Annotated in this window: 98 protein-coding genes, 1 other RNA gene and 1 riboswitch (2 of these 100 cut by a window edge); of the genes, 48 read left to right on the forward strand and 51 right to left on the reverse strand. The window is 64.2% G+C overall.

The features are described from left to right. The 11 genes from AB4037_RS21765 to AB4037_RS21815 all read left to right on the forward strand — a co-directional run. On the forward strand, positions 1 to 153 hold the 3' end of the coding sequence (locus tag AB4037_RS21765; RefSeq protein WP_441772917.1) for a DUF1963 domain-containing protein. 951 nt of this gene lie to the left of the window's left edge; the window shows 153 of its 1,104 coding nt (coding positions 952-1,104); the start codon falls outside the window, past its left edge; it ends in the stop codon at positions 151 to 153. 131 nt (positions 154 to 284) lie between these two features. Beyond that, complete coding sequence (gene grxC / locus AB4037_RS21770) at positions 285 to 542, forward strand: glutaredoxin 3 (RefSeq protein ID WP_434959292.1); 258 nt, start codon at positions 285 to 287, stop codon at positions 540 to 542. 122 nt (positions 543 to 664) lie between these two features. Further along, the gene (locus AB4037_RS21775; protein ID WP_322433494.1) at positions 665 to 1,507 is read left to right on the forward strand and encodes a carbon-nitrogen hydrolase family protein; all 843 of its coding nucleotides are present in this window, start codon (positions 665 to 667) and stop codon (positions 1,505 to 1,507) included. Next, positions 1,504 to 1,974 carry a DUF1178 family protein gene (locus AB4037_RS21780; protein ID WP_434959291.1) on the forward strand — a complete coding sequence of 157 codons (471 nt, stop codon included), beginning with the start codon at positions 1,504 to 1,506 and terminating at the stop codon, positions 1,972 to 1,974. Before AB4037_RS21775 ends, AB4037_RS21780 begins: the two co-directional genes overlap by 4 nt. 180 nt (positions 1,975 to 2,154) lie before the next feature. Beyond that, complete coding sequence (locus AB4037_RS21785; RefSeq protein WP_434959290.1) at positions 2,155 to 2,829, forward strand: response regulator transcription factor; 675 nt, start codon at positions 2,155 to 2,157, stop codon at positions 2,827 to 2,829. After that, the gene (locus tag AB4037_RS21790; RefSeq protein ID WP_441772918.1) at positions 2,816 to 5,359 is read left to right on the forward strand and encodes a sensor histidine kinase; all 2,544 of its coding nucleotides are present in this window, start codon (positions 2,816 to 2,818) and stop codon (positions 5,357 to 5,359) included. The genes AB4037_RS21785 and AB4037_RS21790 overlap by 14 nt, the downstream gene beginning before the upstream one ends. Positions 5,360 to 5,634: 275 nt before the next feature. Beyond that, a complete protein-coding gene (locus AB4037_RS21795; protein WP_441772919.1) occupies positions 5,635 to 6,594 on the forward strand; it encodes a Bug family tripartite tricarboxylate transporter substrate binding protein in 960 nt (319 codons plus the stop codon). After that, positions 6,591 to 7,106: a tripartite tricarboxylate transporter TctB family protein gene (locus tag AB4037_RS21800; protein WP_441772920.1), complete on the forward strand. Its 516-nt coding sequence runs from the start codon at positions 6,591 to 6,593 to the stop codon at positions 7,104 to 7,106. Before AB4037_RS21795 ends, AB4037_RS21800 begins: the two co-directional genes overlap by 4 nt. A 154-nt stretch (positions 7,107 to 7,260) precedes the next feature. Continuing rightward, the gene (locus tag AB4037_RS21805; RefSeq protein ID WP_441772921.1) at positions 7,261 to 8,775 is read left to right on the forward strand and encodes a tripartite tricarboxylate transporter permease; all 1,515 of its coding nucleotides are present in this window, start codon (positions 7,261 to 7,263) and stop codon (positions 8,773 to 8,775) included. A 241-nt stretch (positions 8,776 to 9,016) separates the two neighbouring features. After that, positions 9,017 to 9,691, forward strand: coding sequence for a TerC family protein (locus AB4037_RS21810; protein ID WP_434959286.1), 675 nt, complete (start codon positions 9,017 to 9,019; stop codon positions 9,689 to 9,691). 287 nt (positions 9,692 to 9,978) lie between these two features. Then, complete coding sequence (locus tag AB4037_RS21815) at positions 9,979 to 11,007, forward strand: LacI family DNA-binding transcriptional regulator (protein WP_441772922.1); 1,029 nt, start codon at positions 9,979 to 9,981, stop codon at positions 11,005 to 11,007. Positions 11,008 to 11,013: 6 nt separating this feature from the next. Here the strand turns inward: AB4037_RS21815 and ubiG are convergent, their stop codons facing one another. Then, on the reverse strand, positions 11,014 to 11,763 hold the full coding sequence (gene ubiG / locus AB4037_RS21820; protein WP_434959284.1) for a bifunctional 2-polyprenyl-6-hydroxyphenol methylase/3-demethylubiquinol 3-O-methyltransferase UbiG: 750 nt from the start codon (positions 11,761 to 11,763) through the stop codon (positions 11,014 to 11,016). 484 nt (positions 11,764 to 12,247) lie between these two features. On the opposite strand from ubiG, the gene AB4037_RS21825 reads away from it, so the two are divergent. Further along, positions 12,248 to 17,068: an NAD-glutamate dehydrogenase gene (locus AB4037_RS21825; RefSeq protein ID WP_441772923.1), complete on the forward strand. Its 4,821-nt coding sequence runs from the start codon at positions 12,248 to 12,250 to the stop codon at positions 17,066 to 17,068. Positions 17,069 to 17,430: 362 nt separating this feature from the next. On the opposite strand, the gene AB4037_RS21830 is transcribed toward AB4037_RS21825, so the two are convergent. Both AB4037_RS21830 and AB4037_RS21835 read right to left on the reverse strand, forming a co-directional pair. Beyond that, positions 17,431 to 18,648, reverse strand: a complete 1,218-nt coding sequence (locus AB4037_RS21830; RefSeq protein ID WP_441772924.1) for an MFS transporter — start codon at positions 18,646 to 18,648, stop codon at positions 17,431 to 17,433. A 215-nt stretch (positions 18,649 to 18,863) separates the two neighbouring features. Further along, on the reverse strand, positions 18,864 to 19,655 hold the full coding sequence (locus AB4037_RS21835; RefSeq protein ID WP_441772925.1) for a TrmH family RNA methyltransferase: 792 nt from the start codon (positions 19,653 to 19,655) through the stop codon (positions 18,864 to 18,866). Between the two features lie 110 nt (positions 19,656 to 19,765). Between AB4037_RS21835 and AB4037_RS21840 the strand changes: the two genes are divergently transcribed. Next, on the forward strand, positions 19,766 to 20,623 hold the full coding sequence (locus AB4037_RS21840) for a methyltransferase domain-containing protein (protein WP_441772926.1): 858 nt from the start codon (positions 19,766 to 19,768) through the stop codon (positions 20,621 to 20,623). A 25-nt stretch (positions 20,624 to 20,648) separates the two neighbouring features. Here the strand turns inward: AB4037_RS21840 and mutT are convergent, their stop codons facing one another. From mutT to AB4037_RS21855, 3 genes are all read right to left on the reverse strand, one after another. Further along, positions 20,649 to 21,092, reverse strand: a complete 444-nt coding sequence (mutT, locus tag AB4037_RS21845; protein ID WP_441772927.1) for an 8-oxo-dGTP diphosphatase MutT — start codon at positions 21,090 to 21,092, stop codon at positions 20,649 to 20,651. After that, positions 21,089 to 22,327, reverse strand: a complete 1,239-nt coding sequence (argJ, locus tag AB4037_RS21850) for a bifunctional glutamate N-acetyltransferase/amino-acid acetyltransferase ArgJ (protein WP_441772928.1) — start codon at positions 22,325 to 22,327, stop codon at positions 21,089 to 21,091. The genes mutT and argJ overlap by 4 nt, the downstream gene beginning before the upstream one ends. 209 nt (positions 22,328 to 22,536) lie before the next feature. Next, positions 22,537 to 23,529 (reverse strand): peptidylprolyl isomerase, encoded by a 993-nt coding sequence (locus tag AB4037_RS21855; protein ID WP_441772929.1) that lies wholly within the window; start codon positions 23,527 to 23,529, stop codon positions 22,537 to 22,539. A gap of 645 nt (positions 23,530 to 24,174) precedes the next feature. Between AB4037_RS21855 and secA the strand changes: the two genes are divergently transcribed. Further along, positions 24,175 to 26,994: a preprotein translocase subunit SecA gene (gene secA, locus AB4037_RS21860; protein WP_441772930.1), complete on the forward strand. Its 2,820-nt coding sequence runs from the start codon at positions 24,175 to 24,177 to the stop codon at positions 26,992 to 26,994. A gap of 207 nt (positions 26,995 to 27,201) precedes the next feature. Here the strand turns inward: secA and AB4037_RS21865 are convergent, their stop codons facing one another. The 13 genes from AB4037_RS21865 to AB4037_RS21925 form a co-directional block, all read right to left on the reverse strand. Beyond that, a complete protein-coding gene (locus tag AB4037_RS21865) occupies positions 27,202 to 27,933 on the reverse strand; it encodes a TfuA-like protein (protein WP_441772931.1) in 732 nt (243 codons plus the stop codon). Continuing rightward, complete coding sequence (locus AB4037_RS21870; protein ID WP_441772932.1) at positions 27,930 to 29,201, reverse strand: YcaO-like family protein; 1,272 nt, start codon at positions 29,199 to 29,201, stop codon at positions 27,930 to 27,932. The genes AB4037_RS21865 and AB4037_RS21870 overlap by 4 nt, the downstream gene beginning before the upstream one ends. Further along, entirely contained in the window at positions 29,201 to 29,818 is a 618-nt protein-coding gene (locus AB4037_RS21875) for a hypothetical protein (RefSeq protein ID WP_441772933.1), read from the reverse strand. Before AB4037_RS21875 ends, AB4037_RS21870 begins: the two co-directional genes overlap by 1 nt. Before the next feature lie 171 nt (positions 29,819 to 29,989). Then, positions 29,990 to 31,939, reverse strand: a complete 1,950-nt coding sequence (locus AB4037_RS21880) for a BTAD domain-containing putative transcriptional regulator (RefSeq protein WP_441772934.1) — start codon at positions 31,937 to 31,939, stop codon at positions 29,990 to 29,992. A 584-nt stretch (positions 31,940 to 32,523) separates the two neighbouring features. Then, on the reverse strand, positions 32,524 to 33,690 hold the full coding sequence (locus AB4037_RS21885) for a YcaO-like family protein (RefSeq protein ID WP_441772935.1): 1,167 nt from the start codon (positions 33,688 to 33,690) through the stop codon (positions 32,524 to 32,526). 42 nt (positions 33,691 to 33,732) lie between these two features. Further along, a complete protein-coding gene (locus tag AB4037_RS21890) occupies positions 33,733 to 34,359 on the reverse strand; it encodes an FMN-binding negative transcriptional regulator (RefSeq protein WP_441772936.1) in 627 nt (208 codons plus the stop codon). Between the two features lie 53 nt (positions 34,360 to 34,412). Beyond that, entirely contained in the window at positions 34,413 to 34,865 is a 453-nt protein-coding gene (locus tag AB4037_RS21895) for a hypothetical protein (RefSeq protein WP_434959269.1), read from the reverse strand. A gap of 73 nt (positions 34,866 to 34,938) precedes the next feature. After that, positions 34,939 to 36,705 carry a BTAD domain-containing putative transcriptional regulator gene (locus AB4037_RS21900; RefSeq protein WP_441772937.1) on the reverse strand — a complete coding sequence of 589 codons (1,767 nt, stop codon included), beginning with the start codon at positions 36,703 to 36,705 and terminating at the stop codon, positions 34,939 to 34,941. A 711-nt stretch (positions 36,706 to 37,416) separates the two neighbouring features. Continuing rightward, positions 37,417 to 39,384 (reverse strand): BTAD domain-containing putative transcriptional regulator, encoded by a 1,968-nt coding sequence (locus AB4037_RS21905; RefSeq protein ID WP_434959267.1) that lies wholly within the window; start codon positions 39,382 to 39,384, stop codon positions 37,417 to 37,419. A gap of 411 nt (positions 39,385 to 39,795) precedes the next feature. Beyond that, on the reverse strand, positions 39,796 to 43,020 hold the full coding sequence (locus AB4037_RS21910) for an efflux RND transporter permease subunit (protein ID WP_441772938.1): 3,225 nt from the start codon (positions 43,018 to 43,020) through the stop codon (positions 39,796 to 39,798). A 15-nt stretch (positions 43,021 to 43,035) separates the two neighbouring features. Then, positions 43,036 to 44,202: an efflux RND transporter periplasmic adaptor subunit gene (locus tag AB4037_RS21915; protein WP_441772939.1), complete on the reverse strand. Its 1,167-nt coding sequence runs from the start codon at positions 44,200 to 44,202 to the stop codon at positions 43,036 to 43,038. A 423-nt stretch (positions 44,203 to 44,625) separates the two neighbouring features. Further along, the gene (locus tag AB4037_RS21920) at positions 44,626 to 45,942 is read right to left on the reverse strand and encodes a UDP-glucose dehydrogenase family protein (protein ID WP_434959264.1); all 1,317 of its coding nucleotides are present in this window, start codon (positions 45,940 to 45,942) and stop codon (positions 44,626 to 44,628) included. Positions 45,943 to 46,057: 115 nt separating this feature from the next. Next, positions 46,058 to 46,612 (reverse strand): histidine phosphatase family protein, encoded by a 555-nt coding sequence (locus tag AB4037_RS21925; protein ID WP_441772940.1) that lies wholly within the window; start codon positions 46,610 to 46,612, stop codon positions 46,058 to 46,060. Between the two features lie 132 nt (positions 46,613 to 46,744). After that, positions 46,745 to 46,890: riboswitch (cobalamin riboswitch) on the forward strand. 30 nt (positions 46,891 to 46,920) lie between these two features. On the opposite strand from AB4037_RS21925, the gene AB4037_RS21930 reads away from it, so the two are divergent. The 7 genes from AB4037_RS21930 to AB4037_RS21960 all read left to right on the forward strand — a co-directional run bounded on the left by AB4037_RS21930 (position 46,921) and on the right by AB4037_RS21960 (position 54,817). Continuing rightward, positions 46,921 to 47,133 (forward strand): CbtB domain-containing protein, encoded by a 213-nt coding sequence (locus AB4037_RS21930; protein ID WP_068284091.1) that lies wholly within the window; start codon positions 46,921 to 46,923, stop codon positions 47,131 to 47,133. Between the two features lie 18 nt (positions 47,134 to 47,151). Beyond that, positions 47,152 to 47,916, forward strand: coding sequence for a CbtA family protein (locus AB4037_RS21935; RefSeq protein ID WP_441772941.1), 765 nt, complete (start codon positions 47,152 to 47,154; stop codon positions 47,914 to 47,916). Between the two features lie 468 nt (positions 47,917 to 48,384). After that, positions 48,385 to 48,981 (forward strand): J domain-containing protein, encoded by a 597-nt coding sequence (locus tag AB4037_RS21940; RefSeq protein WP_434959261.1) that lies wholly within the window; start codon positions 48,385 to 48,387, stop codon positions 48,979 to 48,981. Positions 48,982 to 49,275: 294 nt separating this feature from the next. Beyond that, a complete protein-coding gene (cobS, locus tag AB4037_RS21945; protein WP_149252575.1) occupies positions 49,276 to 50,262 on the forward strand; it encodes a cobaltochelatase subunit CobS in 987 nt (328 codons plus the stop codon). A 136-nt stretch (positions 50,263 to 50,398) separates the two neighbouring features. Further along, a complete protein-coding gene (gene cobT / locus AB4037_RS21950) occupies positions 50,399 to 52,288 on the forward strand; it encodes a cobaltochelatase subunit CobT (RefSeq protein WP_434959754.1) in 1,890 nt (629 codons plus the stop codon). After that, the gene (locus tag AB4037_RS21955) at positions 52,285 to 53,460 is read left to right on the forward strand and encodes a rhomboid family intramembrane serine protease (RefSeq protein WP_434959260.1); all 1,176 of its coding nucleotides are present in this window, start codon (positions 52,285 to 52,287) and stop codon (positions 53,458 to 53,460) included. The genes cobT and AB4037_RS21955 overlap by 4 nt, the downstream gene beginning before the upstream one ends. Positions 53,461 to 53,764: 304 nt before the next feature. Next, on the forward strand, positions 53,765 to 54,817 hold the full coding sequence (locus AB4037_RS21960; RefSeq protein ID WP_441772942.1) for an alpha/beta hydrolase family protein: 1,053 nt from the start codon (positions 53,765 to 53,767) through the stop codon (positions 54,815 to 54,817). 81 nt (positions 54,818 to 54,898) lie between these two features. On the opposite strand, the gene AB4037_RS21965 is transcribed toward AB4037_RS21960, so the two are convergent. Both AB4037_RS21965 and AB4037_RS21970 read right to left on the reverse strand, forming a co-directional pair. Next, positions 54,899 to 55,648 (reverse strand): SDR family NAD(P)-dependent oxidoreductase, encoded by a 750-nt coding sequence (locus AB4037_RS21965; RefSeq protein WP_434959258.1) that lies wholly within the window; start codon positions 55,646 to 55,648, stop codon positions 54,899 to 54,901. Positions 55,649 to 55,787: 139 nt separating this feature from the next. Next, positions 55,788 to 56,081, reverse strand: coding sequence for an ArsR/SmtB family transcription factor (locus tag AB4037_RS21970; RefSeq protein WP_434959257.1), 294 nt, complete (start codon positions 56,079 to 56,081; stop codon positions 55,788 to 55,790). Between the two features lie 123 nt (positions 56,082 to 56,204). Here AB4037_RS21970 and AB4037_RS21975 point away from each other — a divergent pair, with 123 nt between their 5' ends. Together AB4037_RS21975 and AB4037_RS21980 are read left to right on the forward strand one after the other, a co-directional pair. Further along, entirely contained in the window at positions 56,205 to 58,742 is a 2,538-nt protein-coding gene (locus tag AB4037_RS21975; RefSeq protein WP_441772943.1) for an ABC transporter permease, read from the forward strand. A gap of 175 nt (positions 58,743 to 58,917) precedes the next feature. After that, entirely contained in the window at positions 58,918 to 59,694 is a 777-nt protein-coding gene (locus tag AB4037_RS21980) for a Bax inhibitor-1/YccA family protein (RefSeq protein ID WP_441772944.1), read from the forward strand. A gap of 65 nt (positions 59,695 to 59,759) precedes the next feature. Here AB4037_RS21980 and AB4037_RS21985 read toward each other — a convergent pair whose 3' ends face one another. Further along, positions 59,760 to 61,034, reverse strand: coding sequence for an NAD(P)/FAD-dependent oxidoreductase (locus AB4037_RS21985; protein ID WP_441772945.1), 1,275 nt, complete (start codon positions 61,032 to 61,034; stop codon positions 59,760 to 59,762). Positions 61,035 to 61,249: 215 nt separating this feature from the next. Next, a complete protein-coding gene (locus tag AB4037_RS21990; protein ID WP_434959253.1) occupies positions 61,250 to 62,140 on the reverse strand; it encodes a LysR family transcriptional regulator in 891 nt (296 codons plus the stop codon). Between the two features lie 133 nt (positions 62,141 to 62,273). Between AB4037_RS21990 and AB4037_RS21995 the strand changes: the two genes are divergently transcribed. Both AB4037_RS21995 and AB4037_RS22000 read left to right on the forward strand, forming a co-directional pair. Continuing rightward, positions 62,274 to 63,281 (forward strand): threonine dehydratase, encoded by a 1,008-nt coding sequence (locus tag AB4037_RS21995; RefSeq protein ID WP_441772946.1) that lies wholly within the window; start codon positions 62,274 to 62,276, stop codon positions 63,279 to 63,281. Positions 63,282 to 63,346: 65 nt separating this feature from the next. Then, positions 63,347 to 63,811, forward strand: coding sequence for a RidA family protein (locus AB4037_RS22000; protein ID WP_434959251.1), 465 nt, complete (start codon positions 63,347 to 63,349; stop codon positions 63,809 to 63,811). A gap of 182 nt (positions 63,812 to 63,993) precedes the next feature. On the opposite strand, the gene AB4037_RS22005 is transcribed toward AB4037_RS22000, so the two are convergent. The 7 genes from AB4037_RS22005 to AB4037_RS22035 all read right to left on the reverse strand — a co-directional run bounded on the left by AB4037_RS22005 (position 63,994) and on the right by AB4037_RS22035 (position 72,511). Further along, the gene (locus AB4037_RS22005; protein WP_441772947.1) at positions 63,994 to 65,613 is read right to left on the reverse strand and encodes an AMP-binding protein; all 1,620 of its coding nucleotides are present in this window, start codon (positions 65,611 to 65,613) and stop codon (positions 63,994 to 63,996) included. 7 nt (positions 65,614 to 65,620) lie between these two features. Beyond that, complete coding sequence (locus AB4037_RS22010) at positions 65,621 to 66,226, reverse strand: CAP domain-containing protein (RefSeq protein ID WP_434959249.1); 606 nt, start codon at positions 66,224 to 66,226, stop codon at positions 65,621 to 65,623. Positions 66,227 to 66,240: 14 nt separating this feature from the next. Next, a complete protein-coding gene (locus AB4037_RS22015; protein ID WP_441772948.1) occupies positions 66,241 to 69,114 on the reverse strand; it encodes a DUF3772 domain-containing protein in 2,874 nt (957 codons plus the stop codon). A gap of 184 nt (positions 69,115 to 69,298) precedes the next feature. After that, entirely contained in the window at positions 69,299 to 69,775 is a 477-nt protein-coding gene (locus tag AB4037_RS22020) for a GNAT family N-acetyltransferase (protein ID WP_441772949.1), read from the reverse strand. A gap of 2 nt (positions 69,776 to 69,777) precedes the next feature. Then, a complete protein-coding gene (locus tag AB4037_RS22025) occupies positions 69,778 to 70,251 on the reverse strand; it encodes a GNAT family N-acetyltransferase (protein WP_441772950.1) in 474 nt (157 codons plus the stop codon). Next, entirely contained in the window at positions 70,251 to 71,162 is a 912-nt protein-coding gene (locus tag AB4037_RS22030) for a 3-keto-5-aminohexanoate cleavage protein (protein WP_441772951.1), read from the reverse strand. The genes AB4037_RS22025 and AB4037_RS22030 overlap by 1 nt, the downstream gene beginning before the upstream one ends. 8 nt (positions 71,163 to 71,170) lie before the next feature. Continuing rightward, complete coding sequence (locus tag AB4037_RS22035; RefSeq protein WP_441772952.1) at positions 71,171 to 72,511, reverse strand: aspartate aminotransferase family protein; 1,341 nt, start codon at positions 72,509 to 72,511, stop codon at positions 71,171 to 71,173. Between the two features lie 306 nt (positions 72,512 to 72,817). On the opposite strand from AB4037_RS22035, the gene AB4037_RS22040 reads away from it, so the two are divergent. After that, on the forward strand, positions 72,818 to 74,119 hold the full coding sequence (locus tag AB4037_RS22040; protein ID WP_434959243.1) for a nicotinate phosphoribosyltransferase: 1,302 nt from the start codon (positions 72,818 to 72,820) through the stop codon (positions 74,117 to 74,119). A gap of 21 nt (positions 74,120 to 74,140) precedes the next feature. Here the strand turns inward: AB4037_RS22040 and AB4037_RS22045 are convergent, their stop codons facing one another. Further along, positions 74,141 to 75,076 (reverse strand): DMT family transporter, encoded by a 936-nt coding sequence (locus AB4037_RS22045; RefSeq protein WP_441772953.1) that lies wholly within the window; start codon positions 75,074 to 75,076, stop codon positions 74,141 to 74,143. An 89-nt stretch (positions 75,077 to 75,165) separates the two neighbouring features. On the opposite strand from AB4037_RS22045, the gene AB4037_RS22050 reads away from it, so the two are divergent. From AB4037_RS22050 to AB4037_RS22065, 4 genes are all read left to right on the forward strand, one after another. Further along, entirely contained in the window at positions 75,166 to 75,939 is a 774-nt protein-coding gene (locus tag AB4037_RS22050; RefSeq protein ID WP_441772954.1) for an AraC family transcriptional regulator, read from the forward strand. A gap of 87 nt (positions 75,940 to 76,026) precedes the next feature. Further along, positions 76,027 to 77,073 carry an aldo/keto reductase gene (locus AB4037_RS22055; RefSeq protein ID WP_434959240.1) on the forward strand — a complete coding sequence of 349 codons (1,047 nt, stop codon included), beginning with the start codon at positions 76,027 to 76,029 and terminating at the stop codon, positions 77,071 to 77,073. 272 nt (positions 77,074 to 77,345) lie between these two features. Beyond that, positions 77,346 to 77,903, forward strand: a complete 558-nt coding sequence (thpR, locus tag AB4037_RS22060; RefSeq protein WP_434959239.1) for an RNA 2',3'-cyclic phosphodiesterase — start codon at positions 77,346 to 77,348, stop codon at positions 77,901 to 77,903. Between the two features lie 68 nt (positions 77,904 to 77,971). Next, entirely contained in the window at positions 77,972 to 78,277 is a 306-nt protein-coding gene (locus AB4037_RS22065) for a 4a-hydroxytetrahydrobiopterin dehydratase (RefSeq protein WP_434959238.1), read from the forward strand. Here the strand turns inward: AB4037_RS22065 and AB4037_RS22070 are convergent. The 4 genes from AB4037_RS22070 to AB4037_RS22085 all read right to left on the reverse strand — a co-directional run bounded on the left by AB4037_RS22070 (position 78,228) and on the right by AB4037_RS22085 (position 81,377). Beyond that, positions 78,228 to 78,761 carry a GNAT family N-acetyltransferase gene (locus AB4037_RS22070; RefSeq protein WP_441772955.1) on the reverse strand — a complete coding sequence of 178 codons (534 nt, stop codon included), beginning with the start codon at positions 78,759 to 78,761 and terminating at the stop codon, positions 78,228 to 78,230. The genes AB4037_RS22065 and AB4037_RS22070 overlap by 50 nt on opposite strands. 54 nt (positions 78,762 to 78,815) lie before the next feature. Then, positions 78,816 to 79,886, reverse strand: coding sequence for an extracellular solute-binding protein (locus tag AB4037_RS22075; RefSeq protein WP_441772956.1), 1,071 nt, complete (start codon positions 79,884 to 79,886; stop codon positions 78,816 to 78,818). Between the two features lie 107 nt (positions 79,887 to 79,993). Further along, positions 79,994 to 80,665 (reverse strand): alpha/beta hydrolase, encoded by a 672-nt coding sequence (locus AB4037_RS22080; RefSeq protein ID WP_441772957.1) that lies wholly within the window; start codon positions 80,663 to 80,665, stop codon positions 79,994 to 79,996. Between the two features lie 67 nt (positions 80,666 to 80,732). Further along, positions 80,733 to 81,377, reverse strand: a complete 645-nt coding sequence (locus AB4037_RS22085) for a DNA-3-methyladenine glycosylase family protein (protein ID WP_434959234.1) — start codon at positions 81,375 to 81,377, stop codon at positions 80,733 to 80,735. Between AB4037_RS22085 and gluQRS the strand changes: the two genes are divergently transcribed. Next, positions 81,376 to 82,299, forward strand: a complete 924-nt coding sequence (gene gluQRS, locus AB4037_RS22090; protein WP_441772958.1) for a tRNA glutamyl-Q(34) synthetase GluQRS — start codon at positions 81,376 to 81,378, stop codon at positions 82,297 to 82,299. The two genes, AB4037_RS22085 and gluQRS, sit on opposite strands and share 2 nt — an antisense overlap. A gap of 259 nt (positions 82,300 to 82,558) precedes the next feature. On the opposite strand, the gene AB4037_RS22095 is transcribed toward gluQRS, so the two are convergent. Further along, the gene (locus AB4037_RS22095) at positions 82,559 to 83,014 is read right to left on the reverse strand and encodes an NfeD family protein (RefSeq protein WP_441772959.1); all 456 of its coding nucleotides are present in this window, start codon (positions 83,012 to 83,014) and stop codon (positions 82,559 to 82,561) included. A gap of 115 nt (positions 83,015 to 83,129) precedes the next feature. Then, on the reverse strand, positions 83,130 to 84,041 hold the full coding sequence (locus tag AB4037_RS22100) for an SPFH domain-containing protein (RefSeq protein ID WP_434959753.1): 912 nt from the start codon (positions 84,039 to 84,041) through the stop codon (positions 83,130 to 83,132). 300 nt (positions 84,042 to 84,341) lie between these two features. Here AB4037_RS22100 and metX point away from each other — a divergent pair, with 300 nt between their 5' ends. Further along, on the forward strand, positions 84,342 to 85,529 hold the full coding sequence (metX, locus tag AB4037_RS22105; RefSeq protein WP_441772960.1) for a homoserine O-acetyltransferase MetX: 1,188 nt from the start codon (positions 84,342 to 84,344) through the stop codon (positions 85,527 to 85,529). Then, on the forward strand, positions 85,526 to 86,194 hold the full coding sequence (gene metW / locus AB4037_RS22110) for a methionine biosynthesis protein MetW (RefSeq protein ID WP_441772961.1): 669 nt from the start codon (positions 85,526 to 85,528) through the stop codon (positions 86,192 to 86,194). Before metX ends, metW begins: the two co-directional genes overlap by 4 nt. Positions 86,195 to 86,391: 197 nt before the next feature. On the opposite strand, the gene AB4037_RS22115 is transcribed toward metW, so the two are convergent. Continuing rightward, entirely contained in the window at positions 86,392 to 87,138 is a 747-nt protein-coding gene (locus AB4037_RS22115; RefSeq protein WP_434959229.1) for a methyltransferase domain-containing protein, read from the reverse strand. Positions 87,139 to 87,427: 289 nt separating this feature from the next. Further along, positions 87,428 to 88,969, reverse strand: coding sequence for a L,D-transpeptidase family protein (locus AB4037_RS22120; RefSeq protein WP_434959228.1), 1,542 nt, complete (start codon positions 88,967 to 88,969; stop codon positions 87,428 to 87,430). A 507-nt stretch (positions 88,970 to 89,476) separates the two neighbouring features. Here AB4037_RS22120 and AB4037_RS22125 point away from each other — a divergent pair. The 4 genes from AB4037_RS22125 to AB4037_RS22140 all read left to right on the forward strand — a co-directional run bounded on the left by AB4037_RS22125 (position 89,477) and on the right by AB4037_RS22140 (position 93,931). Beyond that, on the forward strand, positions 89,477 to 91,249 hold the full coding sequence (locus tag AB4037_RS22125; protein WP_434959227.1) for an alkaline phosphatase: 1,773 nt from the start codon (positions 89,477 to 89,479) through the stop codon (positions 91,247 to 91,249). Between the two features lie 252 nt (positions 91,250 to 91,501). Then, entirely contained in the window at positions 91,502 to 91,963 is a 462-nt protein-coding gene (locus tag AB4037_RS22130) for a hypothetical protein (protein WP_441772962.1), read from the forward strand. A 4-nt stretch (positions 91,964 to 91,967) separates the two neighbouring features. After that, positions 91,968 to 92,657 (forward strand): ABC transporter ATP-binding protein, encoded by a 690-nt coding sequence (locus tag AB4037_RS22135; protein WP_441772963.1) that lies wholly within the window; start codon positions 91,968 to 91,970, stop codon positions 92,655 to 92,657. Further along, positions 92,654 to 93,931, forward strand: a complete 1,278-nt coding sequence (locus AB4037_RS22140) for an ABC transporter permease (protein ID WP_441772964.1) — start codon at positions 92,654 to 92,656, stop codon at positions 93,929 to 93,931. The genes AB4037_RS22135 and AB4037_RS22140 overlap by 4 nt, the downstream gene beginning before the upstream one ends. Before the next feature lie 165 nt (positions 93,932 to 94,096). On the opposite strand, the gene AB4037_RS22145 is transcribed toward AB4037_RS22140, so the two are convergent. The 4 genes from AB4037_RS22145 to AB4037_RS22160 form a co-directional block, all read right to left on the reverse strand. Beyond that, positions 94,097 to 95,050: an acetyl-CoA carboxylase carboxyltransferase subunit alpha gene (locus tag AB4037_RS22145; protein WP_441772965.1), complete on the reverse strand. Its 954-nt coding sequence runs from the start codon at positions 95,048 to 95,050 to the stop codon at positions 94,097 to 94,099. Positions 95,051 to 95,186: 136 nt separating this feature from the next. Then, complete coding sequence (locus tag AB4037_RS22150) at positions 95,187 to 95,975, reverse strand: SDR family NAD(P)-dependent oxidoreductase (protein WP_434959222.1); 789 nt, start codon at positions 95,973 to 95,975, stop codon at positions 95,187 to 95,189. Further along, entirely contained in the window at positions 95,972 to 96,460 is a 489-nt protein-coding gene (locus AB4037_RS22155) for a TerB family tellurite resistance protein (RefSeq protein WP_441772966.1), read from the reverse strand. The genes AB4037_RS22150 and AB4037_RS22155 overlap by 4 nt, the downstream gene beginning before the upstream one ends. A gap of 420 nt (positions 96,461 to 96,880) precedes the next feature. After that, a complete protein-coding gene (locus AB4037_RS22160) occupies positions 96,881 to 97,942 on the reverse strand; it encodes a DUF4167 domain-containing protein (protein ID WP_441772967.1) in 1,062 nt (353 codons plus the stop codon). Positions 97,943 to 98,412: 470 nt separating this feature from the next. Between AB4037_RS22160 and ffs the strand changes: the two genes are divergently transcribed. The 3 genes from ffs (at position 98,413) to AB4037_RS22175 (ending at position 100,827) form a co-directional block, all read left to right on the forward strand. After that, positions 98,413 to 98,510: signal recognition particle sRNA small type (gene ffs / locus AB4037_RS22165), an RNA gene on the forward strand. 161 nt (positions 98,511 to 98,671) lie between these two features. Next, complete coding sequence (locus AB4037_RS22170; protein WP_441772968.1) at positions 98,672 to 100,483, forward strand: DNA polymerase III subunit gamma/tau; 1,812 nt, start codon at positions 98,672 to 98,674, stop codon at positions 100,481 to 100,483. Positions 100,484 to 100,503: 20 nt separating this feature from the next. Beyond that, complete coding sequence (locus tag AB4037_RS22175; RefSeq protein ID WP_149252613.1) at positions 100,504 to 100,827, forward strand: YbaB/EbfC family nucleoid-associated protein; 324 nt, start codon at positions 100,504 to 100,506, stop codon at positions 100,825 to 100,827. Between the two features lie 33 nt (positions 100,828 to 100,860). Here the strand turns inward: AB4037_RS22175 and AB4037_RS22180 are convergent, their stop codons facing one another. From AB4037_RS22180 to AB4037_RS22195, 4 genes are read right to left on the reverse strand one after another with little or no spacing between them, the layout of a single operon-like run. Then, complete coding sequence (locus AB4037_RS22180) at positions 100,861 to 101,178, reverse strand: type II toxin-antitoxin system RelE/ParE family toxin (protein ID WP_434959218.1); 318 nt, start codon at positions 101,176 to 101,178, stop codon at positions 100,861 to 100,863. Then, a complete protein-coding gene (locus AB4037_RS22185) occupies positions 101,179 to 101,424 on the reverse strand; it encodes a type II toxin-antitoxin system ParD family antitoxin (protein ID WP_434959217.1) in 246 nt (81 codons plus the stop codon). A 42-nt stretch (positions 101,425 to 101,466) separates the two neighbouring features. Continuing rightward, on the reverse strand, positions 101,467 to 101,922 hold the full coding sequence (locus AB4037_RS22190) for a carboxymuconolactone decarboxylase family protein (RefSeq protein ID WP_434959216.1): 456 nt from the start codon (positions 101,920 to 101,922) through the stop codon (positions 101,467 to 101,469). Between the two features lies 1 nt (position 101,923). Continuing rightward, positions 101,924 to 102,352 (reverse strand): cupin domain-containing protein, encoded by a 429-nt coding sequence (locus tag AB4037_RS22195; protein ID WP_441772977.1) that lies wholly within the window; start codon positions 102,350 to 102,352, stop codon positions 101,924 to 101,926. A 95-nt stretch (positions 102,353 to 102,447) separates the two neighbouring features. On the opposite strand from AB4037_RS22195, the gene pdxR reads away from it, so the two are divergent. From pdxR to AB4037_RS22215, 4 genes are all read left to right on the forward strand, one after another. Next, complete coding sequence (pdxR, locus tag AB4037_RS22200) at positions 102,448 to 103,860, forward strand: MocR-like pyridoxine biosynthesis transcription factor PdxR (protein ID WP_434959215.1); 1,413 nt, start codon at positions 102,448 to 102,450, stop codon at positions 103,858 to 103,860. Positions 103,861 to 104,149: 289 nt separating this feature from the next. Further along, positions 104,150 to 106,045: a sigma-54-dependent Fis family transcriptional regulator gene (locus AB4037_RS22205; RefSeq protein ID WP_441772969.1), complete on the forward strand. Its 1,896-nt coding sequence runs from the start codon at positions 104,150 to 104,152 to the stop codon at positions 106,043 to 106,045. Positions 106,046 to 106,208: 163 nt separating this feature from the next. Continuing rightward, complete coding sequence (locus tag AB4037_RS22210; protein ID WP_441772970.1) at positions 106,209 to 107,282, forward strand: 2,3-butanediol dehydrogenase; 1,074 nt, start codon at positions 106,209 to 106,211, stop codon at positions 107,280 to 107,282. A gap of 128 nt (positions 107,283 to 107,410) precedes the next feature. Beyond that, positions 107,411 to 109,213 carry an NAD(P)/FAD-dependent oxidoreductase gene (locus AB4037_RS22215; RefSeq protein WP_441772971.1) on the forward strand — a complete coding sequence of 601 codons (1,803 nt, stop codon included), beginning with the start codon at positions 107,411 to 107,413 and terminating at the stop codon, positions 109,211 to 109,213. A gap of 76 nt (positions 109,214 to 109,289) precedes the next feature. On the opposite strand, the gene AB4037_RS22220 is transcribed toward AB4037_RS22215, so the two are convergent. Further along, positions 109,290 to 110,375 (reverse strand): HPP family protein, encoded by a 1,086-nt coding sequence (locus AB4037_RS22220; protein WP_441772972.1) that lies wholly within the window; start codon positions 110,373 to 110,375, stop codon positions 109,290 to 109,292. Positions 110,376 to 110,646: 271 nt separating this feature from the next. Between AB4037_RS22220 and recR the strand changes: the two genes are divergently transcribed. The 4 genes from recR to AB4037_RS22240 all read left to right on the forward strand — a co-directional run bounded on the left by recR (position 110,647) and on the right by AB4037_RS22240 (position 113,348). After that, positions 110,647 to 111,249 carry a recombination mediator RecR gene (gene recR, locus AB4037_RS22225; RefSeq protein ID WP_434959210.1) on the forward strand — a complete coding sequence of 201 codons (603 nt, stop codon included), beginning with the start codon at positions 110,647 to 110,649 and terminating at the stop codon, positions 111,247 to 111,249. Between the two features lie 116 nt (positions 111,250 to 111,365). Then, a complete protein-coding gene (locus AB4037_RS22230) occupies positions 111,366 to 111,668 on the forward strand; it encodes a virulence factor (RefSeq protein ID WP_434959209.1) in 303 nt (100 codons plus the stop codon). Positions 111,669 to 111,693: 25 nt separating this feature from the next. After that, on the forward strand, positions 111,694 to 112,299 hold the full coding sequence (locus AB4037_RS22235) for a methylenetetrahydrofolate reductase C-terminal domain-containing protein (RefSeq protein ID WP_434959208.1): 606 nt from the start codon (positions 111,694 to 111,696) through the stop codon (positions 112,297 to 112,299). Next, the gene (locus AB4037_RS22240) at positions 112,296 to 113,348 is read left to right on the forward strand and encodes a methylenetetrahydrofolate reductase (RefSeq protein ID WP_434959207.1); all 1,053 of its coding nucleotides are present in this window, start codon (positions 112,296 to 112,298) and stop codon (positions 113,346 to 113,348) included. Before AB4037_RS22235 ends, AB4037_RS22240 begins: the two co-directional genes overlap by 4 nt. 122 nt (positions 113,349 to 113,470) lie before the next feature. Here AB4037_RS22240 and AB4037_RS22245 read toward each other — a convergent pair whose 3' ends face one another. The 3 genes from AB4037_RS22245 to AB4037_RS22255 all read right to left on the reverse strand — a co-directional run. After that, the gene (locus AB4037_RS22245; protein WP_441772973.1) at positions 113,471 to 113,854 is read right to left on the reverse strand and encodes a VOC family protein; all 384 of its coding nucleotides are present in this window, start codon (positions 113,852 to 113,854) and stop codon (positions 113,471 to 113,473) included. Positions 113,855 to 113,954: 100 nt separating this feature from the next. Next, positions 113,955 to 114,770, reverse strand: a complete 816-nt coding sequence (locus AB4037_RS22250) for an inositol monophosphatase family protein (RefSeq protein WP_434959205.1) — start codon at positions 114,768 to 114,770, stop codon at positions 113,955 to 113,957. Between the two features lie 51 nt (positions 114,771 to 114,821). Continuing rightward, positions 114,822 to 115,343, reverse strand: the final stretch of a protein-coding gene (locus AB4037_RS22255; protein WP_434959204.1) for an ABC transporter ATP-binding protein. The gene runs 543 nt beyond the window's last position; the window shows 522 of its 1,065 coding nt (coding positions 544-1,065); its start codon lies off the right edge, out of view — the gene reads right to left on this strand; the stop codon is at positions 114,822 to 114,824.

Consider the following 115,343-nt stretch of genomic DNA (forward strand, 5'->3'; position numbering starts at 1 on the left):
CGCGCGGCGGATCGCTGGCGCCTGCTGCTGCAGATCGGCCGGGACGATGCCCTCGGCCTGCTGCCCTCAGGCGCGCTCTACATCCTCATGCGCGAGCACGACATGCGCATACGCGCCTTCGACCGGGCCTGGATGGTGTTCCAGAAGCAATAAGCAGGAACACAGCCATGCAGGCCGCCGCGCCCCTGCTTGTCGGCCTGCCGCAACTGCTTATAATGCCGATTGATTTTGGCTCCGTGCCTTCCCATCTGTGGGCGAGGTTGTTTGTGGATGGAATGAAGGCAATGCCGCCCGTCGTCGTGTATTCGAAATCCTGGTGTCCCTATTGCAAGGCGGCCAAGGCCCTGCTCACCCGCAGGGGCATTCCCTTCGAGGAGATCGACGTTGACGGCAAGCCTGAACTGCAGGAAGCCATGAGCCTGCGCGCCAATGGGCGCCGTACCGTGCCCCAGATCTTCATCGGGGAGACCCATGTCGGCGGCAGCGACGATCTTCATGATCTCGAAGCAGCCGGTGGCCTCGACAAACTTATCGCCGCCTGAGAGCACCAGAGCAAAGCGCGTTCACGACTGAACGCTTGTTTGCTCTAACTCTTTGTTTCGACGCATCTTTGCGATTCTTGGTGATTCCGCCAAATCGCAAAACACTATGGGGAGACGGATCCATGCGTTTCAAAGCCGCCGTTCTGCAGATGCGCTCGGGCTTGGTGCCATCGGACAATGTCGCAACCGTCGCCGCCGCCGCCCGCGAGGCCAAGGCCGCCGGAGCCGAGTATCTGCAGACACCCGAGATGACCACCGTGGTCAACCGCGACCGGGCGGCCATGATGGCCGCCATCGGCGACGAGCAGAGCAATCCCGAGCTCGACGCCTTTCGTGCGATCGCGCGCGATAACGGCCTGCATCTCCATATCGGCTCCATGGCCGTGCGTGTCGGCGACAAGGCTGCCAACCGCGCCTTCGTCATCGATCCCAAGGGCGAAGTGCTCGCCTCCTACGACAAGATCCATCTGTTCGACGTCGATCTTGCCGGCGGCGAATCCTGGCGCGAATCCAATGCCTATGTCGGCGGCGATCATGCGGTTACGGTCGACCTGCCCTTCGCGCGGCTGGGCTTGGGCATCTGCTACGACGTACGCTTTCCCCAGCTCTTCCGCGCCTATGGCGATGCCAGCGCCGACGTGATCAGCGCACCGGCCTGCTTCACCAAGCAGACGGGCGAAGCCCATTGGCATGTGCTGCAGCGCGCCCGCGCCATCGAAAACGGCGCGTGGATGATCTCCGCCGCCCAGGTCGGCCATCATGACGACGGCCGCGACACCTATGGCCATTCCGTCATCATCGATCCCTGGGGACGCGTGGTCGCCGATGCCGGCGACACGCTCGGGCTTGTTTATGGCGAGATCGACGTGCACGCCGTGGCGGCGACGCGCGGCAAGATCCCCAATCTCAAGAATGCGCGCTCCTTCACGGTGAAGACGGAACCGGCGCTGAGGGCTGCAGAGTGATTCGTTTTTCGCTCGTCTGCGACCAGGGTCACGAGTTCGAAAGCTGGTTTCGCGACAGTGCCGCCTATGACGACCAGGCCGAGCACGGACTGCTGAGCTGTGCCCATTGCGCCTCCACCAAGGTCGGCAAGGCCATTATGGCACCGCAGGTGGCCCGCAAGGACCGCGAAAGCGGGAACCCCGACACCAAAATTCGCGAAAACCTGCCGGCCTTGCCACAGCCGGTGGCTCTGACCTCTCCGGAGGAACAGGCTTTGCGTGCCAAGGTGCGCGAATTGCATGCCATGCTGACGGCGAAATCCGACTATGTCGGCGACAAGTTCGCCGCCGAAGCGCGCAAGATGCATGACGGCGAGAGCGAGCATCGCACCATCCATGGCGAGGCGACCGGCGAGGATGTCCGCAGCCTGCTCGAGGATGGCATCGACATCCTGCCTCTGCCCATGCTGCCGGACGATCGGAACTAGACGCGGATCGCAGCACCGGACCGCTCCCAATCAAGCACGGCAAGCCTTCTCCACACAGTGGGGAAGGCAGGTAGCGCCTCAATCATCGTGGGTCCGGCGTTCCTTGGGTCCGCCGCCCAATCCCGCCTTCCCTATCCGCCCGCTCGGCCCTACAGTCTCCCCAACGAAAAGGGAGGTCGATTGCGCATCCTGCTGGTCGAGGACGCCGAGGATCTGGGCGATGCCATGGTGGCGAGGCTGCGCAGCTCCGGCCATGCCGTGGAATGGCTGCGCGACGGCACGCTCGCCTCCGAGCGCCTGCGCGAGGAAACCTTCGACGCGGTGGTGCTCGACGTGATGCTGCCGGGCCGCGATGGCTTCGCCATCCTGTCCGATCTGCGCCGGGCCGGCCACGGCACCCCGGTGCTGGTGGTCACCGCCCGCTCGGAGGTCGACGACAAGATCAGCCTGCTCGACCTCGGCGCCGACGACTATCTGGTCAAACCCTTCGATCTGCGCGAATTCGAGGCGAGGCTCCGTGCGGTGATGCGGCGGCCGGCCGGCATGCGCGCGAGCACCATCGAGGTCGAGGCCCTGACGATCGACCTCGCGGCGCGCACGGTCGCGATCCAGGGCAAGCCCATCGATTGCGGGCGACGCGAATTCCGCCTGCTCGAAATTCTCGTCGCCAAGCTCGGCCAGGTGGCGCCGAAGGAACGGCTGATGGACCAGGTGTTCAGCCTGGACGACGAGGTCACGGTCAACGCCCTGGAACTGCTGGTCTCGCGGCTACGCCGCAAGCTGCAGGGTGCCGGCATCGAGATCGTGACGATGCGCGGCGCGGGTTATATGGCGCGGCGGCATGACGGTCCCTGATCCCGTCACGCCCGTGACCGTCGCATCCGCACCCGTCTCCCTGGCGACCACCGCGCGCGCAACCGCCTCGATCCGCCGCCGCGTGCTGGCCGCGGCCCTGCTGGTGCTCGCCATCGCCGCGCTCGCCTTCATCGTCTTCATCCATTCCTATGCCCGCCGTGCCGCCGACCAGGCCTATGACCGCCTCCTCACCGCCTCCGCGCTCACCATCGCCGGCGCCGTGCTGGTCGAGGAAGGCCGTGTCACCGTCGAACTGCCCTATGCGGCCCTCGCCATGCTCGGCTCGGGGGGCGACCGCATCTATTACCAGGTCGAGGCTCCCGATGGTGCCCTGGTCACCGGCTATGGCGATCTCGCCGAGGAATTGCCGGCCGTGCGCTCGGCTGAAACCGCCTTCGCCGATTCGCGCTATCACGGCGAACCCGTGCGCGTCGCCAGCATCGGCCGCCTGATCTCGGCCAGCAGCGCCGCCGGCTGGGTGACCATCCGGGTCGCCGAAACCCGCGGGGCACGTACCGCTCTCGCCTCGGAAATCGTCTCGCGGGCGGTGCTGCCGCTGATCGGCATCCTCGTGCTCGCCTTGGCCCTGGTCTGGTTCGGCGTGCAGCGGGCCTTCGCCCCGCTCACCACGGTGGAGGCGGCGCTGCGCGATCGCGCGCCGCAGGATCTTTCCCCTCTCACCGTGCCGGTACCGATAGAAGTCAGCCAGCTCGTCGCCGCCCTCAACGATTTCATGCGCCGCCTCGCCAGCGTGATGAACGCGCTGTCGGGCGTGGTCGCCGACGCCGCCCATCAGGTGCGCACCCCCCTCGCCTCCCTGCGCGCCCAGGCCGAAGTGGCGCTGGACGAAAGCGACTACCAGGCCCTGCACGAGCGTGTGTCCAAGATCCATCGCAACGCCGTGCATGCCAGCGAGCTCGTCAGCCAACTCCTGATGGAGGCGACGCTGACCCACCGGCTCGAGAGCCGCGAATCCGCCCTCATCCCCATCGCCGACATCGTCGAGGACGTCGCACGCCGCTTCGATCCGGACGAGACCGGGCGGCTCACCGTGACCGTCGCGCCCGCCCTGGCCGGCGCCCGTCTCATGGGCGACCGCCTCGCCTTGCAGGAAATGCTGCGCAACCTCGCCGGCAATGCCCTGCTCTATGCTCCTGATAGCGTGGTGGAGATCGTGGCTGATACGGCGCCGGGCGAACGCTTGCTCATCATGGTCCGCGACCACGGCCCGGGCATTCCCGATACCGAGAAGGACATCGTGCTCCAGCGTTTTCAGCGAGGGAAGAGCGGTGCCGGCACCGTGGGCTCGGGGCTCGGTCTGCCGATCGCCCGCACCGTGGTGCAGGCCCATGGCGGCAGCCTGTCATTGCATGACCGGCCCGGCGGCGGGCTGGAGGTCCGTCTCGAATTGCCGCTGGTGCCGGTACAGGTGAGAGGGCGCGCCGTCCTCAGACGCGGCATGGCGGCGCTCGCTCTGGCCCTCGGCATCGCCATCGGCGGCGGCTGGAACGACACGGCTCAGGCCGCGGCCAAGCTCTATCCGGCGCCGGTGCCCGGCGGGCCAACACTCTCGATCCTCGGCACCACCGACACGCCGCAGTTTGAATTGCTGATCCACGACTTCCAGGAACTGCGCCCCGACGTCAGCGTGCGCTATGAGGAGACCGACACGCTGCCACTCTATCAGCGCACGCTGGAGAGCCGGCTGGATATCGATGTCGATCTATTGGTTTCCTCGGCGGCCGATTTGCAGGTCAAGCTCGCCAATGACGGCCACGCCCTTGCCCATGCCTCGCCCTTGCTGCCGGCCCTACCGGCCTGGGCCAGTTGGCGTTCCGAAATCTTCGGCTTCACCTTCGAGCCAATCGTCATCGTCTACAACCGCACCCAGGTGCCCGACGGCCAGGCCCCGCACTCCCATCTGGCTCTCACCGAGCTCCTGGAGAAGGAGACAGAGCGCTTCCGCGGCAAGGTCGCGACCTACGACATCGGCCAGAGCGGGGTCGGCCATCTGCTGGCGGCGCAGGATGCCCAGATCTCCTCGAATTTCTGGCGCCTGACCCGCGCGCTCGGCCGGGCCGATGTCAAGCTCTCCGGCTCCAGCCCGGCCATCCTCGAGGGTGTCGCCTCGGGTTCCCTGGCGCTGGGCTACAATGTGCTGGGCTCCTACGCCTACGCACGCCAGCGCTTCGACAAGCGCATCGGCATCATCATTCCCGACGATTACGCCCTCATCCTCACCCGGGTGATGCTGGTGCCGCGCTGGGCCAACCAGCCCGATCTCGGGCGTGCCTTCATCGACTATGTCCTCTCCCCCCGGGGCCAGGCGGTGGTGGCCGGCCAGGCCGCCCTCGGCTCGATCGTGCCCGGCACGCCGGGCGGCTGGACGGCGGAACGCATCAGCGCCGCATCGCGCGGCGTGCTGCAGCCGATCACGCTCGGCCCGGCCCTGCTGGTGGCGCTCGATCAGGAGCGCAAGGCCCGTTTCCTGGCGACCTGGCGCCAACTCGTCACCGACGGCTCGCGCTGACAGGTCGCTGACAGGAATAGTTGCTATCGTCTCTGCAACCGGACCTTGCAAGGCCCGGAGCGAGACGTGGGACCAGGGGGGACGGCTGCTCATCGAGCGGCCCGTGGGCATGTATCCATTCCTCCTTTCCTACCGACACGATCATGACAAGGCGGCTGGCCCGCCAAAGCGTTCTGCGATTTGCCGCCGTGCTTCAAATCGCAAAGACGCGTCGAAAAAAAGCGTTGGAGCAAACAAGCGTTCAGCCATGAACGCGCTTGCTCAAGGAGGAAATGATGAAGAAACTCTTGCTTGCCTGCGCCACCGCGGGCGCCCTGGCTTTTTCCAGCCTCACAGCTCTTGCCCAGACGGCGGGATATGAGATCATGGCTCCGGCAGCGCCGGGCGGCGGCTGGGACCAAACCGCCCGCACCATGCAGATAGCGCTGCGCACCGAAAAGATCGCCCGCAACGTGCAGGTCAACAATGTCGCCGGCGCCGGCGGCACCATCGGCCTGTCCCAGTTCGTCAACCAGTCCAAGGGCAGCCCCTCCGCACTGATCGTCGGCGGCTATGTCATGGTCGGCGCCATCCTGACCAACAATTCCGCCGTCAGCCTCGCCGACGTCACGCCGATCGCCCGCCTCACCGGCGAGAGCGAAGCCATCGTCGTGCCGGCCTCCTCGCCGATCAAGACGCTGGGTGACCTGGTCGAGGCCCTGAAGAAGGATCCCGGCGCGGTATCCTGGGCCGGCGGCTCGGCAGGCGGCACCGACCACATCACTGCGGGCCTGTTCGCCAAGGCCGTGGGCGTCGATCCCTCCAAGATCAATTATGTCGCCTTCGCCGGCGGCGGCGAAGCCGTCGCGGCCGTGCTCAGCGAGCAGGTGACGGCCGGCATTTCCGGCTATGGCGAGTTCGAAAGCCAGATCAAGGGCGGTGCGCTGCGCCTCCTCGCCGTCTCCGGCACCAAGCGCATCGACGGCGTCGATGCCCCCACCTTCAAGGAAGCCGGCGTCGACGTTGCCCTGGAGAATTGGCGCATGGTCGCGGCCGCGCCCGGCATCACGCCCGAGCAGAAGGCCGCCATCACGGCCGATATCGAGAAGATGGTGAAGTCGAAGACCTGGCAGGACACGCTCAAGACCCGCGGCTGGACCGACACCTATCTGTCCGGTGATGCCTTCGACGCCGCGCTGAAGAGCGACATCGCCGCCACCGGCACGGTGCTCAAAGACATCGGCCTGGTCAAATGAGCAGCGCCGGGAGCAAGACGGAGCGCGGGCGTCCGCCCGGCTCCACCGTCGCCGGGCTGGTGATCGCAGCCAGCCTGGTGATATCAGCCGTCGTCATCGGCACGGACGCGGCCATGCTCAACACCAAGGTCGCCAGCGACCCGCTCGGGCCGGCTGCCTTCCCCTACGCCGTCGCGGCGGGATTACTCGTCCTCGCCGTCGCCACGCTGGTATCGGCCCTGCGCGGCAAGACGCCGGCGCCGGAGGAAAGCCAGGATTTCACGGCGGTCGCCTGGGTGATTGCCGGCCTGCTGGCGCAGATCCTGCTGATCGCGGTCAGTGCCGGCTTCTCGCTGGCCAGCGGCCTGTTGTTCGGGCTGGCCGCCCGCGGCTTCGGCAAGCCGCTCTGGCTGGCCTGCCTGGTCGGCGTGGTGCTGTCCTTCCTGACCTGGCTGGCTTTCTCGCAGCTCCTGCAATTGTCACTGCCGCAGGGACCGCTGGAACACGCCGTCTCCGCGCTCCTGAACAATTGATTCCAGGATCGGCCTCCCGGAGCAAAGCCCGTTTCAACGCGTAGGCGCCATAGCTCCACCTCTCATTGTTCCGGAATTCTTGTTGTTTCGACGTGGCTTTGCGGTTCCCGGCGATCTCGCCGGCTCGCACGACACTTCAGGCTAGGACCCTTCGATGCAGACATTCGGTCATCTGGTCGACGGATTGGCGGTCGCCCTGCAACCGTTCAACCTCATCTGCGCCTTCATCGGCGTCACGCTGGGCACGCTGATCGGCGTGCTGCCCGGCATCGGCCCGGCGCTGACTATCGCCCTGCTGCTGCCAGTGACCTTCCAGCTCGACCCTTCGGGCACCGGCGCGCTCATCATGTTCGCCGGCATCTACTATGGCGGCATGTATGGCGGCTCGACCACCTCGATCCTGCTCAACACGCCGGGCGAGAGTTCCTCGATGGTCACCGCCGTCGAAGGCAACAAGATGGCCAAGGCCGGGCGGGGTGGCCCCGCTCTGGCGACGGCTGCCATCGGCTCCTTCGTCGCCGGCCTGCTGGCGACGCTGGCCTTGGCCTTCATCGCGCCCTGGGTGGTCAAGTTCGCCCTGGCCTTCAAGTTCATCGACAAATTCGCCCTGATGGTGCTCGCTTTCGTCACGGTGTCGGCGGCGTTCGGCAATTCGGCGCTCAGGGGCCTGACCTCGCTGTTCATCGGCCTCGTCATCGGCCTGATCGGCAAGGATATCGTCAGCGGCCAGAACGGGCGCCTGACCATGGGCCTTGCCGATCTGCGCGGCGGCGTCGAGGTCACCATCCTCGCCGTCGCCCTGTTCGCCATCGGCGAGGCGCTGGCAGTGGCGGCCACCCACCAGCTCAGCACCGGCACGGTCGAGGCGATCAAAGGCTCGCTCTGGATGAGCAAAGAGGACTGGCGGCGTTCCTGGAAGCCCTGGCTGCGCGGCACCTTGTTCGGCTTTCCGATCGGAGCGATGCCGGCGGGCGGCGCGGAGATCGGCACCTTCCTCTCCTATGCCGCCGAGAAGCGCCTGGCGGAAAAGCCCGAGGAGTTCGGCCATGGCGCCATCGAGGGTGTCGCTGGACCGGAGGCTGCCAACAACGCCTCGGCCGCGGGCACGCTGGTGCCGTTGCTGACGCTCGGCCTGCCGACCTCGGCGACCGCCGCCGTCATGCTCGCCGGTTTCCAGCAATTCGGCCTGCAGCCGGGAGCCCAGCTCTTCACTTCCAATCCGCAGCTGGTCTGGGGTCTGATCGCCAGCCTGCTGGTCGCCAATTTCATGCTGCTGGCGCTGAACCTGCCGCTGGTCGGCCTGTGGGTGAAGCTGCTGTCCATCCCGCGCCCCTGGCTCTATGCCGGCATCCTGCTGTTCGCCACGCTCGGCACGCTGGCGTCCAATCCCTCGCCGGCCCAGCTTGCCATGCTGCTCGCCTTCGGCCTGATGGGCTACGGCCTCAGGCTCTACGACTATCCGATCGCGCCCGTGGTGGTGGGGCTGATCCTCGGGCCGCTGGCCGAAGAACAGCTTCGCAAGGCGCTCCAGCTTCATCAGGGTTTCTTCAGTTCGGCACCGGCAGTGATCCTCTTCGGCATCGCGGCCCTCGCTTTGGTCGTTCCCGCCTATATGCGCTGGCGCGGACGCGGCAAGGTCCTCACCCAGCTCGCCGCTTCCGAGGATTGAAATCACGTTCCGGCAGCCATGCCGGAACGTTACTTTTCTTTCATCTCGACTTGCAGTACACCACCCGCACCAGGCCGGGCCCCTCTGGCAGTTCCCAATGCGTTGAGTTCTGGGAACTGTGATGTCGGACTGGAGCAAACAGAGCGGTCCCGGCGCGTCGGCGTCCCCCTAGCGCCCCAGGCTTCCCTCCTGGCTCGAATCGGCACCGCTCTCCCGCACCGGAACGAGAGAGCCCTCCTCCATGCCTGATATTTTTGCCATCCTGTCGGAAGCCGTTTCGGTCTCCTCCATGGTTGCCCTCGGCCAGGTCATCCTGATCGACCTGGTCCTGGCCGGCGACAACGCAATCGTCATCGGCCTTGCCGCCGCCGGCCTTCCCAAGGAACAGCGCACCCGCGCCATCCTGATCGGCATCGCCGCCGCCACCGTGCTGCGCGTGTTCTTTGCCGCCATCACGACCCAGCTTCTCGCCATCGTCGGCCTGCTTCTCGCCGGCGGCATCCTGCTCCTGTGGGTGTGCTGGAAAATGTGGCGCGAACTGCGCACCAGCCACAGCGAGGAGGCTGCCGCCCAGCATGCCCTCGACGGTGAGAACGGCAATGGCGAGACCAATGGCACCCCACGCAAGAGCTTCGCCCAGGCTGCATGGCAGATCGTGATCGCCGACGTCTCGATGTCGCTCGACAACGTGCTGGCCGTTGCCGGCGCGGCGCGCGACCATCTGTGGGTGCTGATCTTCGGCCTGATCGTCTCGATCGCGCTGATGGGCATTGCCGCCAGCCTGATCGCCCGCCTGCTCCATCGTTATCGCTGGATCGCCTATATCGGCCTGATCGCCATCCTCTACGTCGCCGGCGACATGATCTATCGCGGCGTCCAGGAAGTCTGGCCCAAAGTTGCACCCCTGATGCAATAAGACAGGCAAGCACGAACGATCTACGATCGGACGCCAAAGGCCGGCAGCAATGCCGGCTTTTTGTGGCCAATCACGCCCCGGAACCTGGGCGATGATGAGCGCCCCTCATCAGGAAATCAGGCTCCAACACGCAATTCCCATTCCCGGTTGAGTGTTGGAGATACTTTCATATCCTATTGAAATATAAAGGATATTGAGAAAAATATCAAAATTGATCTCGGCCTTGAACCGTTTGCGTCCCCATTTCTTCTGAGGTACGTTCCCGAAAGATCGGGACAGGTAGAACCATGGCGCGGGCAACGGTGCACGATCTGGCAAGTGCGGCAGGCGTGAGCCTCGCTACCATCGACCGCGTGCTCAATCGCCGCGGCGGCGTACGGCCGGCGACGATCGAGAAGGTCGAGCAAGCCATGGCCCGGCTGAACTATCGCCGCGACATGGCGGCGGCCATGCTGGCCAAGCAGCAGGAATATCGCTTCGTCTTTCTCGTTCCCGTCGGCGTAAACACCTTCATGCGCAACCTGGCAAACGAGGCCACGCGCTTGTCCGAACTCAACGCCGCCGATCGCATCAACATCCGCATCATCGAGATCCCGCCCTTCGACGATGGCAAGCTCGCCGAAATCCTCAACGGGCTCGACAGCGCCGATACCTCTGGCGTGGCCGTGGTGGCCACCGAAAACGCCCAGGTGCGCCAGGCCATCGACCGCCTGGCCGAGCGCGGCATTCCGGTGGTGACGCTGGTGTCCGACGTGCCGGCCTCGCGTCGCTCCCACTTCGTCGGCATCGACAACAGCGCAGCCGGGCGCACCGCCGGCTCCCTGATGGGCCGTTTCCTGCGCGGCCGCTCGGGACGGATCGCCGTGCTTGCCGGCTCGATGCTGCTGCGCGACCATGTCGAGCGCCATTTCGGCTTCGAGCGCGTGCTGCGCACCGAATATCCCGATCTCGTCACCCTGCCGGTGATCGAAGGCCTCGACAATGGCGCCATCGTCGAGGAGGTGCTCGGCGCCCTGCTCGACCGCCATCCCGACGTCATCGGCCTCTACAGCCTCGGCGGCGGCAATCGCGGTGTGATCGCAGCCTTGAACAAGCGCCATGCCGGCGCTCGCATCTGCGTGATCGCCCATGAACTGACGACCCATTGCCGCGAGGCCCTGATCGACGGCACTTTCGACGCCATCCTCAACCAGGACCCCGGCCATGAAGCGCGCAGCGCCATGCGCGTGCTGCGCGCCCTCACCGACGGCCAGCCCATCGACCAAGGCCAGGAGCGCATCCGCATCGACATCTATCTCAGGGACAACCTGCCCTGAGGCCCGTCACGCCGCTCGCGAAAACACCATCATGAAGTTGACGTCGGTGTCGCGGCTGAGCCGCCATTCGTCCAGCAGCGGATTGTAGATCACGCCGCAGCGGTCGAGTTCGGCCAGACCTTCCGGCGTCACCGCGTCCTCGATCTCCGCCGGCGTGACGAACTTGTTCCAGTCATGCGTGCCACGCGGCACCCAGCCCAGCACCTTCTCCGCTGCGACGATGGCCAGCGCATAGGCCTTCATGGTGCGATTGAGAGTGGCGATGAAGAGGAGGCCTCCGGGTTTCACCAGGCCTGCGCATGTCTTCAGGAAGGCGGCGGGGTCGGTGACATGCTCGACGATCTCCATCGCCAATACCACGTCGAAGCGCTCACCGGCCGCTTCGAGATCCTCCGCCGCCAGGATGCGATAATCGATGGCGAGGCCCGATCGCGCGGCATGGACCCTGGCCATCTCGACATTGGTCGCGGCCATGTCGACGCCGACGACCTCGCCCCCGAGCTTGGCCAGCGGCTCGCTGAGCAGGCCGGCACCGCAGCCGATATCGGCGAGCTTGAGGCCCTTCAGACCGTCCAGGGCGACGGCGGAACGGCCGAAATGCCCAGCGATCTGATCCCGCACATAGCGCAGGCGCACCGGATTCAATCGGTGCAGCGCCCGCATGGTACCGCGCGGATTCCACCAATCGGCCGCCATCGCCTCGAAACGTTCGATCTCCTTGGGATCGACCGAAGAACCCGTGCCTGTTGCGCTCATTGCCTGTTTCCCGGAGTAAAGCGCGTTTGGACGGAAACGCTCGTTTGCTCCAGCTCCTTGTTTCCAAGCCAATCCAATGGATCGGCTAGAGCGTCCTGCGATTCCTACCGATTCCGTCAATTCGCAAGAGGCCGTTATCGCGATGGTGCGGAAACACCTAAATCGAGGCTCCGCGCCTGCCTCTGTGGCCCCGATCTGCCCCTAAGGCAACCTCATTAACAATGCGCCGTTCTCTTTCTCGATATTGTCATCGCAATTTGGCAATTTCCGTCGTGCCTGGACTTTGAGCGGCCTTAATTTCAGCTATGGTCACCAAGGCCGCATCGACCGGGCAAAGCCGGCCTTCCCAGGACGAGGATTTCTCGTCCTGGGAAGGCCGGCACGGTGTTCGGCTGATGTGGAATTTCCGAGCCCGTCGACGGGCGGGTTCGGAAATTCCACAGAGCGCCGCAAGCAAGCGGCGTAGCAAGAAGGGATGAACGAGATGGCGTGGCGCGATGATGAAGCCCGGGCGGCCCTGATCCACAAGGCAGCAAGGAGCCTTCAGCCAGGCAAGACACCCCCCACTTTCGCCGAGGTGCTCTTCGGCCGAACCACCCTCGAAGATCTCGCCACGCATGACGCCGCCTCGCTCGCCTTCCTGGCCGAGCAGGCCTGGGACCATGTGCAGCGCCGCACGCCCGGCCAAGCCGATATCCGCGTCGTCAATCCCGACATGCCCGACGGCCGCGAAATTTCGGTCATCGAGATCCTCAACGACAACATGCCCTTCTTGTTCGATTCCACCATGGCCGAGCTTTCGGAACGGGGAATCGAGGCACAATTGGTTGCCCATCCCATCATCGCGCTGGAGCGCGATGCCCAGGGCAAGCTCCTGCAGTTCTTCGGCGACGCCCTGCCGGAGGGCAGCAAGGGCGTGCGCGAGAGTCTCATCCACATCCATATCGCACGCATCGATTCGGATGCCGACCGGCAGAACCTGATCGACGGACTGACGCTGGTGTTCAACGACGTCGGGGCCTGCGTGAGAGACTGGCGCGCCATGCGTGACCGGGTGGAGCAGGCGATCGAATCCTTCCGCACCAACCCGCCGCCTCTGCCGGTCGACGAGATCGCCGAGGCAAACCAGCTCCTGCAATGGATCTGCTCCGACAACTTCACCTTCCTGGGCCTGCGCGAATACCGTTTCTCCACCGACAGCGACGCTTCCGACGAGGTCAGCGAGGGCGAAGGCCTCGGCATCCTCAGGGACCCCGAGGTCAAGATCCTGCGCCGCGGCACCGAACTGGTGGTGATGACGCCGGAAATCCGCGAATTCATGCGCGAGCCGACGATCCTGATCGTCACCAAGGCGAATGTGAACAGCCGCGTCCACCGCCGCGTGCGCATGGACTATATCGGCGTCAAGCTCTACACGCCGGACGGACGGGTCGAGGGCGAATTGCGTGTCGTCGGCCTGTTCACCTCGGCGGCCTATACGCGCTCCGTGCGCCAGATCCCCTATGTCCGCCACAAGGTCGCCCAGGTGCTGCAGCGCGCCGGGCTCGACCCGCAAAGCCACTCGGGCAAGGCAATCCTGCATATCCTCGAGGAATATCCGCGCGACGAGCTCGTTCAGGTCGATTCCGAGACGCTCTACAATTTCGCCATGGAGATCCTGCTGCTCTATGAGCGCCCGCGCCTGCGCGCGCTGGTGAGGGCCGACAAATTCGACCGCTTCGTCTCCATCCTCGTTTTCATTCCGCGCGAGAAATACGACACCGACGTGCGCATCGGCATCGGCAATTATCTGGCCAACGCCTATAAGGGCCGCCTTTCCGCGTCCTATGCCGCCTTCCCTGAAGGTCCGTTGGCACGCGTGCACTACATCATCGGCCGCTACGAGGGCGACACGCCCCTCATCGAACGCTCGGCGCTGGAAGCCGGTATCAATGCCATCGCTACCAATTGGGGAGACAAGCTCAAAGCGGCACTGACCGGCACCACCGACGGCATGCGCGCCCGCTTGCTCGGCAACCGCTATGCCAATGCCTTCACCGGCGGCTATCCCGAGACATTCTCCACCGCCCAGGCGATCGCCGATATCGGCGTGATCGAGAAACTGACGCCCGCCCGTCCCGTGGCGATCCTGGTCTATCGCCTGGAGGAGGACGACACGCCCACGCGCTGCGGCCTCAAGGTCTTCTCGCAGGGCGCGCCAATGTCGCTGTCCTATCGCGTGCCAGTGATCGAGAATCACGGCCTGCGCGTGGTCGACGAGCGTACCTACGAGATCACGCCATCAGCCAAGCCGGCCCCGGCTCCGGTCTGGCTCCACGACATGACGGTGGAGACCAATGACGGCGAGCCGATCCCGCCCGGCATCGACTTCCAGCACCGCCTTGAGGCCTCGATCATGGCGGTGGTCGGCGACTACGCCGAATCCGACGGCTACAACGCCCTGATCCTGCGTACATCGCTGGGCTGGCGCGAGATCTCGGCCATCCGGGCCCTGTCGCGCTATCTGCGCCAGATCCGCGCGCCCTTCAGCCAGGACTATATGTGGGAGACGGCGCGCAAGAACCCGCGGATCACCGCCAGCATCGTCGCCCTGTTCCGCGCCCGCCACGACCCGCGGCTGACGGCCACCGATGCCGAACGCGCCGCACACGAAACCGAGATCGTCGGCGAAATCGAGGAGCAACTGCAGTCTGTCTCCTCGCTCGACGAGGATCGCATCCTGCGTCGCTTCACCAATCTGGTGCAGGCGATCATGCGCACCAATCTCTGGCAGGTCGGCCCTGACGGCCAGCCCCGGCCGGTGATCAGCTTCAAGTTCGAATGCCGCAAGGTCGAGGGCCTGCCCGCTCCCAGGCCCCTTTACGAGATCTTCGTTTATTCGCCGCGGGTGGAGGGCATCCATCTGCGCTTCGGCAAGGTGGCGCGCGGCGGCCTGCGCTGGTCGGACCGCCCCCAGGATTTCCGCACCGAGATCCTCGGGCTGGTCAAGGCACAGCAGGTCAAGAATGCGGTGATCGTGCCCGTCGGCGCCAAGGGCGGCTTCGTGCCCAAGCGCCTGCCGCCGCCGGCAAATCGCGATGCCTGGCTGGCCGAAGGCACGGAAGCCTATCGCATCTTCATCCGCTCGCTGCTCGAACTCACGGACAATCTGGACGGCGACAATATCGTGCCGCCCGACAACACCGTGCGCCATGACGGCGACGACCCCTATCTGGTGGTCGCGGCCGACAAGGGCACCGCCACCTTCTCGGACACGGCCAACGCCATCTCCCTCGAGAAGCACCATTGGCTGGGCGACGCCTTCGCTTCGGGCGGCAGCCAGGGCTATGACCACAAGAAGATGGGCATCACCGCCCGCGGCGCCTGGGAGGCCGTGAAGCGGCATTTCCGCGAGCTCGGTACCGATATCCAGGTGGAGCCCTTCACGGCCGTCGGCGTCGGCGACATGTCGGGCGACGTCTTCGGCAACGGCATGCTGCTGTCGCCAGCCACCAAGGTGGTCGCCGCCTTCGACCATCGCGACATCTTCATCGATCCCTCGCCCGATCCGGTCACCAGCCATGCCGAGCGGCTTCGCATGTTCAACCTGCCGCGCTCGAGCTGGCAGGATTACGACAAGTCGCTGATCTCCAAGGGCGGCGGCGTGTTCTCGCGTTCGCTCAAGGCCATCCCGCTTTCCGCCGAAATGCGCGCTCTGCTGGATCTCGACAAGGCCGAGGCGACGCCCACCGAGGTGATGACGGCGATCCTCAAGGCCCGCGCCGACCTGCTCTGGTTCGGCGGCATCGGCACCTATATCCGCGCTGCCAGCGAGACCGACGACCAGGTCGGCGATCGCGCCAACGATCCCATCCGCATCACCGGCGCCGATGTCAGGGCTCGGGTGATCGGCGAGGGCGCTAATCTCGGCGCCACCCAGCGCGGCCGCATCGAGGCGGCGCAGAAGGGCATCAAGCTCAACACCGACGCGATCGACAATTCCGCCGGCGTGAACACCTCGGACGTCGAGGTGAACATCAAGATTGCCCTGGCCCGGCCCGAGCGCGACCAGCGCCTGACGCAGGCCGATCGCAACATCCTGCTCGCTGCCATGACCGACGAGGTCGGCACGCTGGTGCTGCGCAACAACTATCTGCAGACGCTCACGCTCTCGCTCTCCGAACGCAAGGGCGTGACCGAGACCGGCTTCCTCACCCGCCTGATGCAGTCGCTCGAACAGCGCGGCCTGCTCGACCGCGCGGTGGAATTCCTGCCCGACGACGTCGCCATCGCCGAACGCACCCGCCGCGGCCAGGCGCTGACGCGGCCGGAGCTCGCCGTGCTGCTCGCCTATGCCAAGCTGACGCTCTATGATGACCTGCTCGCCACGAGCGTGCCTGATGACCCTTATCTCGCCCGCGAACTGACGGTCTATTTCCCGCCCGAGATACAGAACAAGTTCCCCGACGCCGTCGAAAACCATCGGCTGCGGCGGGAGATCATCGCCACCAATCTCGCCAATGGCATCATCAATCGCGGCGGTCCCGCCAGCGTGGTGCGCCTCAGCGACGAGACCGATGCCGACGTCACTGCCATCGCCATGGCCTTCGCCGCCGTGGATGAATCCTATGGCCTGCGCTATCTCTACGATGCCATCGATGCCCTGGATAACCGCATCGACGGGCAGCTCCAGCTCAGCCTCTACGCCTTCCTGCAGGATCTCCTGCTCTCGCGCGTGGTGTGGTTCGTGCGCAACGTCGATTTCACGCCGGGGCTGGAAGCCGTAATCGCTCGTTTCGGCGCCGGTGTCTACGAGATCGCCGTCGGGCTCGACAGCTCCCTGCCCGAAGCAATGCAGGCGGCCCGCGTCAAGCGCGCCCGCGAATTGGTCGAGGGCGGCGTGCCCGAAGACCTCGCCGGCCGGATGGCCAATCTCGATCCCCTGGTCTCGGCGCCCGACATCGTCCTGGTGGCGGGCCGCACCGGCCGGGCCATCGGCGAAACCGCGGCCACCTTCTATGCGGCGGAGGCCAATTTCCAGCTCGACCGCATCGTCGCAGCCGCGCGCGCCGTGCCCGCCAACGATTATTTCGAGCGCCTGGCCATCGACCGGGCGATCGAACAGATCGCGGCGGCCGAGCGGCGCCTGGTCGCCGACATGCTGGCGACCGGCCAGTCCGGCCAGGCGGCCACGCAGGCCTGGCTTGAGGCCCATCCGGAAGCTGCACGCATCCGCAAATCGGTGGAAGAAATCGCGGCTGGTGGCCTGACCCTGGCCAAGCTCACCGTGGCCGCCAATATGCTGGGCGATCTCGTCAGGGAGTGACGAAGGCACGGTTTGAGAGCCAGTTGGCACTTGGATATTGCCGACTGCTCTCCACCGAGTTTAGTTCGGGCCTTCCTAGAGCAGCAGGATCACGGAGGTGTTTTTCGGCGCCTCGAGCCTGACGGTCAGCCGGCGCGGTAGAGGGCAACCGTGGCATGTACGCCGCGTGCGACGTGCCGGCTGATATCCTCCAGGTGGCGGCATAGACATAGCCAGACCCGCGCAGAGCCTATTGGCGGACGATGCCGTTTCTGCCCGATCCGGGTTTCGTCTACCGGATCTCGGTCGGCTTGGCTTTCGAGCCGATATCCCTCAGCCCGTCCGCAGCGTCCGGATAAAGCGCAGCGGATGCTTGGATTTGTTTAAGATTCCGCCAGGCGCGGCGCAATGTCATGGCGCCTCGAGACAAACAACGCCAACGCCACCAACGCCACGCAGCCATGAACCCAATAAGCTAAACCATAGCCGCCAAAATCGGTGAGCCAACCGGCAACGACGTTGCTGAGTGAAGCCCCGATGCCCTGCACGGTCATGACGGCAGCAAGACCGACATTGAAGCGGCCGGTACCAGAGAGAATGCGTTCTGCGGCGATGGGCGTGGCAATACCGATCAGGCCGGCCCCCACGCCGTCGAGAAACTGTACGGGAAAGACGAAAGCAAAGGATGGGAAAGTTCCCGCAATCGCACCGCGGATCGGCAAGGCTGCTAAGGCAAGGATGAATGCGGTGGCCAAGCCGAACCGTCTAATCAGCCAGGGTGCCATCAACGCCATGCCGATCATCGATAGTTGGGAAACACCCGTCGTGATTGCGGTGGTCCTGAAGGGGGTGCCGAGTTGAATGGAGAAAGCCTGGGCAATCAGGCGGCTGATGGGTGCGTTCCCAAAATGAAAGATCATCAACACCAGGCTGAGCAAGATCAGGCCCTTGCTGCTGGCCAGCACTGAAAATCCGGAAGGTGCCTCCGATCCCTCGTGATGCGCCAGCCCGCGCGCGACCTGATGGTCGATCAGCTTCGGATCGATGGCCAGGGTCGCGGCAATCGTGGCAAAGGCGGCAAACAGCATGAGCCCGATGACGCCTTGGAGGCCGAACAGAAGCGTTCCCGCATAAATCGCCGCCAGGGAGGCAACGTTCCCCGTGTGGTTCCAGAACTCGTTTCGGGACACCTGACGGGGAAATCGTTCTTCCCCGACAAGCCCAAGCGTCAGGCCCATGAGCGCGGGGCCAATGATCGCGCCGACGACGGCCGTCGCGGATTGTCCCCCGAAGACCGAAAAGCCATTGGGGGTGGCCAGCGTCCATAGAGCCATCATCGTCACGAGGATAACGGGCAGGATGATCAATGTACGCTTGTAGGCTGATGCATCGACAAGCGCACCGAACAGAGGCGTTGTCATCATTCCCAACACGCCGCCGATCGTCGCGATCACACCGAGCGTGAATGGCTCCCACCCGCGCGTTGCGAGAAATCCGTCGAGAAAGGGCCCCAAGCCATCGCGAGCATCGGCGAGGAAAAAGTTCAAGATCGACAGGGCAATGAGGGAGTGACGAAACTCGGAGGAGGGAGTGGACGTCACGGCGGCTCCTGGAATCAAGTCTTTCAACAACGCGCCGTACAGAGAGCCAGGCGAGGAGACGAGGGGATTGCGCCAGCCCACCTCGTGCTTGGCAAATATAGGATCGGAGAGGCATACGAAATGCAATCGCTTTCGAATCCGCCTCGAGATGAGGCGGCGCGTTTCGAAGAACGGATATCCCCTCCGTCTCTTTCCTGCCTCACCGACGCGTTCTCTCATCGCGCCAGGTGATGCAGCACGATGCCGCTGGTGGTGGCGACATTGAGGGAGTCGAAGCCACCCCTCATCTCGATGCGGATGGTTCGCAGCCGGCTGAGAACACGTTCGGGCAGGCCCGGCCCTTCCGCGCCGAACAGCACGGCCTGCCGCCCGGCGGGCTCGATGTCAGCGAGGCGCTCCCTGCCGGCGGGGCTGGTGGCCAGCACCTCGAAGCCAGCCGCCAGCAGGGCGTTGCAGAGATCACCGATATCACCCGCCTGGGCGAAGGGCGTGAGCAGCGCCGCACCGGCCGAAACCCGGATGGCCTTGCGATAGAGCGGGTCGCAGGAGGCACCGTCGATCAGCACGCCATCGAGACCGAAAGCAGCGGCATTGCGGAAGATGCCGCCCATGTTGTCATGATTGGCGATGGCGGAAAGACCGACGAACAGGGCCGTCTCCGGCGCCGAAGACAGCAGTGTGTCGACCGCGAGCCCCTCGCCCCTCAATCCTATCGCCAGGATGCCGCGATGCATGGGAAAGCCGGCAATGCTGTCGAGAACAGCGCGTGAGGCGATGTAGACGGGGATCCCCGCCGGCACCTGCGCAAGAAGGCCGGCCAGCGGCTCGGCTCGATTCTCCGCGATCAGGATGGATTCGATGGCAAAGCGTCCCAGGGTAAGCGCGGTGTGCAGCACCACTTCACCTTCGATGACGAAACGCCCGCCCCGGCCCTTGAGGTCGCGCTCGCGAATGTCGCGATAGGCCTCGATACGGGAATCGGAGGGATCGTCGATGGCAAGAAGCATAGGCTGGCATCCGAAGAAACAGTATGGCTGGGACCGGACGGGACGTCCGCCGTCCCAGCCATGGCGTCTTATCCGGATAGACGCATGCGACTGATGAAAAGCAAGCTCGAATGTCCTACATAGCGGGCATGACCACGCCTCTCCTGTTCGACCCCCACGCGCTGGCCCTGCATCGACGCCGCGCCGCGACCGCCCCGGCCGACTTCCTGCTGCGCCATGTCGCCGACGATATGGCCGATCGCCTTGCCGTAGTGCTCAGGCCGTTCGAACAGGCGGCAGAGATCGGCCCGCATTCGCCCGCGCTGGCTCAGGCGCTGCGTCCGCGGCTCGCCGCCAATTGGCAGGAGGTCGCCATCGGAGACGAGGTGCTGCCCCTTCCGCCCGAAAGCATCGATCTCGCCCTGTCGGCGCTCGCCCTGCAATTCGTTAACGATCTGCCGGGGATGCTGAGCCAGATCCGGCGCGCCCTCCGCCCGGACGGGCTTCTGCTGGCCGCGCTCATCGGCGGCTCCACGCTCAACGAATTAAGGGCCGCCTTTTCGGAAGCCGAACTGGAGACGGAGGGAGGCATCTCGCCCCGCGTCGCCCCCTTTGCCGACGTGCGCGACATGGGCGGCCTCCTGCAGCGCGCGGGCTTCGCGCTTCCTGTCACCGACAGCGAGACACTCACCGTGCGCTACGACAATGCCTTCGCCTTGATGGCCGATCTCAGGGCGATGGGTGCGACGAATATGCTGGCCCAGCGCCGCAAGGCCTTCACCCGCCGCGCCACCATGCTGCGCATGGCTGAGATCTACGGTGAGCGCTTCTCCGATTCGGACGGGCGCATCCGCGCGACCTTCGAGATCATCTGGATCTCCGGCTGGGCGCCCCATGCAGGCCAGCAAAAACCGCTGAAGCCGGGTTCAGCCAAGACCCGCCTCGCCGACGCTCTGGGCGTGAAGGAATTCGGCGAAAAGGACGTCTGAGCATCTTGGCCTCGCGAGATCGAACCTACCTCGCCGGGATCATGTCGATCAGCATCGGGATCAGAGGCTCGTCGGCGGGCGGCATGGGATAGTCGCGCAGCTTCCTCGGCAGCACCCATTTCACCGCCTGGCCCTCGCGTCCATGCGGCGTGCCCCTCCAGCGCCGGCAGATCCACAGCGGCATCAGCAGGGTGAAATCCTCATAGCTATGGCTGGCAAAGGTGAGCGGAGCCAGGCACGGCTCTTCCACCTCGATGCCGAGTTCCTCGTGGAGCTCGCGGATGAGGCTTTCCTCGGGCCGCTCGCCGGGCTCGAGCTTGCCGCCCGGGAACTCCCACAGGCCCGCCAAGGCCTTGCCTTCGGGGCGCTGCGAGATCAGCACGCGCCCGTCGGCATCGACGAGGGCGCAGGCGGCGACGAGCAGAAGGCGCCGAGATACGAGAGGATTGGGCACGGGAGAATTGGTCACGAGCGGTAATCGCCATTGATGGCGACATATTCCTTGGTAAGGTCGCAGGTATAGACCCGGTCACTGGCCTCGCCGAGGCCGATATCGACTCTGATGGTGATCGCCTGCCCCTTCATATAGGCGGAGACCGCTTCCTCATCATAGGACGGGTCGCGCTCGCCGTCGGCGGCGACGCGGATGTCGCCGAACCAGATGGCGAGCCGGTCGCGATCGGCTTCCTCGCCCGCCTTGCCCACCGCCATTACCACGCGGCCCCAATTGGCGTCTTCACCGGCTACCGCCGTCTTGACCAGGGGTGAATTGGCGATCGACATTCCGATGCGCCTTGCCGCTTGCTTGCTGGTGGCGCCGCGCACTTCGACGGTGACGAATTTGCGTGCGCCCTCGCCGTCCCGCGCCACCTGCTGTGCCAAGTCGAGCAGCACGCCGTCGAGCGCCTTGGCGAAACCAGCCAGGCGCGGGTCGGCGGCATCGGTCACGGGCGCGCCGCCGGCCTTGCCGGTGGCGAACAGCAGGAGCGTGTCGGAGGTGGAGGTATCGCTGTCGACAGTGACCGCGTTGAAGCTGTCGACGACGCCCTTGGACAGAAGGCCCTGCAGCACGTTCCTGGCGATCGGCGCGTCGGTGAAGACGAAGGAGAGCATGGTTGCCATATCGGGCGCGATCATGCCGGCGCCCTTGGCGATGCCGTTGATCGTCACCGTGGTGTCGCCGAAATCGACGCTGGCGGTCGCCCCCTTGGGAAAGGTGTCGGTGGTCATGATGGCGCGGCCGGCATCCTCGAAGGCACCGGGCGAGACGCGGTCGGCGGTCTCGACCAGCACGCCCCTGAACTTACCGGCATCGAGCGGTTCGCCGATCACGCCGGTGGAGGCGAGGTAGACTTCGCTCGGCCGGCAGCCAGCCGCCTCGGCGGCGAGTTCCGCCGTGAGCGCCACCGCTTCGGCGCCCTTCTTGCCGGTGAAGGCGTTGGCATTGCCGGAATTGACCACCAGGGCCCGGGCGCTGCCATCCCCGAGCGCCGCGCGGCACCAGTCGACCGGCGCCGAGGGGCATTTGGAGCGGGTGAACACACCGGCGGCCTGAGTGCCCTCGTCCATCAGGACGAGCAGCACGTCGGTGCGGCCCTTATAGCGGATACCGGCTTCGGCCGTGGCCATCCGGACCCCCGCTACCGGCGGAAGGTTGGGAAAACGAGCGGGAGCAAGCGGGGACAGCGGCGCGGCCTTGGCCATGGTGTTCCTCGAAAGAAGGTGTGCCGGTTGTCAGATCGGCATCGATAGAGCTGATGCTGCGATTGGCTCAGCCTTTGTCATTGCCGGGCTTGACCCGGCAATCCAATCCTCTCAAGGCGAAAACGCCGGAAGGGTGGATGCCCGGATCAAGCCCGGGCATGACAAAGGCTGGCGCCTTTTCATTATCGGTCCGGTACCGCAGGACCGACTTACTGAGCCGGAGCAGCCGGGGCTGGCGTGGCCGGAGCGGGAGCTTGCGCTGGGTCATCCGCACCGGGGAGCTGCATGCTCCCGTCCGCGGGATCAGCCGGTGCCGCAGGCGGCTGCACGATCTTGGCGGCGGCGCGCAGCTTGGCGAAGACTTCCTGCTGCGTCTTCTGGGTCAAATAGTCAGTGATCTGCTGCTTGACGCGATCGAGAGCCGGCGGGGCCTGCGGGCGGCGCTCCTCGAGCTTGATGATGTGATAGCCGAACTGGCTCTTCACAGGCTGGGAGACCTCGCCAGGCTTCATGCCGAAGGCGGCCTCGGCGAATTCCTTGACCATGCGGTCCTTGGTGAACCAGCCGAGATCCCCACCCTGCTCGGCCGAGCCCGGATCCTTGGAGACTTCCTTGGCGACCTTGGCAAAATCCTCGCCTGCCTTCAGCCGCGCCTCGACCTTCTTGGCATCGTCCTCGTTCGCCACCAGGATGTGGCGGGCATGCACTTCGTCCTGGGCCGGGATCAGTTTGACCTGCTCGTCATAGGCCTTCTTGATCGCGTCCTCGGTCACGCCTTCCTTGACGGCCTTGGCGACCAGGGCGTCGATCAGGATGCGCTGGCGGTAGAAGGCAAGCTTCTTCTGCACCTCGGCTTCATCAAGCACCTTCTGCTGTTCAGCCGCATTGGCGGCCACGCGCAGATTGATGGCGGCATTGATGATGATGTCCTGCCGCTTGGCCGGCGAGAGCTGGGGAGACAGGCTCGGCCCGATCTCCTGCTCCACGGCGTTGAGGTCGTCCTGGGTGATGGGCTGGCCGTCCACGCTGATGGTCGGGGTCGCCTGCGCGGCAAGAGTCGCGGGAGCAGATTGGGCTGCCGGAGCCGGGGCGGCGGCAGGCTTCGCCGCGTCTTCAGCGTAGGAAGGCGCGGCAGCGAAGGCCAGGAAGGCAACGCTGGCGAGCAGGGTCGCGGCTGGACGCGCGCGGCGAAGTGACATCATGGGCAGGTTCCTCGAGAGCGGGGGCTGACCCGGAAACCGTCAGGCTCCGGACGGACGCTGTTTCGGCAACAGGCCCGCATTGCTCCTGATCCCGGGACGAACGCCTTCGCAGCGCTGATAGGACAGGAGAAAAGCAAGGTCAATGTCGCCGAATGGCCAGCGCTTCGCTCGCCTTTTAGGAAGGGCTGTCGTCAAAACTGTGACGGCGGAGCCTCGTATGTCACGAATGCCTCCCTGCGGAGGCATCCTGCCGCATTATTACGGATTTTTCAGCCGAATGTCCGTATCAAGGGGTGTCGTAGACCCTATGGTCGATTGACACCCCAAACCCCAATACTTAAGTGAGTCCGGCTGACGGGCTCTCGAACCACGGCTCGGCATTAGGACCATCGGTTCACAGAATTCATAAGGCAGCCTGATTCCCGCTGTACCGGTTTGCCCCAAGTTGCCGTATCGGGGGCATGCCGTCATGCTGGTGCCATCGCGCACGGCTGATGGAGGCGGGTTGCCTCACACCGAACATCGCCCGGGCGGTGTCCGGCTTCCGTTCCTCGGCTTTCGCGGCCGGGGTTGACACAATGGCCGAAGCCCCCTCTTCGGTCGGGTATCATGCCGCCGCGAGGCGCGAAGATTTGAAGGCCCTCTATGTTCGGCTCGCTCGCCAAGAAATTGTTCGGTTCCTCCAATGACCGTCGGCTGAAAGCCTACAATCCGAAAGTAGCCGCCATTGCGGCGCTCGAACCGGAAGTCGCTGCGCTGTCCGACGAAGCCCTGCGCGCCCGCACCGACGAATTCAAGGCTCAACTCGCCGCCGGCAAGACGCTCGACGACATCCTGGTGCCCGCCTTCGCCACCGTGCGCGAGGCGGCCAAGCGCGTGCTCGGCCAGCGACATTTCGACACCCAGCTCATCGGCGGCATGGTGCTGCATGAGGGTGCCATCGCCGAAATGAAGACGGGCGAAGGCAAGACCCTGGTGGCAACCGCCCCGGTCTACCTCAACGCCCTCGCGGGCAAGGGCGTGCATGTCGTTACCGTCAACGACTATCTCGCCAGCCGTGACTCCGAATGGATGGGCCGGGTCTATAATTTCCTGGGCCTGACCACCGGCGTGATCGTACACGGCCTCACCGACGAGGAACGCCACACGGCCTATGCCTGCGACATCACCTACGGCACCAACAACGAGTTCGGCTTCGACTATCTGCGCGACAACATGAAATACGACATGGCGCAGATGGTGCAGCGCGGCCATGCCTATGCCATCGTCGACGAAGTCGACTCCATCCTGGTGGACGAGGCCCGCACGCCGCTGATCATCTCCGGCCCGCTGGAGGATCGCCCCGAGCTCTACCAGACCATCGACGCGCTGATGCCTGAGCTCGACAAGGACGACTACGAGCTCGACGAGAAGCAGCGCACCGTCAGCCTCACCGAGAAGGGCAATGAACGCGTCGAGCAGATGCTGACAGGTTCCGGCATGCTGCGCGAGGGCTCGTTGTATGACGCGGCCAACGTCACCATCGTCCATCACGTCAACCAGGCCCTGCGCGCCCACAAGCTGTTCACCCGCGACAAGGACTATATCGTCCGCAACAACGAAGTGGTGATCATCGACGAATTCACCGGCCGCATGATGCCGGGCCGGCGCTATTCGGAAGGCCTGCACCAGGCGCTCGAAGCCAAGGAGCGGGTGCAGATCCAGCCCGAGAACCAGACCCTGGCCTCGATCACCTTCCAGAACTATTTCCGCCTCTATGCCAAGCTCGCCGGCATGACCGGCACCGCCGCCACCGAGGCGGACGAGTTCATGGACATCTACAATCTCGAAGTGATCGAGATTCCGACCAACCGGCCGGTGCAGCGCATCGACGACGATGACGAGGTCTACCGGACGGTTGACGAGAAATACAAGGCGATCGTGCGCCTGATCGAGGAATGCCGCCAGCGCGGCCAGCCCCTCCTGGTCGGTACCACCTCGATCGAAAAGTCCGAGACGCTGGCTGCCTATCTCGTCGGGCAAGGCTACAAGCAGCGCGACTTCTCCGATCCGAACGCCTTCGCCTCGCTCTATGATGGCGACCAGGGCACGGCCGAGGAGAAGGTCTTCGCTGTACTGAACGCCCGCTACCACGAGCAGGAAGCGTTCATCGTCAGCCAGGCCGGCGTGCCCGGCGCCATCACCATCGCCACTAACATGGCCGGCCGCGGCACCGACATCCAGCTCGGCGGCAATGCCGACATGCGCATCAAGGTCGAGCTCGCCGACCTGGCCGAGGGAGCCGAACGCGAAGCGGCGGAGGTGCGGATCAAGGATCAGGTCGCCCGGCTGAAGGAGAAGGCCCTCGCCGCCGGCGGCCTCTACATCATCGGCACCGAGCGCCATGAGAGTCGTCGCATCGACAACCAGTTGCGCGGCCGCTCCGGCCGCCAGGGCGACCCCGGCCATTCGCGCTTCTTCCTGTCACTGCAGGACGATTTGATGCGCATCTTCGGTTCGGAGCGCATGGACGGCATGCTGCAGAAGCTCGGCCTCAAGGAGGACGAGGCGATCGTGCATCCCTGGATCAACCGCGCGCTCGAAAAGGCGCAGCAGAAGGTCGAGGCGCGCAATTTCGACATCCGCAAGAACATCCTGAAATACGACAACGTGCTCAACGATCAGCGCAAGGAGATCTTCGAGCATCGTCGCGAGCTGATGGCGCAGGACTCCGTCGGCGAGACCATCGCCGATTTCCGCCATCTCGTCATCGACGAGCTGGTGCGGGCCCATGTGCCCGAGAACGCCTATCCCGAGCAGTGGGATACCGAAGGCCTGCACAAGGCGGTGAACGATGTGCTCAACCTCGACCTGCCGATCTCCGACTGGGCCAAGGAAGAGGGCATCGCCGACGAGGAGCTGACCCATCGCATCACCGAGGCGGCCGACAAGCACGCCGCGGAGCGGGCCGCCGGCTTCGGCGACGAGGTAACGCGCCAGGTCGAAAAGGCCGTGCTCCTGCAGACCCTGGACAATCTGTGGCGCGACCACATCGTCACGCTCGACCATCTGCGCCAGGTCATCGGCTTCCGTGCGATGGCTCAGCGCGACCCTCTGATCGAGTACAAGTCGGAAGGCTACCAGCTCTTCTCCGATCTGATGAACCGCTGGCGCGAGGACGTTACCCGCACCATGTTCCGCCTGCAGGTGATGCAGCAGCCGGAAGAACCGACCCTGCCGCAGATGTTCGGCCAGCATATCGACCCGCTCACCGGCGAGGACGAGTTCGCCATGGCCGGCTCCGGCTTCCCGCCGGCCCAGCTGAGTTCGCCTTTCCCTGTAGCGGACAGTCCAGCGCAACGCATCGTGGCGCCGGAGGATCGCAACCCCGACGATCCCTCGACCTGGGGCCGAGTCGGCCGCAACGAGGCCTGCCCCTGCGGCTCGGGCAAGAAGTACAAGCACTGCCACGGGCAGCTCGCGTAGGCACGCGTTGAAACCCCTCATCCCCCTGCCGGGACCCGAGGCACTTTCTTGGAAAGTGCCAGGTCCCGCAAGGGGAGAAGGGATTAAAATCGGATATGTGGAAGCGGTGAAAGCGATCTCCTGGGCATCGGGCCAAGCCGAATGAATTCCCTTCTCCCCTTGCGGGAGAAGGTGGCGGCAGCCGGATGAGGGGGTGTTCCCGGGTGCTCAGCCCGCCTCTTCCTCCAGCCTGTCCTCCACCCGCTGGCGCAGCACGGCGAAGAAGCCCGATTGCGCCAGGGTGAAATTCGGCTTGGCGAACGGCTTACCGGCATCGGCCCGCATGCGGGCAAGCAGAGCGAGGGCATCGGCCTGTTTCTGGCTGACGGCGTGGTGCTCCAGCACCGCCTCCATTGTGGCGGCATCGGGAAGCCCCGACAGGGCTACCACATCCGGCCAGGTGCGTTCCTTGAAATGGATGCGCCGCGCCGCGGCCAACAATGCCTCGGAGCTCGCAGCTGGCAGCGCACCAGCCTCGACGGCGGCCTCCAGCGTCGCCTCGACATCGACCAAGGCTATGCTGAGCGGCGCATAGCCGAACTCGGCCGGCGCATGCGCCACACCGACATCGGCATCCGCCACCCGTCGCCCGCTCGCATAATCCTCGAAGACACGACCGATGCCGATCATGCCGAAAGCAGTGCATTCGGCGCCCCGCAACGCGCCCATCGAGGCGGCGCCATAGACCGGGATGCCCTCGCTGAGGGCGTAGAGGATCTCCTTGTGCCAGACCGAAGGCGCGTGATCGAACACGCCATCGACCAGGCCGATGGCATCGGCGCCCGTCATCGCCGCCGCCAGCACGTCGCCGCAGCCCGCAGGCGGGCGCACCGTGAAACCACCGAGCAAAGCGGGATCGATGCCGTGAAGACTGGGGCCAGTGAAGAGGATGGTGGTCATGGACGGACCTTTTTGGCGGCGCCTGAGGATAGGCCGGTTTCCGCCCATCTGGGAATCAGGTCGTTGACGCCGACGGATGCGACCTCCCCCTCCATATGGGCACCCAATCCCGGTGCCAGGATTCTCACCACATGGGCAAGGGGAGAGGGAGAGGGCAGGTCGAACAGAAAGACATCCTCGCACCCGGCCTGCGCCATAGCCTCCAGCGTCAGGCTGAGTCGCTCGGCATCGGAAAGGTCGCTCCGAGCGGGATATCGTTCGGCCAGGAGCGACAGCGTCACTGCCTCTTCCCTTGGCAAGGGCACGATGCTGCTCCCGCCGCAATACTGCGATGGATCCATGTCATCGCGAGCGCCGGCTATGTTGGTCAGGCGCGACTGCACGGCCTCCAGCAGCGCCGCCAGCATGGCCTCCCCGGCGTCAAGACGGCAGGCATAGCCGCCCGACAATCGCTCGCCTGCTCCCTGTTCGTCCAGGACAGGCCTGCTTATCACGGCACCGACGACGGGAAGGTCCACCTTGCCCCTGACACAATAGAAATGAGGAACCAGGCCTGCGGCGGACACCTTGCCGATGGCCTCGTCGAGCCCGGCATGCACGCCAGGCTGCCACAACAACTGCCGTGCGAAGACGCTGGAAAGGCCGAAGAGTTCCACCGATAGTGTGGCATCCCTTTCGATGGCTTCGAACAGGGCTCGGGTAGCGGCGAACTCGAATGTCCGTCCCGCGGCAAGGCCAGTGGAGGCTACGGTAAAAGCCCGGTAGTCCCAGGGAAATCCCACACGGGTGTCAAGCCCGATCAGTTCATAGGGCGCATAGATGTCGGTCCCGGATCGCTGATGGATTCCTCGAACCCAGGCGCGTTGGCGCCCAGGATCGAAAAGGGCGTATTTGCAGCGCGACAATTTCTCGAGCGGGACGAGGTTGCGCCCACGTGATACCATCTCCATCGCCGTTGCAAATTCGGAGACCAGCTCCCGCGTCTGCTCGGCAACAGCCCCCTCGATCGACTCCATGATGGCACCGATCCGTGCCTGCTCATGCGTCAGGCCCTTGCCCTGGCTGACCGACAGGGCCCGGGAATTGGGCCGCGTCGCAAACCAGACGGGAATGCCGACGATATCCAACCCGGTGATGTCACCGCAGCGTGTTATTCGGAAGGGCGCCAGCAAGGACAGGGGAAACAGGGAAGCGCGATCAGCTGTTTTCCCTGGATCCGCTGGGAGCAACTCCCCTCGTTCGAGGGGATGGTGCAGTTGATCGGGCATTACGGACCGGCATCATCCGACAAGACTGCATTCTGTAGCGCATCACCGTCCGAGCCGATCAACTGCCGCAGCGCCGCCTCGACCGGGGAATAGATGCCCGCATTCGACTGAATGGTCGTCTGTATGCCAGCATGGGGCTGTATGCCGGCCTGGTTGGTAATTCCCGCTTGGCTGGCGATACCAGCCTGGGACTGCACACCAGCTTGGGACTGCACGCCAGCTTGGGATTGTACTCCGGCCTGGGTTTGAACGCCGGCTTGGGTTTGAATGCCTGCCTGGCTCTGGATTCCCGCATGCAACTGGCCGTTGGCATCCGTGAAAATATCGGTTCCGAACGCAAAATCGACTTCGGACAGCCGCACGCCGGCGGCCACGAGAGCCTCGATACCCTGCGCGCTGCTCGGATCGATCCCACTTCCCGATCCGGTCGGCGCACGGCAGTCCGCCATCAACCGCCACAGGGCCGCAACGACTTTCGCATAACCGTCGCTCGACGTAGCCTGGCTATATTTCACAATCTCATCGTGAGTAATCTCGACCACGCGCAACGGACTCATCTTGATGAGTACAATACCGGCGCCTCGATTTCCGATGACAAACATCCGCTCAGTAGACATATCCCCTCCTGTTCCTTTCCAATAGACAGAGACTCTCGACTGCGATTCAATTTATGGGATTTTATTTCACAATAATCGACAATCTCTACCCGTTGAAAATACAATGAACGAAGGAATCATTTATATCTTAATATTTGAAATAAAATTTAGACGATTTTTGATATACAAAAATCAATCCAAGCCAGCTATTCTTAATCCTTCAGCGCATAGATTGATATCTTCATTGCGCCGATCAGGCGCGAGACGAGCCATCTCGAGCGCTGTAGCGCCGGGATACATTTCACTCAGCTTTCTTCCATATTGGCGCGCCACGTCCACATTGCCCATGAGGCCGTGACACATCGCCAGAACACGCAACACGGCATCTTCGCTGCTCATGTTCTTGCAAAGTTCGATCCCTGTGGCGAAGTCCCTGCGTCGGATCGCGATGGTGCAGCCGAACCACCAGTAGTAGTCCGGTGGAAACGGGTTGAGCTCCAACGCCCGCTGGAACCGCTCCCATCCGGTGTCGGCAAAGCCGAGATGCGACAAGGCGTCGGCATGGTGGGACAGGAGATCTGCTGAATGCGGATTCAGCGCCTCCGCGACCAGGAATTTCTCGGCCGCAAAGTCGAAATCGCGCTGATAGAGGGCGACGACCGCCGCCATCCAATGGCCCTCGCCGATGCCACCATCAATGGCGAGCGCCGTTTCGGCCTCATGGCGAGCCTGATGCAGGAGATAGGGGTCGTTTCCTCCCAGCATCAGCCATTCGAGCTGCAGAGTCTGAGCGATACGGGCATGGGCCGGCGCAAAAGAGCGATCTTCGGCAATGGCTTGCTTGAACTCCGACCGGGCCCGGCGCAGCTTCGGCAGGTCGCAATTCTTCAGGCGAGTCTGGCCCTCCAGATAATGCCGATAGGCGTTCGGCTTCGGGTCGGCCCTCATCCGGTCGAGCTGATCTCGCTCGATCTCGCTGGCAAGCGTGGACGAGATTTGCCGCGTAATGCGCCTGAAAGTGGAAGGCAGCTTGTCCAGACCGACCGGGTATTCCGCTGCCCAGATGATCTCGTCACCGGGCTGCCGCGTCAACCTCAAGGCCATATGCTCGCCATCCGGGAGTATGAAGCCTGAAATGAGATAGCCGCTCCTCAGCGCTGCCAGCCGCTCTACGTCCGGTGAATCCGCAACCTCGAAACTGCTATGGGGCGCAATCACCGCGAAGGTTCGATGACGCGACAGATCATTGGCCACATCTTCGATAAGGGCACGGTGCAGATAATGGAGCTGATCTCCTGCCAACGCCTTCGGAGGAAACAAGGCAACCCTCGGCAGACCAACCAAGCTGCGCGTTGCCGAAATCTCCCGGCCTGCGTCACCGAGTATCTCGCTGGACCGGTCCGACACCACTTGCAGCCGCGCTCGCGGCGCGTTCGCCAGAATACGGCGCATCGCCGCCACGGTCTCGGCACGTGGTTCGCTGTCCAGTTCCTCCTTCAAAACAGAAACGAGCGCCGCATAAGTACGGTTCACCGCGTCGAAATTGCCGTTTCGTCCATAGGCCTCGATCAGCGCCCGGAAACTTTCCTCACGCTCGGGCTCCAGGGCCAGCATGCGCTCCCCGATGGCATCGATCTCGCGTTCCGGGGCTCGGCCGAAACGGGTCATTTCGAACAAGACATCGGCCGCGAGGCTGAGCACGAGGCGGCGAAAGCGCTCGCGCTCACTGCGGAACCATTGCGCCAGTTCCCCACCACCGGTGTCGATGGTATCGAGCAGGTCTCCTCTTGCCAGCAGGACAGCCCGCACCCGTTCGGCGAGCACGGCGGATTTCTGCAAGGTGAGGATGCTCGCCAGATCGGAGCCCCGCGCGCTGGGACCCGCCACCAGATGGGAACCACTGGTCTCGATCAGGGGCTCATCATAGGGCCAGCACCTGTGAATGCGCACCAATAGCTGCCGCAGATTGGTCAGCGCCTTTTCTTCGGGCGCATCGTCCCAGAGCAAGGCAGCCACGGCCTGGCGGCTCATTCGGCCGCTGCCAGCAAGCAGCAGCATGGTGATGAGAATGTAGCCCTTGGCCGGAAACACCCCCTCGGTCGGCTTGGCCATATGAGGCACGCCAACCAGACGAACGATCATGTCCCGCTCAGCATCCATTCGTCGATCCCCAGTTCCCTTCGCATGGTCGACGGACGAGAACCGCGCCCGCATTCCAACAAGGCCTGGCACTATCGATCCGAACAACGCCGGCTCGCGATCGAGGGAAACTCGCGCGAGCACCGCCAAGTTCGTGAACCGTGGCGACACTGTGTTACAAAATCTATTCAAGTCAATGAATTGGCCGGAGATCGGTGACTCAAGTCACACCGGCGTCACAGTGCCCATCGCGATTTAAAAGTACAAATTTAGGAAATAATATAAAAATCTTTACGTAAACTATAAACTAATTCAGATAATTCTTTAATTATACATAATTATATAAATCAACTGTCAAGATATACAAAAATTATCTACAAAATAATGAAATAAATACTTTAATATTACAATGACCCGAGGAGTTGTCACCCGAGGTTTTCTGGAGACATATTGCCAATTTTTCAATGAACTGTAGAAATCCACGATTTTGATGGTATCCGCCAAATTCGGGAACCACTCTACGAAAAACACCCATTTTCTTCTGCAGCCCGGATCACTGCGTCTGCCATGGCACATCGCCCTTACGATCACGCAACCGCTCCGATCAGGTCTTCCAAGCTGATGTCGGACACCCCGTCTTCCACGAAGGTCTTCAACCCAGGCACCAAAGCACGCACGACATGCACGCCTTCGACCGGGCCAGGGAGGTCGAAAAGATAGATTTCCGCATGACCGGCCGTGCCGAGCTTGCCGGCGACGATGTCGAGCTGCGCGGTATGAGGCAGTTCCTCTGCCTTTAACAGGGGGGCCTGGCGATGGCGCGCGGCAAATTCGGCCAGGGAGGGCGCTCGAGGATCCGGCAGCGGCAGCGCACCATCCCGCGTTTCATAGAAATCCGGCTCCAGATCATCACGGGCTCCGGCAATATTGGTGAGCCGCGATTGCACCGCCTCCAGCAATGCCGCCAAGGCGGCGGCCCCGGCATCGAGCCGGCAAGCCTCTCCGCCGGAAAAGCGCTCACCACCGCCTTCCTCTTCCAGCACCGGCCGCGTGATCACGGCACTGACCACCGGCAGGCCGATGCGGTTGGACTTGTCGAAGAAGCGCGGCTCCAGCCCGGCGGCGCGCACCCTGTCGACAGCCTCGTCCAGCCCCGGGTGTACGCCGGCGTGCATGCACAATTGGCGTGACGTGCCTTCGAGATGGCCGAAAGCATCGGACAAGGTGGTCGCATCATGCTCCACCAATTCCAGCAGGGCGGCCAAGGCGGCAAACGCGAAATCCGGTCCGGCGGCAAGTCCCACCGAGCTGATATGGAAGGCATCGCGATCCCAGGGAAGTTCCTCGCGCATGTCGAGCCCGATGAGTTCATAGGGCGCGAAGACAACCTCCCCGCTGCCATGGACAACACCGCGCACCCAGGCGCGCTGCATCCCCTCATCATAGGCATCGGCCCGGAAGCGTGCGAGGCCCTCCAGCGGCACCAGGCGCCGGCCCCGGGCCGTCATCTCCTCCGGCCTGCCGAATTCGGCGATCAAGAGCTTGGTCTGCTCGGCGACGGCCCCCTCCACCGCCTCCATGATGGCGGAGATGCGCGCCTGTTCATGGCTCAATCCCTTGCCCTGGCTGACGGCCACGGAACGGGCATTGGGCCTGGTGGCGGACCAGACGGGAATGCCGATGATGTCGAGATCGGTAAGATCGCTCGCCCGCGTAATGCCGAAGGGGGCAAGAGGAGGGCTCTGGGAATGCATCGCAGGCTTCATGGTTGATGTGGGCATCGATCGTTGTGCTGGCTATTCGACTGCCTTCATCATCAGCTCCGCCATGACCGTCTCGCTCTCGGCCGTCAGGCCCTCGATGACGCTGTTGCGATAGGCTTCCGGTCGGTTCTGGCTGAGTTTCCATTTCCCTTCGATGCGGGTAATGGCGATTTCCAGCCCGATAATACCCTTGATTTGCCCCTTCATGAAGGAGGCAGGCGCACTCTCGGCCTGCCAGGGTTGCGGCCGCCTGGTTTCGACCAGATTGGTCAAAGCGGTGACGTGCTCGCGCAGCCATCTCGAATTTTCCGTCGTCCTTAGCCGGCCATGCACATGCACCGTGACATAATTCCAGGTCGGCACCGCCTTGCCGCCCTCCACCTTGGCGGTGTACCAGCTCGGCGTGATGTAGTGCATCGGCCCCTGGAAGACCGCCAGCGCTTCATAGGCGGGGTCGTGATCGACGGCCATGTTGTTGTTGCGATTGATATGGGCCCGCAACACCCCCTTGCGCCCCTTGTCTGCCACAAGGAACAAGGGAAGATGATTGGCTGCCAGGCGCCCATGCTCATTGGTGACGACCATCGCAAACGGATGATCGCGTATCAAGGCATGGAGCACCTCCAGGCGCTCTTCCCGGAAATATCGAGGATTATACATGGCTAAAGCCTCATATCTCCACAGAGCCGAACCAAAAACGTTATTCCGTAGGATCAGCAAACAAAATCGTCGGAATTTCTATCGTCCAGCAGAACGGCATCTTGAAGATTATGGCCATTCCTTTGCGTGAGATAGCATAGGGCCATTTTCAAGGTGAGGTTTTTACCCCTGACGGCTTCGATTGCCGTCGACGACATATTCGTACCGAATGCAAATTCCAGATTGGTCAAACTCGCGCCAGCCTCGGCGAGCGAAGCGATACCGACGATATTCTCGGGGTCCAAGCTCGTACCCACGCCATGGGCGGCTCGATGATCCGCTACGACCCGCCAGCACAATGCGGCAACGGCGGCATAGCCGTCACACTTGTTTTCCTTCCCGTAACGGCGGACTTCCTTGTCTGGAATCCTCACGATACGGATGGGACTCATTTTGATAAGGAAGATTCCGACGCCCCTATCGCCAAGAATATATATGTGATCTCGATCTCTCTTTATTCCAGCCATGCCATCCCCTCTCGAACAAGGTTATAGTTTTCAATTTATCTTATTCTAAAATTAAGAAGAAGCATATTGCAAACTAGGTTATTCCAGCCACTCTAAGTCCACGAACAATGATATCTTTCATGTTTCCTTTCTTGTCTGGTGTAAGATTTACAACATCTGATGCGACTATCCCAGGATACATGTCCTTCAAACGCGCTCCATAGCTCCTGGCGATTTCCTTATTGCCGAGATTGCCATGACATATTGCAAGTATCCTCAAGACGGACTGATCGTTCTCCATTTTGCCGCACATGTCGATCGCTCCATCGAAGTCCTCGCGAAAATAAGCGATCGTGGCTCCGCCCCACCAATAGCGGTCGGGCGGGAACGGGTTGAGCTCGATTGCGCGCTGAAACCTCTGCCAGCCCGCATCCGGATCACCCAGATGCGCCAGGGTATCACCATGCGATTCCAACAGGTCGGCCGAATTCGGATTGAGTGTTTCAGCCTCCAGGAATTGCTCCGCCGCCTTGTCATAGTCGCGCTGGTGCAGCGCAATCACCGCCGACATCCAATGACCGACGCTGTTGCCTGCATCGATGCTGATTGCCGCTTCGGCTTCGCGACGGGCCTGCATCAAGAGTGAAGGATCGTTCGCTCCCAGCATCAGCCACTCCAGCTGCAGCGCATTGGAGACCGCGCCCCGTGCGGCAGCGAAATCCATATCTGCGGCCGCCGCCTTCTGAAACTCCACTCGCGCGCGCCGCAGACCCGGCAGGTCGCAATTCTTGAACAGGAGATGCCCTTCGAGATAGTGCCGATAGGCAAGCGGCTTGGGATCCGCCCGCAGGCGATCCAGCTGGTCCCGCTCGATTTCACTCGCCAGTGTCTTCGCGATCCGATGCGAAATCATGCGGAAGGCGACGACCAAGTCCTCCAGTCCCACCTGATATTCCGCCGCCCAGATGATCTCGTCGCCGGGATTGCGGGTCAGCCGCAGGGCCATCTTCTGGCTCCCGGGCACCAGAAAGCCGGTGACGAGATAGCCCGAGCGCAGGGCGGCCAGCCTTTCACGGTCCCCGGTATCGGCTACACCGAAACTGCTGTGAGGCGCGGTCACCGCAAAGGTGGCGTGACGCGACAGATCATTGGCGATGTCCTCGATCAGCATGCGATAGAGGGGATGCAGGACTTCGCCCGGCCGCGGCTGCGGCGGAAACAGGGAAACACGCGGCAGGCCCAGTAGATTGCGCAACGCCGGTGGCGTGGGCGCGACCTGGCCGATCGTCCCCAACACCTCGGGTTCAGCAATGACCTGCAGCCGGGGACGAGGCGCGTTTGCCAGGATACGCCGCATCGTGGCCACCGTTTCCGGTCTGGGTTCGGTGCCCAGTTCCTTGCGCAACGTCTTTTTCAGATCGTCGAAGACACGGCTGGCCTCCTCGACATCCCCGATCCGCCCATAGGCTTCCATCAGCGCGCGGAAACTTTCCTCCCGCTCCGGCTCCAGCACCAGCATGCGCTCACCGATCTCGTCGATGTCGCTCTTCTTGGCGCGGGCGAACTGTGTCATCTCCATGAGCACGTCGCCCGCCAGTGCCAGGACTTGGCGGCGAAAGCGTTCGCGCTCGCTCCGGAACCATTGCGACAGGTCGGGACCGCCACTATCGAGCGTATCGAGCAGGTCTCCCCTTACCAGCCGGACGACGGCGACGCGCTCGGCCAGGACCTGAGATTTGCGGCGTGCCATGATCTGGGCGAGGTCGCAGTACCTGACACCAGGCCCGGCCATCAGATTGGAGCCTTCCACTTCGATCAGCGGCTCGTCCAGCGGCCAGAACCTGTTGATGCGGGCCAGCAATTGCCGGAGATTGGTGAGGGCCTTTTCCTCGGGTGCATCGTCCCACAGCAGCGCGGCAATCGTCTGCCGGCTCATCCGCCGACTGCCGCCGAGCAACAATATGGCGATGAGAACATAGCCCTTGCCCGGAAACACGCCCTCCATCGGTTTGGCCACATGCGGCACGCCCACCAGATGAAGAACAATGTCGTCCTCAGAGTCCATTCGACTATCCTCGCCCCGGGAGTCCGGCCCGGCATCCTGTGCATGCCGCCACCACTTGCCAGATCCCCGCCGTTCCCATCACAGATCTCATGGCTCGGGATGAGAACCTTCGGGCCATGCCCGACATATGCGTTGTATATACTACTTGTTCGTCAAACACATCGAAGTCAACAAGCTCAACTTATTTCCGTGTCAGACTTCACGTCCGAGTCACAGAGAAACGGCATCATAAATATCACATCGCATTCGATCAGGAAGTTCATTTGGAAAATGACGGCGGACCGCCTCCATCATACGAATCTCCTCAATTATGTGACTAATCTCAAAAATCAAAAGTCAAACTCAAATCACATCTAAAAATAAAACAATCGAACAAAGCTCGAAACAGGAAAATATCGGGCTTCATGCGATGACAATACATTTAAGGAAGGTGACGGTCCGGAACTTCGTGCGCGCGTCAGCCCCGCTGATCTCTTCTTGAATCCAAGCCGTCGGCCAGTTCGTTCCTCAGGAAAGCCCGGCGAGGCGCAGGCCCTGAGCGCAGAACTCAATATCCTCCTGGCGGCGATCCGGCGCCAGCCTGGCGAGGTCCAGGGCGGACATGCCCGGATAAGTATCCATGACACGCCGCCCATAGTGGCGGGCCATCACGGAGTCACCGACGAAGCCATGGCACATCGCCAGCACCCGCATGGCCGATTCATCATTCTCCATCCGGGCGCACAGCTCGATCGCCTCCTCGAAGCGGCGGCGGCGGATGGCGATGGTTGCGCCGAACCACCAGTAATAGTCCGGCGGGAAAGGATTGAGCTCCAGGGACCGCTGGAAGCGTTCCCAACCCAGTTCCGGCTCGCCAAGGTGGGAAAGCGCATCGGCATGATGAACCAGGAGATCGGCTGAATGCGGATTGAGCGCCTCCGCCTCCATGAATTTCTCGGCGGTATAGTCGAAATCATGCTGGTAGAGCGCCACCACGGCCGACATCCAGTGCCCGGTGCCGTGGCCGGGATCGATCGTCATCGCCAGATTGGCTTCCGCGCGGGCCTGGTTGAGCAGGGATGGATCTGTCCCACCCAGCATCAGCCATTCGAGCTGCAAGGTCTGGGCGATGCGGGCACGCGAGGGCGCGAAATCCCCGTCCTCCTCGGTCGCCAGCTTGAACTCGGCACGCGCGCGGCGCAGCCGGGCGAGATCGAAACTGTGCAGCCGGGCCTGGCCTTCGAGATAATGGCAATAGGCAGCCGGCTTGGGATCGGCGCGGGAGCGATCGAGCTGGTCGCGTTCGATCTCGTTGGCAAGGGTGGCGGCGATCTGCCGGGTGATCAGCCGGAAGGAAAGCGCCAGCCGCTCGGGCGAAACCAGATATTCGGCAGCCCAGACGATCTCCTCGTCCGGCTGGCGCGTCAGCCGGAGCGCCATGCGCTCGCTGCCCGGCACCATGAAGCCGGTAATCAGATAGGCGCTGCGCAAGGCGGCCCAACGCCCGGCATCACCCGCGTCCGCGACACGGAAGCTGCTGTGCGGCGCCAACACGGCGAAGGTACGGTGACGCGACAGATCGTTGGCGACGTCCTCGATCAGGGCCCTATGCAGGGGATCCAGCATGCGGCCCGGTATCGGGCGCGGCGGAAACAGCGCCACGCGCGGCAAGCCCGGGAGGCGAGGTGCAGCCGTGCTCGCCAAGACCAGACGCTCGTCGGGCGCATTGCGCGCCTCACCGACCACCTGCACCCGCGGCTGCGGCGCACTGGCGAGGATACGACGCAAAGTGGCGACGGTCTGGGGCCGGGGCTCCGCCCCGAATTCGCGGTGAAGCATGTCGGTCAAGGCGGCATGAACCCGATTCACCGCCGGAATATTGCCGTTCCGGCCATAGGCTTCGATCAGGACGCGATAGCTCTCCTCCCGCTCCGGCTCGAGCGCGAGCATCACCTCGCCGATCAGGTCGATTTCTCGATCGGGCGCGCGACCATAGCGCGTCATCTCTACCAGGACTTCGGTGGCCAAAGCCAACACGACGCGACGGAAGCGTTCACGCTCGCTGCGGAACCATTGCGAAAGTTCGGGACCGCCCGAATCGATGCTATCGAGAAAATCGCCCTTGGCGAGCAGGACGGCCTGCATCTTCTCGGCCAGCACACCCGATTTCGACAGCCGCAGGATCGCAGCAAGATCGCTACGGTCCGCGCCCGGCCCGGCCGCGAGATGGGGGCCGCTGGTTTCCACCAGCGGATCGGCATAGGGCCACATCCGATGGATACGGACGAGAAGCTGACGCAGGTTGGTAAGCGCCTTTTCCTCGGGTGCATCGTCCCAAAGCAGGGCGGCGACAGCCTGGCGGCTCATGCGCAGGTTGCTGGCCAGCAGCAGCATGGCGACAAGCACATAGCCCTTGGCGGGAAACACCCCCTCCCCCGTCACCGTGAGATGGGGAATACCGACCAGGCGAAGGGCTATGAAGGGCTTGTCATCCATCCAGTTCACCACGACCTCGGCGCCTCTCGCGAAGCGCAGCGTTACGAAGTCTCGATGCCGGGGATCATGCGCAAAATGCCATACGCAACCACACGTCAAGATGACGCTGGCGCCAATCTTCCCGTCATCGAGACCCAGGCCGGATGAACTGCCCCAGGCCGACAAAGCTGCCGAGGCCCACGTACATCTGAGTATCGTCAGGGCGAGCCGCGTCATGCCGCGAAACCGCACTGCGAGGCTGAGAATGGGCAACATCGTGTGGCGAGTCAATCAAACGGAGAGAAAAGCCCCTTCGATCGACCAACTCTTACTACCATATTACCTCAAAAGCGATTTGACAGCTTTGTTCTGCCACGCGACGGGCCGACATGTCGGCCCGCCAATGCCGGAGCCATTGGATCGGAGCAGGCCTCAACTGCCTTCCGGCTCGTTCATCGTCGCCGGAATCACTGTCGAGGGCTTGGGCTTCTCGCGGAAGAGCATGCGCACGATCAGGCGAATGGTGACGTAGAACACCGGCGTGAGGAAGAGGCCGAGGAAGGTCACTCCACTCATGCCGAAGACGACCGCCGTGCCGATGGCCTGGCGCAGTTCCGAGCCCGGACCGGTGGCGATCATCAGCGGCACGGCGCCGAGGATGAAGGCGAAGGAGGTCATCAGGATCGGCCGCAGGCGCAGCCGGCAGGCCTCGACCACCGCCTGCCAGGGCGTATCGCCATGGTCTTCGCGCTGGCGCGCGAACTCCACGATCAGGATGGCGTTCTTGGCGGCGAGGCCGATCAGCATGACGAAGGAAATCTGCGTCATGATGTTGTTGTCCATCACCTTGAACCACCAGCCGCCGAACAGAGGCAAACCGCGAGCCATGCCGCCGAGCAGCGCCGCCAGGATGGAAAGCGGCACGATCAGGATGATGGCGAGCGGCAGCGACCAGCTTTCATATTGGGCAGCCAGGAACAGGAAGACGAACAGCACGGCGATGCCGAACACGAAATAGATCGTGTTGCCCACCGAGCGCTCCTGGAAAGCGATCTCGGTCCACTCATAGCCGACCCCTGGCGGTAGTACCTCGGCGGCTGCTTTTTCCATCAGGTCGAGCGCCGTGGTGGAGGATACGCCGGGCATGCCCGAGCCGCTGATATAGATGGCCGGGTAAAGATTGTGGCGCATCACCGTATCAGGGCCGGTGCGTTCCTCGAAGGAGATCAGCGAACCCAGCGGCACCAGGGCGCCGGTGGTGCTACGCACCTTCAGGCGGGCGAGGTCTTCCTTGTTGAGGCGGTCACGCCCTTCGGCTTGGGCATTCACCTGGAAGGCCCGGCCCAGCCGCGTGAAGTCGTTGACATAGGCCGAACCGACATAGACCTGCATGGCCTCGAAGATGTTGCCGATCGGCACGTTGAGCATGCGCGCCTTGACGCGGTCGACATTGACGAAGAGCTGCGGCCCGTTGTTGGACAGCGTGGTGTAGACCTGCGTGAGGCCCGGCGTCTGGTTGGCCTTGCCGATCAGGGCATTGGCGGCCTGCATCAGCGCTTCCGGTCCGACACCGCCGCGATCCTGTACCTGCATCTTGAAGCCGGCGCCGGTGCCGAGGCCCTGGATGGTGGGCGGCGGAATCACGAAGACGAAGCCCTCCTCGATGGCGAAGACGCGCTTTTGCAATTCGCCCACGATGGCCTGCGCCGACAAGCCTTCCTTCAGCCGTTCGTCGAACGGCTTGAACGGCACGAAGATGGTGGCGGCATTGGAGGCGGCGGTGAAGGTCGCGCCCGAAAAGCCGGCCACGCCGATGACATGGGCGACGCCCGGGCTGCCCGCCGCAATCTGCTGGGCCTTGCGCACCACCGCGTCGGTGCGCTCCAGCGAGGCGCCGTCAGGCAATTGCACCACCACGATGGCATAGCCCTGGTCCGAGTCCGGCACGAAGCCGGTCGGCACCCGGGTATAGACGTGCCAGGTGGCAAAGAGCAGGCCGCCATAGATGAGAAGGAATACCAGCTTATGGCGGGCGGCAAAGCCCACCGTGCCGCCATAGCCACGCGACAGCCTGTCGAAGCCACGGTTGAAGGCATCGCCCGCTCCCCGCAGCCAGCGCAGCAGGAAGAACCGGCTCTTGTGATCGGCATCGTGCGGCTTGAGCAGGAGGGCGGCGAGCGCAGGCGACAGGGTCAGTGAGTTGAAGGCCGAGATCACCGTGGCCGCCGCGATGGTCACCGCGAACTGCTGATAGAACAGACCAGAGATGCCAGGAATGAAGGCCGTGGGCACGAACACCGCACACAGCACCAGGGCGATGGCGATCACGGCGCGGCCGACCTCGTCCATGGTGACATGGGCAGCCCGATTGGGCGTCATGCCATCATGAATGTTGCGCTCGACATTCTCCACCACCACGATGGCGTCGTCGACCACGATGCCCACCGCCAGGATCAGCCCGAACAGAGTGAGCATGTTGAGCGAGAAGCCGAGCCCCGCCATCACCGCAAAGGTGCCGATGATCGAGACGGGAATGGCGATGATCGGGATGATCGCCGCCCGCCAGGACTGCAGGAAGACGAAGACGACGATCACCACCAGCACGATCGCCTCAAAGAAAGTCTCGTAGACGGCCTCGATGGAGGCCGAGACGAATTCGGTGGGGTTGTAGACGATGGAATATTTCAGTCCCGGCGGAAACGCCTTGGCGAGGTCGTCCATCTTAGCCTTGACGCGATCGGCGGTGGCCAGCGCGTTGGAGCCAGGCCGCTGCAGCACGGCGATGCCGACGGTGGACTGGCCGTCGAGATAGAGGTTGGAACTGTATTGCTTGGCGCCAACCTCGACGCGGGCGACATCCCTCAGCTTCAGCAGGCGGCCGTCCGGCGTCGATTTGATGATCACGTTCCGGAATTGCTCGGCGTCCTGGAAGCGGCCCAGGGTGGTGACCGTGATCTCGCTGGTGGTGTTGTTGGGCGAAGGCTGGGCGCCGAGCGTGCCGCCCGAGACCTGGACGTTCTGCTCGCGCAGGGCCTGCACGACATCGCCGGCGGTCAGGTCGAAACTGGCCAGCCGATTCGGATCGAGCCAGACGCGCAGCGAGGGCTCGCGCAGGCCGAAGGCGAAGGTCGAGCCGACGCCGTCGACGCGGGCGAGGATGTCGTTGACGTTGAGGATGGCATAATCGGAGATGCCATAGTCGCTGAGCGAATTATCCGGCGAATAGAGCGTGACGATCAGCAGGAAGTCTGAGGAGGACTTGTTGACCGTGATGCCCAGCGCCCGCACCTCGGCCGGGAGGCGCGGCTCGGCAGAGGAGACACGGTTCTGCACCTGCACCTGGGCGATGTCGAGATCGGTGCCGGTAGCGAAGGTGACTGTGATCTGCAGCGAGCCGTCGTTGGTGGCCTGGGATGTCTGGTAGATCATCCCCTCCACGCCGTTGATCGACTGCTCCAGGGGGGCGGCCACCGTTTCGGCGATGGTCTGGGCATTGGCGCCGGGATAGGTGGCGTTGATCACCACGGTCGGTGGGGCGATCTGCGGGAACTGCGCGATCGGCAGTCCGACATAGGAGACGAGCCCGATCACCACCGTGACGATCGAAACGACGGCGGCAAAGATCGGGCGGTCGACGAAGAAATGGCCGAATTTCATGAGCTGCGCTCCCGATCAGTTCGGGTCGGGAACGAGCGTCTCAGGCACGTCCAGCTTGGTGGGTTGCGGCACGACCTCGCCGCCCGGGCGGGCGCGCATCTGGCCATTGATCAGCACCTGGTCCTCGGGCTTGAGGCCCGACTTGATCACGCGGAAGCTGCCGAATTTCGGGCCCAGTTCTACCGGGCGGATATTGGCGATCTTGTCGGTGCCGACCACGATGACATAGCGCCCTTGTGCCGACTGGCCCACCGCCACATCGGGCACGACCAACGCCTCATAGGGTTCGCCGATGGTGATGCGAACGCGCCCGAACAGGCCGGAGGTGAGGAAGCCGTCGGCATTGGCGATCTTGGCACGCGCCGTGACGGTGCCGGTCTGGGCGTCGACCTGCGGTGCGAGATAGTCGAGCGTGCCCTTGTGGGAGAAGGTCTTCTCGTCCGACAGGCCGATCTCGGCCGTCAGCGCGGGCTCGGTGCCACCAGCATCCATCTTGTGCTTGGAGGCCCGCTGATAGGCAAGGTAGCTCGCCTCGTCGAAGTCGAAGTAGAAATAGATCGGGTCGACAGCGACGATCGACACCAGGGGCGAGGTCGAGTTGGCTACCACCAGATTGCCGCGCGATACCAGCTGACGGGCGATCCTGCCCGAGATCGGTGCGGCGATGGTGGCATAGTTGAGGTCGAGCTTGGCCGTTGCCAGTGCCGCGTTGGCCGAATCGATCGAGGCCGCCGCTTCCTGATAGGCCTGGAGGTTGGCCTGGTAGGTGGCATCGGTAACGTTGCCGGTCTTCCTCAACGCCTCGGCGCGCGCCAGATTGGCCTTGGTCAGGTCGATCCTGGTCTGCGTGATCTTCACCTGGGCGGCCGCCTGGTCGACCGCGGCCTGGAACGGGCGCGGATCGATCGAGAACAACACGTCGCCCTCCTTGACGAGGGACCCTTCCACGAAGCTCGACTTGTCGAGATAGCCGGTGACACGCGAGGTGATGTTCACCTGCGGCCATGCCTGGAAACGACCGGTGAACTCGACCGATTCTGTGATCTTGCGACTGACCGGATTGGCCACCGTCACCGGCATGGCCGGCATTTGCTGGGCGAGCGCGGTGCCCACCCCCTCGAGGACCGCCAAAGCCAGTACGCCGGCGGCCAGCCGACCTATTTTGCGACGCAACCTCGACATGAACATCCTCGCAAGCAAGCGCCTCAGCCAAACCGCCCGCATGGCTAATGGCCTTGTCGCGGGCACTGGAGCTGGCGTCTGAAAATCCTGCAGGATTTCCCAGCCTGCACCCATCAGGGCAGGTTCGGAGATCCTGTTCAGCGCTCGGCCGGCCGGAATCGGGGCAGAATCGCCGTGTGGGCCTTATAGTATGATAATTCTTACCGCTTTGATCCAATCAAGATCGCCGCCCTGCAACCGTGAGTTGGGACTTGATGCAAATCCGCAACAGGCCCGCCGCTTCTCGCGCCGGTACCTGACGCCGGCGGACCCACATTCCGGCCATTTACAAGCCAGGCGCATCAATCCCTTCCCGAAACGGGCGGGGTTTAACCCTGTCCTAGGAGCCGCACCGGGCCTGAGCCAAGCTCGCCCGCAAAAAGGTCAGGGTGTCGTCCCCTCGCGCCCGATGCTCTCATAGCGAAAGCCGTGCCGCTTCATGTCGTCGAGCCGGTAGATGTTGCGCAGGTCGACGATCACCGGCCGCGTGAGCAGGCTTTTGACCCGTTCGAGGTCAAGCGCCCGAAACTCGTCCCATTCGGTGACGATCACGGCAACATCGGCCCCGTCGAGGCAATCATAAGCGCTGGAGCGATAATCGACATCGCTGAGGGTCTTGTGCGCCTCCTCCATCGCCTGGGGATCGTAGGCGCGCACCCGGGCGCCCTTGTCCTGCAGGGCGAGCACGATCGGGACCGAGGGGCTGTCGCGCATGTCGTCGGTGTTCGGCTTGAAGGCGAGGCCGAGCAGGGCCACCGTCTTGCCGGCGATGTTGCCGTCGAGGGCCGCGATGACGCGGCGTGCCATCGCCGCCTTGCGGGCATCGTTGACGCCGACCACCGCTTCGACGATGCGCAAGGGCACGCCATGTTCCTGGCCGGTGCGCAGCAGCGCCAGCGTATCCTTGGGAAAGCACGAGCCACCGAACCCCGGACCCGCATGCAGGAATTTGGAGCCGATGCGGTTGTCGAGGCCGATGCCGCGCGCCACTTCCTGCACATTGGCGCCGGCCTTCTCGCACAGATCGGCGATTTCGTTGATGAAGGTGACCTTGGTCGCCAGGAAGGCGTTGGCGGCATATTTGATCAGTTCGGAGGTGCGTCGGTCCGTGAACAGCAACGGCCCCTGATTGAGATGGAGCGGGCGATAGACCTCGGCCATCGCCTCCTTGGCCCGCTCTTCCTCCGTGCCGACTACGATGCGGTCCGGACGCTTGAAATCCTCGATCGCCGCGCCCTCGCGCAGGAATTCAGGGTTCGACACCACGCTGACATCGGCATCCTGACGGACTTCGCGTATCAGCCTCTCGACTTCGTCGCCGGTGCCGACCGGTACGGTCGACTTGGTAACCACCACGGTGAAGCCTTCGACCGCCGCCGCGATCTCCCGCACCGCGCCATAGACATAGGATAGATCCGCATGCCCGTCGCCGCGGCGCGAGGGTGTGCCGACAGCCAGGAACACCACGGCGGCATCGCGGACGGCGGGCGCAAGCTCGGTGGTGAAGGACAGGCGCTTCTCACGCACATTGCGGGCCACCAGATCCTCGAGGCCCGGCTCGTAGATCGGCATGCGGCCGGCCAGCAGGCCCTCGATCTTGGCTGGATCCTTGTCGACGCAGGTGACGACATGGCCGAAATCGGCGAGGCAGGCCCCCGTCACCAGGCCGACATAACCCGTACCGATCATTGCAACGCGCATGACATCAATCCTGTTTGGACGACCAATCCGTCAGACGCGTGTCTACAAAAGGCCCGGCGACATGCCAATGACGAAAAAAGAGAGGAACTCCGTTGGAGGGCCCTGCTCAACGCCTCTATGCCTTCAACCGCAGCGACCAGCCCCGGCCGGATGGCCTGAGATCGGCTGTCGCCAACGGGGCGGCATCGATACGCCAGAAGGAACGAGCCTCGGCCCCGAGGGCGTGAACGACCGCGGCGCGCAGCACCGAAGCGTGGGTAACGGCGAGCGTATACCCCTCGAACCGCCTGCCATCGAGCCAGGCGCCGACCCGCGCAATCAGGGTTGCAACACTCTCTCCGCCATGCGGGCAGGCATCCGGATCGGTCAGCCATGCCCGGAGCGCCTCGGGTTCGGCGGCCGCTACCGCGTCCAGGGCAAGCCCTGCCCAGCGGCCATGATCGCATTCGCGCAGGGCTTCATCGACCTCAGGATCATGGCCGAGGGCCTGCGCGGTCTGGCGAGCCCTGAGCGCCGGGCTGCTCAGGATGCGGGCCGGCCTGCCGAAATGCCCTTCCAGCTTCCGCGCCGCAGCCAGCCCTCTTGCATCGAGCGCCTCATCGAGGGGAAAACCCGCTGCGCGCACCGCAGGCGTAGCCCCATGGCATAGCAGGATCAGGCGTGGTGTCATGACGGCAGTTCCCAAGACTTAGAGTGCATGATTCGACCGAACCAATCGGATCATGCTCCCTAAGTTTTTGTTTCAACGCATGGTATCGTCCAAAAAGTCGCGCAACTTATGCTCTAAGTCGCTTCCGGAATATTGACATGTTCGTGACTTGGGCTCTTATGGAAGGGCTTTGCCAAGGGTGGGAAGCCGGTGTGAATCCGGCACGGTCGCGCCACTGTGAACGGCGGCGCTTGGGCGCCGTCCGGAAGTCAGACCTCTTCCAAGGCAGCATGACTCGTAGCGGGACGCGTAATCCCAAGGAGCTTTTCATGACCACCGCAACTCTGGCACCCGTCGCCCAGCAGCCGATCGCCATCCCGGTCCGCGAGATCTTGCCCTGGGCGCTCTTCACCGTGCTCCTGGCCGTACTCGCCATTTATTTCGTCGGCGCCGAACAAGGCGCGACCTCGCTGATTCCCGGCGTCTACATCCACGAATTCGTGCACGACGCTCGCCATCTGCTCGGCTTCCCCTGCCACTAGGGCGCATAGGCAAACGACATGGTTAGATCGCTTTTGATCCGGGGGATGCTGATCGGCATCCTGGCCGGACTGTTGGCGTCTGGCTTCGCCTGGGTCTTCGGTGAACCACAGGTCGATGCCGCTATCGCCTATGAGGAAAGCCACGCGGTCGCCGCCGCACCGGCGCCATCCGCAACGCCGGCAACCTCCCAGCCGGCCGCAGCACATGAACATGAGGAAGACCCGGTCAGCCGGCCGGTGCAGTCCAGCTACGGCCTCATGACCGGCATGGTCGTCTATGGCGCAGCCCTCGGCGGCATCTTCGCTTTGGTCTTCGCCTTCGCGCAGGGACGGATCGGCACGCTCAGCCCGCGCGCGACAGCAGGGGTGATCGCGCTCGTCGGTTTTGCCGCCATCATGCTGGTACCGCAGATCAAATATCCGGCGACGCCGCCGGCCGTTGGCAATCCCGACACGATCGGCCTGCGGACCGCCTTTTATTTCGGCATGATCCTGCTCTCCCTGCTGACGATGGCGGCCGCCCTGGGCACGGCGAACCGGCTCGCCGCCAGCCTCGGCCGCTGGAACGCCAACTTGGTGGGGGCTGCCGCCTATCTGGTGGTGATGGTGGTCGCCATGCAGATTCTGCCGGCCGTCAACGACATCCCGGCGGATTTCTCGGCCACGGTGCTATGGAAGTTCCGCGTTGCCTCGCTCGGCATCCATGCCGTGCTATGGGCAACGCTCGGGATCGCTTTCGGCGTTGCAGCACAGAAGCTGCTGCAAACCTCCGCCAGCCGCTGAAAAAGGCCAACCGACCACGTCAAACGTCGCATTTTTACAACACCGGCCCGGTTTTGGGCCGGTTTTCAAAATTTCTTTCATTTCGCACTTGCGAAATGAACGCATCAGGATCACTCTACGGACGTGGTGGATGCGCGTTTGCGCTCCCCCACTGCCCTCCTTGGGCGTTTCCTCCCTAAGACTTGGGCCGCCATTCGGCGGCCTCTTTCTTTTTCGGGTCAGCAGACCCCATATTTCAAAATCTGCAGCGGCATTCCGCCTCAATTAACCCCAGAGCAAAGCGCGTTCAGGTATGAACGCTTGTTTGCTCTCACTGTTTGGTTCCAAGCCAGTCCTTTGGATCGGCTGGAGCGTCCTTGCGATTTGACATGCTTCACTCAAATTACAAAACGCTCTTGCGTCCAAGCTCATGCTTGCCCATTTGTGTTCACCCTCGCATAGTGTGTCATTATGGATCTGGACTCGCCCTTGTTTGATCGCATCCGGGTGCGCCCAAGGGCCGAAGAGGTCCAGCCGGCGAGCGTACAGCTATGCGAACATGCCGGCTGCCGAAACGCCGGTGAATTTCGCGCGCCCAAGGGGCGCAACCGCGAAGGCCAGTTCTGGCATTTCTGCCTGGGGCACGTTCGCGAATACAACAAGACCTACAATTATTTCGCAGGCCTGCCGGACGACTCGGTGAGCGCCTATCAGCGCGATGCCGCCACAGGCCATCGCCCGACCTGGACGATGGGCGTCAATCCCTGGGCCAAGAAGCGCGGCGAAGGGCCGCAACCTGGCCCGGAGATCCATGACGGCTTCGGCTTCTTCGAGGGCGAGCACGGCTTCGGACGCACGCAGAGTGCGCCGGAACCGGAAAGGCGACGCCTGAAATTGCTGGAACGCAAGGCCCTCGAGGCGCTCGATCTGCCGGAAACGGCCAGCGGCCCCGAGATCAAGGCACGCTACAAAACATTGGTCAAACGCCTCCATCCCGATGCCAATGGCGGGGACCGATCCAGCGAAGATAAATTGCGCGGGATCATCCAGGCCTATAATACGCTGCGTAGCGCTGGGCTCTGCTGAGCGCCCGCACCACCGGCGAGGCTTCCAGGTTTGGAGCGCGTTCCAATCCCGGGGATCCCCGCCCGACCTCGAGCAAAGCGCGTTTAGACGGAAACGCCTTTTTGCTCTAGCTCTTTGGTTCGACGCGTCTTTGCGATTCTTGGTGATTCCACCAAATCACAAAACGCTATGGAGACGACGCGGAATTTTCCATGCCCGCCTGGCGAGACTGGGAAATTCGGTGGGGCCAGTACCGCCGGCCCGCTGGAACTGATTGTCGGCTGCGCCGTCCTGGCGCCAGCCAAGGAAGGCATAATGACTGACGCAACGACACCGGCCAATCTGCCGGACATCATGGTTTCGGCCAAAAAGCTGTTTGGTTTCGACACGGATCTCGAAGTACCGGCCTATTCCCAGTCCTCCGACCACGTTCCGGACCTCGATACCGATTATCTTTTCGACAAGCCGACGACCCTGGCGATCCTGGCGGGCTTTGCCCATAATCGCCGCGTGATGGTGACGGGCTATCACGGCACCGGCAAGTCGACCCATATCGAGCAGGTCGCCGCCCGGCTCAATTGGCCTTGCGTTCGCATCAACCTCGACAGCCATGTCTCGCGTATCGACCTCGTCGGCAAGGACGCCATCGTTCTCAAAGACGGCAAGCAGGTCACCGAATTCCGCGACGGCATGTTGCCCTGGGCCCTGCAGAACAACATCGCCCTGGTGTTCGACGAATATGATGCCGGCCGCCCCGACGTGATGTTCGTGATCCAGCGCGTGCTGGAAATCTCCGGCAAGCTCACTTTGCTCGACCAGAAGCGCGTGATTCGCCCTCATCCGGCCTTCCGCCTGTTCGCCACCACCAATACGGTGGGCCTCGGCGATACGTCCGGTCTCTATCACGGCACCCAGCAGATCAACCAGGGCCAGATGGACCGCTGGTCGATCGTCACCACGCTGAACTATCTGCCGCATGACAAGGAAGTCGACATCGTGCTGGCCAAGGCCAAGCACTACCAGAAGAGCCCGAACGGCCGCGACATCGTCAACAAGATGGTGCGCGTGGCCGATCTCACCCGCAATGCCTTCATGAATGGAGACCTCTCCACCGTGATGTCGCCGCGTACGGTGCTGACCTGGGCCGAGAACGCCAATATCTTCCACGATATCGGCTTTGCCTTCCGGGTCACCTTCCTCAACAAGTGCGACGAGCTCGAACGCAGCCTCGTAGCCGAGTTCTACCAGCGCGCTTTCGGCGCGGAGCTGGCCGAGAGCTCGGTGAACGTCGCGCTGACGTAACATCGGGTGTGCCGGTCTGCCCAGCCCCATCAAGTGATGGAGCTGGACCGGCATTGCAGCGGCGCGGGCAAGAAATGCCGGTCTGAAGACCGGCACACCAACAGCGCCGACGCCCGCGCTCCCAGGATCGACAGGGATCATGACGACAAACCGCAAGCCCGGCGAAAAGCCCAAGGATGTTCCCAACGACGCCTTCAAGCGTTCGGTGGCCGGGGCCCTGCGCGCCATCGCCCGCAAGCCGGATCTCGAAGTGACCTTCGCTTCGGAAAAGCCGATGCTGATGGCGGACAAGGCGCGCCTTGCCGAGCCGCCGCGCAAGCTCGACGCCCATGTCGCGGCGATCGTGCGCGGCCAAGCCGATGCGATGGCCCTGCGGCTCGCCTGTCACGATCCGGCCGTCCATCGCCGGCATGCTCCCCAGAACGAGCAGGCGCGCAGCGTGTTCGATGCGGTCGAGCAGGCCCGTTGCGAGGCGATCGGCTCGCGCCGCATGACGGGCGTGGCCAACAACCTCACCGCCATGCTGGAGGACCGCTATTTCCGCGGCGGCAAATATGAGGACATCCGCGCCCGCGAGGAGGCTCCGGTCGAGGATGCCCTCGCTTTGATGGTGCGCGAGAAGCTGACCGGCCTCGCTCCGCCGGAGCCGGCCCGCAAGCTGGTGGATCTGTGGCGCCCGCTCATCGAGGAAAAGGCCGGCAAGGATCTGGCGCGCCTCGACAGCGTGATCGAGAACCAGCGCGCCTTCGCCCGCGCCATGAACGACCTCCTGACCCATATGGGCCTGTCCGAAGAGGCGCAGGCCGACACGGATGACTCCGACGATCGCGACAATGACGCCGAGAGCGAGCAGGAGGGCGAGAACCAGGAGAACCAGGGCGAGGTCCAGGACGATTCCGACTCCATGAAGCTCGAGGAAACCGAGACCGAGGACGAGGATTCCCAGGACGGCGAGACGCAGGATGCGGAGTCGCCCTCCTCCGACATGCCCGACGACACCGAGACCGGCGACGCCGAAGAGGCTGCCCAGCCCTGGCGGCCGCCCGAGCATCGCGACAACGAGCGGCGGGCCAGCGACTATCGCGCCTTCACCACCCGTTTCGACGAGATCGTCGAGGCGCCCGATCTGTGCGACCCCGAGGAGCTCGATCGCCTGCGCGCCTATCTCGACAAGCAGCTTTCCAGCCTGTCGGGCGTGGTGGCACGCCTGGCCAACCGGCTGCAGCGCCGCCTGATGGCCCAGCAGAATCGCTCCTGGGATTTCGATCTCGAGGAAGGCATGCTCGACCCGGCGCGACTGTCGCGCGTCATCATCGATCCGACCTCCGCCCTCTCCTTCATGCACGAGCGCGACACCGATTTCCGCGACACGGTGGTCTCGCTGCTGATCGACAATTCTGGCTCGATGCGCGGACGCCCGATCACGGTGGCGGCGACCTGTGCCGACATCCTCGCGCGCACGCTGGAGCGCTGCGGCGTGCGCGTGGAGATTCTCGGCTTCACCACCAGGGCCTGGAAGGGCGGGCAGTCCCGCGAGAGCTGGCTGCAAGCAGGCAAGCCGGCCTCCCCGGGCCGTCTCAACGATCTCCGGCACATCGTCTACAAATCGGCCGATGCGCCCTGGCGCCGCGCCCGCAAGAATCTCGGCCTGATGATGCGCGAGGGCCTGCTCAAGGAGAACATCGACGGTGAGGCGCTCGCCTGGGCCCATCAGCGCCTGCTCGGGCGCTTCGAAAGCCGGCGCATCCTGATGGTGATCTCAGACGGCGCCCCGGTCGACGATTCCACCTTGTCGGTCAACACCGGCAACTATCTGGAGCGCCATTTGCGCTGGGTGATCGAGGATATCGAGACCCGCTCGCCGGTGGAGCTGATCGCCATCGGCATCGGCCATGACGTCACGCGCTACTACAAGCGCGCCGTTACCATCGTCGACGCCGAGGAGCTCGGCGGCGTCATGACCGACAAGCTCGCCGAACTCTTCGAGGAGACCGGGTCGTCGGGCTCGCGCCGAGCGGCGGCGTGAGCTCCGGACAGCAATCCCTCTGGCATCGGGCCCTGTTCGGGCCGATGCCCCTGGCCTATCTCTTGGGCGCGATCTGCGGCGGGCTCTATCTCGTTGCGGTGCTGGCGACGGCCTGGTTCGCGGGCTCGCCCGAAAATCTGGGGCGGATACTCTGGCAGCCATCCCAGGAGATCCTCTACACGCTCGGCACCGGCGGCCAAGTCCCCTTCATGCAGGGGCGACTATGGACACTGTTCACCGCGCCCTACCTGCATGCCAGCCTGCCCCATCTGGCGCTGAACCTGTTCTCGCTGCTGCAGGTCATGCCGATGGTGGAGCGGAGCTATGGGCGGCTGCAGGCCTTCGTGATCTATGCCATCGGTGGAATTGCCGGAGCAGCCGCCTCGGTGCTGTGGGGCGAACCCTCTTCCCTCGGTGCTTCCGGGGCCGTGTTCGGCCTGCTCGGTGCCATCCTATTCTATGGCGCCCGACGCGGCGACGCCTTCGGCCGGGCCCTGATGACCAACGCCGCCTTCTGGGCGGCCCTCAATTTCCTCTATGGGCTGCTCAATCCCGGCATCAGCAATGCCGGCCATTTCGGCGGCTTTCTCGGCGGCCTGGCTGCGGCCATGCTCATCACCCGGCGCATCGGTCCTTTCCAGGAGCCTCGTCGCCTTGCCTTTACGCTGGCGAGCCTCGCTTTCCTGTCTCTGACCTTCGGGCTCGGCAACACAGCCTCGCTGGCCTGGCAATTCGGTGCCGATCGCCAGGGGCTGACAACGCGTCGCCTCGACGATCTGCAGGATCGGGCCAACCAGGCGCTCGCCGCTGACCCAAGCAATTTGGATGCCCTTCTCCTGCGTGCCAGTATCCTCGCCCAGCGCGACGACTATGTCGCCGCATTGCGCGATGTCGATATCGCCATCAAGGGCGGGCGCGACAACGCCGCGGTACGGAATCTGAGGGCCTGGTCCCTGTTCAAGCTCGGGCGCGCCGAAGAAGGCCTGCCGGATGCCGATGCCGCTCTCAAGGCCGAACCGAATGACGCCGCCATTCTCGACACCCGCGCCCATATCTACGAAGCCCTGGGCCGGCGCGAAGAGGCGATCGCCGACTATAGGGCCGCCTTGAGCCAGGATCCGACGATAGCCGAAAGCCAGGCCGGCCTGAGACGGCTGACCAGCGAGGATTGAGGGCACCTCGGCGCCGGGATATGACAATAGCCGCGCATTTTCTCAAACGTCTCATCCTCTAAGCGCTCTTGATCTCGCTGACGGTGGTTAGCACACGCCGCAAGACCCCCGCATCCCTGAAGAAAGCGGTCCCCTGCGCCGCATCGACCAAGGCGTTCCCGCCAGTAAGTTGGCCCGGCCGCGTTTCCTGAAACGCATTCCGGGCGTAGCTGAACGCGATCGAGGTCGCGCTTGGCGGCGAAACATGCCCCTACCCGTATCTCGATGCATTTGCAGGCATGCGACTACGGGGGCCCGAATTTCGATGAAGGCATGGATCATGGTTTGGGCGGTCGCCCTTTGCGCCACGATGATGGCGCAGCAGGCGCCGGCCGCCGATGGCGGTGCCGGCGTCCGCCGGATTGCCGCTCCTTCCAGGGAGCGCGGCACCGATCTCGAGGTAACGGTATGGTATCCTGCGCAGCCTGGCGGCGAGCCTGTCGTGCTCGGTGACGGCGTGTTCTTCACGGGAACGCCCGCACGGCGCAACGCCCCCATCGCGCCGGGGAAATTTCCGCTGATACTGCTCTCCCATGGGGCCGGCCTGGCCGGCAATGCCCAAGCCCTGAGCTGGATTGCGGCCCCCTTGGCGGAGCAAGGCTTCGTGGTGGCGGCTCCCACCCATCCCGGCAATACCGGGGCGAACAGATCCGCCGCGGAGACGATGAAACTCTGGCTCAGGCCCGCCGATATCAGCGACAGCCTGGATGCGATGGAGGCGGAGCCTTTCTTCAAGGATCATTTGAACACCGGCACCATCGGCGTTCTCGGCCTCTCCATGGGCGGCAATACGGCGCTGGCCCTGGCCGGCGCCCGTATCGATCCCAAGCTCCTAGCTGCTTATTGCGACACCGATCGGCTGAATCCGTCCCTCTGCGATTGGGTCCGGCAAAGCGGCGTCGACCTTCACGCCCTGGATCTGCAATCGGCCGGCCGGAATGGTCGGGACAGGCGCATCCGCTTTGCCATGGCGATCGACCCTGCTCCTATCGATGTCTTCGACTTCGAAAGTTTTTCGAGCATCGACATCCCGGTTGCCCTCGTCAATCTCGGCCGGGCCGGAAGCATCCCGCTGACGGTCCAGGCGATAGGGGCCGCCAAAGCCATCCCCGTCTCGACCTATGCGACGATCGCGGATGCCAGCCATTACAGCATGTTCGCGCTGTGCAAGCCGGGCGCGGCGCAGATCGCCGAGGCGGAGAATGTGGGTGATCCGATCTGTTCGGACGGCGGGGGCCGGCCACGACAGGCTGTCCACGCCGACTTGATCGAAAGGGTGGTGGCCGGATTCAGCCGGGCATTGCGAACCGCCCCCTAGAGCACCGGTCCCGATCACGGAATTGGATGCATCGAGGGCGGAACACTCTAGCCGGCGTTCCGCCCTTCCCTGTCTCGATGCTTATCGGACACCGCCGGAGACGGCCAGCACCTCACCGGTCAGCCAGCCGGATTCGCCCGAGGCCAGGAAGACCGCGACAGGCGCGATGTCGCCGGGCTGGCCGATGCGTCCCAGCGGCGTCTGGGCCACGGTCTGGTTCTCCAGATCGCCGCCGATGAAGCCGGCGGCATGCACGCCCTCCGTCTCCACCATGCCGGGGTTGATCGAATTCACCCTGATCTTCTTGGGGCCGAGTTCCTTGGCCAGCACCCGCGTGATCGAGGTCACCGCCCCCTTGGTGGCGGTGTAGACCGACGTGGCCGGGAAATTGACGTCGGTCGCAACCGAGCCGATATTGATGATGCTGCCGCCTTCGGGGCCGAAATGCTTCTCGGCCTCCTGGCTGGCGAGCAGCAGCCCAAGCACATTGGTGTTGAACTGGCGATGGAACTCGGCTTCCGTCACCTCTTCAAGCGGTGCAAAAGCGTAGACACCGGCATTGTTCACCAGCACGTCGAGCTGGCCATAGGCCTGCCTGGCCTCCGCGAAGATCTTCTTCACCTCCTCCGCCTTGGAGACGTCACCCTTGACGGCGATCGCCTTGCCGCCCTTGGCGGTGATCTCGGCGACGACCTTCTCGGCTCCGTCCCGGCTCGAGGCGTAGTTCACCACGACGGCGGCGCCCTCGGCCGCCAGGCTCTTTGCGATACCCGCGCCGATACCCTTCGAGGCACCGGTCACCACGGCCACCTTACCTGCCAATCTGCTCATTGAATATCTCTTGGTTCGAATGACGATGTTTCGATATTTAGATAATCATCGAAATGAAACAAGATCGAGGCGATGGGAAATTCTGCTGGACGATTGCCACGGGTCCCTTTCGGTCATCGATGGGCAGGCGTCCGCAGGCTTAAAGGCTGGCCAGCTCGCGCAGATAGGCATCCAGCATCTCGCGCTTGAGCACGAGAGTGGCGAATTTGCCCTCGCGCACGATCTCGATGAGACCGGCGTTCTCGAGTTCCTTCATGTGATGGGAGAAGGTCGCCGGCGTGATCTCATGCTTCTGCAGCATGCAGGCGCAGGCCATCGAGCCGCCCTGCCCGGCGATTTCCTTGAGCATCTGAAAGCGGCGCGGCTCGGCCAGCGCCCTGGCGATCAGGGTGCATTGGCGCTCCGTCAGCGCGACTGGCGCGGTCATGGTCATGATGAAGCCTATATCATGCCTGCCACGACCTCGCGCAATATCACGGTGCGCACGGCTTGCGGTAAACGGAGCGCGCCCCCACTTTGCCTTGATTCGGCCTTGTCCTTCCGCTCAACATCACCGATGTCCCTGTCTTCGCTTCCCCTTCCCCTGCGCTTTGCCCTGCGCGAATTGCGCGCCGGTATCCGCGGTTTCGGTATCTTCCTGGCCTGCCTCGCCCTCGGCGTCATGGCGATCGCCGGGGTCGACGCCATCTCCAGCGCCCTGTCGGACGGGCTGCGCAGCCAGGGCCGGGTGATCAATGGCGGAGACATCGAGTTCACCCTGGTGGGCCGCGAAGCCAGTCCCGAGGAACTCGCCTTCATCGGTCAGCAGGGCCGCCTCTCGATCGCGGCGAGTACGCGGGCCATGGCGCGGACGCCGGACGGACAAACCGCCCTGGTCGAGATCAAGGCGGTCGACCAGGCCTATCCCCTGCTCGGCGCGGTCGAGTTCGGCCAGGGCAAGGCGCTGTCATCAACCATCGGAGGCCAGGGCAGCCGGGTCGAGGCGGCCGCGGACGCCGCTTTGTTCGTCCGGCTCGGCCTGCAGCCGGGCGCCGGCGTCACCGTCGGCAATCTGAGCGTCACCCTGGCCGATCGCCTCATCGGCGAGCCAGACAAGATCGCCGGCGGCATTTCCTTCGGGCCGCGGCTCATGATCACCCTGGACGCCCTGCGTGAAAGCGGCCTGATCCAGCCGGGATCGCTGATCCGCTGGCGCTATCGCCTGGTCCTGCCGCCGAATGTCTCGCCGGATGCCATCAGGCAGAAGGCCAATGAAGCCTTTCCCCAGGCCGGATGGGAGGTGAGAACCCGTGACGATGCCTCACCGGAACTCCGCCGCGGCATCGAGCGCTTCACCATGTTCATCACCCTCGTCGGGCTGACGGCCCTGCTGGTGGGCGGCGTCGGCGTCGCCAACGCGGTGCGGGCCTTCGTCGAGCGCCAGCGTGACAGCATCGCCACGCTGAAGACGCTGGGGGCCGGCGCCAATCTGGTCACCGGCATCTATCTCACCCAGACCTTGCTCCTGGCCGCCCTCGGCATCGCCATTGGCCTTGCCGCCGGCGCCGCCCTGCCCTTCATCCTGGCCTATGGCTTTGCCGACTATCTGCCACTGCCGATCACGCCGGTGCTCAACCCGGCGGGACTGGCGCTCGCTGCCCTCTATGGCCTGCTCACCGCCCTCGCCTTCTCGCTGCTGCCGCTGGGACGGGCCAGGGACATCTCCGTATCAGCGCTGTTCCGCGATGCCATCGCCCCGACACGGCGCTGGCCCGCGCCGACTGTGCTGATCCCGGCCGGGCTGGCCGTCGCAGCCCTGATCGCCCTGGCCGTATTCTTCGCTGCCGACCGCAGGGTCGCCCTGGTCTATGTCGGCTCCGCGCTCGGCGCCTTCATCCTGCTGCGCGTGGTGGCGAGCCTCCTGATGGCTTTGGCCCGCCGGCTGCCCCGTCCGCACAACACGCCGCTGCGCCTGGCTGTCACCAACATCCACCGCCCCGGTGCAGCCACGCCTTCCGTGGTGCTGTCGCTCGGCCTGGGCCTGTGCCTGCTGGTGGCGCTGACCCTGGTCGACGGCAATATCCGCCACCAGCTCTCCGCCGCCATTCCAGACAAGGCGCCGAGCTTCTTCTTCGTCGACATCCGCCGCACCGATGCGCCCCGCTTCGACGCCTTCCTCAAGCAGGCCGCTCCGCAGGCGACCAGCGAGCGCGTTCCCATGCTGCGCGGGCGTATCGTCAGCGTGAAGGACGTGCCGGCGGAGAAGATCAAGCCGCCGCCGAACATCGCCTGGGTACTGAGCGGCGATCGCGGCGTCACCTTCACCGATGCGGTGCCTCCAGGCTCACGCGTGGTCGAGGGGCAATGGTGGGGTCCCGATTATACCGGTCCGCCCTTGGTCTCCCTGGAGCAGGAGGTCGCGCACGGCCTCGGCCTCGGCGTCGGGGATCCCATCACCGTCAATGTGCTCGGCCGCAACATCACCGCCAAGGTCGGGGCGCTGCGCAAGCTGGAATGGCAGAATTTCGGCATCAATTTCGTGCTGGTCTATTCGCCAAACACCTTCAAGGGCGCGCCGGTGACCGACATCGCCACCCTGACCTTCCCCCATGGGGCGGGTGATGCCGTCGAACTCGGCCTGCTCAAGCAAGTCGCCGACGCCTTCCCGATGGTGACGGCCGTGCGTATCAAGGACGCGCTGCAGAGCTTCGCGGATCTCGCCGGCCAGCTCGCCATGGCGATCCGGGCCGCCGCCGCCATCGCCCTGGTCGCCTCGATCCTGGTGCTGGCCGGGGCTCTGGCCGCTGGGCAGAGCAGCCGGCTCTACGATGCCGTCATCCTCAAGGTGCTCGGCGCCACGCGCGGGCGCATCCTGTTCGCCTTCATTCTCGAATATGGCCTGCTGGGCCTCGCCACCGCCCTGTTCGGCGTGGTTGCCGGCACGGCTTGCGCTTGGCTGATCGTCACCTATCTGATGAATTTCAGCTTCACCTTCCTGGCCGGACCGGCCTTCGGCGCCGCTTTCGGGGCCCTGGCGCTGACCATCCTGTTCGGACTGGCCGGCACCTGGCGCATCCTGCGCCAGAAACCGGCCTCGCACCTGCGCAGCCTCTAGGCTGGAACGGCAGGTGTTTGGAAAAGCAGGCGTTGAGGCTGAAGTTCAGGGAGCGAAGGTCGATCGCCCCAGGGCTGCATGCCGGCAACATTGCAAGCAATTCACTTAACTGTTTCAATCGGAAGCACTACATAGATGGTAGCTTCTGCGGCAAGTGCCGCTTTTGGAGAGACACATGGCTTTCAATGATCCTCGTTTCTCGGCCGGCACCGTCTCCGACGTCCGCGCCGGAGCACCGGCGATCGATCAGGGCCTGCGCGCGTTCATGCTCGCGGTCTACAACCACATGACCCTCGGCGTGGCCATCACCGGCCTGGTGGCGCTCGGCGCCTACATGGCTTCGGGGATCGTGGTCAACGAGGCGGGCAAGATCGTCGAGCTGAACTCGTTCGGGATGTTCCTGTTCAACTCCCCCTTCAAGTGGGTGGTCGCGTTCGCTCCCCTTGGCATGGTGTTCTGGATGAACATGGGAACGGAAGGTCGCTCGGTTCAGACCACGCGCGTTCTGTTCTATGTCTTCTCGGCACTGATGGGTCTGTCGCTGTCGACGATCTTCCTCGTCTACACGCATGGCTCGATCGCCCGCGTCTTCTTCATCTCGGCTGCCAGCTTCGGTGCCCTAAGCCTCTACGGCTACACCACCAAGCGTAATCTGTCGGCCTTCGGCGCCTTCCTGATGATGGGCCTGATCGGCCTGCTGCTCGCCAGCCTGGTCAACCTGTTCTTCCCCTCGGGCATGCTGACCTTCGCGATCAGTGTCGCCGGCGTCGGCATCTTCGCAGGCCTGACTGCCTACGACACCCAGATGCTGAAGTCGCTCTATGTGGACAACGCGCACAGCTTCAGCCGTGACGAGGGCGAGAAGCTCGCCGTCCATGGCGCGCTGACGCTCTATCTCGACTTCATCAACCTCTTCATCATGCTGCTGCGCCTGCTCGGCGACCGCCGCTGATCTCTGAAGAGTTTGGTACCGATTGCGCCGGCCGGGGTCCTCCCCGGCCGGTTTTGTTTTGGCGATCAGAACCGTTGATCGGCCAGATGTGCTGCCGCCGCCCCGAATTCGAGGCCGGCTTCCCGCCATCGCCTGAACCGCCGTCTTTCCGGTTGGCCGATCGGGAGCGGCAGATCCGCTTCACCGACCGCGCCGGCAATGAAATCGGCCGCCAGCATGCCGAAGGCCGTACCGGGTGCGATGCCACGACCATTATAGCCGCCGATCGCCAGCATGTTCTCGCCGAGCCATTCGATTCGGGGCAAATGGTCCCCTGTCATGCCGATGACGCCCTGCCAGGCCGTCTCCAGCTGGAGAGGCCCGATGTGAGGGAAGACTTTCGCCAGCATCCGCCTCGCCCAAGCCCGATGAATCGGGCCTCCTGGGCCCCTCAGCGCCCCGACCGAGCCGATGATCAGCCGTCCCGCCCGGTCGAGCCGGATGGCGGAGATCAGCCTGCGCGTATCGATCAGGGCCTGTTGCGAGGGCAGTATCGTCCGTCTCTGCTCCGAGCCCAGCGGCATCGTCGCGGCATTGAAGAAGGGCAGGCGGAGCTGAGCCTCGCGCTGCGGCGCCAAGGCGCCGATGCTGTAGCTTTCGCCGGCCACCAGTACCCATGATGCGGATACGGAGCCCCAGTCGGTGGCGATACACCAGGCCCGGTCGCGGCGCACCAGCCGCCGCGCAGCACTGGCGGTGAAAATGCGGGCGCCGGCATGGGAGGCAGCGGTGGCCAGCCCCCTCGCATAGGACAGGGGCTGGATGGTTCCGGCCCGTCGGTCTTCCAACGCGCCGACGAAGCACGGACTGCCCGTGCGGGCTACCGTTTCCAGGGCTGCCAGGCGGTTGATCGTGATGCCGCGAACAGCCCATTGCCGTGCGCGCTCCTCGATCTCGGCCAGGCCGGCGGCTCCGACGGCACAATGCAGCGTGCCGTTGCGCTCGGCCTCGCAGGCGATGCCATGCCGCGCGATCAGATCGAAGACACGGGCCGGAGCTTGTCCCAGGCAGTCGATCAGGCGCTCGCCGTGACTGGGACCGAGACGCCGGACGATCTCGTCTGGCATGACCCATAGCCCCGCATTCACCAGGCCCGAATTCCGCCCGGCTCCTCCGAACCCGATCTGTTCGGCCTCGATCAGGACGACATCCACGCCGATCTCGGCCAATCGCAATGCAGCCGATAGGCCGCCATAGCCGCCGCCGATGATCGCGACCTCCGCCTTCACCGCGCTGGACAGCGAAGGGAACGGGCGGATGGGCGCAGCCGTCGTCTTCCATAGCCCATGCGTATCGGCCATGCAGGTACTCCACCCGGTTCGAAAACGAGATTTGAGGTCTTACTTGTTCGGATGGCTCCACGCGTCAGTTCAATTCAAAATGGACTGACTTTCATTGGAATACACCATCAAGACGTTCGATCTTTATTCAAGACCGGAGCCATTCCTAGTCATGGATTTTCAAGGATCCATTCCGTTTCAGAATACGAGCGTTGCACCCTCACCCGCCGCCGGCTTCAGGTTCTGGCGCATTCGGCGATCAGCCAGGCCTTGAACCGGGCGAGCGGCGGATGGAGTCCCCTCTCCGGCGGCCAGACCAGATAATAGCTGTCCTCGCTGGGGCTTGTCCGGTCCAGGGCCGGCACCAACTCGCCGCGGCGCAATTCCTCCTCGATCAGGAAGGTCGGCAGCAGGGCAATGCCGAGACCGGCAGTGGCAGCACTGGCAAGGGTGCCAAACTGGTCGAACATCATGCCGTGGACGCCCTCGGCGGGCGCGCCCTCAGCGCTCAGCCATTTTTCCCAAGCGTCGGGACGTGAGACCAGGATGAGGAGCGGAGCTGCCCGCAGATCCTGCGCCGAGGAAAAGCCGAACCGGGCCAGCAGATCGGGGCTGCAGACCGGCATCACCTCCTCCTTGCGCAAGAAGGCGCATTCGGCCCCCTGCCACTGCGCCTTGCCGAAATGGATGGCCGCATCCAGCGGTTCAGCGCGAAAATCGAACTGGTCGAGGCGAGTGACCAGGTTGAGGATGATCTCGGGATGAGCCTGCCGGAAGGCCGGCAAGCGCGGTGCGAGCCAGCGCATGGCGAACAAGGGCAACACAGCCAGATTGAGCGTGCCGCCATTGGGATTGGCCCGAAAGTTCAGCGAGGCGATGCTGATCCGCCGCAGGGCATCGCGCACTTCGCGCACATAGCTGTCGCCTGCCAGGGTCAGTCGCATCGTCAGCCGCTCTCGCACGAAGAGGTCCCCACCGAGCTGTTCCTCCAGCGCCTTGACGTGCCGGCTGACCGCGCCCTGCGTCAGGTTCAGCTCTCGCGCAGCGGCGGTGACGCTGCCGGTGCGGGCGACCGCATCGAAGGAGGTCAGCAGCGCGATCGACGGCAGCAGGCGGCGGGGAATCATGCGCGTATTCCATTTCAGAATAGATTGTTGAGCAATCGGCACTTGGCGACGAGAGATTTCCAGGCAACGATACCTAATATTCGACATTCAAGAATAGATAAAATTTCAGTATTCGTCACCAAATGAGGAAATGATGATCACCTCCAATGTAGAGATCGGCTCGAATGCCGACGCCTATAGATTTGGCTTCAATGCACTGGCCGAGGCACGCGACATCGTGCGGCGGGTGGTGCAGCCGACACCGCAGATCGAATGGCCCCTGCTCGCCCAGCGCACGGGTGCGCAAGTATGGGTCAAGCACGAGAATCACCTGCCGACCGGCGCCTTCAAGATGCGCGGTGGCCTGGTGCTGGCTCATGCGCTCCTGGCGGGACGCCATGGCCCGGTGCCATCAGGCGTGATCACTGCAACCGTCGGCAATCACGGGCTGAGCCAGGCTTTTGCCGGCCGGCGTGCCGGCCTCCAGGTGACGATCGTGGTGCCCGAGAACAACAATCCGGAGAAGAATGCCGCGATCAAGGCTCTCGGCGCCGAGCTGATCGAAGCCGGCCACGACTTCAGCGCCGCCTATGAGATCGCCCAGGGTCTTGCCCGCGAACGCAGGCTCCATCTGATCGAGCCCTTCCATCCCGATCTCGTCCGCGGCGTCGCCACCTGGGCCTATGAATTCTTCGAGGCCGTGCAGGAGGTCGATACCGTCTATGTGCCGATCGGCCTTGGTTCGGGTATATGCGGCCTGATCCGTACGCGCGACCTCTTCGGCCTGAAGACCAGGATCGTCGGTGTCGTCTCCAGCCATGCCGCGGCCTACGCCCTCTCCTTCGAGGCCGGCAAGGTGGTCAGCACGCAGACGGCGCAGACCATCGCCGATGGCGTAGCGGTTCGCGTTCCCAGGGCCGATGCTCTCGAGATCATCCGCCGCGGCGCCGATCGCATCGTGACGGTGAGCGACGACGAGGTCCGCCTGGCCATGCGGGCCTATCACGAGGATACGCATAATCTGGCCGAAGGCGCTGCCGCGACGCCACTCGCTGCGCTGCTGCAGGAGCGCGCGCGGATGGGCGGACAGCGCGTCGGCCTGGTGATGACGGGCGCCAACATCTCCCGTCCGCTGCTCGCGCAAGTGCTGTCGGCGACATGAGCCCGGCCGCGGCATTCGCCCATTGCAGCACCGCACCCGAATCTCAAGGCCTTAAGGAGGCTCTCATGTCCGGAACCATCGCCCGCCAGCTCGCAGCAAAGCATATCGAACTGCCCAACGCCGCCGCACCGGTCGCCAATTATACGCCGGTGGTCATCGCCAACGGTACCGCTTTCGTCTCGGGCCAAGTCTGCTCCTGGAACGGTGAATTCAAATTCATCGGCCGTGTCGGCGGCGATTTCAGCGCCGAGGAAGGCCGGCAGGCCGCGCGAATGGCCGGCCTCAACATCGTTGCCCAGCTCCAGAACGCCCTCGGTGATCTCGACAGGGTCAAGCGCGTGCTGCGCCTCAACGTCTTCGTCAATTCGGCCGAGAGCTTCACAGAGCAACCCAAGGTCGCCAACGGCGCTTCCGATCTGATGGTCGAGGTCTTCGGCGAAGCCGGCCGCCATACCCGCTCCGCGGTGGGCGTGGCGCAACTGCCGCTCGGCGTCGCCGTCGAAGTCGACGCCATGTTCCAGGTCGACTGAGCGGCTTCACCAAGCCTCGCAAAGGATCGAATGAATTCAATAATTTCGTCATTGCGAGCGCAGCGAGGCAATCCGGCCATCGTTGTGCGGCAAACCTGGACTGCTTCGCTGTGCTCGCAATGACCGCTATGGCATTGCGAGCAATTGGGGCACCAGGGCAAAGCACATCGAGCTTCTCGCCCTCAGTCGAGCTCGCGCAAGGCCCGGCGGATGATCTTTCCCGACGAGGTCAGCGGCATGGAATCGACATAGGCGATCACGCGCGGATATTCGTGGGCGGACAGGCGCTCGCGCACGAAAAGCTGCAGATCGGCGGACATGGCCTCGGACGCCGTGAAGCCTGGCTTGAGCACCACGAAGGCCTTGACGATCTCGGTGCGCAGGCTGTCGGGCATGCCGACCACGGCCGCCATGGCGACAGCGGCATGGCGCATCAGACAGTCCTCAATCTCACCCGGGCCGATGCGATAGCCGGCCGAGGTGATGATGTCGTCGCCGCGCCCGACAAAGTGCACATAGCCGTCAATGTCGCGCCGCGCCTTGTCGCCGGTCATCAGCCAACCATCGCGGTATTTCGCCGTGGTGGCGGTGGCATTGCCCCAATAGCCCAGGAACATCACCGGATCGGGCGCGCGTATGGCGATCTCGCCGATCTCGTCCGTGGGGCTTTCCTGCCCCTCTTCATCGATCACTGCCACGCGATGGCCCGGCACGGCCTTGCCGATGGCGCCAGGCCGGCTAACGCCCAACTCATGGCAGGAACCGAGCACGAGGTTGCATTCGGTCTGGCCATAGAGCTCGTTGACCGGAAAGCCGAAGGCCGCCTCGGCCCAGGCAAAGGTGCCCGGCCCCAGCGTCTCGCCGGCCGACATGATCGAGCGCAGGTGGGTGCGATAGACCTGGCCGGGTTGATGCGCCGCCTGGAGCATGCGCAGGGCCGTGGGCGGCAGGAAGGCATTGCGGACCTTGAAGTCCCAGAGCAGTCCCAGCACCTCGTCCACCGAGAACTTGGCATGAAGGCCAGCCACCACCGGTACGCCCAGAGCCAGACTGGGCAGCAGCACGTTGAGCAGGCCGCCAGCCCAGGCCCAGTCGGCCGGCGTCCACATCACATCGTCGGGCTGGCCGAGGCCGGGATGGGCGAAGCGCAAGCCCGGAATATGGCCTGACACCACGCGATGCCCATGCAGCGCACCCTTCGGCTGGCCCGTGGTGCCGGAGGTGTAGATCATCATCGCCGGATCGTCGGGACTGGAGGCGACCGGCGTCAACTCGCCCTTGGCCCCGGCGATCAGACGGTGGAAGTCGAGCGCGCCGCCGCCGGCCCCGTCAACGCTGATTACCGTCTCCAGATCCGGCAGCCTGGCCTCGATCTCGCCCAGCTTGGCGAGTCCATTCTCATCGAGCAGCACGGCCTTGGCGCCGGAATCACGCAGGCGGAAGCTCAGCGCATCCGGGCCGAACAGCACCGCGAGTGGCAGGGAGATGGCACCGAGCTTGGCCACAGCGAGATGAGCGATCACCACCGCCGGCGATTGCGGCAGCAGGATCGCGACGCGGTCGCCTTCGCGGATACCCAGACGCTTCAACGCCAACGCGAAGCGGTCGGAGGCCTCGCGCAAGGCACCATAGCTGATGCGCTCGCTGCCGCCGCCGGGCAGCAGGCGCAGGATGGCCAGCTTGTCGGGATCGCGCTTGGCCCAGACATCGCAGACATCCACGCCGATATTGTAGCGCGCCGGCAGATCCCAGCGGAAGTCGCGCCTGGTGTCGTCGTAGTTCTGCTTGTCAGGCCCGCTCATGCCGCACTCAACTCCCGAACAGGCCGCCGAAGAGACCCCCGGAGCTTCTCACACGCGTGGGCCTGCGCACCACGCGCACCACTGGGCCGGCCCCGAAGGCCTGCGCCTCCTCGGGCCTTGAGGGGTCGCCGGCAACCGCCATGGCCCAATAGACCCGCTCGCCAGCCCTGGCAATGGCGATACCGAAGCGGGTGGCACCTGGCATCAATAGATTCTCGTCATGCTCAGGCGAGTTCTTCCACTGCTTCATGGCGTCGAGATCGGTATAGGTGCCGTAGGAGACGTTCTCACCGATCTTGGAATCGTCGAGCCCGGCCGATTTGACGCGGGTGGAGAAGCTGCCGCCGATCGAATGGGAGAGCTGGTTGGCCGAGGCCATGGCATTGGCCTGGCTCTGGGCGAAGGCCGTCAGGCGCGAATCCAGCGCCACAGCGGTGAGGCCCTTGCTCTGGCGATATCGGGTCAGCCAGTCGCGTGCCTGCGCCGGATTGAAGGATACGGGGCGGCGTTGATAGGAAACGGTTTCGGGCTTTTGCGTGAGGGCGCAACCGCCCAATCCCAAGGCAACACCCAAGACAAGAAAAGTGGCCGCAGCCACCCTCATGCGCGACATCGAGTTCTCCACGGTCAAGATCCCGCCGGAGCCGGCGGGGTTGAAGGCTTGGCAGCGGTGGGCTCTGCGACAGGAGCCTCCGCCTCGGGCTTGTCGCCCTTGAGCTTGGCGGTGAGCGCCGCCTGCAGTTCGGGTTCGAACAGAATGACCCTCTGTGGTGGCGCCGCAGCGCCCTGCCCATGCAGGCGGATGCCCTTGGCCCGGAAATTCTTGAAGATGCGGGCCAGCAGGTCGCTCTTGACCGCAACCTGCGTCTCCATGCTGGCAACCATCACGATGAGTTCGAATTCGAGCCCTACATCCATCGAGGTCATGTAGACCTGGGGCCGCGGCGTCGGCAGGATGCGTGGATCGTCCTCCGGTGCTGCCAGCATGGCCGCCTTCACCGCATCGATATCGCTGTCATAAAGCACGGTCAGGGCGATGCGCAGCCGGCTCCAGGTATTGCCATAGACCCAGTTCTTCACCGAGCCGGTGATCAGGGTCGAGTTGGGGATGATCAGCGTGGCGCGGTCATAGGTCTCCAGCGTGGTCGAACGCACGGAGATGCGGCGGACATAGCCTTCCTCACCGGCAGCGGCGATGATGTCGCCGACCCGGATCGGGCGTTCGGCCAGCAGGATCAGGCCGGAAACGAAATTACCGGCAATACCCTGCAGGCCGAGACCGAGACCGACCGACAAGCCGCCAGCGACGATGCCGATATTCTGCCAGCTCACACCGACCTCGGACAGACCGGCCGAAATGGCGAGGATGAAGCCGAGATAGCCGATGATGGTGGCGATCGAATTCTGCACGCCCGAATCGAGGGAGGTGCGCGGTAGCAGCGTATTGCCGAGCCAGCCCTTGATCAGGCGCATCACCGCCCAGATGATGATGAACAGCACGATGCCGCTGATGATCGACGAGGGTGAAATCGTCAGCTCACCGATCTTGAAGCCGAAATAGGCCCGCTGGATCGCCGGCGCCATGTCGGTCGAATAGAGGCCGAAGGGCAGTCCGAGGCTGCCGACGGCAAAGGAGATGATCAAAAAGCGCAGGACACCGGACAGCAGGGTCGCCCCAAACGTGACCTGCTTGGAGGTCACGCCGATGGTGCTCGCCACCGCGCGGCGGCGGTCGACGTCCGAGATCAGCCGTTCGGTCAGGGCCGAATCGACCAGGGTGGTGAGCAGGTAGCTCGCTGCCACCACGCACAGGACCAGCAGCGGGAAGACCGCCGCCGCGACCGCGAGCGTGCTGTAGCCGATGGCAAGGCACACGGCCATCACCACCACGGAGAGCCATCCGATCGGCCTGAGAATGTCGAGCCCTGTCAGGTCTTCGTCAGGCGCCAGCGTACGCCCGTCCACCACCGTCGGCGGAGCGTTGCGGATGCGGATGAGCAGGGAGACGATGATGGCGAGATAGAGGATCGCCGAAATCGTCTCGCGGGCGACGCTGAGGGAAGGATCGGCGTGGAGGTGCTCAATGACGCCATTCAGGAGGATGGACAGGCTCAGCACCACCGCGAGCCAGCCCATGCGCCGCCCGATACGGCGGACGGCCCAGTCACTCAGGGGCAGCAGGCGCAGTTCTGCGTGGCCCTCGGCCAGCACCGCCTGCGCCAGGGCCCACAGGCCGACGCCGATCGAGGAGGCCTTGATGAGGTCCGAGCCGTAATTGGCGAGGACGTTCTCCGGCAAGAGCCCGGAAAAACCGAAGGCCAGCACCGTCACAGCGACCCCGACCGGCACGCCGAGCATGATGTGGACGATGCCGAGCACCGCATCGAGCGAGGCGACATAGCGCCGCGAGGCCCGCTTGCTGCGTGGCAGGCGGGCGCGCCAGCGCTGGATGCGCAGGCGCAGGAACTGCGTAACGGCATAGCCGATGGCGATGGTCAGCAGGAAGATGGCGATGCTGGTGGAAGTGACCTTCGACACCAGATAGCTGCTGTGATCCGAAAACGCGTTCCTCGCCAGTTCCCCGGCCCTTGGCAGGTTTTCCAGCACCGGAACCCAGAATTCGGCCGAAAAAGGACTGTCGCCGCTCTTGAGCAGGCGGCCGGTGAGCTGCTCGCGCTGCAACTCGATGATAGTATTGGAGAACCCCGCCGCTCTTGAGGACTGGTCTCCCGCCCGCTTGATCACATCCTTGAGCTGTTGTTGCAAATCGTTCTGTGTCGCGCGGGTCTCGGCGATATCGGCGCTTTCGGACGGATCGGGCTCACCGAGCTGTGCCAGCCTGGCCTTGGATTGATCCAGCAAAGGCGAGACCTTTGCCTGCAATGTCGAAAGATTGGTGACTGCCGTATCGACCGTACCGCGCAACTCGTCCAGGATCTTGGACGCCTTTTCCTGATCAGGGGGGAGGCTGGTCAGCCCCGCTTCCACGTCGTCGAGAGACTTCTGTTCCTTGGCCAACGCGTTGTTGAAGGGACGAACGGTGATGGTGTTGCCGATCTGGTCGGCGCGAGAGATCTGTTTTTGCGTCTCGGCGGCGACGTCATTCAGCTTGGCAAGCAGATCGGAGGCCGTCTTGCGGGCCTCGGTCGTGGCCTTGGCCTCGGGTGGATCGACCGGCTTTGGCTGCGGCGGGAAGGCGTCGAGCGCCGCCTTGGCCTTGTCGCGGGCCGGGATGATGGTGCCCAGCAGAGCAGCAAGATCCACACGCCTCTTGCTGACCGTCTCACGCAGATCCTGCAGGGATTTCTGCGCCTCATCGCCATTGTCGGTAATGGTGGCGAGCTGTGTGGCGATGTCGTCCAGCGACTTCTTGTCGAGGGCCAGCCCCGTCTGGAAACCGGTCAGTGCCTCGGCGTCCTGCGCCCTCGCCGCCATGGGGGCGGCGACAAGCGTGAGGAGCAGGCTGCACAGCAGTAGGAAACGGGAAAGCGAACGAAACATGCCGGGAAACTAGAGTGTTTTGCGCTTTGGTGGAATCACCAAGACGCGCAAAACACGCGTCAAAATGGAGAACCAAAGCAAAATCGCATTTCCATTGAAAACGCCCTGCTCCGGAGGCTGTTACGGCCTGATGGCGGAATTTGCAGGCGGCATTATGGCATAACAGCCTGGTTTGATGCCTAAATCAGCGTGCGGGTGCCCTCTTCTCGAAGACATCGAGGGAAAAGGGGCCGATATTCTCTTCCATCAGGCGCCATCCCAGCCCGGCATAGAAGCTGCGCTTGTCGACCTCGGCGCAGAGATAGGCCTGGCCGAACCCACGGCGGAAGGCGAGTTCCGCCACCGCCGCCACGACGGCGGCACCGTGCCCGTGGCGACGGAATTCCGGCTCGATCCACACGGCGGCAACCCAGGGCGTGAGCGCCGGGCGCTCCTCGAGATCGCTGACGATCAGCGACGCGGTACCGACGAAATCATTGCCCCGATGTGCCACCAGGCAGGCCGGCAATGTGCCCGTAGCCGTCAGATTCTCGGCAAACAGGCTCGACACGGTTTCGAGAGACTCCCCTTGTTCCTGCCACCAGGCGCGCCAGACCCGGTCGGCGACCACGTCGAGGAAATGGGGCTGGTCACGCAGATCGGAAATCTCGATGGCACTCATAATCAACTCTTCTCAATCAGATCGATGAAACCCGGCTCGTCCAGCACCAGGAAGCGATCATGGTCGAGCGTGCGGAAGCCGTGCCGCCGGTAGAAACGCAGCCCCGCCTCATTGCCGGCATCGAGGTCGAGGCGCATGAAGCGCGCGCCACGCTGGCGGCCGCACCGGGCCGCCTCGGCCAGCAGGCGAATGCCGATATGCTCGTTGCGCCGCAGCGGCGCGACATAGAGGTCGACCACGAAGACACCATTGGCGCCGCGCCAGGTCGAAAAACTGTCCTGGTGCACGAGATAGCCGGCGAGGCCACCCTCCGGTGGCTCCGCAACGACAATACCGATGCTGGGAATGGCCCCGAAAGCCTCGGCACGCAAAATATCACCCGTCGTGCCGACCTTGACCCCGAACAAGGCCGCAAGCTCGCCCACCATCGCCGCGACGGCATCGCAGTCCTCCGGCGTGGCGGGACGGATCCGCATCAGCGCGACCGGATGCCGATGATGGCGCGGGCCTCGTCCGGTGTAGCGATGGCCAGGCCCAGTTCCTCGAGAATGGTGCGGATCTTGGTGACCTGCTGGGCATTGGAGCTGGCGAGCTGACCCTTGCCGATCCACAGATTGTCCTCGAGTCCGACGCGGACATGGCCGCCCATCACTGCCGCCATGGTGCCGAGCGCCATCTGGTTGCGGCCGGCAGCCAGCATCGACCACTCGTAATCATTGCCGAACAGCTTGTCGGCCGTGCGGCGCATGTCGACCACACTGTCGGGATTGGCGCCGATGCCGCCGAGGATGCCAAGCACGGTCTGCACGAACAGCGGCGGCTTCACCAGCTTGCGGTCGAGGAAATGGGCGAGCGTATAGAGGTGGCCGACATCGTAGCATTCGAACTCGAACCGCGTGCCGAGCGGGCCCATGGTGGTGAGAATGTGCTCGATATCGGCCAGCGTGTTCTTGAACATGCCGCCGCGCGTCGCCTCCAGGAAGGGCACTTCCCAATCGTGCTTCCACTCGCGCGGCCGGTCCAGCATCGGATAAAGCCCGAAATTCATGGTGCCGAGATTGAGTGAGCACATTTCGGGCTGAAGGCTCGCTGGCCCCTTCAGGCGTTCCTCGATGCTCATGCGGGCCGAGCCGCCGGTGGTGATGTTGACGATGGCGTCAACAGCCTCGCGGATGCGCGGCACGAATTGCTCGAAAACGGTCACATCGGGCGTCGGCGCGCCCGTCTTTGGATCACGCGCATGCAGATGCAGCACCGCAGCTCCGGCTTGCGCCGCCTCGATGGCAGAGGCGGCGATTTCCTCCGGCGTCACCGGCAGATGCGGCGACATCGATGGCGTATGGATCGAGCCGGTGATCGCGCAGGAAATGATGACCTTGTTCGCCATGACAGCCTCTATGCTCCAATGTCCTTGAGGGCCTGGCGCAGCGATATCGCGAAGCGCCCGGCAATTTCACCCAACTCGCCGTCGGTGGCGTTGTAGGGCGGCGCCAGGATCACTGTGTCGCCCCTGATGCCGTCGACATTGCCGCCCGAAGGGTAGCAGATCAGCCCGTTGGCGAACGCACGTGCGCGGATCTTGAGGAACAGCGCCTTGTCCGCCGGGAAGGGCTCCTTGCTGTCGCGGTCGGCAACGATCTCGATGCCGGTGAAGAAGCCGCGGCCCCTGATATCGCCGATCTGGGCAATGCCGTGGAGGGCATCGGCCAGGGTGCGCTTGAATTCCTCGCCCTTCACGGCGACGCGCTGCACCAGCCCGTCGCGCTCGACGATGCGCTGCACGGCGACGCCGGCGGCGCAGGCGGCGGTATGGCCGGTGAAGGTATGCCCGGTCTGCGGGCCGCCGTCGACGGCATTGATCGGTTCGGCGACCCTGTCGGAATATACAGCCGCACCAAGCGGCAGATAGCCCCCGCCCAGGCCCTTGGCCACCGTCATGATGTCGGGGAGGACACCGTCATGTTCGAGCGCGCGCCAGGTGCCGCAGCGCCCGGCGCCGCACATCACCTCGTCGGCAATCATCAGCACGCCATAGCGGTCGCAGATCTCTCGCACTTTCCTGGCATAGCCCGGCGGCGCTGGCACCACACCGCCGGCAGCGCCCACCACCGGCTCGAACACGAAGGCCGCGACCTTGTCGGGACCGAGTTCCAGGATCTTGTCTTCGAGTTCCTGGGCGCAGGCCGCGCCGACATCCGCCGGCACCACGCCGGCCGGCGGCCGGTAGACATTGGCGGGCGAGAGGCGCGGCACGTCGACGAGCGCGCCCTCGAAGGAAATGCGGCGTTCGCGGAAGCCCGAGAGCGCCAGCGCCCCTAGCGTGTTGCCGTGCCAGGAGCGCTCGCGCGAAATGAAGCGCCGCCGGCTCATTTCGCCCCGCGCCGCGAAGTATTGCAGGGCCAGCTTCAGGGCCGATTCCACCGCCTCCGAACCGCCGGATACGAACACCATATGCCGGAGCGTGCCTCCGCAGAGCCGGCCGACGCGCTCGGTCAGCTCCTCCAGCGGATCGGAGGTGAAATTGTAGCGATAACCATGGGCGATGCGATCGAGCTGGTCCTTGATCGCCTGGTTGACCTCCTCATTGCCGTGGCCGAGGCAATAGACGGCGGGTCCGCCCGAACCGTCGAGATATTGCTTGCCGTCGACATCGGTAAGCACGAGGCCCTTGCCCCAGGCGATCTTGGGCAAGCCTGCCCCCGCCACCGAGGTCGATTCCGCGACGTCGCCCACCATTCCCGTCTCCATGCCCGAAAAGCCGCGCGCCGATATCGCTTCGGCGCCCTGTTTTGTAGGACTTATGGAAGGCGGTGTCTGTGGGCGTCAAGCGCAGCAAAGCCGCAGGGCCTCTTCGGAGCGCGGACTTCCAGTTCGCTCCGGCAGTCCACTCTTGGCCACGACCAGCTTGCGTAAGAAGAGCGGATGTCGCGATGTGCCTGCATGTCGTTGAGAAGTCCGCGCTCCCAGCGCTACTTGATCTTGCCCTTCAATCCACGCATGGTCCGCTCTTTCGCCGGCTATGGTGGCTTTGGGGCACTTTTCATGAATATCGATATTGCCAAGAGGGTGTACGATCGGACCTGGAAGCTCGACCCGATCGTCCGCAGCCTCCTGGACACGGACTTCTACAAGCTCCTGATGCTGCAGCCCATCCATGCCCGGCATGAGAATGTGCGCACCACCTTCACCGTGATCAACCGCACCAAATCGATCAACCTCGCCGCGGTGATCGACGAGAAGGAACTGCGTGACCAACTCGACCACGCCCGCACTTTGCGCTTCGGCAAGCGCGAGCTGATCTGGCTGCGCGGCAACACCTTCTATGGCAAGCAGCAGATCTTCCGGCCCGAATTCCTCGACTGGCTCGCCGATTTCAGCCTGCCGGACTACGATCTGCGCATCGAGAACGGCGATTATGTGCTCGAATTCGACGCGCCCTGGAGCCAGGCCACCATGTGGGAAGTGCCGGCGCTCGCCATCATCAACGAGCTGAAATCCAGGGCCGCCACCCGCTCCATGGGCCGCTTCGAGCTCGACATCCTCTATGCTCGCGCCAAGGCCAAGCTGTGGGACAAGATCGAGCGGCTGAAGAAGCTGGAAGGCTTGCGTATCTCCGATTTCGGCACCAGGCGGCGCCATTCCTTCCTGTGGCAGAGCTGGTGCGTGGAGGCGATGAAGGAGGGGCTGGGCAGCGCCTTCGTCGGCACCTCCAACGTGCTGCTCGCCATGAACAACGACCTGGAATCGATCGGCACCAACGCCCATGAGCTGCCCATGGTCTATGCGGCGCTGTGCGAGGAGGACGGCTGCCTGCGCGAGTCGCCCTACAAGGTGCTGGAGATGTGGCGCGATTTCTATGACGGCAATTTGCTGATCGTGCTGCCCGACACCTTCGGCACCGCCGCCTTCCTGGAGCGCGCGCCCGACTGGGTGGCCGACTGGACGGGCATGCGCCCCGATTCCAAGCCGATCCAGGAGGCCGGCGAGGAGATCATCGCCTGGTACAGGGCGCGGGGCCGCGACCCTGCCAAGAAACTGATCATCTTCTCCGACGGCCTCGACATCGATTCCATCGAGACCGCTCATAAGAGCTTCAACGGCCGCATGCGCCCCTCCTATGGCTGGGGCACCAATCTCACCAACGATTTCCGCGGCTGCGGCTCGCATCCCATCCCGCTGCTCGATCCGATCTCGCTGGTGTGCAAGATCACCTCGGTCAACGGCAAGCCGGCGGTGAAGCTCTCCGACAACCTCGCCAAGGCCACGGGCGGCCAGCCGGCGATCGACCGCTATCTCAAGGTCTTCGGCGAGGAAGGGCGCGGGGTGCAGGCGGTAAGCGTCTAGCGCCGCCTGCTGACGCAGCCTTCATTTCGGCAGTTCTGTCGCCACCGCCCGCCGACCCAGCGGCCGCTTCAGCAGCTGCGCCGCAATCACACCGGCGAGCACCAGGCCGCCGCCGACGACGTGGTAAGAGCGGATGGGCTCACCCAGCATGACGATGGCTGCGAAGGCAGTGAACACCGGCAACAGATTGAGGAAGATGGCACAGCGGCTGGGGCCGAGATGCTCGACCCCGCGGATCCATAATACCGGCAGCACCACCGAGGCAGCACAGCCGGCATAGGCGATCAGCGGCAGCGTCTCCATGTTGAGGGCCCTGAGCGGCGCCGGCGTTGCCAAAAGGGCCGGGAACATCACGGCCAGCGAGCACAGCGCCTGCATATAGGTCGATTGCCAGCCCGAGACCGGCAGGTTCCAGCGCTTGAGCAGCACCGAATAGAGCGCGTAGACCAGACCCGCCAGCAGCATCAGCGCATCGCCGGGATGCACGCCGTCCCGCACGAGGCCGCCGAGTTCGCCGGCGCTGACCAGATAGACGATGCCGACGATCGAGAGGACGCCGCCGCCGACCATGCCGATGGTCGGCCGCTCACCCAACATCACTGCGCTCAGCGCCACGGTCAGCAAGGGCGACAGCGCCGTGAACACCGCCATGTTGGTCGCCGTGGTCGAGCCGGCGGCGAGATAGGACAGGCTCTGGAACAGGCACATGGCCAGGAAGCCGAGCACCGCGAATTGACCGAGATGGCGCCAGAGTATCGCCCGGTTGCGCCAGGCCGGCAGGCCGACGAAGAGGATCATCAGGCCGACCGCCAGCACGAGGCGGTAGAACGTGATGGCCTGGGGCCCGATGGCGTGGGCCGACAGCCTGGAGACGATGACGTTGCCGGCCCACAGGACGATGGCGAAGAAAGGATAGAGCAAGGACAGGGGATTGGCGGAGGAGGGTTTGAAGGACATGGCATACCCGTGACGTGAACGGGCGGACATTGCCGCTTTTCACCGAGTCCGTCTCACGCTAATCTAACACCGACTATTGCGATTGAGACATGAGTGACGACCGTACCACCCGCCACCTCGCCTTCCACGACACCGAACGCGCGGTCGTGGCGATGGAGATCGACTATCCCGATGGGTCCTCGACTGGATGGCACGCCCATCCGCGCGCGCAGTTGCTCCATGCCATCCAGGGCGTGATGATCGTCCGCTCGCAGGCCGGCAGCTGGGTGGTGCCACCCAATCGGGCCGTCTGGCTGGTCGGCGGTATCGAGCATGAAGTGCGCATGTGCGGCGACGTGAAGATCCGCACCGTCTTCATCGATCCCACCGTCTCCGCCACCCTGCCCGCCGACAATTGCGTGATCGCCGTCTCCCCCCTCCTGCGCGAGCTGATCGTCGCCGCCGTTGCCATCCCGCTCGACTATCTTCCGGGCGGCCGCGACGAAAGGCTGATGCAATTGCTGCTCGACGAGCTCAAGCTTCTCGACGTCCTGCCGCTGCATCTACCGATGCCGACGGACGTCCGCCTGCGCAGCATCTGCCGGCACCTGATCGCACACCCCGAAAGCGAGGAGACGGCGCAGGGCTGGGCGCGGCGGCTCGGCATCACGCCCAAGACCGTGCATCGCCTGTTCGCCAGCCAGACCGGGCTCACTTTCGGCCAATGGCGCCAGCAGGCGAGACTGCTCTTCGCCCTGGAGCGCCTGGCTGCCGGCGTCCGCATCATCGATGTCGCCTATGACAGCGGCTATGCCAGCCAGAGCGCTTTCACCGCGATGTTTCGCCGGCATTTCGGCCTGCCGCCCAGCGATTTCTACCGCTGACGCCACCGCCGCAAATGTCCGCCAGGGCTTGCCAAGCCCGTCGCGCTTGCTTCAAACAGGGTCTTCCCGTTTCTCGGATCCTTTTTCATGAAATTTCATAAGCTCGGCCGTACCGGCCAGGACGTTTCCGTGATCTGCCTGGGCACCATGACCTGGGGCGAGCAGAACAGCGAGGCAGATGGCTTCGCCCAGATGGATTATGCCCTCGAACAGGGGGTCAATTTCTTCGATACTGCCGAAATGTATGCGGTTCCGCCGCGGGCCGAGACCGCCGGCTCGACGGAGCGCATCATCGGCAACTGGTTCAAGGCGCGCGGCATGCGCGACAAGGTGATCCTCGCCACCAAGGTTGCCGGCTCGGGCACCTCGATCTGGCTGCGCGACGCCCAGGAGCCGACCCACCTCAATCGCGCCCAGATGACGGAGGCGCTCGACAAGAGCCTCAACCGGCTCCAGACCGACTATATCGATCTCTACCAGCTCCATTGGCCCGAACGCTCGATGCCCTGGGGTTCCAATCCCACCGCCTTCCGTGCCAGCGATCCCGACGAAACAACCACGATCGCCGAACAGCTTGACGTGCTCGACGGCTTCGTGAAGGCAGGCAAGGTTCGCTGGATCGGCCTCTCCAACGAGAGCGCCTGGGGGGCGATGCGCTTCCTCGCGGAAAGCGAGACGCATGGCCTGGCGCGCATGCAGTCAATCCAGAACGCCTATTCGCTGGTCAATCGCACCTTTGAAACCGCCCTGGCCGAGATTGCCATGCGCGAGCAGCTCGGCCTGCTCGCCTATTCCGCCCTGGCCCAGGGCTATCTCACCGGCAAATACCGAGACGGAGCCCTGCCTACCGGTTCGCGCAAGGCCCTTTTCAACCGGCTGCAGCGCTATGAGAAGCCCGGGGCCGACATCGCCGTCGACGCCTATCTCGACCTCGCCCGCGAGCATGGCCTCGATCCGGCGCAGATGGCGCTCGCCTTCGCCAACACCAGGCCCTTCACCACCGCGACCATCATCGGCGCGACCACCATGGTGCAGCTCAGGACGGCCATCGGCTCGATCGACGTCGCCATCCCGGCCGACCTGGAGGCGCGCATCGATGCCATCCACCAGCTGCACATGAACCCAGCGCCGTAAAAGCCGCCGGAGCCCCAAGAGCGTCTTGCGACTTGGCGGTCACGCCAGGAACCGCAAAGACGCTCTTGCCAATCCGTTGGATTGGCATGGAACCAAAGAAGGGGGAGCAAACAAGCGTTTCCGCCTAGATTTGCTTTGCTCCAAAGGGCCTCATCTCGTTTTCCGCAGAAAAAACCACCAAAGGGAGGGGGCCGCGACGCTTTGCGCTTTCCCCCTGCCGGCAAATCTCATTAGGATTGGGTGTCCGACGATAACCATACGGCGTTAGTGCCATGCCGCGTCTGTTTACCGCTCTGGAAGTCCCTCCCATCATCGGCATGAAGTTGTCGACGCTCCGCGGTGGCCTGCCCGGTGCCCGCTGGATCGACGTCGAGAACTATCACATCACCCTGTCCTTCATCGGCGATATCGATGACAGGCTGGCGCGCGATGTCGCCGAAGCCCTCGACGGCATTCGCCGGCCCATTGTCGACATCGCCGTCGACGGGCTGGATGCCTTCGGCGGCAGCAGGCCGAAATCGGTCTATGCCAGGGTATTGCCCACGCCGCCCTTGATGGAGCTGCAGGCCGTGCAGGAGCGCCTGCTTCGCCGCCTCGGCGTGCCGATCGAGAACCGGCAATATACCCCGCACATCACGCTGGCTCGGCTGCGCAGCGAAGCCACGGCGCGTCTCACCGCCGACTGGCTGGCCTTGCGCGGCGGCGGCCGTCTAAGCTTCACGGCCGAGCGCTTCGTGCTCTACTCCTCGCGCGATTCGGTGGGCGGTGGCCCGTATATCGTCGAAGAGGCCTATGAGTTGCAGCGGCGCGAAGAGGTTGCGCTGCGCTGACATCGTCATTGCTGCCCGCCAAGCCTTGACATGGCCGTCATGGCTATAACGCATCAAGGGAGGCCGACATGCCCCAAGCGAAACTGAACGATGACGAACGCCGCTCCGCGCTGGCCGAGCTTGCCAACTGGGCCGCGACACCGGGCCGCGACGCGATTCGCCGTGTCTTCGTTTTCCGCAATTTCAACGAGGCCTTCGGCTTCATGGCGCGGGCCGCCCTCACCGCCGAAAAGCTCAACCATCATCCCGAATGGTCCAATGTCTACAAGACCGTCGACGTCACACTCTCCACGCATGACGCCGACGGGCTGACCGAACTCGACCTCAAGCTCGCCAGGAACATGGACAAGATCGCCGCGACGATGGGGGTGTGATCCTCGCGGCCAAGCCTGGTTCACAACGAGCCAGACGGCGCTCCATGATGATCGTGCGTTCATCGCCGTGATAACTATCGCGCACGACCTTAAATCCCAGCTTGCTGTAGAATCGTTCAGCCGTCACGGTGGCGGGAACCTGCAATGTTGCAAGACCCGCATGCCGCGCCAAATCTTCGATCCTGGCCATAAGGCGTCGCCCCACGCCCTTGCCCTGAGCATCGGGAGCGACGAACACCGTTCGAATCCACTCTCCCTCCAGGCTCGCAGTCCCGATGATCCGCTCGCCGGCAAGAGCGACAAGGACTTTACGTGTCCGTATCAGCTCTTCCACCCGCGAGGGCGTGAAGCTCTCCTCGACCCTGGCAATGATCTGAGGTGCATAGTCGCGGGCATTGGTTTCTCGTAAAGCCGCGAGGATGATCTCACTGATCGCCGGCGCATCATCGGGGCCGGCACGACGGATATCATGATCGACTGGCATGTCCTCACATTATGACGATGCTTGCCCGGTTCCAAGCCAGTGCCCGGTCGCCTCTCAGGCCGCCTGCCATTTCTGCGCGTATTCGCTGCGCAAGGTGACGAACCAGGGCGGCTGCGCCGGCGACCACCAGACCTTCGAAAGAGCATCGTCGGGATAGGCAGCCCGGAGGAAATCCCGCAGCCTGGCATCGAGCCGGTCGATGGCGCCCCGCGCCGCCGGATTGGCGGAAAAAGCCGTGGCGTAGGCGGCCGAGGCTTCGGGCGTGACGATGAAGCGGGCCCATTCATGGGCCTGCTCGGCATTCCGCGCATTCTTGAGCAGGCCATAGCCCTGCAGCCAGCCAAAGGCCCCTTCCCTGGGTGCCACGAAGCCGACATCGTCAGCGGTGAGCACCTGCGCCGTGGTGTCCCAGGTCAGCCCCAGCGTGCAGCCCTTGCTGCGGAAGGCCGCCAGCGCATCGTTTTCGCTGCTCCAGAACTGGCCGATCACGGCCTTGCGCCTGGTCGCCTCGGCCAGTGCGAGGTCCCAGAGCTGGCGCATGGCGGCCTCGTCCTTGTAGCCGTCAAGCCAAGGCCTCGGCAGCTTTCCCTCGGCCTCCAGCACCCGGCCCATCGCAGCCAGCCCGCTCGACGGCCTGATCGCGACCTTGCCGCGATATTTTTCATCGAAAAGCGCGGTGAGGGATGCAGTGCCATAGGTCTGCGGTGCGGCTGGGCGCGCATAGGCCAGGGCCTCCGCGCCCCAGACCACCGGCAGGAAGTAGCGCCGGCCCTTATGCATGGCAGAACCGGTCAGGAACGCCTTGTCATAGAGATCGAGGCTGACATTGCCATCGTTCCAGGGCTGCAGCAGGTCCGCCTGCAGCCATTCCGGCAGGCGGTCGATGGAGGGTTCGACGATGTCGGCGCCCACACCCTGGGCGGCGATGCGCGCCTGCGCCAGCATCGCCTCCTGGTCGGGCTGCTCGCTGAAATTGACGGTAATGCCGGTCTTTTCGGTGAATGTGCGGAACAGGGCGCCGAAATCATAACCCGACCAGCCGAGATAGTTCAGCTCCCCGGAGGAGGAGAGCGCCTGGCTGACGATGGCGGGTGAAGCCAGCGCGCCCAGGCCAAGCGCTGCCACCCCGCGCAGGAAGGCGCGTCGTTCGGGCTTTATAAGTTCCCTTCTCCCGTTGGGGGAGAGGGAAAAATGCTCCGGTCGTGGCACTTTCCTCAAACCGGTCTTTCCCCCTATTCGGCCCGGGCCAGCGCCTGCGCAAGGAAGGTGCCGCCGAGTTGCAGGCCCTGATTGTCGATGCCATGGCCGAGCCCACGGCTCATATGGGCTTCGACCGGCACCGAAAGGGCTTTGAGCCCTTCCTGCGAGAACTGCAGCGCGAAGGGCGGAATGACCTGGTCCTGGTCGCCATGCATCAGCAGAACCGGTGGCCTCGCGGTGATCTCCGGCGCCATCACCGTGGGCAACTGCCCTTCCGGACAAACCAGAACGCCGGAATAGCCGACGATGGCCCCCATCGCCTTGGGGCGACGAAGCCCGACATGCAGCGCCATCATGGTGCCCTGGCTGAAACCGACCAAAGCGAGTGCGGTCTCGTCCAGCCCTTCACGCTCGAGTTCCTCGTCCAGGAAGGCATCGAGCACGGGCCGAGCCTTCTCGACGCCATGCCAGCGCTCATTGGGAATCTGAAAGGTCAGCGGGAACCATTGACGGCCGAAGGGACCTCCCGCACAGGGCTCGGGCGCATGGGGCGATACGAAGGCAGTGTCGGGCAGGAGTTCCTGCCAGGCTCGGCCGATGTCGATCAGATCGTTGCCGTCGGCGCCATAGCCATGCAGGAAGACGACGAGCTGGCGGGCTTTGCCCGATCGGGCGGGCAGGCGGGGTCCGTCGAGCGTCGTCATCCGCGTCTCCTCATTTTGTCTCGCATGCACAGAGCACCGATTCGCGTGACGAAAATGCGTCCCGCGATCAGTCGATCGGTACACCCGACCGATTCTTCATCTTGGCGTAATAGGCAAAGAGCAGGCGGGCAGCAACACCGCGCCAGGGGCGCCAGGCTTCGGCGATCTCTGAAAGGGCGACGGCATTCGGGCGCTCTTCGAGTTCGAGCAGCATGCGCGCGGCTTCCTGCAAGGCGAGGTCGCCCGAGGCAAAGGCATCGCCATGGCCGAGACAGAACATCAGATAGATATCGGCGGTCCAGGGACCGATGCCCTTGACCTTGGTCAACTCCGCGCGGGCAGCATCGGCGCTCAATACGGCCAGGGCATGGAGATCGAGCCCGTCCAGCACCGCCTGGCCGAGCGCCCTGAGGGTACGGATCTTCGGCATCGACAGGCCGCCGGTGCGGAAATCCGCCTCGGGGGCGCTGACCAGCCTCTCAGCCGTGAAGGGATCGAACACTGCCTTGGTGCGTGCCCAGATCGCCCGGGCGCTGGCGACGGAGACCTGTTGGGACACGATGATCCAGGCGAGCGCCTCCAGCCCGCCTTCGTTGCGGCGCAAGGGCGGCTCGCCGCACAGATCGTGAATCGCTGCCAGCCTGGGATCGAGCGCGCGCAGGGCCTCGACGCCGGCAAGGATTTCGGCACGCGAATGGATGATCACGGTCATGCCTCTGTGTTACATCCTGCCCGTGGCAAATCAATCGAACAACCGCCCCGTCCTGCGCTTCGCGCCCAGCCCGACCGGTCATCTCCATCTTGGCCATGCGCTCTCGGCCTTCGAGAACGAGCGCTGGGCTGCGGCGACCGGCGGGCGCCTGCTGCTGCGCATCGAGGACATCGACACCACGCGCTGCCGCCCGGAATTCGTCGCCGCACTGCTGGAGGATCTTGCCTGGCTGGACCTGTCCTTTGAACCATGGCCGAGGCGCCAATCCGAGCACTTTGACCTGTATCGCGAGGCCCTCGACCGTCTTGCCGGAATGGGATTGCTCTACCGCTCCTATGCATCGCGTACGGAGATTGCTGCCGCCATCGACCGGGCGGATCATCCGCGTGATCCCGGGATCACCCGTGATCCCGATGGTACCCCGCTTTACCCCCGCGCCGCACTCGCCGCGGCGGACGACCCCGCCAAACGGGGTCCGACCGAGCCCTTTGCCTTCAGGCTCGACATGACGGCGGCCTTGGCCAAGGCCGCCGTCCTGGTACCCCCCCTGTTCTGGCGGGAGCAGGCGTCACCCCAAGAGGCGGGCTTCGAAGCAATTCCAGCCGCACCGGAACGCTGGGGCGACGTGGTGCTGGCGCGCAAGGAATTCCCAGCCAGCTATCATCTGGCCGTGGTGGTCGACGATGCACTGCAGGGCATCACGCATGTCGTGCGCGGCCGGGATCTCTACCATGCCACCGGTCTGCATCGCCTGCTGCAAACCCTGCTCGGCCTGCCGGAACCGATCTACCATCATCACGGCCTGATCCTCGGCCCCGATGGTGAGAAACTGTCGAAATCCGCCCGTTCCACCAGCCTGCGCGTCCTGCGAGCGGATGGCGTCACGCCGGCGCAGATACGGGGAATGGCGGGGATCGTGTGAGGACAGCACGCATTGGCCCTGGCTCTTCCAATCGCAGGCTTCCCTACCCAAATGCGCTTATTTTGTAGGCATGAGCACGAGAAAGGAGGGTCGATCTCCACAGCTCCATCAATTAATGGAGCGAGATCGACCATCTTGGAAACGTAACGCTTGCGAGGAAAGAAGATGCCGATCTGGAGATCGGCACACCGAGTTTCGAGCGCCTTATCCCGCAAAGCCATAGCAAGTTTCAAAAATACCCGCTCTTTGAAAACGGACATCACGCCTGTTTCGATACGTCCTCGACAGCCAGCCATCCTCCCTCGATACGCACCACCTTGATGCGCGCGCCAGCGCCTGCGTCAGCCCCCTTGACCTGCCACACCGTGTCGCCGACCCTTATTCGCCCCACGCCGTTCACGATCGGCTCGGCCAGGGTGAAACTCTGGCCGATGAGCGCATCGGCCCGGCGATTGAGAAAGGGCTGCTCCTTGTCGGACGCGTCGACCTTGTGGGCGAAATGCCGGCCGATCCAGGCGAAGACCACACCGAGAGCCGCGAACAGCAGGAGCGCCAGCGGCCAGCTCAACGGCCAGAAGAAGCTGATGGCCCCGGTCGCCGCGGCAGCAAGGCCGAGCCAGATCAGGAAAGCACCGGGCAGCAGCACTTCCAGGCCGATCAGCACGGCGGCCAACACGAACCATCCCCAGACATTGATGGACACAAATTCGTTCATGGGCGACTCCTAGAGCAAAGTGCGATTTCTCCGAATCGCACTTTGCTCTCGCTCTTTGTTTCGACGCGTCTTTGCGATTCTTGGTGACTCCGTCAAACCGCAAAACGCTATGGTCTCAATCCTGGCCGGTACGCGGCACGCCGGAACCAGGGCGCCTGCCTTGCACCGCGGCCTCCCCGAAGGTTGCCTTGGCGATCTCGCCAATGCCCGCGAGCGAACCGATCAGGGCGGTCGCCTCCATCGGCAGAACGAGCACCTTCTGGTTCGGCGCCGTCGCCATCGCCTGCATCGCCTTCACATATTTGTCGGCGATGAAATAGTTGAGCGCAGCGACATTGCCTTGCGCCAGCGCCTCGGACACCACCATGGTGGCGGCGGCCTCGGCCTGGGCCGAACGCTCACGCGCCTCGGCGTCGCGGAAGGCGGCTTCCTTGCGGCCCTCGGCCTCCAGGACCTGGGCCTGCTTCTGGCCCTCGGCTTTGAGGATCTCCGACTGGCGCTGGCCCTCGGCCTCGAGAATGACAGCACGCTTCTCGCGCTCGGCCTTCATCTGGCGCCCCATCGAGGCGATCAGATCGGCCGGCGGTACGATGTCCTTGATCTCGACGCGGGTGATCTTGATGCCCCAGCTCGTCGCGGCGGCGTCAACCACGATGAGCAAGCGGTTGTTGATCTCGTCGCGATGGGAGAGAAGCTGGTCCAGATCCATCGACCCCATGACCGTGCGGATATTGGTCATCAGCAGGTTGAGGATGGCGCTGTTGAGATTGGCGACCTCGTAGGCGGCCTTGGCGGCATCGATCACCTGGAAGAAGGCGACACCATCGACGGCAACGGTGGCGTTGTCCTTGGTGATGATCTCCTGCGTCGGCACATCCAGCACCTGCTCCATCATGTTCATGCGTGCACCGATACGATGAAAGATCGGCGGCACGATGTTGAGGCCAGGCTGAATGGTATACGCGTAGCGACGAAAACGCTCGACCGTGTAATTATAGCCTTGCGGCACGGTCTTCACCATCTTCATCAGGAAGAACAGCAGCGCAATGGCCAGGACAATGACGGCTGTCGTCGCGGTGAGTGGAATATTGGGCATTGCGGGCTCCAGATCGAGCGAGATTTCATCCTGTCTAGCTGTGGCCGCGAGCGCTGGAAAGCGCTCTCGCAAGCTCCTGCAACCGGAAGATGCGAAAACGCACGAGTGATGCCGCCAGCAACGCCATTGCACTTGCAATACCGCGTGATATTAGGATGTATCGAACGAAACGTTCGGCAAACCGAACGGTTTGGGCGACGTACGATTTGGGCGGCGGGGAAATACAGGCGCATGTCGGAAGGTGAGCAGCTACGGGCGAGCTTCCCGGAACTGGCCCGCAAGCAGGCGGACCAGCCCGATGACAGCCTGGTCGTCGATTTCGGCCTGGAACGGCCGCTCCGTCTCGACAGCGGCGTCGACTTCGCACCGCTGCGCATCGCCTACACCACGGCAGGCAAGCTGAATGCGGCAAAGTCCAACGCCGTGCTGGTCTGCCATGCGCTCACCGGCGACCAGCATGTCGCCAGCGTCCATCCCGTCACCGGGCGTGCGGGCTGGTGGGATACCTTGGTCGGCCCGGGCAAGCCGATCGACACCGAGCGCTTCTTCGTGATCTGCCCCAATGTGATCGGCAGTTGCATGGGCTCCTCCGGCCCAGCCTCGACCAATCCGGCGACAGGCCGGCCCTATGGCCTCGACTTTCCGGTGGTGACCATCGCCGACATGGTGCGGGCGCAGGCCATGCTGCTCGACCATCTCGGCATCGAGAGCCTGTTCGCGGTGCTCGGCGGCTCGATGGGCGGCATGCTCGTGCTGCAATGGGCCGCTTCCTATCCCGAACGGGTGTTCTCGGCGCTGTGTATCGCCAGCGCCGCCCGCCATACCGCCCAGAACATTGCCTTCAACGAGGTCGGCCGCCAGGCGATCATGGCAGATCCCGACTGGCGCGGCGGCCACTATATCGAGGCCGGCATCCGGCCCGCCAAGGGTCTGGGCGTTGCCCGCATGGCTGCCCACATCACCTATCTCTCCGAGGACGCCCTGCAACGCAAATTCGGCCGCAACCTGCAGGACCGCGCGGCGCGCACCTTCACCTTCGATGCCGACTTCCAGATCGAAAGCTATCTGCGCTACCAGGGCCTGAGCTTCGTCGAGCGCTTCGACGCCAACTCCTATCTCTATGTCACCCGCGCGATGGATTATTTCGACCTCGCTGCCGAGTATGGCGGTTCCCTCGCCGCCGCCTTCAGGGGCACGCATACCCGCTTTTGCGTAGCGTCCTTCACCTCCGACTGGCTCTTTCCCACCAGCGCTTCGCGCCAGATCATGCATGCGCTCAACGCGGCCGGCGCCCGCGTCTCCTTCGTCGAGATCGAGACCGACAAAGGCCACGACGCCTTCCTGCTCGACATCCCCGAGCTGTTCGACATGGTGCGCGGCTTCGTCGGCGCCGCGGCCCGCGAGCGAGGCGTGGCATGAACAGGTTCCGCCCGCGCGACACCAGGACGATGACGGCCCAGCGTAGCCCGGCATCAACGCCGGGCACCCGCCTCGATTTCCTGCAGATCCGCGACATGGTGATCCCCGGCGCCCGCGTGCTCGACGTCGGTTGCGGCGACGGCGAATTGCTGTCCCTGCTGGAGGCGACACGCAATGTCGATGGCCGCGGCATCGAGATCAGCCAGCTCGGCGTCAACGCCGCCGTCGGCCGCGGCCTCGCGGTGATCCAGGGCGACGCCGATTCCGACCTGAGCGACTATCCCGACGACAGCTTCGATTATGTGATCCTGTCGCAGACCCTGCAGGCCACCCGCAAGCCGCGCCAAGTGGTGGAGGACATGCTGCGCATCGGCCGGCGTGCCATCGTCTCCTTCCCAAATTTCGGCCATTGGCGCATCCGTCGCCAGATCATGTTCCGCGGCCGCATGCCGGTGACCGACAACCTGCCCTATGCCTGGTACGATACCCCCAACATCCATTTCTGCTCGATCCGCGACTTCGTCGAGATGGCGCGCAGCCTCGATGCGGTGATCGAACGCGCCGAAGCGCTGACGCTGTCGGGCCAGCCGGTCCAGGTCCAGGCGCCGTGGTGGTTCTGGAACCTGTTCGGCGAGCAGGCGGTGTTCCTGCTCAGAAGGCGGTAGGCTTCCGTCCACCGACAAGCGTCCTGTCATCCCCGGCCAAGTTCCTCGCGAGCACAGTTAGAGAGGACGAGGGTATCGTCACAAGCTTTGCTTGTGACTGGGAGCCAGGGGCCAATGAGACGCAGGCTTCTCGCCTCTGGATCCCCTTTCCTCGCTTCGCTCGCCGGGGATGACAGCCCTTTCAATGACGCCGGGAGTCACGCCCCATCGGCGAGACGGCCCGCAGGGCTGGGCAGCAGCACCGGCGTGAATTTCGGCGACACCGCCCGCTTGGCACGCACCGTGATCGGCCGGAACACCTGCTTGGAGGCCTCCACGATGTGCACGCCGGCAAAGGGGGAGGCGAAGCGGGCGGCAAAGCGCTCATAGGCGGGAGCGGAGCGCAGCGCCCAGCCATGGAACATCGGCGGCAGATAGAGCGCTTCCGTCCAGTTCACCGGCGAGAACAGCGCATCGCGCAGCAGGCGGGTCAATTGCGGGCGGGAAAAGGGCCGGCCATTACCAAAGGGCGTGGCATCGGAGCGCGCCCAGACCCCTCGCCGGTTCGGCGCCACCAGCATCACCGTGCCGCCGGGCGCCAGCACGCGCCAGATCTCACGCAGCGTGTCGAGGGCAGAATCGGCCTCCTCGAGCAGATGTATGGCCAGCACCCGGTCGAGGCAGCCATCCGCCAGGGGCAGTTCGGTCTCCTCGACCAGCGCGGCGGCGAGCGGGCCGTTCTCCGGCCATTCCAGCACGCCCTGCGTCGATGGATTGAACGAGACCACGCGTTCGGCCTCGTCGCGGAACATAGTGAGATAGGGCGCGGCAAAACCGATGCCGGCGACACGCTGGCTGCTGAGATCGCTCCAGCGCGCCCGGATCTTGGTGGCAATCAGGCGGCCGGCCACGATGCCCAGATTGGTGCTGTAGAAGTCGCGGAGATCGACGACATCGAGCGACATTGGAACCAACACCTAGTTACGACAGCGACAATTCGATCTTGCAGGCCGGGACGACGCCATTGCGCGCCAAGCTAATCCGCAAAAACTGGCGAGAACAAGAGAATTGGCCAATCCGAAGAGAGCAGCCCAAACGAAGCAATTCCGTGTCCATCGATCCCCGGCACCGATCAGGGCTGCAATGCGCGCTGAAATCGCTCAACCGGCAAGCGCAACCGCGATAGAATGCATGAGCCCTCTCCCATGCCGGGAAAGGGCTCACGGATCAATCGATCAAGAAAACGGCCGAAGCTCAGTTGGTCGCCGTGGCGCCCTGGTCGCCGCCCAGGCCGAGCCAGCGCTTGTAGAAAGGCTGCTCCGTCGGCGGATTGGTGATCGCCGGCGGCAGCTCGGCCATCTGGGCGGCCGGAAGCGCGGCTCCAGCCATCATCGGCTTGCCGGGCGTCAGCGTCTTTGCCTTGCCATGCTTCGGCTTGGTATCGGGCACAGTGCCGGTCTGGATCGGGTCGACATTGATCGCCGCCGGCGAGGCCGGTTGTTCGGCCGGCGCATAGCCGAGCCAGCGCGCATAGAAGGGCTGTCCCTCCGGCGCGGCGGCCGCCACCAATTGGCTTGGCGGAGCGTTGGCAGCGGGAGCAGCCATAGCCACGGCAACCGGCTTCTGCGGCATGGGAGCCGGAAGCTTGTTGCCCATCAGGCGGGCATAGACGGCCTCCTGACGCTTGGCGACGGCCTTCGGATCCGCCACGCCCTTGATCGGCTTGCGGGCCACTGCCGCTTCCGAATAGAGCAGGCTTTCGGCTGCGGCATAGGTCACGCGATGGGCGGCATTCGCGTCTGCTTCCGTGGCCGGCGCGCCCGCATCGTTGAGGGCGACTTCGGTCACGTCGACACGCGAATAGGTGAAGGGACGATCCTTGCCGGGGACAGCCGACTGGTCGACGGCGCGCGCGGCGAACACCGGATTGGAGCCGCCATCCTGGTAGATATAGTTGACGGCCTTGGTGCCGGAGGCAACCAGCGAGGTGATCTTGGCATCGTCGCCGCGCCGCTTCTCGTAAACGGCGGCAGCCACATTCTGGCTGGCGGGCGCGATGGCACAGTCAGTCCCGCCATTGCCGTTGAAGACATAGCGGCCCTTGCAGACATCGACCTTGACCGTCTGCTTGGTGACCTCGAAATTGTCGGTCCCTTCCTTCAGGTTCTGCCAGAAGCCGATATTCGGGTTGCGGCGATTCCTGGCCATGTTCTCGGGCGTCATGCGGAAGGGCAGCGACTGCACCTGGAACGAAGCCTGCCCGCCCTGCAACGCCTCACGCGCCACGGCATAGATCTCGGCCACCTGCTTGTCGGTCATGGCAAAGCAGCCGCGCGAGGAGCAGGAGCCATGCACCATGATGTTGCCGCCGGCCCGGCCGAGCTGGCGATCGAAGTTGTTGGGGTAGCCGATGTCGAAGGACAGATAATATTGCGAATTCGGATTGAGACTGCTCATGCCCACCGCATAGAAGCCTTCGGGCACCTGGCGGTCGCCCTCGCTCTTCTTCGGACCGAGCTGTCCCGACCAGCGGCAGACCGGATAGCTCTTGAGCAGAGCATAACGCCCGCTCGAGGTCTGCTTCCAGAGCTCGAGTTCGGACTCCTTCTTGTAGATGCGCACCAGGATGGGCGCGGAACGCGCCATGCCCTTGGCCTGCATTTCGGCAATCAAGGCCTGCGGCACCGGGCTAGTCGAACGAACACTTGCGCCATTCTGATTGGAACAGGCCGCCGCCAGCAAAAGGACCGGCACGGCCATTGCAATCTTGCGCATCAACTTGAAGTGAGCGGTCATGAACCAGTGAACCCGTGCAAAGTCAGTAATACGGACTAAGGGACATTTACAATCAACGACCGCTCGCCGCAAGCCATGGGCCGGTCGTGGTTACGCAACAGCGTGAACGGAACCTTAACGGCACAATGCCTGATTCCACGCCCCGCCGATAGGGGCCTTCCACCGGAAACTCGGCCGGGACCCTATAGACTTCCTCACGACCAGACAAGCATCGGCAACAACAAAACTTCATTTCGAACAGGATGCGAGGATACGACATGGAGTCTTTGCCGCCCCGGGTCTGACGGATGCCCCCTCTATACTGCTTGTGATACGGCCTGATCCTGGTCCCGCCCGCTGTCATGGACCTGTCGCACGCGCTGGCTATCCCTAGCGCGAAGCGCGTTCAGGGGGAACGCGCCCTCTTCCAGTTCTTTGTTTCCACGCGTCTTTGTAACTCTCGGCACGCTCGCCAAACCGCAAGACGCTTCGGTGACAAAGTCTGTTCGCATCCGCGAAAGGATTGCCATGCGCACGCTCCTCGCCGCCCTTGCGGTCACCACCATGCTGATCGGTCCCAGCCAGGCCGCGGGCATCTATCCGCTCGACCGCGCCACCATCCTGGCCGGCTCGCCCTTCGACTTCAAGGCCGAGTTCGCCGGCACGGTGAAGCCGGAGGATGTACGCGTCACCGTCAACGGGCAGGACTACAAGGGTGTGTTCGGCAAGGACGTCGAGTTCGTCGCCTCCGAGAAGGGCAAGGACGACAAGGATCTAGGCTCGGCGGTACTGCTGCGCGGCCTGACCCTCGCGGTGCCGGGCAGCTACAAGATCGAGGTCTCGGCCGGCGGGCAGAGCCGCAGCGTGACCTGGGACGTCTTCGGCACCGCCGCCACGCCCAAGGCCAAAAATATCATCTTCCTGCTCGGCGACGGCCTGACGGTCGCCAACCGCACCGGCGCGCGCATCATGTCCAAGGGCATGACCGAGGGCAAGGCCAATGGCCGCCTCGCCATGGACGACCTCGACCACATGGCCTTCATCGGCACCTCGTCGACGGACGCCATCGCCACCGACAGTGCCAACACGATGTCGGCTTACATGACCGGGCACAAGACGGCTGTGAACGCTCTCGGCGTCTATGCCGACCGCACGCCCGCCAGCCTGGACGATCCGCGCGTCGAAACCATCGCCGAAGCGGTGCGCCGCACCTCGAAGAAGTCGATCGGTGTGGTCTCCACCGCCGAGATCGAGGACGCCACCCCGGCTGCCGTGGTTTCCCATACCCGCAAGCGCGCCGACAAGGCCGAGATCGTGGGCATGTTCTACGATGTGAAGCCGGACGTCATCCTGGGCGGCGGCTCGGCCTACTTCCTGCCCAAGTCGACCACCGGCTCCAAGCGCAAGGACGACAAGGACTACATCCAGCTCTTCAAGGACGCCGGCTATGCGCTGGCCACCGACAAGGACAGTCTCGCCGCGGCCTCCGGCACCAATACCGGCAAGATCCTCGGCCTGTTCCACACCGGCAACATGGACGTCGCGCTCGACCGTTTCCTCCTCAAGAAGGGCACGGTCGAGAAGTTCCCGAACCAGCCCGGCCTGGTCGACATGACCAAGGCGGCGCTCGACCAGCTTTCCAAGAATCCGGAAGGTTTCTTCCTGATGGTGGAAGGCGCCTCCATCGACAAGATGTCGCATGCGCAGGATGCCGAGCGCTCGCTCTATGAGACCATCGAGTTCGACAAGGCCGTCGGCATCGCCCGCGAATTCGCCAAGACCCATCCCGACACGTTGATCGTCGCCACCGGCGACCATACGCATTCCATGTCGGTGATCGGCACCGTCGACGACAGCAAGCCCGGCACCGACATGCGCGAAAAGGTCGGCATCTATGCCGACGCCGGCTTCACCAATTACGAAGACAAGGACGGCGACGGCTATCCCGACAAGATCGATCCCAGCAAGCGCCTGGCCGTCGTCTACGGAAACTATCCCGATCACTACGAGACCTTCAGCCCGAAGCTTGGTGGCCCCTATGAGCCCGCCATCCAGAACGAGAAGAAGGAATATGTCGCCAATCCGGCCTATAAGGACGTGCCCGGCGCGGTCTTCGTCCAGGGCAACATCCCGCGCAACAATGACAGCACCGCCCATGCCGTCGACGACATCGTGCTGCAGGCCACAGGCCCGGGCGCCGAGGGCTTCAAGGGCTATCTGGAAGAGAGCGATGTCTATCGCGTCCTGGCCGACGCCTTCGCACTCGGCGCTTCCAGCGCCCAGAAGGCCCAGATGCAATAAGGCTTTGCCCGGAAATAAACAGGTCGAATTGGCTCAACCTTTGTCATTGCCGGGCTTGACCCGGCAATCCAGCTCTCCTCCCGGCATTGAAGACGAGGCGGCTGGATGCCCGGGTCAAGCCCGGGCATGACAAAGGCAGCGTTTCAGTTGTTGCCGACAACGCCTAATGATCGGACGACGGCCTCGGGCGGTTGGCCGCCCGGAGGCGATGTTTCCTGGGAGCGCCGACCTCGGCCGGCGTAAGAGCTCACCATGACGTCAATCCCTTTCCTGCCCCGCCGCCACGTCCTCACTTTGCTCGGGCTGGCGCCGCTCCTTCTGGCGCAGCCGGCCCTGGCTACCTCGGCGGCAACGCTCGGCTTTCCCGAACTCTATGGCAAGATCAGCGTGCTGGGCCTGGAGTTCTCGGCCAAGGTCAGGGAGCTCGACGGCAAGGACGTGGTGATGAGCGGCTTCATGGCCCCGCCCCTCAAGGCGGAAGCCACCTTCTTCGTGCTCACCGAAATCCCGATGTCGATCTGCCCCTTCTGCTCCTCCGACTCGGACTGGCCCGACAACATCGTTGTTGTTTATCTCGACGAGAAGCAGACCTTCGTGCAGCCCGGCACCAGGATCGAAGTGTCGGGACGCCTGGAAATGGGGTCCTGGACCGATCCGGAAACCGGCTTTCTCAGCCGTCTGCGCCTGCGCGACGCGCGCTATTGGGCGGTCTGATCCGGTGCTGGCGCTCGATCTCGAAGACATCGCCGTCTCCTTTCCCGGCCTCGCCGCACCGGTGCTGCGCATCAGCAGGCTCGTCCTCGCGGCAGGCAGCCAGCTTGCCGTGACCGGCCCATCGGGCTCCGGCAAGAGCACCTTCGTCAACGTCGTCACCGGCCTCGAACGCGTCGGGCAGGGCCGGATACGCTGGGGCGATACCGACATCGCCAAGCTGCCGGAAGGTGCCAGGGACCGCTGGCGCGGCAGCACAATCGGCCTGGTCATGCAGGATTTTCATCTCTTTCCCGGCCTGTCGGCCCTGGAGAACGTGCTGTTGCCGCTGCGCCTGTCCGGGCGGGCCGGCAAGACCGTTATCGAGCGTGGCCGAACCCTGCTCGGACGGGTCGGCCTGCTGAGGCCGGATCAGGCGATCGACGGCATGTCCCGCGGCGAGATGCAACGTGTCGCCCTCGCCAGGGCCCTGCTGCGCCGGCCGGCCGTGCTGGTGGCCGACGAGCCGACCGCGAGCCTCGATGCCGAGAGCGGTGCCGCCGTGGGCGACCTCCTCATCGAGCTCGCCGGCGCGGAAGGCAGCACGCTCATCATCGTCTCGCACGACACCGCACTGACGGGCCGGCTGGCAAGGCGGCTCACGTTCGCTGCCGGCCATATCGTGTCCGACGAGCAGGTAAAGGCACAGGCCGCATGATCCGCTTCGTCCTCGCTGATCTGCGCCGGATCTGGCCGGGAGCGCTGGCCGTGGTGCTGCTGGTGGCTCTGGCGACCGCGCTCGGCGTCGGCGTGGTGCTGCAGGAACGGGCGATGCGCCTAGGCAGCGCCCGGGCCGCCGACAGGTTCGATCTGGTCGTCGGCGCCGCCGGCAGCGAGACCCAGCTCGTCCTCTCGTCCGTGTTCCTGCAACCCTCGCCCCTGCCGCTAATGCCGGCGGAAACCGTGCGCAAACTCAGCGCCGATCCCCGCGTTGCCTGGGCCGCGCCGATCGGCTTCGGCGATTCCTATCAGGGCCGGCCGATCGTCGGCACCACGACGGCCCTGGTGAACGCTCTATCGGATGGCCTGGCCGAAGGCCGCGCCTTCACTGCCGAGGGCGAGGCAGTGGTTGGCGCCGCAGCCGGGATTCCGCTCGGCACCCGCATCAAGCCCTCGCATGGCATGGCCGAGGAAGGGGGCCATGCCCATACCGAGCTCGCCTATACCGTGGTGGGGCGTCTCAAGCCGAGCCATACGCCCTGGGACAAGGCGGTCTTGGTGCCTGTTCAGGCCGTATGGCATCTGCATGGGCTCGGTCATGCCGAGGAAGCGGCTGATCACGATGCCCACCCCCAGCACGAGGAAACCAACCCTGAAGAAGCCGGGCATGAGGAGCATGAGCATAAAGGCGCGATCGATGCGACCGCGCCGCTCGACGAGAGCTTCGCCAATACCATCGCAGGCGTTCCAGCCCTGCTGGTCAAGCCCAAGACCATCGCCGACGCTTACAAGCTGCGCCAGGCCTATCGCGGCGAGGGCACACTCGCCGTCTTTCCGGCCGAAGTGCTGACGCGGCTCTATGCCACGCTCGGCGATGCCCGCACCGTGCTGGTGGCGGTGGCGGCCGGTGCCCAGCTCCTGGTCGCGGCTGCCCTGATCTTCGTGACGGTGATCCATGTCGGCCAGCGCCGGCGCCAGATCGGAGCGCTCCGAGCCCTCGGCACGCCGCGCCATATCGTTCTCGCCATCGTGTGGTCCGAGCTTTTCGTCCTGCTGGCGCTTGGCATCGGGGCTGGCTTCGCGCTCGGCTATCTCGGAGCCCTCGCGATATCGGGCTGGGTGACGAGCTGGAGCGGCATGATCCTGCCGGTGGCGTTCACGCGGGGTGATCTCGGCCTTGCCGCCCTGCTGGCAGGCTTCGCCGCCATCCTCGGCCTCGCACCCGCTTTGCTCGCCTACCGGCAATCGCCTGCAGCAGCCTTGCGAGGGTGAGGTAAGGTTTGCAGAGCACGCCGGCTGGGACCGCGGACGTCTCTTCCGCCTTCTGGAAACACCGGAGCCTAACGGATAGCGAAAGCGGACGAGACGTCCGCGGTCCCAGTCGCGGCGTTTCCCATGCGAACTTGGCAAGGTTCGCGTCCGCCCCAAGCACCAGCCTTACAGGCTGCGGCCGATCATCAGATATTTGTCCTGGCGCGCCCGGATCAGGGCTTCGCGGGACTGGTTGAACAAATCGCGCATCGAATTCTGGATGAAATCGCCCGCGGTCTCGATTGCCTTCTCGGGCAGGCGATGCGCACCGCCGGTCGGCTCGGGAATGATGGCGTCGATCACGCCGAATTTGAGCAGGTCCTGCGCCGTGATCTTCATGTTGTTGGCGGCATCCTGCGCCTTGCTGGCCTCGCGCCAGAGGATGGAGGCCGCGCCTTCCGGCGAGATCACCGAATAGATGGAATGCTCCAGCATCAGGACCCGGCTCGCCGCCGCCACCGCGATGGCGCCACCCGAGCCGCCTTCGCCGATCACCACGGCGACGCTCGGCGAACCCAGCCCCAGGCAGGCATCGGTCGAGCGGGCGATCGCCTCGGCCTGGCCGCGCTCCTCGGCATCGATTCCCGGATAGGCGCCGGCCGTATCCACAAAGGAAATCACCGGCAACTCGAAGCGATCGGCCAGTTCCATCAGGCGCACGGCCTTGCGATAGCCTTCCGGCCGCGCCATGCCGAAATTATGCCGGATACGGCTTTCGGTATCGGAGCCCTTCTCATGACCGAGGATGCAGACGGCCTCGCCACGGAAGCGCCCGAAGCCGCCGATGATGGCTTCGTCGTCGCCGAACTTGCGGTCGCCGGAAAGCGGCGTGAAATCCTCGATCAGGGCGGCGATATAGTCATTGGCATGCGGACGCTCGGGGTGGCGAGCCACCAGGGTCTTCTGCCAGGGCGTGAGCTGGGCGTAGAGATCCCGCAGCGCCTGGTTCGCCTTGGCCTCGAGCCGCTGGATCTCGTCCCCGATCGCCACCGCGTCACCCGACTCCGCCATCGCGCGCAGTTCCTCGACTTTGGCCTCGAGTTCGGCCACGGGTTTTTCAAAATCGAGATAGCTGCGCATGGGTGTCCAAATGACGACGAAAGGAGCCGGAAACTGGCGTCTCACGCCAGGGAAGTCAAGGAAGCGTTTCGTATATCTCCCCTTCGCACAGACCGTTCACCACTTCATGACGAAAGGGGCGGTCCGGCGAATGGTGCTATTTCTGTCGTCTCTGGCGTTGGGCGCGGGCGAGAACCGGAAGCACCATCCGCGTCGGCAGGACCGACAGGATGGCAACCATCAGCCTGGGGATCATACCCGGCACCACCACGGTACGACGTCCGAAATAGCCCGCAAGGCCGATATGGGCAACATCCTTTGCCGAAAGCGGGCGCGTGACGGCGATGACGCCGGACTTGCCGAAGCCCGCCCGGGCGCCGAACCCGGTCGGCACCGGGCCGGGGCAGAGGGCGCAGACCCTGATGCCGCTCTCACGCTCCTCGAAGGCCAGCGCCCGCGTCAACGACAGCACGAAGGCCTTGCTGGCATAGTAGACGGCAAGGCCCGGCCCCGGCGTGAAACCTGCGACCGAGGCGACATTGAGCACGCCGCCCTCGTTTTCTCGGATCTCGGGCAGGAAGGCGAGCGTCAGCGCCAGGAGCGCCCGGCAATTGAGGTCGACCATGCCGACCTGGCCTGATACCGGCAGATCCGCCATATCGCCCGCCAGGCCGAAGCCGGCATTGTTGACGAGATGCCGTACGCTGAGGTCCTGTTCCCGCAGCACGGTTCTGACGGCCTCGGCCGCATCGGCACGTTCGAGATCCAGCGCCGCGACCGCCACGAAGCGCCCCGTGGCGGCAGCGATCTCGCTCTGGACGCGCAGCAATTGGCCGTGTGTCCGGGCGATCAGCAGGAGATCCTCGCCCTGCTCGGCCAGGGCATGAGCCAATGCTTCGCCTATGCCGCTCGAGGCTCCCGTGACCAGCGCGACCGGACGGCTCACTCGCTGGCTTCCGGCAGGAGCACGTTGTTCTGGGCGGCCACCTTGCTGCGGATCGTGGTGCGCGCCGGCCCCGGCACGTCGAGGGCTTCGGCAACACGCCAGACGAGATTATCCTCGAATTCGTGCAGGAGGCCGTCGGCGAACACGATCTCCCACATCATCTCGATGATGCGCTGACGGCCCTCGATATTGTAGGCGCGCTTCACCACGCCGGTGAAATCATTGAAATCGAGGGCATCGCGATTGCGCTCTCCTGCTGCCGCCAGCAGAGCGCGGGTCTCGTCCTCGTCAAGCGAAAAGCGCTCCTGCAGCAGCGCGGTCACGCGCGCCTTCTCGGCCGGGCTCTCGACCCCGTCCACATTCATGGCATGGACGAGCAGCCCCGCGGCCGCGACGCGATGATCCGTCTCGTCGAAGACATAGCGCGGCCTGGCCGGCTCGCCCAGCGCGAAACCGCGTATCAGCTTTTGCAAGCGAGCCAACATTGCAACATCCCGACTCAGAACCAAAACCTCGGAGAAGGCGTGTTCACGCGTGAATGCGCCTTGCTCCAACTCTCCGTGTTCCAGCCAATCCAGGTGATTGGCTAAGGCGTCTTTGCGGTTCTTGGCGATTCCGTCAAACGGCAAAGACCGTTTCCTGCGCGGGCTCCAACCACACCCGGCCGGCATTACCTAAAGCAAGGCGCGGTTTCTCCGAAGCGCACTTTGCTCTAACTCCATGTTCCGACGCTTCTTTGCGATTCTGGGTGATTCCGTCAAATCGCAAAACGCTGTAGCAGGCGACAAATAGAACTTGAATTCAATATGCGGAGCCCCTCCGCAAGTTCAACCCATCGGCAATTAAAAAAGCCGGCGGTCCCGCAGGACCGCCGGCTGTTCATGTAAAGCCGATTTGCTTAGCGCCTATTCGCTGGCCGTTTCCGCGCTCGCCTCGGCTGCTTCACCTGCGGCGGCAGCCTTCTTCGAGACCCGGCGCTTGCGCGGACGTGGAGTAGCCGCGGCCTCTGCTTCCACCGGAGCGGCAGTCGGCGCTGCTTCTACCGGTGCCGCGGGAGCGGGGGCTGGTGCCGGAGCAACTGGAGCCACCGCCGGCGTGCCGGTGATGAAGGAGGGCAAGGTGGAAAGGGCGTGATCGTCATGCAGATCCGGTTGGGGCTGATCGACCGGCACCACAGGCGCCGGCTGGAACGTGCCGCGCTCGCCCTGCCCACGCTCGTTGAACAGCGGCCCATCACTGGTATTGGCGCGATCCCGGAAGGGACGATCGCCACGATCGCCGAAACGGCGGTCACGCCGGCCATGACGCTGATTGAAGCGCGGTTCGCCGCCGCTTTCGCCTTCGGCAACCGGGCCATTGGCCTGTCCGTCGAACGGACGATCACGGTGACGGTCCTCCCGATAAGGCCGATCTTCGCGAGGCTGCCGGTCTTCGCGCGGCTGCCTGTCCTCGCGAGGCTGGCGTTCCTCGCGCGGGCTGCGTTCGCCATTGAAGCGGTCATTGCGGTCACGGAAACGGTTTTCACGCTCGCGATAAGGCTGGCCGCCTTCGCCACGCTCACCGTAATTGCGGTCGCGTCCCGGCTGCACCAGCCGCGGCTGCTCGTCGAATCCCTGCGGTGCGCCAAACTGATTCGCCGGCGAGCCGAAGCCTTGCGGCATCGAGGGGATCGGCCCCTCGAAATCGGAATCGTCACCCTCTTCCTCATCCTCGGCACCATGGCCGAAATTCTGGTCGCTGGTGAACTGGGGCTGCGCCGCCGCGATGATGCGGAAATAGTGCTCGGCGTGCTGCAGATAGGATTCGGCCAGGATCGGGTCGCCGGAGGATTGGGCATCGCGCGCCAGCTGAACATATTTTTCAGCGATGTGGGCGGCGGTTCCACGAACCTTCACGTCCGGGCCGTTCGACTCATAGCTCCGGCTCAGCGGGTTCGGACCCTTGCCGCCGCGTGAACGACCACGCATACGCTTTTGCTGTCCCTGCCTCATAGATTGATCTCATTCTCCGCTATAAACTTGCGCAACCCCGCGAGGCGACGGCGAACCTTCGTCATGGCCATTGCATCACATTGGTCAATGCACGGGTCAGGAAAACCATGGTTCCGCCTGCGTCGGGCGCAGCAGCACACTCCGGCAGATCGCCACCTCGGCTCTTGGTACCGGAATAGGCATTTTCACCGTTGGGGCGAACGAGCGCTTCGCTCGATGTTCGACTAAAAGTGCATCTGCACTAGAGCCGGCTCGTACTATCGACGCCAGCCCCGAACGATTTGTGTATCTCTAGATAGTCGCTCGCGCAGCAAAGTCCAAGCCCTTTTTTAAAAGGCCCCGGCGCTTTGTGCAGGAAATATGCAGCTCAATCGAGATTTCGCGGCATATGAGGTTTTTTGGCACCTCGGCTTGTCATTCGCGCGCCGATGGCCCATATACGCGGCGGGAGGTTGGCGGTGGACGCAACACTCGCCAACCGGGTCAGATCCGGAAGGAAGCAGCCCCAACGAGACCGATGCGGGTCTTCGTCCAACCTCCTACCTCATGGAACGGCGGATCGCAGATGCCCCAGGCAGATTGCGATGGATCGGACCGTGGATCCGATCCATCGCAATCTGCTGGAGTCCAGATGCTTGCAGAATTGACCTGCTTCATTCAGGGATGGAGCAGGTCAATTCTGCTTCGAGGGATTCGGGGGAATTGATGGAAGACGCGAACACGACGCCGCCCGATAACCAGCCCTACCGCGTTCTCGCCCGCAAATACCGCCCGCAGACCTTCGACGACCTGATCGGCCAGGACGCGATGGTGCGTACCCTTTCCAACGCCTTCGAGACGGGCCGCATCCACCAGGCCTATATGCTCACCGGCGTTCGCGGTGTCGGCAAGACCACGACGGCGCGCATCCTGGCACGCGGGCTCAACTACGAGCCGCCGGAAGGCGGCGGCAAGCCGACCATCAACATGCCAGGCCTCGGCCGGCACTGCCAAGCCATCATCGACAGCCGCCACATCGACGTCATGGAACTCGACGCCGCGTCGCATAACGGCATCGAGAATATCCGCGAGATCACCGACGGCGTGCGCTATGCCCCGGTCTCGGCGCGCTTCAAGGTCCTCATCATGGACGAAGTCCATATGGTGACCACCCAGGCCTTCAACGCCTTGCTGAAGACGCTGGAAGAGCCGCCGCCGCATGTGAAATTCATCTTCGCCACCACCGAGATCCGCAAGGTCCCGATCACCATCCTGTCACGCTGCCAGCGCTTCGACCTGCGCCGTGTCGACAGTGGCCTGCTCGCACGCCATCTCGGCATGATCTGCGAGAAGGAAAACGTCTCGATCGACGCGGCAGCGCTGGCGATGATCGCGCGAGCCGCGGAGGGCTCGGTCCGCGATTCCCTTTCCCTCCTCGATCAGGCCATCGCCCATTCCGGGTCAGGAAGTCTTGGTGGCGGCACGATCGACGGCGAGAGCGTGCGCGCCATGCTCGGCCTCGCCGACCGTTCGCGCGTGATCGACCTGTTCGAGGCCGTGATGCGTGGCGACGCCGCCTCCGCCCTCGATGAACTGCGTGCCCAATACGACCAGGGTGCCGATCCGGCGGTGGTGCTGTCGGAACTGGCCGAATTCACCCATTTCGTCACGCGCGTGAAGATCTCGCCTGCCGCGGCCAACGATCCTTCGGCCACCGAGATCGAGAAGGTGCGCGGCTCCGAGCTTGCCCAGACGCTTTCGATCAAGGCGCTGACGCGCCAGTGGCAGATGCTGCTCAAGGGTATTCCCGAGACCCAGACCGCCGCCAAGCCGCTCGCTGCCGCCGATATGGTGCTGGCGCGCCTGTGCTATGCGGCCGATCTTCCCTCGCCCGACGACCTCATCCGCCAGCTCAGCGAGAATGGCGGCTCCCTACCGGCACGCGGACCTGCCGCACCGCCGCCTGGGCCCCCACCTGCCACCCCGCGGGCCCAGTTGATCACCGCCGCTACCCAGGCGCAGTTCCAGCCGCAGCCCCAGCATACCCCGATGCCGGGACCGGCCTCGGCCGCACAGCCGAGCCGCGCGCTCGCCAGCTTTGCCGAGATCGTCAGCCTCGCCATGGAAAAGCGCGACCTGCCGCTGAAGCTGGCTCTGGAGCGCTTCGTGCGCCTGGTCGCCTTTGCCGATGGCCGCCTCGACATCGCCCTCGAACCAGGTTCGCCCCAAGGCCTGGTCAATGACCTCTCGCGCAAATTGTCGGACTGGACCAGCAAGCGCTGGCTGGTGGTGCTGTCCTCGGAAAAGGGCGAGGCGACCCTGCGCGAGCTGGCCGAGGCCCGGCAGGCCGCCGTGCTCTCGGGGATCAGGGCCGATCCCTTCGTGCGCGCCGTGATGGAACGCTTTCCCGGCGCCGAGATCGTCGACATCCGGGACAACGCCCCGGTCGAGACGCAATCCCTGCCGCCAGCGCCCGATGATGGCGGCGATCCCGATGATGCCGACGAGGCAGCATCCTATTCGGCCGACGATATTTGATTGGATTTGGAGAAATTCCCATGAAAGACGTGATGGGCATGATGAAGCAGGTGCAGGCCATGCAGGCCAAGATGCAGACCCTGCAGGCCGAGTTGGAACAGGCCGAGGTCGAAGGCGTGGCCGGCGGCGGCCTCGTCAAGGTACGCCTCACCGCCAAGGGCGAGATGAAGGGTGTCGACATCGACGCATCGCTCTTGAAGGCTGACGAAAAAGAGATCGTCGAGGACCTCGTCCTCGCCGCCCATAACGACGCACGTGGCAAGGCCGACCGCCTGACGCAGGAAAAGATGGGCTCGATCACGGCCGGCCTGCCCCTGCCGCCCGGCATGAAGCTGCCGTTCTGAGGCGAGTACGGTCGCCGCTATCGTGCCGTCGCATTACGGCGCGCCGCCTCCCTTGTCGAAAAGCGCCTCGATATCACGGTGGCCTTCGATGATGTTGACGATCTCCAGGCGATCGCCGTGGTAGCGTAGAAAGATCACGTAGCCCCGGAAAACGAAGCTTCGCAGATCGGGGCGTAATTCGGGTCGAGCCCGGCCAAGGATACCAGGCAAGCTCGCAAGCTTGCGGCACTGCTGCCGCAAGTGCTCGCTGAACCGGCGCCCTAGCGCCAGACTTCCGCTCTCACGGCTAATATAGGCTTGGATTGCAATCAAATCCCTGGCGGCAGCGTGTGTATAGACCAGCCGCCTCACTCAATGCCCTTCGGCTGCCAGTTGAGTGGCCGCGGTGTCGAGAGCCTTACCGATCTCATCATCGGAAAGATCGCCTCCCTCATCGACGGAGGCATTCACCATGTCGCGGAGCGCTTGCAGCTTGGCTTCACGCTCCTCGACGAGACGGAGTCCTTCTCGGACCACTTCGCTGGCTGAGCCATAGCGGCCTTCCCGAACGATCGCACTGACGAACTCTTCCCACCGCGAGCCGAGTGATACGTTCATGGCGGTTCTCCTTTGCCGCCATGATAACATATTTGGCGCAATTTATGCTATCGCCTTCAGTGCGGCCGGCGTGTTGCGGAAGCTGATCGCCAGGCGGTTATAGGTATTCATCAGGCCGATCGCGATGGTGAGGTCAGCCACCTCCTTCTCTGAAAACACCGCCCGCACAGCCTCGAATTCGGCTTCGGGCACGGCGGTCTCGGCGACCCTGGTCACTGTCTCCGCCCAGCGCAGCGCTGCCTTCTCCTGTTGGCTGAACAAGTCGCCGGCCTCGTGCCAGACCGGCACCAGCACCAACTTCTCCTGGGGCAAGCCGTCCTTGGTGAGGTCGCGCGAATGCATGTCGATGCAATAGGCGCAGCCATTGATCAGCGAGATCCTGAGATAGACCAGGTTGACCAGCATCCTGGGCAGGCTCTGGCTGACATAGCCATAGACACCGCCGAGGGCTTTCATGCCGGCGGGAGCGGCGGCGTTGTAGTCGAGGCGCGGGGCCATTTCATTTCTCCTGTTCATAGACGGTAAGGTTGCGGTCGCCGGAATCGGCGACGAAGACGGCAAGCAATGAAGCGGGCCTCGTCTTGCTGGCGTTCTCGCTAATCTGGTGGTGGGCGCCCGGCTCTTCGAACCAGCCCTCGCCGGCGCGATAGACCTTGACCGGGCCACCATTCACCTGGCTGCGGATCGAGCCCGACAACACATAGGCCCAGACGAAAGCCGATTTGGAATGGGTGTGCGAGGGCGACTTGCCGCCGGGGGCGTAGCGCACGAGAACGCTGGTCATGGTCTTGCCGGGCACATTGGGCAGCGCCTGCTCGAACACCGGCGCCGCGCTGGCCCCACCAGCCTTCGATTGCGGCGAATGGGCCACGGCTGGGGTGGCTGCAAGGGCAATGGCCATACCGAGCAAAAGGGCTCTGGAAATCATCATCTTGGTTCCTGTCTTGCGATGACCGCAACATGGTCCACCTTCGGCTCACAAAAAAGCACCAAGAATTGCATCAAATATTGTACCATCCTGGCATGAGCGCCCCCTTCCGGATCAGTATCGATCGCACCGCCCAGGCTCCGCTGGCCGTTCAGATCCATCGGGGCATCGCTGCCGCCATCCGCGACGGGCGGCTGGCCAACGGCGCAAGGTTGCCATCCTGGCGCGATCTGGCGGCGCAGCTCGGCGTCGCCCGTGGCACCGTGCGCGTAGCCTATGAAAAGCTTGCCGACGAACAGTTGATCGCCGGCATGGGAGCCGCCGGTACGCGGGTGATCCACGAGGGAGCTCTGCCGAAAACAACGGCACGCCTGCCGGTAGCCACGCCCCTGCCTACCCTGTTTCCCGATTTCGAGCGCCCGCCCGCCACCTTCCAGATGGGCGTACCGGCGCAGGACGCCTTTCCCTTTTCGCTGTGGTCGCGCATCATGGCGCGCAGCGCCCGCGCTGCTGCCGCGGCGCCGGTGAGCTATCCCGATCCGCGCGGCCATATCGAGCTCCGGCGCGAGATCGCCGCCTATCTCGCCTTGGCCCGCGGCATCCAATGCGAGCCGGACCAGGTCCTGGTGACGTCGGGCTATTCCGGCGCCCTCGGCCTCATCCTGCGCGCCCTCGGGCTCGACGGCCGCAAGGCCTGGCTCGAGGATCCCGCCTTCGTCCTGACCCGCGTCGCCCTCGAGCAGGCCCGGGTGACGATCACGCCGGTTCCGGTCGACCCGGACGGCATCGATGTCGCTGCCGGTCTCAGGCTCGCGCCGGATGCCGCCTTTGCGGTGGTCACCCCGGGCCAGCAGGCGCCTCTCGGCCTCACTTTGTCGCTCGAACGGCGCCTTGCCTTGCTCGATTGGGCCCAGGCCCGCCAGGCCTGGATCATCGAGGATGACTATCTCAGCGAATTGCAGCTCAGGGGGCGGGCCGCACCTGCCCTTGCCTCGCTCGACCGGCGGGGGCGGGTTCTGCATGCCGGCACCTTCAGCAAGACCATCACCCCAGCACTGCGCCTGGGCTTCCTGGTCGTCCCGCCACAACTGGCGGCCCGTTTCGGTGACGTGGCCGCCGCCCTCGCGCCGGCGTCAGCGGTCTCGATCCAGCGAGCCGTGGCGAGCTTCCTGGCGGAGGGGCATTATCTACGGCATCTGCGCCGGATGAAACGCCTCTACGCCGCCCGGCGCGACGCTCTCGCCTCCTGCCTTACCACGCGCATCGGCTCGGGTATGAAGATACATGCCAATGGAGGTCTCGCCGTCCTGCTCGACCTGCCCGATACGATCGACGATGTTGCCGTCTCCCGTCAGGCCCTGCCCTTCGGGATCGCGCCCGTGCCGCTCTCACCCTGGTACAGCGGTGCGCGGCGAGCCGGACTGCTGCTGGGCGTCACCAATGTCGACCCCAGGCGTATCGCCAGTGACTGCGACCGCCTGCTGGCCCTGGTCGCAGCCCATGGCTGAGCAGCCGATGCGCCAAGACGGTTTACATTCGCGGGCACTAGTGCACACTGGAGCATCCGCGCCTTGGAGGCTGCGGGGTAGAATTTGATCGAGCTGGCGCTTTCCACGCGAGATCCAAGCAAGACGACGTGGTTTCTGATCCGGACGGATCAAGAAATACATTTCCTGGAGCAAAGTGCGATCCTCCGAACCGCACATTGCTCCAACTCTTTGTTTCGCCGCATCTTTGCGATTTGAAGTGATCCGGTGAAATCGCAAAATGCTCTAGGGAGGCTGGCTGCACCTTCTCATGGCTTCGCATGTCGATCATATCCGCGAGATCGAAAGCGTCGGCCTGGGCGCGGCAACCATCCGCGACGTCACGGTGGTGCAGAGCTGGCTGCGCTGCATCAACAAGCACCGATTGGATCCGGCCCAGGCCTGCGAGGCCTATATCGTGCCGGATACCCAATTGCGCGAGCATCGCCAGCAATCGGAAGAACTGATCGCGATCGCCCGCTCGGGCCTTGAAAACCTGTTCCGCCAGGTGGCGGGGCAGAACTACGTGCTGCTGCTCTCGGACAGGGCCGGCGTGACCGTGGATTTCTACGGTGACCCGCTGTTCAACAACAATCTGCGCAAGGCCGGCCTTTATCTGGGCTCGGAATGGTCGGAATCGCGGGCCGGCACCTGCGCCGTCGGCGCCTGTATCGAGGCCGGCGAGGCCCTGACCATCCATCAGACCGACCATTTCGACAATACCCACACGCCCCTCTCCTGCACCGCTGCCCCGATCTACGATATCCAGGGCGGCCTCTCGGCGGTGCTCGACATTTCCCTGCTCAGCTCGCCGATCAAGAAGGCCAGCCAGAACCTGGCGCTGCATCTCGTCTCGGCCACGGTGCGGCGGATCGAGCTCGCCAACCTGATGGCGCAATCGAGCCGTGAATGGGTGCTGCGCTTCTCGCGTTCCCCGGAATTTCTCGATGTCGACCCCGAAGCCGGCATTGCCATCGACGGCTCCGGCCGCATCATCGGCATGACCAATGGTGGCGCCAAGGTCCTGGCGCGTTCAGGCAATCTCGATTGGCGCGATCCGCAGGCCCTGATCGGCCAGCCCCTGTCGCGCTTCTTCGACATGGACATCGACGACCTGCCCGACCTGACGCGCCAGCATCGCCCGCAGGATCGTCTGGTCTTCGCACGGGACGGCAACGCCCTGTTTGCCCATGCCATCGAACCCGATATCGCCGTGCGTTCGCCGGCAGGGACGCGCCACGACATTCCCGCCTCGCTGCGCAATCTCAGCGGCGGCGACGGCCAGCTCGCCGCCTTGCAGGCCAAGGTCGCCAAGCTCGCCCCCAGGCCGGTCTCGATCCTCATCCAGGGCGAAACCGGCACGGGCAAGGAATACCTGGCCCGCGCCATCCATGAGGCAAGCGGCCGGACCGGCAAGTTCGTAGCCGTGAACTGCGCGGCTATCCCCGAACCGCTGATCGAAAGCGAATTGTTCGGCCATCTGCCGGGGGCCTTCACCGGCGCGGCGCCAAGGGGGCGGATCGGGCTGATCGAGGAGGCCAATGGCGGCACGCTCTTCCTCGACGAGATCGGCGACATGCCGCTGGCGCTCCAGAGCCGGTTCCTGCGGGTCTTGTCGGAGCGGGAGCTGACGCCAGTGGGCGCTTCGCGGTCCAAGCCGCTGGACATCCGGGTGGTCTCCGCCTCCAACCGGCCACTCGAGGCGCTCGCCAGGGATGGCGGCTTTCGCGAGGATCTGCTCTACCGGCTCAATGCCGCGACGCTCGTGGTGCCGGCCTTGCGCGAGCGATCCGACTTCGTCTGGCTGCTCGACAAGATCCTTGCCAAGCATCGCGTGAACGGCGAGGCGCTGGCGGTCGCGCCGGCAGCTCTGCTCGCGCTCAAGGCCCATCATTGGCCCGGCAACATCCGCGAGCTCGACAATATCGTCTCGGTCGCTGCCGTCTTGTGCCAGAACGGCGTCATCGAATTGTGCGACCTGCCCGAAGCCCTGCTGAGGCGGGCGCTGCCGCCGAGAACCGAGGAGCCGCACACGCAAAGGTCGGCTCTCGAAGCCGTGCTCGCCAGCTGCAACTGGAACGTGTCGCAGGCAGCACGCAACCTGGGCGTCGATCGTTCCACAGTGCATCGCCAGATGAAACGCCACGGCCTGAGTCAACGCAACTGACCTGTTGCAGCACCCCCGCCACAGGTGTGGCATCTGTTGCGCGCCATGCAACGGTTGCCTACGCCCAAGAGGGCTGAAACCGCCCCAGGCCACGGCGTCCCGCCGATTGGCACGGCGATTGCTCTTCCTGCCCAACAACATGCAACACGGGAGGAAGACAAGGATGAAGGCCCTGCGATTTCACGCCGCCAAGGATCTGCGGCTCGAAGAATTGCCCAAGCCGGACCAACCGGCACCGGGACAGGTTCTGATCCGCAATCGCTTCGTCGGCATCTGCGGCACGGATCTGCACGAATACGCCTATGGCCCCATCTTCATCCCGGTCGAACCGCATCCCTTCAGCGGAACCAGCGGCCCGCAGATCCTCGGCCATGAATTCGGCGGGGTGGTCGAGGCGGTCGGCGAGGGGGTCGAAGCGGTGAAGCCGGGCGATCGGGTCTCGGTGCAGCCGTTGATCATGCCGCGTTCGGGCGATTATTTCGCCGATCGCGGCCTCTTCCACCTCAGCCCCCAGCTCGCGCTGGCCGGATTGAGCTGGGTTTCGGGCGGCATGGCCGATTATGCCCTGCTCAACGACTACAATGTGCAGAAGATCCCCGATACGCTCAGCGACGAGGAAGCGGCCCTGGTCGAGCCGAGCGCGGTGGCCGTCTATGCCTGCGACCGCGGTGGCGTCACCGCCGGTTCGAGCGTGCTGGTGACGGGCGCCGGCCCGATCGGCCTGCTCACGCTGCTGGCGGCCCGCGCTGCCGGTGCAGCCCAGCTCTTCGTCTCCGACATCAACGACAAGCGCCTCGCCTTCGCCAAGGCGGCCCTGCCCGATCTCATCACCATCAACCCCAAGCACGACAATCCCGGCGAGGTCGTGCGTGCGCTCAGCGAGGGACAGGTCGGCTGCGACGTGGCGATCGAATGCGTGGGCAACGAGCACGCCCTCAAGGCCTGCCTCGACGCCGTGCGCAAACATGGCGTGGTGGTCCAGACCGGCCTGCATCCGCACGAGAATCCGCTCGACTGGTTCCAGGTCACCTTCAAGGATGTCGATATTCGCGGTTCCTGGGCCTATCCCACCCATTACTGGCCGCGCGTCATCCGCCTGATCAGTTCCGGCCTGCTGCCGGCGAACAAGGTCGTGACCCGCAAGATCACGCTCGACAAGGCCGTCGCCGATGGTTTCGACGCCCTGCTCGATCCGGCCGGCGAACAGCTCAAGATCCTGATCGACCTGGCTCGATAACGCCGGATCGCGACAAGTCTGGTTCGAAAACCAAGCCCGATTCGAAAATAAGGAGTTGGAGCAAGCAAGCGTTCGTTCTCTGTCCGAAGCAATAGTCTCGAACAACAAGATAAAACGGAGGAAATTCCATGCTCGATCAAAGTCCGCAGGCCAGGGTGGATATGGTCCTGGCCAAGCTCGAACAGGCGCTCGCCAGCGGCGACATCGAGGCTGCAGTCAACCTGTTCCAGGAAGATTGCTATTGGCGCGACCTGGTGACCTTCACCTGGAACCTGCGCACCCTGGAAGGGCGCGAGGCCATCGGCGAGATGCTCGAGGCGCAGTTGGCCGCCATTAAGCCGGGCCATTTCCGCCAGGACGCCAACGAAGCCGCCAGCGATGGCAATGGCGTGACCGAGGGCTGGTTCGAGTTCGAGACGCAGGCGGCGCGCGGCTATGGTCATATCCGCCTGAAAAATGGCCTGATCTGGACCCTGCTCACCACCATGAGCGAATTGAAGGGCCATGAGGAACCCAAGGGCTTCCGCCGTCCGATGGGCGCCGAGCATGGCAGCGATCCGACGCGCAAGACCTGGAAGGAAAAGCGCGAATCCGAGGCCTCGGAACTCGGCTTCAGCGAGCAGCCCTATGTCGTCATCATCGGCGGCGGCCAGGGCGGCATCGCACTCGGCGCCCGGCTGCGGCAGCTCGGCGTGCCGACCATCATCATCGAGAAGAACGAGCGTCCCGGCGACAGCTGGCGCAAGCGCTACAAGTCGCTCTGCCTGCACGACCCGGTTTGGTACGACCACTTGCCCTACATCCCCTTCCCCGACAATTGGCCGGTTTTCGCGCCCAAGGACAAGATCGGCGACTGGCTGGAGATGTACACCAAGGTGATGGAGCTGAACTATTGGAGCTCCACCACCTGCAAATCCGCAAGCTTCGACGAAACAACCAAGGAATGGACCGTGATCGTCGAGCGGGACGGCCGCGAGATCACGCTGAAGCCCAAGCAGTTGGTGCTGGCCACCGGCATGTCGGGCAAGGCCAACATACCGAAGATCAAGGGCCAGGATATCTTCAAGGGCGAGCAGCAGCATTCCTCCCGCCACCCCGGCCCGGACGCCTATCGCGGCAAGAAAGTGGTGGTGGTCGGCTCCAACAACTCGGCCCACGACATCTGCGCGGCCCTGTGGGTGGGCGGCGCCGACGTCACCATGCTGCAGCGCTCCTCCACCCATATCGTGAAATCGGACTCGCTGATGGAGATCGGGCTCGGCGACCTCTATTCGGAGCGCGCAGTGGCCGCCGGCATGACCACCCGCAAGGCCGATCTGATCTTCGCCTCGCTGCCCTATCGCATCCTGCACGAGTTCCAGGTGCCGGTGTACGACAAGATCCGCGAGAAGGATGCCGAGTTCTACAAGAGGCTGGAGAAGGCCGGCTTCATGCTCGATTTCGGCGACGACGATTCCGGCCTGTTCATGAAATATCTGCGCCGGGGCTCAGGCTACTACATCGATGTGGGCGCCTGCGACCTGGTGGCGGATGGCCGGATCAAATTGGTCAGCGGCGTCGGCATCCGCGAATTGAGCGAAGGCGGCGTGGTGTTGGAGGATGGCCGCGAACTGCCGGCCGATCTCATCGTCTATGCCACCGGCTATGGCTCGATGAATGGCTGGGCTGCCGATCTGATTTCGAAGGAAGTGGCCGACAAGGTCGGCAAGTGCTGGGGACTGGGCTCTGCCACCACCAAGGACCCCGGACCCTGGGAAGGTGAGCAGCGCAATATGTGGAAGCCCACGCAGCAGGAAGCTCTATGGTTCCACGGCGGCAATTTGCACCAGTCCCGCCATTACTCGCTCTACCTGTCCCTGCAGCTCAAGGCTCGCAAGGAGGCGATCCCGACACCGGTCTACAAGATCCAGGAACGGCATCATCTGTCCTGAGACGGTATCGTACTGTCACGATAAGTGATGGAACATCAGGGGCGGCCACAAGCCGCCCCCTTTTTTCATAGGGCCTCTACTGTCCCCATCCCTCGCGGGCCGACAGGCTCGACAGAGCGGCCAGCAGATCGGTCTGGGTGACGAGCCCGGCAATGTGCTTGTCGTCGTCGACGATGACCACGGCATGGGCAGTGCCGTCGGTGAGGGCGGGAACGAGTCCGAGCGCGGGGGCTCCCGGCGTGGAGAGAGTGGGCAGGGTCATGACGTCCCCTACCTGCTTCACCGGGCCGGCAAGGTCGCGCAGGCCCACCGTTCCGACCACGCGGTCGTGGAAGTCGATCACCGGCAGGGTGCGGACATTATGCTCCAGCAGGAGCTTGATCGCCGTCTCGGCGCTGGCTTCGGGCTCGATGGTGACGATGTCGCGCGACATGATGTCGGCGCAGGTGAGATCGGCATGGGAGCGCGACAGCGCCCGCTGTTCGACCCGCCGCAGCAGGCGGTCGATATCCTGCCGGTCGATGTCGAAAGTCTCGCCGAGATCGGTCAGCGCCCCCTCGATATCCTCGTCGCCAAAGCCGACGCGCAGAGAGGGTACGGGGTCGCTGGTACCATGCGTGCTGACCGGGACGGAAGCCGGCACGTGCGGATAAGGGTGGCGGGAGAAGCGGTGGAACAGCCAGCCTAGCGCCACCAGCAACGCCGAGTTGAGGCAAACAGGCACCAGGGCAAAGCCGAAGCCGGCGGCGGCCACTGCGGGGCCCCCGATCACTGCCGTCAGGGCAGCGGCCCCGCCGGGCGGATGCAGGCAGCGCGTCAGCGACATCACCGCGATGGCAAGACCAACCGCCAGACCGATGGCCAGCATCGGCTCATGCACGAACTGGGTGACTGTGATTCCGCACAGTGCCGAGAGCGTATTGCCGCCGATGATCGACCAGGGCTGGGCCAGCGGACTGGCCGGCACGGCAAAAAGCAGCACGGCCGAAGCGCCGACAGGTGCCACGATGAAAGGAAGATGCGGATCGCGGCCAAAGACGAGTGTGCAGACCAGGCCGGTCAAGCCGATGCCCACGATGGCGCCCAGGCTGGCGAACAGCCGGTCGCGCAAGGTGGCCCCGGCCAGGATCGGGGAGAACAGCTTGAAGGGAAGAAGCGCCATGGACCCACCCGGCAGACAAAGAGGGCGATTCCGCCCACCGCGATATATCGCGAAGCGATAGGTGCTTAAAGCTTAGGCAGTCGGCATTCAAGGTACGAAAGGACGCAGCGCCCCTGGGAGCGCGGACATCCTGCCCGCATCTTGGAAACATGGTGCTTGCAGGATGATAAGAGGCGGACAGGATGTCCGCGCTCCCAGGAAGCCATGTACAAAACGACCACTCCCGCACTCTCCCCTCGCGCCTCAGCCGCAAATCACCTATCTGAGCTTCATGGCATCCGTTACCGGCCCTGAAATCGAACGCCTGATCCAGTTGCTCGCCCGCCTGCCCGGGCTCGGGCCGCGTTCGGCACGCCGGGCCGCGCTGACGCTGATCAAGAAGCGCGAGCAGTTGATGGTACCGCTGGCATCGGCTCTGCAAATCGCCTGCGAGCGCGTGGTGGTCTGCTCGAACTGTGGCAATATCGACACCTCCGACCCCTGTACTTTGTGCAGCGATCCCCGGCGGGAGAACACGCTGCTGGTGGTGGTCGAGGATGTCGCCGATCTCTGGGCCCTGGAGCGGGCCGGTGTCGTCAATGCCCGATACCATGTGCTCGGCGGCACGCTTTCGCCGCTCGACGGCATAGGTCCTGAGGACCTCACCATCGACAGGCTGGTCGCGCGCGTCACTGAGGATGGGGTTTCCGAGGTAATTCTCGCCCTCAACGCCACGGTCGACGGCCAGACTACCGCCCATTACGTCACCGATCTTCTGGCACCCACGGGCGTCAAGGTGACGAAACTGGCGCATGGCGTGCCGGTTGGAGGCGAGCTTGACTATCTCGACGAGGGCACCTTGGCCGCCGCGATCCGCAGCCGGACGCCGTTTTGAGGTAGGAGCGCGGACATCTCAGCGACATGCTTGCATGCCGCGGTGTCCGCTCTTTTCTTACCAGAAATGCAATGTTTCCAAGAGCGGACAGGATGTCCGCGCTCCAAGGAGCCACCATGCCCCAGCTCATCATCACCTATTGGCGCGACATTCCCACCATGGTGGTGGCCAAGCAGGGCCGCACCAGCGCCAAGCGCGAACTGGGCTCTCGCTTCGGCGAGGCCGTCGACATGGCGGCGATGCGTGGCGGCGCCGCCGGCACCGACGATTATCTCTCCGAATTCCATCGCAGCCCCCCGATCGAGTGCGGCGACGACCTCGAAGCGGAAGTTTCGGCGGCGGCGGCCAAGATCGAGGCGGAATACGACAAGGAACGGTTGGCGGCTCTTGCCAAGAATGGCGGCAGGGAAATTTCCTGATCCGTTCAATGCGAGCTCACGAGCCATGCGCACGCCCGCTGCCTTCGAAGCCACCGGAAAGCCACCGCGCGACGCGAAGAAATTCGCCCTGCGCTTCTGGGCCATCCGCCATTCCGCCGCGATGGAGCGGGTCTATGACGGTGTCGAGTGGACGCTGGTCAAGCTCTCGCCTCTGTTCACGGCGATCGGCTGGGAGAGGCTGGAAAAGCCGGTGGCCAAGGTCGAGAAGCTGGTCAAGTCGACCCTGTTCGACTGCAAGATGTGCGGCCAATGCGCGCTGTCCTCCACCGGCATGTCCTGCCCGATGAATTGCCCCAAGGGCCTGCGCAATGGCCCCTGCGGCGGCGTGCGGGCCAATGGCAATTGCGAGGTTTATGCCGACATGCCCTGCGTCTGGGTCAAGGCCTATGAGGGCTCGCGCAACATGGCTGCTGGCAGTGCGATCGAGGCGCCGCAGGGGCCGGTCGATCACCGCCTGAAAGGGCAGTCCTCCTGGCTTTCCGTCGCTCGCGAGAAGTCGGGCTACAATGCCAGGATCGCGGCCGAGAAGGCAGCAGCGGCGGCCGCCGCCAAGGCCAAGGCAGCAGCAGCCAAATCCAATGCAACCGCGGCCAGCGGAGGCAAGCCATGAGCATCGATAACAGGCTGCCGCATCCCGACGATTTCGGGCCTCACCCGGCAGCCCCCCTGCCCGAATTGCCGGGCCACACCTCGCGCGGGCGTCTCGAACGCGTGCTGCGCCGCGGAGAGTTTGCCGTCACGGCCGAGCTCAACCCGCCCGATTCGGCCAATCCCGACGACGTGCTCGAACGGGTGAAGCCGTTCGAGGGCTGGGTCGACGCCGTCAACGCCACCGACGGCTCCGGCGCCAATTGCCACATGTCCTCGGTGGCGATCTGCGCCCTGCTCACCCGTGTCGGCTATTCGCCGGTGTTCCAGATCTCCTGCCGCGACTACAACCGCATCGCCATCCAGGGCAATGTACTGGGCGCCGCCGCGCTCGGCGTATGCAATGTGCTGTGCCTGTCCGGCGACGGCGTGCAGAGCGGCGACCATCCCGAGGCCAAGCCGGTCTTCGACCTCGATTCGACAGCCCTGCTTTCCACCATCCGCACCATGCGCGACGAGCAGCGCTTCCTGTCGGGGCGCAAGATCACCACGCCACCCGCCATGTTCCTGGGCGCCGCCGCCAATCCCTTCGTGCCACCCTATGATTTCCGCCCGATCAACCTGGCCAAAAAGATCCAGGCCGGGGCGCAATTCATCCAGACCCAATATTGCTTCGACGTGCCGCTGCTCGAGCGTTTCATGGCCCGCATCCGCGACATGGGCCTGCACGAGAAATGCTTCATCATGGTCGGCGTCGGCCCGCTCGCCTCCGCCCGCACCGCCAAATGGATGCGCTCCAACGTGCCCGGCGTGCATGTGCCCGACGAGGTGATCAAGCGCCTGGAAGGCGCGCAGGATCAGAAGGAGGAAGGCAAGCGGCTGTGCATCGACATCATCCAGCAGGTCCGCGAGATCAAGGGCGTCGCCGGCGTGCATGTGATGGCCTATCGGCAGGAAGAATATGTCGCCGAGATCGTGCATGAATCCGGCGTGCTGGCCGGCCGCACGCCCTGGCGCCGCGACATGGCCCCGAGCCCGATGCCGCATGAGGAGATGGTGGGGGCGCAGTAGCACCATTTCAGATTGTACGGGCATCCCGTGACATGCTGGCATGTCACGATGCCCGTTCCTGGAAGCTCAGCGCTTGCAGAAAGGAAGAACGGGCAGGATGCCCGTGCACCCGGGAGACGCTGTTACCCCGCCGCCGCGAACACCCGCAGCCGGTGGCCGTCTGGATCGAGCACCACGAAGGTACGGCCGAAATCGAGATCGACGGGCTTTTGCAATACGCGCACATCGCGCGTTTCGATCCATTTGTCATAGGTCGCATCGACGGCGGCAGCATCCACGGCCTCGAAACCGATCTCGACACCGCCGGCCGGGGCGCTGGGCGCGGGTTCGGCCGTATGCTTGGACCACAGACCCAGCATCAGGCCGGTCGGCAGCGCGAACATGGCGAAGGTGACCTGCTCCTCGACGGGCTCGAGGCCCAGCAATTCACGATAGAAGGCAGCGCTGCGCCGCGGGCTGTCGACCATCAGCAGGGCAAAACTGGCTTTCAAGGCGGGATCGGGCATCGTCATGTTCCTCGGTTGCGATGAGGAAAGACTAGCGCCTCGCCCTGCCAGTTTTTGTCAGGAGCATAGAAAAAGCGGACGGGACGTCCGCCTCTTCCCGTCACGCCGCCACAGCCTCGGCCTGCCCCACCAGTCGCATCAGGCCTTCCCAGGCCCCCGGAGCCGCGCCGATCACCCGGCCGCCGCGGGCGAGGTCACTATGGGCAAGGAAATTCTCGACCTTGCCGCCCGCCTCGCTGATCAGGCACAGGCCCGCCAGGCAGTCCCAGGCGTTCATATGCGGCTCGTAATAGCCCACCAGACGACCCGCGGCGACATAGGCCAGCATCAGCGCGCCCGAACCGTTGCGGATGAACATGCCGCCCTCGTGCAGGAGGGCATTGAGGAAGCCGGTGATGATCTCGGGCGCCACGCGGTGATTGGCACCCACCCCGAGCACGCCGTCGACCAGGCTTCTCTTGTCGGAAAGCCGCAGGGTGGTGCCGTTCAGGCTGGCACCCTGGCCGAGGGCGGCGGCATAGAGCTCGTCGCGTACGGGCGCATAGATCACCCCGACAACCGTTTCACTGCCGTGGATGACCGCGACCGAGACGCACCAGGACGGCAGGCCGAAGACGAAGGGGCTGGTGCCGTCGACCGGGTCCATCACCCAGCAATAACCTGAGGTGCCTTCGCTCAAGCCATATTCCTCCCCAAGCAGGCTGTCGTCCGGGAAAACCGCATGGATGCGCTCGCGCAGCAGCCTTTCGCTGGCCTTGTCCGCAGCGGAGACGACATCCTGCGCATTGGCCTTGGTCTCGACCGCCAGCGTATCGCGATCGTTGAAGAAGGACAGCGCCAGGAGACCTGCCTCCCGGATGACGTCCCGGGCAAGATCGAGGCGGGCGGCGATGTCGGCGGTGGCAGGCGATGTCATGGGCAATCCGGTATCAACATTCGAAAATAGGGAGGGGAGCGGAACGGCGGCTCATTCCGGCACCAAGGCGAGGCCCCGGTCATGCAGGTCGACACCGATCGGGCTGCCCGGCTCCAGCATGCGGTCGGTGCCGGAATCGATCAGGAAGATGGGGCCGGCCTTGGTCTCGATCTCATATTCGACATGGTCGCCGAGATAGGCGGCGTGCAATACCTTGCCCGACAGCATTGCCCCCGCGGCCTCGCGCAGAGTCATGGCGTTGGGGCGGATGGCGAGTTTCGCGGGGCCTACGGCCAAGCCCCGCGCCGCCAGCGCATGCCCGCCCTCGCCGACCCGGATCTCGGCCCGGCCGTCGGCCACGCGTGTCACCTCGCAGGGCACCACATTGGCCTCGCCGATGAAATCGGCGATGAAGGCGGAGGCAGGCGCTTCATAAAGCTCGCGCGGCGTACCGGCTTGGGCGATCCGGCCCTGATGCATGACGATCACCGTATCGGAGACGGCCAGCGCCTCCTCCTGGTCATGGGTGACATAGACAGCCGTGAAGCCCAGGCGCTGCTGCAATTCGCGGAT

This window comes from Labrys sp. KB_33_2 (assembly GCF_052114505.1).
Classification (GTDB): domain Bacteria; phylum Pseudomonadota; class Alphaproteobacteria; order Rhizobiales; family Labraceae; genus Labrys.

Bases quoted from the DNA above. Each gene is read 5' to 3' on its own strand.
- AB4037_RS21870 (WP_441772932.1), bottom strand. From the start codon at position 29,201: ATGCCCGATCAACTGCACCATCCCCTCGAACGAGGGGAGTTGCTCCCA.
- gluQRS (WP_441772958.1), top strand. From the start codon at position 81,376: ATGCCTCTGTGTTACATCCTGCCCGTGGCAAATCAATCGAACAACCGC.
- AB4037_RS21960 (WP_441772942.1), top strand. From the start codon at position 53,765: ATGAAGGCATGGATCATGGTTTGGGCGGTCGCCCTTTGCGCCACGATG.
- AB4037_RS22005 (WP_441772947.1), bottom strand. From the start codon at position 65,613: ATGAGCGGGCCTGACAAGCAGAACTACGACGACACCAGGCGCGACTTC.
- argJ (WP_441772928.1), bottom strand. From the start codon at position 22,327: ATGGCCAAGGCCGCGCCGCTGTCCCCGCTTGCTCCCGCTCGTTTTCCC.
- AB4037_RS21970 (WP_434959257.1), bottom strand. From the start codon at position 56,081: ATGACCATGACCGCGCCAGTCGCGCTGACGGAGCGCCAATGCACCCTG.
- ubiG (WP_434959284.1), bottom strand. From the start codon at position 11,763: ATGAGCGCAACAGGCACGGGTTCTTCGGTCGATCCCAAGGAGATCGAA.
- AB4037_RS22040 (WP_434959243.1), top strand. From the start codon at position 72,818: ATGAATATCGATATTGCCAAGAGGGTGTACGATCGGACCTGGAAGCTC.
- cobS (WP_149252575.1), top strand. From the start codon at position 49,276: ATGACTGACGCAACGACACCGGCCAATCTGCCGGACATCATGGTTTCG.
- AB4037_RS22250 (WP_434959205.1), bottom strand. From the start codon at position 114,770: ATGACATCGCCTGCCACCGCCGACATCGCCGCCCGCCTCGATCTTGCC.
- AB4037_RS22125 (WP_434959227.1), top strand. From the start codon at position 89,477: ATGCGCACGCTCCTCGCCGCCCTTGCGGTCACCACCATGCTGATCGGT.
- AB4037_RS22085 (WP_434959234.1), bottom strand. From the start codon at position 81,377: ATGACCGTGATCATCCATTCGCGTGCCGAAATCCTTGCCGGCGTCGAG.
- AB4037_RS21835 (WP_441772925.1), bottom strand. From the start codon at position 19,655: ATGCTTCTTGCCATCGACGATCCCTCCGATTCCCGTATCGAGGCCTAT.
- AB4037_RS21825 (WP_441772923.1), top strand. From the start codon at position 12,248: ATGGCGTGGCGCGATGATGAAGCCCGGGCGGCCCTGATCCACAAGGCA.
- AB4037_RS21895 (WP_434959269.1), bottom strand. From the start codon at position 34,865: ATGGCTGGAATAAAGAGAGATCGAGATCACATATATATTCTTGGCGAT.
- AB4037_RS21975 (WP_441772943.1), top strand. From the start codon at position 56,205: ATGTCCCTGTCTTCGCTTCCCCTTCCCCTGCGCTTTGCCCTGCGCGAA.
- AB4037_RS21910 (WP_441772938.1), bottom strand. From the start codon at position 43,020: ATGAAATTCGGCCATTTCTTCGTCGACCGCCCGATCTTTGCCGCCGTC.
- AB4037_RS22035 (WP_441772952.1), bottom strand. From the start codon at position 72,511: ATGGTGGGCGACGTCGCGGAATCGACCTCGGTGGCGGGGGCAGGCTTG.
- AB4037_RS22170 (WP_441772968.1), top strand. From the start codon at position 98,672: ATGGAAGACGCGAACACGACGCCGCCCGATAACCAGCCCTACCGCGTT.
- AB4037_RS22015 (WP_441772948.1), bottom strand. From the start codon at position 69,114: ATGTTTCGTTCGCTTTCCCGTTTCCTACTGCTGTGCAGCCTGCTCCTC.
- AB4037_RS21930 (WP_068284091.1), top strand. From the start codon at position 46,921: ATGACCACCGCAACTCTGGCACCCGTCGCCCAGCAGCCGATCGCCATC.
- AB4037_RS22210 (WP_441772970.1), top strand. From the start codon at position 106,209: ATGAAGGCCCTGCGATTTCACGCCGCCAAGGATCTGCGGCTCGAAGAA.
- AB4037_RS21925 (WP_441772940.1), bottom strand. From the start codon at position 46,612: ATGACACCACGCCTGATCCTGCTATGCCATGGGGCTACGCCTGCGGTG.
- AB4037_RS22050 (WP_441772954.1), top strand. From the start codon at position 75,166: ATGAGTGACGACCGTACCACCCGCCACCTCGCCTTCCACGACACCGAA.
- AB4037_RS22245 (WP_441772973.1), bottom strand. From the start codon at position 113,854: ATGCCCGATCCCGCCTTGAAAGCCAGTTTTGCCCTGCTGATGGTCGAC.
- AB4037_RS22115 (WP_434959229.1), bottom strand. From the start codon at position 87,138: ATGTCGCTCGATGTCGTCGATCTCCGCGACTTCTACAGCACCAATCTG.
- AB4037_RS21805 (WP_441772921.1), top strand. From the start codon at position 7,261: ATGCAGACATTCGGTCATCTGGTCGACGGATTGGCGGTCGCCCTGCAA.
- AB4037_RS22080 (WP_441772957.1), bottom strand. From the start codon at position 80,665: ATGACGACGCTCGACGGACCCCGCCTGCCCGCCCGATCGGGCAAAGCC.
- metW (WP_441772961.1), top strand. From the start codon at position 85,526: ATGAACAGGTTCCGCCCGCGCGACACCAGGACGATGACGGCCCAGCGT.
- AB4037_RS22130 (WP_441772962.1), top strand. From the start codon at position 91,502: ATGACGTCAATCCCTTTCCTGCCCCGCCGCCACGTCCTCACTTTGCTC.
- metX (WP_441772960.1), top strand. From the start codon at position 84,342: ATGTCGGAAGGTGAGCAGCTACGGGCGAGCTTCCCGGAACTGGCCCGC.
- AB4037_RS21985 (WP_441772945.1), bottom strand. From the start codon at position 61,034: ATGGCCGATACGCATGGGCTATGGAAGACGACGGCTGCGCCCATCCGC.
- AB4037_RS21980 (WP_441772944.1), top strand. From the start codon at position 58,918: ATGGCTTTCAATGATCCTCGTTTCTCGGCCGGCACCGTCTCCGACGTC.
- AB4037_RS22240 (WP_434959207.1), top strand. From the start codon at position 112,296: ATGAGCATCGATAACAGGCTGCCGCATCCCGACGATTTCGGGCCTCAC.
- AB4037_RS22220 (WP_441772972.1), bottom strand. From the start codon at position 110,375: ATGGCGCTTCTTCCCTTCAAGCTGTTCTCCCCGATCCTGGCCGGGGCC.
- AB4037_RS21810 (WP_434959286.1), top strand. From the start codon at position 9,017: ATGCCTGATATTTTTGCCATCCTGTCGGAAGCCGTTTCGGTCTCCTCC.
- AB4037_RS21840 (WP_441772926.1), top strand. From the start codon at position 19,766: ATGTCCTACATAGCGGGCATGACCACGCCTCTCCTGTTCGACCCCCAC.
- AB4037_RS22160 (WP_441772967.1), bottom strand. From the start codon at position 97,942: ATGCGTGGTCGTTCACGCGGCGGCAAGGGTCCGAACCCGCTGAGCCGG.
- AB4037_RS21775 (WP_322433494.1), top strand. From the start codon at position 665: ATGCGTTTCAAAGCCGCCGTTCTGCAGATGCGCTCGGGCTTGGTGCCA.
- recR (WP_434959210.1), top strand. From the start codon at position 110,647: ATGGCATCCGTTACCGGCCCTGAAATCGAACGCCTGATCCAGTTGCTC.
- AB4037_RS22145 (WP_441772965.1), bottom strand. From the start codon at position 95,050: ATGCGCAGCTATCTCGATTTTGAAAAACCCGTGGCCGAACTCGAGGCC.
- AB4037_RS22215 (WP_441772971.1), top strand. From the start codon at position 107,411: ATGCTCGATCAAAGTCCGCAGGCCAGGGTGGATATGGTCCTGGCCAAG.
- grxC (WP_434959292.1), top strand. From the start codon at position 285: ATGCCGCCCGTCGTCGTGTATTCGAAATCCTGGTGTCCCTATTGCAAG.
- AB4037_RS22230 (WP_434959209.1), top strand. From the start codon at position 111,366: ATGCCCCAGCTCATCATCACCTATTGGCGCGACATTCCCACCATGGTG.
- AB4037_RS22045 (WP_441772953.1), bottom strand. From the start codon at position 75,076: ATGTCCTTCAAACCCTCCTCCGCCAATCCCCTGTCCTTGCTCTATCCT.
- AB4037_RS21915 (WP_441772939.1), bottom strand. From the start codon at position 44,202: ATGTCGAGGTTGCGTCGCAAAATAGGTCGGCTGGCCGCCGGCGTACTG.
- AB4037_RS22055 (WP_434959240.1), top strand. From the start codon at position 76,027: ATGAAATTTCATAAGCTCGGCCGTACCGGCCAGGACGTTTCCGTGATC.
- AB4037_RS22095 (WP_441772959.1), bottom strand. From the start codon at position 83,014: ATGAACGAATTTGTGTCCATCAATGTCTGGGGATGGTTCGTGTTGGCC.
- AB4037_RS22000 (WP_434959251.1), top strand. From the start codon at position 63,347: ATGTCCGGAACCATCGCCCGCCAGCTCGCAGCAAAGCATATCGAACTG.
- AB4037_RS22100 (WP_434959753.1), bottom strand. From the start codon at position 84,041: ATGAAGATGGTGAAGACCGTGCCGCAAGGCTATAATTACACGGTCGAG.
- AB4037_RS21800 (WP_441772920.1), top strand. From the start codon at position 6,591: ATGAGCAGCGCCGGGAGCAAGACGGAGCGCGGGCGTCCGCCCGGCTCC.
- AB4037_RS22025 (WP_441772950.1), bottom strand. From the start codon at position 70,251: ATGCGGATCCGTCCCGCCACGCCGGAGGACTGCGATGCCGTCGCGGCG.
- AB4037_RS21855 (WP_441772929.1), bottom strand. From the start codon at position 23,529: ATGATGTCACTTCGCCGCGCGCGTCCAGCCGCGACCCTGCTCGCCAGC.
- AB4037_RS22020 (WP_441772949.1), bottom strand. From the start codon at position 69,775: ATGAGTGCCATCGAGATTTCCGATCTGCGTGACCAGCCCCATTTCCTC.
- AB4037_RS21880 (WP_441772934.1), bottom strand. From the start codon at position 31,939: ATGATCGTTCGTCTGGTTGGCGTGCCTCATATGGCCAAGCCGACCGAG.
- AB4037_RS21875 (WP_441772933.1), bottom strand. From the start codon at position 29,818: ATGTCTACTGAGCGGATGTTTGTCATCGGAAATCGAGGCGCCGGTATT.
- AB4037_RS22195 (WP_441772977.1), bottom strand. From the start codon at position 102,352: ATGATTTCCAGAGCCCTTTTGCTCGGTATGGCCATTGCCCTTGCAGCC.
- AB4037_RS21885 (WP_441772935.1), bottom strand. From the start codon at position 33,690: ATGCATTCCCAGAGCCCTCCTCTTGCCCCCTTCGGCATTACGCGGGCG.
- AB4037_RS22175 (WP_149252613.1), top strand. From the start codon at position 100,504: ATGAAAGACGTGATGGGCATGATGAAGCAGGTGCAGGCCATGCAGGCC.
- AB4037_RS22190 (WP_434959216.1), bottom strand. From the start codon at position 101,922: ATGGCCCCGCGCCTCGACTACAACGCCGCCGCTCCCGCCGGCATGAAA.
- AB4037_RS22205 (WP_441772969.1), top strand. From the start codon at position 104,150: ATGGCTTCGCATGTCGATCATATCCGCGAGATCGAAAGCGTCGGCCTG.
- AB4037_RS21795 (WP_441772919.1), top strand. From the start codon at position 5,635: ATGAAGAAACTCTTGCTTGCCTGCGCCACCGCGGGCGCCCTGGCTTTT.
- AB4037_RS21990 (WP_434959253.1), bottom strand. From the start codon at position 62,140: ATGATTCCCCGCCGCCTGCTGCCGTCGATCGCGCTGCTGACCTCCTTC.
- AB4037_RS21920 (WP_434959264.1), bottom strand. From the start codon at position 45,942: ATGCGCGTTGCAATGATCGGTACGGGTTATGTCGGCCTGGTGACGGGG.
- AB4037_RS21935 (WP_441772941.1), top strand. From the start codon at position 47,152: ATGGTTAGATCGCTTTTGATCCGGGGGATGCTGATCGGCATCCTGGCC.
- AB4037_RS22185 (WP_434959217.1), bottom strand. From the start codon at position 101,424: ATGAACGTATCACTCGGCTCGCGGTGGGAAGAGTTCGTCAGTGCGATC.
- AB4037_RS21905 (WP_434959267.1), bottom strand. From the start codon at position 39,384: ATGGATGACAAGCCCTTCATAGCCCTTCGCCTGGTCGGTATTCCCCAT.
- AB4037_RS22030 (WP_441772951.1), bottom strand. From the start codon at position 71,162: ATGGCGAACAAGGTCATCATTTCCTGCGCGATCACCGGCTCGATCCAT.
- AB4037_RS21790 (WP_441772918.1), top strand. From the start codon at position 2,816: ATGACGGTCCCTGATCCCGTCACGCCCGTGACCGTCGCATCCGCACCC.
- AB4037_RS21995 (WP_441772946.1), top strand. From the start codon at position 62,274: ATGATCACCTCCAATGTAGAGATCGGCTCGAATGCCGACGCCTATAGA.
- AB4037_RS22070 (WP_441772955.1), bottom strand. From the start codon at position 78,761: ATGCCAGTCGATCATGATATCCGTCGTGCCGGCCCCGATGATGCGCCG.
- AB4037_RS22155 (WP_441772966.1), bottom strand. From the start codon at position 96,460: ATGTTGGCTCGCTTGCAAAAGCTGATACGCGGTTTCGCGCTGGGCGAG.
- pdxR (WP_434959215.1), top strand. From the start codon at position 102,448: ATGAGCGCCCCCTTCCGGATCAGTATCGATCGCACCGCCCAGGCTCCG.
- AB4037_RS22120 (WP_434959228.1), bottom strand. From the start codon at position 88,969: ATGACCGCTCACTTCAAGTTGATGCGCAAGATTGCAATGGCCGTGCCG.
- AB4037_RS22235 (WP_434959208.1), top strand. From the start codon at position 111,694: ATGCGCACGCCCGCTGCCTTCGAAGCCACCGGAAAGCCACCGCGCGAC.
- AB4037_RS22010 (WP_434959249.1), bottom strand. From the start codon at position 66,226: ATGTCGCGCATGAGGGTGGCTGCGGCCACTTTTCTTGTCTTGGGTGTT.
- secA (WP_441772930.1), top strand. From the start codon at position 24,175: ATGTTCGGCTCGCTCGCCAAGAAATTGTTCGGTTCCTCCAATGACCGT.
- AB4037_RS22065 (WP_434959238.1), top strand. From the start codon at position 77,972: ATGCCCCAAGCGAAACTGAACGATGACGAACGCCGCTCCGCGCTGGCC.
- AB4037_RS21815 (WP_441772922.1), top strand. From the start codon at position 9,979: ATGGCGCGGGCAACGGTGCACGATCTGGCAAGTGCGGCAGGCGTGAGC.
- AB4037_RS21890 (WP_441772936.1), bottom strand. From the start codon at position 34,359: ATGTATAATCCTCGATATTTCCGGGAAGAGCGCCTGGAGGTGCTCCAT.
- thpR (WP_434959239.1), top strand. From the start codon at position 77,346: ATGCCGCGTCTGTTTACCGCTCTGGAAGTCCCTCCCATCATCGGCATG.
- AB4037_RS21965 (WP_434959258.1), bottom strand. From the start codon at position 55,648: ATGAGCAGATTGGCAGGTAAGGTGGCCGTGGTGACCGGTGCCTCGAAG.
- AB4037_RS21865 (WP_441772931.1), bottom strand. From the start codon at position 27,933: ATGACCACCATCCTCTTCACTGGCCCCAGTCTTCACGGCATCGATCCC.
- AB4037_RS22140 (WP_441772964.1), top strand. From the start codon at position 92,654: ATGATCCGCTTCGTCCTCGCTGATCTGCGCCGGATCTGGCCGGGAGCG.